At 52.7% G+C, this 115,343-nt stretch carries 92 protein-coding genes, 2 tRNA genes, 1 pseudogene and 1 riboswitch (2 of these 96 running past the window's edge); of the genes and pseudogenes, 49 read left to right on the top strand and 46 right to left on the bottom strand.

The features are described 5' to 3' along the window. A protein-coding gene (locus SH287x_RS05035) for a hypothetical protein (RefSeq protein WP_479517360.1) crosses the window boundary here: on the top strand, positions 1-136 show its final stretch. 968 nt of this gene lie to the left of the window's left edge; only the last 136 of its 1,104 coding nucleotides appear in the window; its start codon lies beyond the left edge, outside the window; the stop codon is at positions 134-136. Between the two features lie 92 nt (positions 137-228). Here the strand turns inward: SH287x_RS05035 and SH287x_RS05030 are convergent, their stop codons facing one another. From SH287x_RS05030 to SH287x_RS05005, 6 genes are all read right to left on the bottom strand, one after another. Further along, complete coding sequence (locus SH287x_RS05030) at positions 229-618, bottom strand: DUF2237 family protein (protein ID WP_479517358.1); 390 nt, start codon at positions 616-618, stop codon at positions 229-231. Between the two features lie 68 nt (positions 619-686). After that, positions 687-2,150, bottom strand: coding sequence for an outer membrane protein assembly factor BamB family protein (locus SH287x_RS05025; protein ID WP_479517356.1), 1,464 nt, complete (start codon positions 2,148-2,150; stop codon positions 687-689). 164 nt (positions 2,151-2,314) lie between these two features. Next, positions 2,315-2,959, bottom strand: a complete 645-nt coding sequence (locus SH287x_RS05020; RefSeq protein ID WP_479517354.1) for a DOMON domain-containing protein — start codon at positions 2,957-2,959, stop codon at positions 2,315-2,317. A gap of 138 nt (positions 2,960-3,097) precedes the next feature. Continuing rightward, complete coding sequence (locus tag SH287x_RS05015) at positions 3,098-4,105, bottom strand: hypothetical protein (protein WP_479517353.1); 1,008 nt, start codon at positions 4,103-4,105, stop codon at positions 3,098-3,100. A 367-nt stretch (positions 4,106-4,472) separates the two neighbouring features. Continuing rightward, positions 4,473-5,792: an MFS transporter gene (locus tag SH287x_RS05010; protein WP_479517351.1), complete on the bottom strand. Its 1,320-nt coding sequence runs from the start codon at positions 5,790-5,792 to the stop codon at positions 4,473-4,475. Positions 5,793-5,961: 169 nt separating this feature from the next. Beyond that, positions 5,962-6,948, bottom strand: coding sequence for a 3'-5' exoribonuclease YhaM family protein (locus tag SH287x_RS05005; protein ID WP_479517350.1), 987 nt, complete (start codon positions 6,946-6,948; stop codon positions 5,962-5,964). A gap of 280 nt (positions 6,949-7,228) precedes the next feature. On the opposite strand from SH287x_RS05005, the gene SH287x_RS05000 reads away from it, so the two are divergent. Continuing rightward, positions 7,229-9,001 (top strand): proline--tRNA ligase, encoded by a 1,773-nt coding sequence (locus tag SH287x_RS05000; protein ID WP_479517349.1) that lies wholly within the window; start codon positions 7,229-7,231, stop codon positions 8,999-9,001. Between the two features lie 140 nt (positions 9,002-9,141). Here the strand turns inward: SH287x_RS05000 and SH287x_RS04995 are convergent, their stop codons facing one another. Together SH287x_RS04995 and gcvT are read right to left on the bottom strand one after the other, a co-directional pair. Then, positions 9,142-9,453 (bottom strand): hypothetical protein, encoded by a 312-nt coding sequence (locus SH287x_RS04995; RefSeq protein WP_479517348.1) that lies wholly within the window; start codon positions 9,451-9,453, stop codon positions 9,142-9,144. 143 nt (positions 9,454-9,596) lie between these two features. Continuing rightward, a complete protein-coding gene (gene gcvT / locus SH287x_RS04990) occupies positions 9,597-10,688 on the bottom strand; it encodes a glycine cleavage system aminomethyltransferase GcvT (RefSeq protein WP_479517347.1) in 1,092 nt (363 codons plus the stop codon). Positions 10,689-11,005: 317 nt separating this feature from the next. Between gcvT and SH287x_RS04985 the strand changes: the two genes are divergently transcribed. Further along, positions 11,006-12,769: an ArnT family glycosyltransferase gene (locus SH287x_RS04985; protein ID WP_479517346.1), complete on the top strand. Its 1,764-nt coding sequence runs from the start codon at positions 11,006-11,008 to the stop codon at positions 12,767-12,769. Between the two features lie 75 nt (positions 12,770-12,844). On the opposite strand, the gene SH287x_RS04980 is transcribed toward SH287x_RS04985, so the two are convergent. From SH287x_RS04980 to kdsB, 7 genes are all read right to left on the bottom strand, one after another. Continuing rightward, the gene (locus SH287x_RS04980) at positions 12,845-13,597 is read right to left on the bottom strand and encodes a succinate dehydrogenase/fumarate reductase iron-sulfur subunit (protein WP_479518664.1); all 753 of its coding nucleotides are present in this window, start codon (positions 13,595-13,597) and stop codon (positions 12,845-12,847) included. Between the two features lie 151 nt (positions 13,598-13,748). Continuing rightward, complete coding sequence (locus tag SH287x_RS04975) at positions 13,749-15,683, bottom strand: fumarate reductase/succinate dehydrogenase flavoprotein subunit (RefSeq protein ID WP_479517344.1); 1,935 nt, start codon at positions 15,681-15,683, stop codon at positions 13,749-13,751. A 282-nt stretch (positions 15,684-15,965) separates the two neighbouring features. Next, positions 15,966-16,757, bottom strand: coding sequence for a succinate dehydrogenase cytochrome b subunit (locus SH287x_RS04970; protein ID WP_479517343.1), 792 nt, complete (start codon positions 16,755-16,757; stop codon positions 15,966-15,968). Between the two features lie 396 nt (positions 16,758-17,153). Then, on the bottom strand, positions 17,154-19,571 hold the full coding sequence (gene rnr / locus SH287x_RS04965) for a ribonuclease R (protein ID WP_479517342.1): 2,418 nt from the start codon (positions 19,569-19,571) through the stop codon (positions 17,154-17,156). 155 nt (positions 19,572-19,726) lie between these two features. Further along, the gene (locus SH287x_RS04960; protein ID WP_479517341.1) at positions 19,727-20,371 is read right to left on the bottom strand and encodes an HAD family hydrolase; all 645 of its coding nucleotides are present in this window, start codon (positions 20,369-20,371) and stop codon (positions 19,727-19,729) included. Between the two features lie 171 nt (positions 20,372-20,542). Next, positions 20,543-22,207, bottom strand: a complete 1,665-nt coding sequence (gene pyrG, locus SH287x_RS04955; protein WP_479517339.1) for a CTP synthase — start codon at positions 22,205-22,207, stop codon at positions 20,543-20,545. Positions 22,208-22,343: 136 nt separating this feature from the next. Then, complete coding sequence (gene kdsB / locus SH287x_RS04950; RefSeq protein WP_479517338.1) at positions 22,344-23,150, bottom strand: 3-deoxy-manno-octulosonate cytidylyltransferase; 807 nt, start codon at positions 23,148-23,150, stop codon at positions 22,344-22,346. A gap of 386 nt (positions 23,151-23,536) precedes the next feature. On the opposite strand from kdsB, the gene SH287x_RS04945 reads away from it, so the two are divergent. From SH287x_RS04945 to SH287x_RS04930, 4 genes are all read left to right on the top strand, one after another. Next, positions 23,537-25,864, top strand: coding sequence for a PAS domain-containing sensor histidine kinase (locus SH287x_RS04945; protein ID WP_479517336.1), 2,328 nt, complete (start codon positions 23,537-23,539; stop codon positions 25,862-25,864). Between the two features lie 127 nt (positions 25,865-25,991). Beyond that, the gene (locus SH287x_RS04940) at positions 25,992-26,645 is read left to right on the top strand and encodes a response regulator transcription factor (protein WP_479517335.1); all 654 of its coding nucleotides are present in this window, start codon (positions 25,992-25,994) and stop codon (positions 26,643-26,645) included. A 151-nt stretch (positions 26,646-26,796) separates the two neighbouring features. Beyond that, on the top strand, positions 26,797-27,465 hold the full coding sequence (locus SH287x_RS04935) for an HAD hydrolase-like protein (protein WP_479517334.1): 669 nt from the start codon (positions 26,797-26,799) through the stop codon (positions 27,463-27,465). Between the two features lie 346 nt (positions 27,466-27,811). Next, positions 27,812-28,453, top strand: coding sequence for a hypothetical protein (locus tag SH287x_RS04930; protein WP_479517333.1), 642 nt, complete (start codon positions 27,812-27,814; stop codon positions 28,451-28,453). Positions 28,454-28,502: 49 nt separating this feature from the next. Here SH287x_RS04930 and SH287x_RS04925 read toward each other — a convergent pair whose 3' ends face one another. Together SH287x_RS04925 and SH287x_RS04920 are read right to left on the bottom strand one after the other, a co-directional pair. Further along, the gene (locus SH287x_RS04925; RefSeq protein WP_479517332.1) at positions 28,503-30,578 is read right to left on the bottom strand and encodes an alpha/beta hydrolase family protein; all 2,076 of its coding nucleotides are present in this window, start codon (positions 30,576-30,578) and stop codon (positions 28,503-28,505) included. 623 nt (positions 30,579-31,201) lie between these two features. After that, on the bottom strand, positions 31,202-32,545 hold the full coding sequence (locus tag SH287x_RS04920; RefSeq protein WP_479517330.1) for an enolase C-terminal domain-like protein: 1,344 nt from the start codon (positions 32,543-32,545) through the stop codon (positions 31,202-31,204). Positions 32,546-32,975: 430 nt separating this feature from the next. Here SH287x_RS04920 and SH287x_RS04915 point away from each other — a divergent pair, with 430 nt between their 5' ends. The 4 genes from SH287x_RS04915 to SH287x_RS04900 all read left to right on the top strand — a co-directional run bounded on the left by SH287x_RS04915 (position 32,976) and on the right by SH287x_RS04900 (position 38,863). Next, positions 32,976-34,130 carry a hypothetical protein gene (locus SH287x_RS04915; protein WP_479517329.1) on the top strand — a complete coding sequence of 385 codons (1,155 nt, stop codon included), beginning with the start codon at positions 32,976-32,978 and terminating at the stop codon, positions 34,128-34,130. 266 nt (positions 34,131-34,396) lie between these two features. Continuing rightward, entirely contained in the window at positions 34,397-35,422 is a 1,026-nt protein-coding gene (gene sppA / locus SH287x_RS04910; RefSeq protein ID WP_479517327.1) for a signal peptide peptidase SppA, read from the top strand. 197 nt (positions 35,423-35,619) lie between these two features. Then, positions 35,620-36,921 carry a glucuronate isomerase gene (locus tag SH287x_RS04905; protein ID WP_479517326.1) on the top strand — a complete coding sequence of 434 codons (1,302 nt, stop codon included), beginning with the start codon at positions 35,620-35,622 and terminating at the stop codon, positions 36,919-36,921. Positions 36,922-37,159: 238 nt separating this feature from the next. Then, complete coding sequence (locus SH287x_RS04900) at positions 37,160-38,863, top strand: SpoIIE family protein phosphatase (protein ID WP_479517325.1); 1,704 nt, start codon at positions 37,160-37,162, stop codon at positions 38,861-38,863. 83 nt (positions 38,864-38,946) lie between these two features. Here the strand turns inward: SH287x_RS04900 and SH287x_RS04895 are convergent, their stop codons facing one another. From SH287x_RS04895 to ychF, 3 genes are all read right to left on the bottom strand, one after another. Further along, the gene (locus SH287x_RS04895) at positions 38,947-40,710 is read right to left on the bottom strand and encodes an SMP-30/gluconolactonase/LRE family protein (protein WP_479517324.1); all 1,764 of its coding nucleotides are present in this window, start codon (positions 40,708-40,710) and stop codon (positions 38,947-38,949) included. A gap of 475 nt (positions 40,711-41,185) precedes the next feature. Beyond that, positions 41,186-41,259: transfer RNA gene (locus SH287x_RS04890), tRNA-Arg, on the bottom strand. A 180-nt stretch (positions 41,260-41,439) separates the two neighbouring features. Beyond that, positions 41,440-42,531 carry a redox-regulated ATPase YchF gene (gene ychF / locus SH287x_RS04885; RefSeq protein WP_479518663.1) on the bottom strand — a complete coding sequence of 364 codons (1,092 nt, stop codon included), beginning with the start codon at positions 42,529-42,531 and terminating at the stop codon, positions 41,440-41,442. Positions 42,532-42,911: 380 nt separating this feature from the next. Between ychF and SH287x_RS04880 the strand changes: the two genes are divergently transcribed. The 7 genes from SH287x_RS04880 to SH287x_RS04850 all read left to right on the top strand — a co-directional run bounded on the left by SH287x_RS04880 (position 42,912) and on the right by SH287x_RS04850 (position 48,308). Further along, the gene (locus tag SH287x_RS04880; protein WP_479517323.1) at positions 42,912-43,901 is read left to right on the top strand and encodes a YheT family hydrolase; all 990 of its coding nucleotides are present in this window, start codon (positions 42,912-42,914) and stop codon (positions 43,899-43,901) included. Positions 43,902-44,154: 253 nt separating this feature from the next. Further along, positions 44,155-44,229, top strand: a tRNA-Pro gene (locus SH287x_RS04875). Between the two features lie 279 nt (positions 44,230-44,508). Further along, positions 44,509-44,943, top strand: a complete 435-nt coding sequence (locus tag SH287x_RS04870) for a hypothetical protein (RefSeq protein ID WP_479517321.1) — start codon at positions 44,509-44,511, stop codon at positions 44,941-44,943. A 415-nt stretch (positions 44,944-45,358) separates the two neighbouring features. Continuing rightward, on the top strand, positions 45,359-45,787 hold the full coding sequence (locus tag SH287x_RS04865) for a cupin domain-containing protein (RefSeq protein ID WP_479517320.1): 429 nt from the start codon (positions 45,359-45,361) through the stop codon (positions 45,785-45,787). A 91-nt stretch (positions 45,788-45,878) separates the two neighbouring features. After that, the gene (gene sigJ / locus SH287x_RS04860) at positions 45,879-46,727 is read left to right on the top strand and encodes an RNA polymerase sigma factor SigJ (protein WP_479517319.1); all 849 of its coding nucleotides are present in this window, start codon (positions 45,879-45,881) and stop codon (positions 46,725-46,727) included. Positions 46,728-47,039: 312 nt separating this feature from the next. After that, positions 47,040-47,504: a carboxymuconolactone decarboxylase family protein gene (locus tag SH287x_RS04855; RefSeq protein WP_479517318.1), complete on the top strand. Its 465-nt coding sequence runs from the start codon at positions 47,040-47,042 to the stop codon at positions 47,502-47,504. Between the two features lie 54 nt (positions 47,505-47,558). Next, complete coding sequence (locus SH287x_RS04850; RefSeq protein WP_479517317.1) at positions 47,559-48,308, top strand: SDR family oxidoreductase; 750 nt, start codon at positions 47,559-47,561, stop codon at positions 48,306-48,308. Positions 48,309-48,693: 385 nt separating this feature from the next. Here the strand turns inward: SH287x_RS04850 and SH287x_RS04845 are convergent, their stop codons facing one another. After that, a complete protein-coding gene (locus SH287x_RS04845) occupies positions 48,694-49,089 on the bottom strand; it encodes a winged helix-turn-helix transcriptional regulator (RefSeq protein WP_479517316.1) in 396 nt (131 codons plus the stop codon). Between the two features lie 147 nt (positions 49,090-49,236). On the opposite strand from SH287x_RS04845, the gene SH287x_RS04840 reads away from it, so the two are divergent. Continuing rightward, the gene (locus SH287x_RS04840) at positions 49,237-49,926 is read left to right on the top strand and encodes an isochorismatase family protein (protein ID WP_479517315.1); all 690 of its coding nucleotides are present in this window, start codon (positions 49,237-49,239) and stop codon (positions 49,924-49,926) included. Between the two features lie 25 nt (positions 49,927-49,951). Beyond that, a pseudogene (locus tag SH287x_RS04835) lies at positions 49,952-50,053 on the top strand (pirin family protein); the annotation flags it as partial. Positions 50,054-50,190: 137 nt separating this feature from the next. On the opposite strand, the gene SH287x_RS04830 reads toward SH287x_RS04835, so the two are convergent. Further along, entirely contained in the window at positions 50,191-51,612 is a 1,422-nt protein-coding gene (locus SH287x_RS04830; RefSeq protein WP_479517313.1) for a voltage-gated chloride channel family protein, read from the bottom strand. Positions 51,613-51,695: 83 nt separating this feature from the next. Next, positions 51,696-51,763: riboswitch (Fluoride riboswitch) on the bottom strand. A 6-nt stretch (positions 51,764-51,769) separates the two neighbouring features. After that, positions 51,770-51,925, bottom strand: a complete 156-nt coding sequence (locus SH287x_RS04825) for a hypothetical protein (RefSeq protein WP_479517311.1) — start codon at positions 51,923-51,925, stop codon at positions 51,770-51,772. A 278-nt stretch (positions 51,926-52,203) separates the two neighbouring features. On the opposite strand from SH287x_RS04825, the gene SH287x_RS04820 reads away from it, so the two are divergent. The 5 genes from SH287x_RS04820 to SH287x_RS04800 all read left to right on the top strand — a co-directional run bounded on the left by SH287x_RS04820 (position 52,204) and on the right by SH287x_RS04800 (position 57,026). Then, positions 52,204-54,708: a DEAD/DEAH box helicase gene (locus SH287x_RS04820; RefSeq protein ID WP_479517309.1), complete on the top strand. Its 2,505-nt coding sequence runs from the start codon at positions 52,204-52,206 to the stop codon at positions 54,706-54,708. Next, the gene (locus tag SH287x_RS04815) at positions 54,701-54,883 is read left to right on the top strand and encodes a hypothetical protein (protein ID WP_479517307.1); all 183 of its coding nucleotides are present in this window, start codon (positions 54,701-54,703) and stop codon (positions 54,881-54,883) included. Before SH287x_RS04820 ends, SH287x_RS04815 begins: the two co-directional genes overlap by 8 nt. Before the next feature lie 29 nt (positions 54,884-54,912). Then, positions 54,913-55,095 (top strand): hypothetical protein, encoded by a 183-nt coding sequence (locus SH287x_RS04810; protein WP_479517305.1) that lies wholly within the window; start codon positions 54,913-54,915, stop codon positions 55,093-55,095. A gap of 73 nt (positions 55,096-55,168) precedes the next feature. Further along, positions 55,169-55,936 carry an SWIM zinc finger family protein gene (locus SH287x_RS04805; RefSeq protein ID WP_479517304.1) on the top strand — a complete coding sequence of 256 codons (768 nt, stop codon included), beginning with the start codon at positions 55,169-55,171 and terminating at the stop codon, positions 55,934-55,936. Between the two features lie 340 nt (positions 55,937-56,276). Beyond that, complete coding sequence (locus SH287x_RS04800; RefSeq protein WP_479517302.1) at positions 56,277-57,026, top strand: hypothetical protein; 750 nt, start codon at positions 56,277-56,279, stop codon at positions 57,024-57,026. 40 nt (positions 57,027-57,066) lie between these two features. On the opposite strand, the gene SH287x_RS04795 is transcribed toward SH287x_RS04800, so the two are convergent. The 7 genes from SH287x_RS04795 to SH287x_RS04765 form a co-directional block, all read right to left on the bottom strand. Next, positions 57,067-58,149, bottom strand: a complete 1,083-nt coding sequence (locus SH287x_RS04795; protein WP_479517300.1) for a glycosyltransferase family 9 protein — start codon at positions 58,147-58,149, stop codon at positions 57,067-57,069. Between the two features lie 39 nt (positions 58,150-58,188). Further along, entirely contained in the window at positions 58,189-58,398 is a 210-nt protein-coding gene (locus SH287x_RS04790; RefSeq protein WP_479517299.1) for a hypothetical protein, read from the bottom strand. A 1-nt stretch (position 58,399) separates the two neighbouring features. After that, positions 58,400-59,392: an alpha/beta hydrolase family protein gene (locus SH287x_RS04785; RefSeq protein WP_479517297.1), complete on the bottom strand. Its 993-nt coding sequence runs from the start codon at positions 59,390-59,392 to the stop codon at positions 58,400-58,402. A 176-nt stretch (positions 59,393-59,568) separates the two neighbouring features. Continuing rightward, positions 59,569-60,996 carry a DUF1501 domain-containing protein gene (locus SH287x_RS04780; protein ID WP_479517296.1) on the bottom strand — a complete coding sequence of 476 codons (1,428 nt, stop codon included), beginning with the start codon at positions 60,994-60,996 and terminating at the stop codon, positions 59,569-59,571. A 93-nt stretch (positions 60,997-61,089) separates the two neighbouring features. Beyond that, a complete protein-coding gene (locus tag SH287x_RS04775) occupies positions 61,090-63,912 on the bottom strand; it encodes a PSD1 and planctomycete cytochrome C domain-containing protein (protein ID WP_479517294.1) in 2,823 nt (940 codons plus the stop codon). Positions 63,913-64,303: 391 nt separating this feature from the next. Continuing rightward, positions 64,304-66,436, bottom strand: coding sequence for an elongation factor G (gene fusA / locus SH287x_RS04770; RefSeq protein ID WP_479517293.1), 2,133 nt, complete (start codon positions 66,434-66,436; stop codon positions 64,304-64,306). A 592-nt stretch (positions 66,437-67,028) separates the two neighbouring features. Further along, positions 67,029-68,090: a threonine aldolase family protein gene (locus SH287x_RS04765; protein WP_479517292.1), complete on the bottom strand. Its 1,062-nt coding sequence runs from the start codon at positions 68,088-68,090 to the stop codon at positions 67,029-67,031. A 231-nt stretch (positions 68,091-68,321) separates the two neighbouring features. Here SH287x_RS04765 and hisD point away from each other — a divergent pair, with 231 nt between their 5' ends. From hisD to SH287x_RS04740, 5 genes are all read left to right on the top strand, one after another. After that, positions 68,322-69,701 (top strand): histidinol dehydrogenase, encoded by a 1,380-nt coding sequence (gene hisD / locus SH287x_RS04760; protein WP_479517291.1) that lies wholly within the window; start codon positions 68,322-68,324, stop codon positions 69,699-69,701. Between the two features lie 146 nt (positions 69,702-69,847). Continuing rightward, the gene (locus SH287x_RS04755) at positions 69,848-70,987 is read left to right on the top strand and encodes a serine hydrolase domain-containing protein (RefSeq protein ID WP_479517290.1); all 1,140 of its coding nucleotides are present in this window, start codon (positions 69,848-69,850) and stop codon (positions 70,985-70,987) included. Continuing rightward, positions 70,984-72,150 (top strand): NAD(P)/FAD-dependent oxidoreductase, encoded by a 1,167-nt coding sequence (locus tag SH287x_RS04750; RefSeq protein WP_479517289.1) that lies wholly within the window; start codon positions 70,984-70,986, stop codon positions 72,148-72,150. Before SH287x_RS04755 ends, SH287x_RS04750 begins: the two co-directional genes overlap by 4 nt. Continuing rightward, positions 72,150-72,599, top strand: coding sequence for a D-aminoacyl-tRNA deacylase (gene dtd, locus SH287x_RS04745; protein WP_479517288.1), 450 nt, complete (start codon positions 72,150-72,152; stop codon positions 72,597-72,599). Before SH287x_RS04750 ends, dtd begins: the two co-directional genes overlap by 1 nt. Before the next feature lie 580 nt (positions 72,600-73,179). Next, the gene (locus SH287x_RS04740) at positions 73,180-73,476 is read left to right on the top strand and encodes a hypothetical protein (RefSeq protein ID WP_479517287.1); all 297 of its coding nucleotides are present in this window, start codon (positions 73,180-73,182) and stop codon (positions 73,474-73,476) included. Between the two features lie 43 nt (positions 73,477-73,519). On the opposite strand, the gene SH287x_RS04735 is transcribed toward SH287x_RS04740, so the two are convergent. Both SH287x_RS04735 and SH287x_RS04730 read right to left on the bottom strand, forming a co-directional pair. Next, positions 73,520-73,870, bottom strand: a complete 351-nt coding sequence (locus SH287x_RS04735; RefSeq protein WP_479517285.1) for a hypothetical protein — start codon at positions 73,868-73,870, stop codon at positions 73,520-73,522. Between the two features lie 542 nt (positions 73,871-74,412). After that, positions 74,413-74,697, bottom strand: coding sequence for a hypothetical protein (locus SH287x_RS04730; protein ID WP_479517284.1), 285 nt, complete (start codon positions 74,695-74,697; stop codon positions 74,413-74,415). Between the two features lie 458 nt (positions 74,698-75,155). Between SH287x_RS04730 and SH287x_RS04725 the strand changes: the two genes are divergently transcribed. The 11 genes from SH287x_RS04725 (at position 75,156) to SH287x_RS04675 (ending at position 83,430) form a co-directional block, all read left to right on the top strand. After that, complete coding sequence (locus SH287x_RS04725) at positions 75,156-75,533, top strand: hypothetical protein (RefSeq protein ID WP_479517283.1); 378 nt, start codon at positions 75,156-75,158, stop codon at positions 75,531-75,533. After that, on the top strand, positions 75,523-75,882 hold the full coding sequence (locus SH287x_RS04720; protein ID WP_479517282.1) for a hypothetical protein: 360 nt from the start codon (positions 75,523-75,525) through the stop codon (positions 75,880-75,882). Before SH287x_RS04725 ends, SH287x_RS04720 begins: the two co-directional genes overlap by 11 nt. Continuing rightward, positions 75,860-77,140: a hypothetical protein gene (locus tag SH287x_RS04715; RefSeq protein ID WP_479517281.1), complete on the top strand. Its 1,281-nt coding sequence runs from the start codon at positions 75,860-75,862 to the stop codon at positions 77,138-77,140. Before SH287x_RS04720 ends, SH287x_RS04715 begins: the two co-directional genes overlap by 23 nt. Continuing rightward, positions 77,134-77,508, top strand: a complete 375-nt coding sequence (locus SH287x_RS04710) for a hypothetical protein (protein WP_479517280.1) — start codon at positions 77,134-77,136, stop codon at positions 77,506-77,508. Before SH287x_RS04715 ends, SH287x_RS04710 begins: the two co-directional genes overlap by 7 nt. 143 nt (positions 77,509-77,651) lie before the next feature. Then, entirely contained in the window at positions 77,652-77,957 is a 306-nt protein-coding gene (locus SH287x_RS04705) for a hypothetical protein (RefSeq protein ID WP_479517279.1), read from the top strand. Between the two features lie 43 nt (positions 77,958-78,000). Further along, positions 78,001-78,126 carry a hypothetical protein gene (locus SH287x_RS04700; RefSeq protein WP_479517278.1) on the top strand — a complete coding sequence of 42 codons (126 nt, stop codon included), beginning with the start codon at positions 78,001-78,003 and terminating at the stop codon, positions 78,124-78,126. 217 nt (positions 78,127-78,343) lie between these two features. Next, positions 78,344-79,867 (top strand): hypothetical protein, encoded by a 1,524-nt coding sequence (locus SH287x_RS04695; RefSeq protein ID WP_479517277.1) that lies wholly within the window; start codon positions 78,344-78,346, stop codon positions 79,865-79,867. A 1-nt stretch (position 79,868) separates the two neighbouring features. Then, complete coding sequence (locus tag SH287x_RS04690) at positions 79,869-80,237, top strand: hypothetical protein (RefSeq protein ID WP_479517276.1); 369 nt, start codon at positions 79,869-79,871, stop codon at positions 80,235-80,237. 210 nt (positions 80,238-80,447) lie between these two features. After that, positions 80,448-82,028: a zonular occludens toxin domain-containing protein gene (locus SH287x_RS04685; RefSeq protein ID WP_479517275.1), complete on the top strand. Its 1,581-nt coding sequence runs from the start codon at positions 80,448-80,450 to the stop codon at positions 82,026-82,028. Continuing rightward, on the top strand, positions 81,979-82,971 hold the full coding sequence (locus tag SH287x_RS04680) for a hypothetical protein (protein ID WP_479517274.1): 993 nt from the start codon (positions 81,979-81,981) through the stop codon (positions 82,969-82,971). The genes SH287x_RS04685 and SH287x_RS04680 overlap by 50 nt, the downstream gene beginning before the upstream one ends. A gap of 63 nt (positions 82,972-83,034) precedes the next feature. Then, positions 83,035-83,430: a hypothetical protein gene (locus SH287x_RS04675; protein WP_479517273.1), complete on the top strand. Its 396-nt coding sequence runs from the start codon at positions 83,035-83,037 to the stop codon at positions 83,428-83,430. Between the two features lie 388 nt (positions 83,431-83,818). Here the strand turns inward: SH287x_RS04675 and SH287x_RS04670 are convergent, their stop codons facing one another. The 7 genes from SH287x_RS04670 to SH287x_RS04640 all read right to left on the bottom strand — a co-directional run bounded on the left by SH287x_RS04670 (position 83,819) and on the right by SH287x_RS04640 (position 92,425). After that, a complete protein-coding gene (locus SH287x_RS04670; RefSeq protein WP_479517272.1) occupies positions 83,819-84,838 on the bottom strand; it encodes an acetyl-CoA carboxylase carboxyltransferase subunit alpha in 1,020 nt (339 codons plus the stop codon). Positions 84,839-85,082: 244 nt separating this feature from the next. Then, positions 85,083-86,642, bottom strand: a complete 1,560-nt coding sequence (locus SH287x_RS04665; RefSeq protein WP_479517271.1) for a serine/threonine protein kinase — start codon at positions 86,640-86,642, stop codon at positions 85,083-85,085. A gap of 396 nt (positions 86,643-87,038) precedes the next feature. Beyond that, the gene (locus tag SH287x_RS04660) at positions 87,039-88,172 is read right to left on the bottom strand and encodes an efflux RND transporter periplasmic adaptor subunit (RefSeq protein ID WP_479517270.1); all 1,134 of its coding nucleotides are present in this window, start codon (positions 88,170-88,172) and stop codon (positions 87,039-87,041) included. A gap of 292 nt (positions 88,173-88,464) precedes the next feature. After that, the gene (locus SH287x_RS04655; protein WP_479517269.1) at positions 88,465-89,634 is read right to left on the bottom strand and encodes a class I SAM-dependent methyltransferase; all 1,170 of its coding nucleotides are present in this window, start codon (positions 89,632-89,634) and stop codon (positions 88,465-88,467) included. A gap of 151 nt (positions 89,635-89,785) precedes the next feature. Continuing rightward, positions 89,786-90,967, bottom strand: a complete 1,182-nt coding sequence (locus SH287x_RS04650) for a class I SAM-dependent rRNA methyltransferase (RefSeq protein WP_479517267.1) — start codon at positions 90,965-90,967, stop codon at positions 89,786-89,788. Positions 90,968-91,228: 261 nt separating this feature from the next. Continuing rightward, positions 91,229-91,693: a response regulator gene (locus SH287x_RS04645; protein ID WP_479517266.1), complete on the bottom strand. Its 465-nt coding sequence runs from the start codon at positions 91,691-91,693 to the stop codon at positions 91,229-91,231. 351 nt (positions 91,694-92,044) lie between these two features. Further along, positions 92,045-92,425: a hypothetical protein gene (locus SH287x_RS04640; RefSeq protein ID WP_479517265.1), complete on the bottom strand. Its 381-nt coding sequence runs from the start codon at positions 92,423-92,425 to the stop codon at positions 92,045-92,047. A 399-nt stretch (positions 92,426-92,824) separates the two neighbouring features. On the opposite strand from SH287x_RS04640, the gene SH287x_RS04635 reads away from it, so the two are divergent. Both SH287x_RS04635 and SH287x_RS04630 read left to right on the top strand, forming a co-directional pair. Beyond that, positions 92,825-95,989: a protein kinase domain-containing protein gene (locus SH287x_RS04635; RefSeq protein WP_479517264.1), complete on the top strand. Its 3,165-nt coding sequence runs from the start codon at positions 92,825-92,827 to the stop codon at positions 95,987-95,989. 360 nt (positions 95,990-96,349) lie between these two features. Beyond that, the gene (locus tag SH287x_RS04630) at positions 96,350-97,030 is read left to right on the top strand and encodes a hypothetical protein (protein ID WP_479517263.1); all 681 of its coding nucleotides are present in this window, start codon (positions 96,350-96,352) and stop codon (positions 97,028-97,030) included. Between the two features lie 285 nt (positions 97,031-97,315). On the opposite strand, the gene SH287x_RS04625 is transcribed toward SH287x_RS04630, so the two are convergent. Beyond that, positions 97,316-98,743 carry an IS1380 family transposase gene (locus SH287x_RS04625; RefSeq protein ID WP_479514981.1) on the bottom strand — a complete coding sequence of 476 codons (1,428 nt, stop codon included), beginning with the start codon at positions 98,741-98,743 and terminating at the stop codon, positions 97,316-97,318. A 1,454-nt stretch (positions 98,744-100,197) separates the two neighbouring features. Beyond that, positions 100,198-102,156 (bottom strand): c-type cytochrome domain-containing protein, encoded by a 1,959-nt coding sequence (locus SH287x_RS04620; RefSeq protein ID WP_479517262.1) that lies wholly within the window; start codon positions 102,154-102,156, stop codon positions 100,198-100,200. A 344-nt stretch (positions 102,157-102,500) separates the two neighbouring features. Between SH287x_RS04620 and larE the strand changes: the two genes are divergently transcribed. Further along, complete coding sequence (gene larE / locus SH287x_RS04615) at positions 102,501-103,490, top strand: ATP-dependent sacrificial sulfur transferase LarE (RefSeq protein WP_479517261.1); 990 nt, start codon at positions 102,501-102,503, stop codon at positions 103,488-103,490. Between the two features lie 120 nt (positions 103,491-103,610). Here larE and SH287x_RS04610 read toward each other — a convergent pair whose 3' ends face one another. Together SH287x_RS04610 and SH287x_RS04605 are read right to left on the bottom strand one after the other, a co-directional pair. Next, positions 103,611-105,428, bottom strand: coding sequence for a serine/threonine-protein kinase (locus tag SH287x_RS04610; protein ID WP_479517260.1), 1,818 nt, complete (start codon positions 105,426-105,428; stop codon positions 103,611-103,613). A 512-nt stretch (positions 105,429-105,940) separates the two neighbouring features. After that, entirely contained in the window at positions 105,941-107,197 is a 1,257-nt protein-coding gene (locus tag SH287x_RS04605; protein ID WP_479517259.1) for a serine hydroxymethyltransferase, read from the bottom strand. A gap of 335 nt (positions 107,198-107,532) precedes the next feature. Between SH287x_RS04605 and SH287x_RS04600 the strand changes: the two genes are divergently transcribed. The 3 genes from SH287x_RS04600 (at position 107,533) to scpB (ending at position 110,996) form a co-directional block, all read left to right on the top strand. Then, positions 107,533-108,900 (top strand): tetratricopeptide repeat protein, encoded by a 1,368-nt coding sequence (locus SH287x_RS04600; RefSeq protein WP_479517258.1) that lies wholly within the window; start codon positions 107,533-107,535, stop codon positions 108,898-108,900. A 333-nt stretch (positions 108,901-109,233) separates the two neighbouring features. Beyond that, entirely contained in the window at positions 109,234-110,238 is a 1,005-nt protein-coding gene (locus SH287x_RS04595; protein WP_479517257.1) for a hypothetical protein, read from the top strand. Then, positions 110,235-110,996 carry an SMC-Scp complex subunit ScpB gene (gene scpB / locus SH287x_RS04590; protein WP_479517256.1) on the top strand — a complete coding sequence of 254 codons (762 nt, stop codon included), beginning with the start codon at positions 110,235-110,237 and terminating at the stop codon, positions 110,994-110,996. Before SH287x_RS04595 ends, scpB begins: the two co-directional genes overlap by 4 nt. A gap of 593 nt (positions 110,997-111,589) precedes the next feature. Here scpB and SH287x_RS04585 read toward each other — a convergent pair. The 3 genes from SH287x_RS04585 to trpC form a co-directional block, all read right to left on the bottom strand. Beyond that, a complete protein-coding gene (locus SH287x_RS04585; protein ID WP_479517255.1) occupies positions 111,590-112,243 on the bottom strand; it encodes a hypothetical protein in 654 nt (217 codons plus the stop codon). Between the two features lie 141 nt (positions 112,244-112,384). Beyond that, the gene (locus SH287x_RS04580; protein WP_479517254.1) at positions 112,385-112,987 is read right to left on the bottom strand and encodes a phosphoesterase; all 603 of its coding nucleotides are present in this window, start codon (positions 112,985-112,987) and stop codon (positions 112,385-112,387) included. A gap of 51 nt (positions 112,988-113,038) precedes the next feature. Then, a complete protein-coding gene (gene trpC / locus SH287x_RS04575) occupies positions 113,039-113,818 on the bottom strand; it encodes an indole-3-glycerol phosphate synthase TrpC (RefSeq protein WP_479518662.1) in 780 nt (259 codons plus the stop codon). Positions 113,819-113,915: 97 nt separating this feature from the next. Here trpC and SH287x_RS04570 point away from each other — a divergent pair, with 97 nt between their 5' ends. Next, on the top strand, positions 113,916-114,890 hold the full coding sequence (locus SH287x_RS04570; RefSeq protein ID WP_479517253.1) for a CPBP family intramembrane glutamic endopeptidase: 975 nt from the start codon (positions 113,916-113,918) through the stop codon (positions 114,888-114,890). 211 nt (positions 114,891-115,101) lie between these two features. Further along, on the top strand, positions 115,102-115,343 hold the 5' end (the start) of the coding sequence (tyrS, locus tag SH287x_RS04565) for a tyrosine--tRNA ligase (protein ID WP_479517252.1). It continues 997 nt past the right edge of the window; 242 of the gene's 1,239 nt are visible here — the first part of the coding sequence; its start codon is at positions 115,102-115,104; the stop codon falls past the right edge of the window.

Raw genomic sequence — 115,343 nt, 5'->3', positions numbered from 1 at the left:
AATTTCTCCGACAGCCAATGTTGCCCTGGTCGGAGAGTTTGTCCCCACGATGTATGGCTTTGGCAGCTACAAGAAAGATGTGAAGCCGGCGGATCTCAAAATGACGCCTGAAGAACTCAAAGCCGCTGCCAAATAATCGTTGGAATGATCGAGCCAGAATTTCAAAAAAATCGCCCGGTGGCCATGAGTGTCATGCCCCGGGCGTTTTTTTTATAGGCTCTTTACAATTCAGAATGCCGATGAGTCGCCATCTGCTTGAACGGCATGTTCCTGCAATTCTTCCAGAGTAACGAACTCAAGCGTCGAGATATGCGTTGCTTCCAGAACAACGGGTGGCGCGACACCATGCTCGAGAGCTTCTTTCCAGCGAATGACACATAGACACCAGCGATCGCCGGGTTTCAATCCGGGGAAATTCCATTGAGGAACCGGAGAAATCAGGTCATTCCCCCGGCTCTGCGAGAACCGCAAGAACTCTTCGGTGACCTCTGAGCAGACCAGGTGCAGACCAGAATCATCGCCGCCGGTATTACAACAGCCATCACGATAGAAACCGGTTATGGGATCGAACCCACAAGCGATCAGGGGAGTTCCCAGCACATTACTGGCTTTACGCATCAGTTTTTCCTCCAGCCAGTTCAGGCAATTTAATTTCTTGTCAGATCGAATATTTATTCAACGGATCATTAGTCAGTCCGAGTGGGCTTGGCGATATCCAGGCAAACCAATGACTTTTCATCGCGCAGGTAGAGCTTTCCGTTGGAAAGAACCGGAGCGGCCCATGTGGGGTAGCTGAGATCCTTCCACGAGGCCCGATGAAACTCTGTGTATCCTTTACGATCGAGTTTAGCGAGTGAAAGCGTTCCTCGTTCGCTCCAGAGAATAAAGTGTTCGCCCACCTGAATTTTTGATCCTCTGCCAAAAAATGGCCACGGGATTTCGGCGCCACTGGCGCGGTCACGAAGAATTCCGGTCGCCGGATCGCGTTCCAGAGTCTCTGCATCAACCAGCAGGCCGCTTTCTTCCCAGAGCAATTCACCCGTCTGCTCATCAACAGCTTGCAGCATGGCTCCATTTTCATGGCGGCCAGAGAATCCGTAAATAACCCCTGGCACACGAATCGGAGTCGACCAGTGGGCGTGCATCACTTTCTGATTTTTCCAAACCTCTTTGACACCTTGCCCGCGTGGTTGAATCTCCAGAAGTACGGAACCCGCTTCATAAGCCGCTGACAGCAGAATTTTCTGATCCCAGACCACGGGCCGGGCAGCATTGACCGATTCATGAACGCGTGGACGAAACCAGTAGTGAAAACGTTCTTGACCATTAGCAGGATCCAGCGAGACAAGTCCATGTCGCATCAGGCAGAGCAGGTGCCGCACGCCATCCACTTCGTGCACAATGGGTGAGGAATAACTGACGATCATTTCTTCGCCCGTCCAGCGGCAGGGCTTTCCCGTTGAGGTCAGGCACCCGTCCCAGGTGGATTTGCCCACGGCTTCCCAGAGGACTTGGCCGTTAGCCAGATCAAAAGCCACCACGCCCGAGTTGGGCTGCCCACCAACAAGCACGATCAGCTTTCCTTGCTCCACAATCGGCGTGCAGCCAAAGCCAAAGAAGTGTTCAGCAACATTCCAGCGTGCCGCGCAGTCCACTTCCCAAAGCCGTTTTCCTTGAACCAGATCGAGGCAGATCAGCTTTCCTTCGGGGCCAAAGGCAATCACTTTACCATCATGGATCAAGGGGGTTGCTCGCGGCCCGCCGTTGTAGCCATAAGGATCGACATAGCTGGTGGCAGATTCGTAGCGCCATCGCCTTGTGCCAGTGGAGGGATCCAGACAATCCACAAACTCCTGTTTTTTCTGGCGATGATGAACGATCAGTCGGTCGCCTTGAATCGAGGGAGCGGAGTAACCTTCCCCAATCGTTGCTTTCCAGAGAACCGGCGGGCCATTTTTCGGCCAGTCAAGATTAAGGTTCGTTTCTTTGGAAATCCCCAGATGCGTTGGCCCCAGAAAGCAGGGCCAGTCTTCTCCATCAACCCGGCCAATCGTGTATGTCAGACTCAGAACGCCGCACATGGCGATCATGACCAGTTGTCGGTTCACGACCATAGCGCAGCGCGAGGGGATAAAAAGTGACCAGTCCATGATCATTAAAGTCCTCGATTTCAGGAGAGTGCATCCAGAGCACTCTGCATGAAAACTACTCATGAATTGTCAAAGCTTAAAAGCAGGATCAAACAGGTTGTAAAGTTTTACAGCGGAGGACGTGACTACGCATGAAACCCCAAAATTAAGCCGTGATACGGCACTCAGGAGAGCACAAGCGTTTGCCAAAGGCTGGGGTCAGCGTCGATGGGAAAATCGAGACCGACCGTTAAAAACTGATCCGGCACACCGTGATGAATAAACCGCCAGTAAAATCCGATGCGAGGACTGGCGGACGGTTCATACCCCGACAGCACATTGGCAGGGAACCAGACTTCCATGGAGTATGACTGTTTCTCAATCACACTGCGACACGGGATCGATTCAGCCGAAGCCATTGTCTGTTCTTCACGAGCACGAGCAATGGGGTGTTGAAGCACATGGGGTGTGAGATGTGTTTTTCCCGTGGCAGGCAAGCAGCAGAAATGATGACAGAAGCGGGTCGCCCGGTGGACGTTCTGAGTGTTTCGGGTATCGATCCAAAGTTGCAGGCCATCGCTTTCAGTAGGGCGTTTGGTGTCACTCTGTGGCAGGCTTGGCAACTGCTCAGCGACATACCGGATCCCCAACCCTTGCGAGTTCCAGCCAGCGTAAAGCCGGAAATCGATGGGAGACGTTGCCGCTGTCGTCTGTGGCAGGTTGAGCAGCAGCGATTCCGTTGGGGGAACCCACTCGGCAGCACCCAGAGAAAACTCTGGCAAGCGCTGAATCGGCCATTCAAAACGAAAGGCAAATAAGCTGGGAATCACGCTGAGGCATCCATCAGGAACAGAAACACTCTCACGATTCAGTGAGGGCTAATCTCTGAATGATGGGTATTGCGCCACAGATTCGCAAATGCTTCCGCCATTTCCCTCAGATTCAAGGTGATCAAGCATTCAAAACGCTTAGGGCAATTCAGGGATCGGAGCCAGCGGCAGGGGAGCCAGTGGCAAGGGAACCAGCGGAACCGGAGCTAATGGCAACCCGCCCACTTCCGTAGCTGGTACGGGAATTCCGTCATCGACGGGAGGAGGTGGCGGTGGCAAGGGAAGCCAGCCTGCCACAGCCAGACCAGATTCAGGAAGCAACTCACCCGTTCCAGTCGCCGTAACGGGAACGGGGCCTCCTGTCAGCTTTGCATACCACTCGGCCAATTGTGAGTCGTGATCCTCGAGTTTTTCAATTGAATTTCCAATCCAGTTCCGCTCCTTGCCTGTTGAGCCTGGGAGTGGTTGCCAATGAATGGAAATTGTCCCATTGATAGAATCACGAATACTGATGCGGCCCCCGCCAACGTCTGCCTGAACAAGTCGCGGTTGCGCTTCACCAGAAGGCCATGCCGCACTGGTTTGAGGGATAAAAACAATTCGGGGAACCAGCGGATCTTCACGAACTGGTTTGAGCTGTTTGGGCCCGGGTTCCTTACCTTCAATGGCGGCATCAGACGTCACTTCTGAATGATCTTCATCATCAGCAACACGGGCATTGGCTTTCTTTTCCCGAGCGCGATCTTGAGCACGCTGGCGAGCGCGCGAGGCCAGTTCCCCTTTCAGAAATTCCACGAAGGCTTCATATCCTTCGGGTTGATTAGCCCGCAAATCGGGAAGACTTGTGGCTCGCCAGGCTTTGACCGACGTCCCTTCAACAGACGTCGTTGTAACCGAGATGTGAATCTCGCCGCTGGGATCACGCTTGACTTGCACTGTCCGTTTTTCAGTCGCTGCTGGTTGAATGATGACTGGTTCAGGTGCTGTGGGGGACTGTGCCGTATCTATTGATTCTGGGGCAAGTTGAACCTGTTCAGCAACGGGAGCGCTCACGGGTGAATGCTCTTGAGCAGCTAGAGAATCAACGACTCCACAGAAAGTGAAGGCGGCAATCAATTGAACGCGAAGAATACGCGATAGAGACATGATGAGAGCCCATCCTTGGGGGAAGTGGATCATCATCCTACCCACGGAATTTCTGATCGAACAGAGCAGAATTTCCGTTCCGAAAAAATAGAGATCACAACCCCTCTGATAGACAGTCAATCCCTCCAAGATTCGGCGGTAACTGCTGGTATTTTCCCTTAAGCAAACCTTCCGATCCACCAAAAGTTCGTCTGATGATCTGACTTTCCCGAGATTTTCCCCAATAGTCTCTCGCCCATCGGATTATCCCCAGGCAGGCAAACCAGAACTTTCCAGCGTATTCACTATTGAAACTCCCCAACATTGAAAAGTTCGCCGGGTGAAGAGCCATGCGGGGTTGCCAGGAGGGAAACTCTGCCGGATTGGCTCACGGGACTTGAGTGGCGCGCCCGTGACGCGATTCTTCATCCGGGTGGCGGCTGGCGACAATCAGATACAGACATCCAACGAGGAAGGCACTGGTAGCGCTGGTGGCGAACATCCAGAAAAAACCCGCCTCATCAATAATCCATCCCAGAAAGGGAGCAAAGACGAGTCCGCCCAGATCTGTCATCCCCAGGATAATGGCCGTCCCCGTGCCACGTGCTGACACAGGAAAAGCTCCTGCCCCCAAAGACACAACAGCCGGAAAGAGGATGGCATGACCGAAACCACAAATGACAGCCGGAAAAAGTAGCTGCCAGTCTTCGGTCACAAAGGGGATCATCAGATGTCCCACAGCCTGACCTATTAAGCCGCGAAAAAGCATCCAGCGACGGCCAATCGTCCAGCCCCAGTTACGAACACTGATCCGGAAGCAAAAAGCCGAAATCGCATAAGCCGTGAAGAACATCGCGATCCCACCCAATGCCCGCTCCGTAGCGAAACGGGTTAAAAAGACCGTCGTGACGGTTTGCCCCAGTCCCATCATCATCGCGGCCAAAACCACAGCCCCTGGCCAATATCGGTAAAGCAACCTCACGGCTGATTGCGGTTCGGTCATGGGTTCATGATGACCGGTCTGGGGAAATTGACGAATCAGCAGGAGGTAAACAGTGCCGATTGCTGCCGCTCCCCCAAAGAGGGCGTGAAACTGATCATGGATGTTTGGGAGCCAGCGGACGATTTGATCAGCGATGTTTGAGCCAACAATGATTCCCACAAAGCCGCTGCTTCCCAGATTGCCAATGACTTCCGTCCGGCGACTGGGAGGCACGTGGTTTTGAATATGCGTCATCGAGCAGGCGAACATTCCCGTCAGCCCGGTGTAGAAAGCAGCCCGTGCCACATACAGCGACCAGCCCAGTTCTGTTGCCATCAGAAAAACCAGGCTGCCACTGGTAAACATGGCGGCGCAAAGAGTCCAGATTAAACGGGTACCGTAGTAGTCGATGCTGCTGGAAAGCACCAGTCGGGCGAGGACGGCGACAATCAATCCCACGCTGACAATATTGCCCGTCGTTTGCTCATTCCCGCCTAGAAAATGCACTAGCTCGGCAAATCGAAACGTCAGTGCGTTCGCCATGACAGCCATGATGTTGGCCAGGTATGCCAACCAGAAAATTCGATCATAGATCGCTGGTTCCGCCAGAGGCACCAGTGACGTGACAACCGACTCAGATGCCGACGTGGCGTGAACGTTCAAAGAACATGGCTGACGAGACGTGTTGTCAGCTTCTGATTCATTCTTGCGACAGTCTGTCGCCATTTTGATCGTGTCCCAACGATGAATCAATCACAAATTCGTTTTTCAAACGGCACGACCCAGGACAAAAAAACAGCAATTTCCCGCTCGTTATCAAGTCATAAGGTCGCCAGTTATCTCCTGACGACCTTTCGACTAAAAACCCCGTAATAAGCAGCGTGACCAAAAAGAGTTAATCAAGTCTCTTATTGGCATATGCTGGTGACTTGTAGAGCTTCCGATCCAGGCGAGGCATGAACAAAGTCCAGTGCGATTCGCCATGGGGATCTTCGGCAATGGCCCGCATGAATTCATGCAGCTTGGCGTCCAGATTATCAAGCAAATGGAGTGCCATCGCTTCGGGTGTCATGGGCAAACGGGGGCTGCCAAATTCATACGTCCCATGATGACTGAGGATCAGGTGCTTCAGACGCCAGGAAAGTTCTTCAGGGAACTTTTCACTCGAAAGCTGTTCCATTTCCCGAATGCGCTCTGTCAGCATCTCGACACCAATTTGCAGGTGCCCGATGAGCTGACCTTCGTCCGTATAGAGAAACGATGATTCGTAGCTCAGTTCACGTATTTTACCGATATCATGCCAGAAGATCCCGGCGATCAGCAGATCAACGTCCAGCGTGGGATAGACTTCCACCACCCGGCGGGCAAGATCCATCAACGTAACAACATGCTCCAGCAATCCCCCATGGTAAGCATGATGTGCCTTGATTCCTGCGGGAGCCTTGGCATATCGCTCCATCAGTTCTTCATCGAGCAGGCAGCATTCACAGAGCGTCCGCAGCGGCATAGATTCCAGCCGCATCAGATGATCACGCATTCTCCCCAGCAACTGATCGATATTCGCAGGGGTTTCCGGGAGGAAATCCAGAGGATCGACAGAAGCCGCATCGATCGACTGAACACCCGCCAGAATCAGTTGGAGCACGCCCTGAAAGAGCTGCACCTTCCCGCGGATCCTTACGTACTGCCCCGCCTGAATATGTGCGACAGAGTCTTCCGAGACATTCCACATCCGGCCATTAATTACGCCCGACTTGTCGCGAAGATCCACATTCAGATAAAGCGCGGCATTGCGGTTAGCGCGCAACTGGCGATCTGCCACAAGGAAGACTTCATCGACGTTATCGCCGTCCTTGAGATCCTGGATAAGACGTCTGGCCATGAAACTCCCGTCGCAGCAGAACAATGTCAGAAGTGGGGCAATGTTGTTGGCCCGCGTATTTTTTATTGTAGGAAAGATGGCGGGTTAAGCCCCTCACCACAAGTGATCACGCGGATTTCGACCGGATCGGCCAGTCAGTGTTTCGCCAACTCCCGTAAAGTTCCCGGGATGTTGCAAGAACATCGCTTTCAAGTCAGTTCCGAGATCTTTACAATCCCGACGACCTGTATCGCTTGCTTTTTAGACTGGTCAAACCCTGCCATTTTCAAGGATGTCCGTCGTGCGCTGGTCCCAGTCATTTATTCCGACTCTCAAAGAGACTCCTTCCGATGCCGAAATTCCCAGCCATCAGTTGATGCTGCGTGCGGGGTATGTTCGCCAGCTGATGGCTGGTGCTTATACCTATCTGCCTTTGGGCTGGCGTTCGATCCGTAAAATCGAAGCCATTATTCGTGAGGAAATGGATGCCACCGGCGCGCTGGAAATGTTCATGCCCGCCTTGCAGCCCATCGACCTGTTTGAGCGCACGGGACGAAAGGACGCCTTCGGGAACGTCCTGATCAACTTTAATATCCGCCGCCAGAATCATCAGGTGCATCTGGCACTCGGCCCGACGCATGAGGAAGTCGTCACTGACCTCATGTCGCGGCACATCAGCAGCTACCGCCAGCTTCCGATGACCGTTTATCAGATCCAGACGAAATTCCGCAACGAAGAACGGCCCAGGTTCGGAGTGCTGCGCACCAGCGAATTCCTGATGAAAGACGCCTACAGCTTCCATTCATCGGTGGAATCTCTGAGCGACACGTATCAGCGAATTTACCGTGCTTATTGCCGAATTTTTGCCCGTTGTGGGCTGGAATATCTTCCGGTCGAGGCGGAAAGCGGCCCAATCGGTGGTGATGCGTCTCACGAATTCATGGTGCCTGCGGATAACGGCGAAGACCAGATCGTCTTCTGTCGCAAGACGCGCTACGCCGCCAATCTGGAACGGGCAGAGACCGGCCGCACACGGGCTGCCGTCAAGCCGGTCGACACCGCCTTGCCAGTTTCTGAAAAACTGCATACGCCCAATGTGGGAAGCATTGACGCTCTTTGTCGATTGCTCAAATGTGAACCGACGCAGCTCATCAAGACCCTCATTTTTGTGGCTGATGGGGCACCAGTCGCTGTTTTGCTGCGTGGTGATCATGAAGCGAACGAAGGAAAGATTCGACGCGCGCTGGGTGTGGCATCACTTGAAATGGCTGATGCAGCGACCGTTTTCCAGGTCTCTGGCGCTCCGATTGGTTTTGCCGGCCCTGTGGGCATCAAATGCAAAGTCATTGCAGACCATGATATTCCTGGTGTTGTCCCCGCCGTTGTCGGTGCCAATACCGAAGATTATCACATCGCCAATGTTGTTCTGGGACGAGATTTTGAATTACCCCAGACGGCTGATGGTTTCTATGAAACATTTGACCTGCGTAACGCAGCAGCCGGTGATCCCAGCCCTCGTGGCGAAGGAACATTGGAAGTGGTGCACGGCATTGAAGTCGGTCACGTCTTCAAGTTGGGCACCAAGTACAGCGTGTCGCTGAATGCCACTTTTGATGACGAAGCAGCCACCCGCCAGCCGCTGATCATGGGCTGCTATGGGATTGGTGTGAATCGTATCCTGGCATCGATGGCCGAGACCAAATTCGATGCGAATGGACTTGTTCTTCCACTCTCGATCGCTCCTTACTCGGTCGTGATTTCGACAATCGGTGTGAACGACGCCGAAGTCGATAGCCTGACAGCCAAACTGGAACAGGAACTAACCGCAGCCGGAATCGATCTGCTCATTGACGACCGGGATCAGCGTCCGGGAGTGAAATTCAAAGACGCCGATCTGATTGGAATTCCGCTCCGAGTCGTCATCGGCGGCAAAGGACTCAAGGAAGGCGTGATCGAATTGAAATGGCGACATCTCGCTGATGCCACCAAAATTCCGGTGGCTGGAGCAGGGGAGGCTATTGTGGGAGCGATTGCAGCCCGCCGGGCAGAAGAATTAGCCAGCGTTCCTGAATAGCCAGGCTTTAAGACAGTCAACTGTCAATCAGCGCAAAGAGGGCACCGCAACGAGTTGATCGCTGCGGTGCCCTCTTTTTTGTTTAATCACCAGACAAGCTGCTTGCTCTCCATCCTCCGAGAGGGGATGAGCAGCAAAAGTCAGTTAGCAGGTGAGGCTGGCGGCTTGGGAGGTGCGGGCTTGGTAATTTTGCCGGCTTGAATGTCTTTCACCACTTCAGCCAGGATCGCAGCGTTATCCGTGGCGACCACATGGGCGATTCGCGAAGCAGGAACCCCCAGTCGCGACATGATTTCCTGAGCAGTGGCCCAAAGCTTGGCCTTCTTTTTTCCTTCCGTGAGATAAAGATCGGCCACCAGCTCACTCAGCCGCTGATGATCGCTGGTATCACGATTGTCATAAAAAGACTTGATGACTTTGGACTGGTAGCGCGAGTATTCACGATCCGCCATGATGTGAACTCCGGGAAAGAGTGGAGGGTTAGGAATGTGGTGGCCAGGAATTTGAAGTGAGGCTGGTGCATTCCGTCGAAACGTCATGCACCCTGCCAAAACTCAACCAGGGCGACACACTGCTTGAAAAGACCATGGGAACGTTAGGATTTCCGCTTGTAAAAAGGAAGCTCTACGACCGTCGCAGACTCGCGTTTACCGCGGATGTCGACTTCCAGACGCGTGCCTGGTTCGGCAAAAATTGCGTCAACATAGGCCATGGAAATCGATTTCTGAAGAGTGGGCGAGAATGTCCCTGAAGTCACTTCGCCAACGATCTGGTCATTTGCCACGACAGGTGTTGTCTCTCGGGCAATCCGCTTTCCATCCAGAATCAGCCCGCAACGACGACGGGGCAGGGGCATCCCGGCGATTTTTTCCAACGCCGACTTGCCAATAAAATTGGCGTTCTTGGTCAGCTTCACAGCAAATGAAAGACCCGCAGTCAAGGGGTCGATGGCTTCTGAAAGCTCGTGACCATACAGCGGCATCGCAGCTTCCAGCCGCAATGTATCACGGCATCCCAACCCGCAAGCCATGATCCCTTCGTCTTCGCCTGCCATGAGCAGGTGATTCCAGAGAGTGCTCGCAAGATCACTGTCGACAATCAATTCGACGCCGTCCTCGCCGGTGTACCCAGTACGGCTGACAAGCACGGGTTCATCAGCCCACATCATGGGTTTGCCAGTATAATATTTCAGATCATGGACTTGATCACTGACCAGCCGGGCCGCAATCTTCAGTGCCTCTGGCCCTTGAAGTGCAATCATGGCCCGTGTCAAAGTCAGATCTTCAATGGTCACCGCATACCGGCTGGCAACGGGTGTCATCCATTCCAGCAGTTTCTCACGATTGGACGCATTGACAACCAGTTGAGGGGCATCGGGCCAGTCATAAACGAGAATGTCATCCAGAATGCCCCCTTGTTCATTGAGCATGAACCCGTAACGAATCTGGCCGGTCTTCAACCTGGAGAGATCCACTGTCTGAATCTCATCAAGGAACTCACGGGCATCAGGCCCTGTGAAGCGCAAGCGACCCATATGCGAAATATCAAACAGCCCGGCTCGTGTGCGGACCGCGTTGTGTTCTTCAACAATCCCTTTGTATTGAACAGGCATATTCCAACCGGCAAAATCAACCATGCGGCCGCCATTTGATGCATGCCAGTCGCAAAGTGGTGTCGAAAGAGGCATTGTAAGTCATCCAGAGTGTGAAGAGTGATAGAAGGCGGAGACACATTGTGACGTTGAGCGTACTTCTATTGTGCAGAATAGCAATCGTCTTGAGCAAACGAGCGTCTCGAAAACCCGCCAGATATCGATGATGTCCGATTAGAAAACCTGAGGATTTTGCCACGATCAAGAATGATAGGCCGATTGCTGGCGATGCCCAACCAGAGAGAACCTGATTGTGCAGGAATACCTCAGGATGAAACGATGATAAGGCATCATCTCACAATCATGGTTTCGTTTTCCTCACTTCAATTTATTAACCATAGGCCGGTTCATTGATGAATGAGACTCGTCGCCCTTCTAAATCGCCACGACGCCGGGCAGGGAAAAAGCAGGATCCTGCGCCAGCACCTCCTGCAAAGCCCGTCGCGGGATCAATGGCGGGAAATGAGCCGCGTTTTACGAAATATGAGGGGTATTTCTGGCCTCTCGTCGTGATGATGTTTTTAGTGCAGGCCATCCTGGCTGTGGATGCTGCCTGGAGATGGTCACCCACCCACGATGAATACTGGCATCTTCCTTTAGGAATTTTCTACTGGCAAACGGGTGACTGGCGCGTTGACCCGATTAACCCTCCCCTCGTGCGATTGTGGGCCAGCCTGCCGTTGGTGCTTGGTGGAACAACTCTTGTGCTTCCGCCAGAAGTTTATGGCCCGAACACGATTCCAACAGCCGAGCAGATTGGCGATCTTTTCAGTACGCAGTTTGGTGACAGTTATCGCTGGCAGTTTTTTCTTGGTCGACTGATGATGATTCCTTTGGGGAGCATCACAGGTCTATTAGTGACAATTTGGTCGCGGCGATGGTTTGGTCCCTGGGCAGGGGTGCTGGCAGCGGCTCTCTGGGTCACATGCCCGACTCTGCTGGCACATTCTGTTCTTGTCGCCCATGACATCCCGGCAACGTTGGGAACCGTGGGCACGGTTGCCGCCTGCGTCGCGTGGCGGTCACGTCCTTCCTGGAGGAAAGCCATACTCTGGGGAGTTATTCTCGGATTGGCTCTGCTCACCAAGCTCACGACAGTCTTTGTGTTACCGATTTGTTTTGCTGCCTGGCTCCTGCTGCCGACAGACAATCCCTTAATCGGATGGAAAACGCTGGTTGGTCAGTGGTTCAGTGGGTTGATGGCCGCATGGGCGATACTCAATCTTCAATTTGGCACCCTGGCGATTTTCCCCCCACCCTATCTGGCGGAATGGGCCGAATTGCGGCACATCCTGGCGACGCCGCACCCCGTATTTCTCGATGGAGAATGGCAAACTCAAGGTTTCAAACAGTATTACTTCTGGGCCTTGGTTTATAAGCTGCCGATGGGAACATGGGCGGCCATCATTTTGGCCATGATCTGGGTCGTGAGGCCTCCCCGAACAAGCCTCACACTCAGACGATCATTACTTCTAGTGGTCGCCATCCTGACTTATGTCGTTCCCGCCAGCCTTTCCGAAAATCAACTGGGACTTCGCTACATTTTCCCGGCGTTCCCGTTCCTGATCGTGTTTGCATCACAAGCGGCAGGCTGGTGGTCGTATCAGAGTTCAAAATTCCCTGGATACATCATGACAGTGGTGTTAACCAGCCTGCCATTGGCGCTGAGACATCACCCCCATCATCTCGCCTATTTTAATCAACTGGTCGGTGGGGCGCCGGGCGGTCTCTATCGTCTGGCTGACTCCAATCTGGATTGGGGGCAGGATCTCTACGGCTTGCGGGATGAAATCCAGAGGAGGAAACTGACAAAAGTCAGAATCGCCTATTTTGGAAGTTTCCGCCCCGCACTCATTGGTCTCACAGGCGATTCACCACCCGGTTTTTCACCGGAACCAGGTTGGTACGCCGTCAGTGCCAACTACGTTCAGGGCCGCCCCCATGCCTTAAGGCTGTCCGGCCAAGCATCACGCGCTGTTGGTCTCGATGAGTTCGGCTACTTCCGATTCTTTGAACCAGAAAAGCGAATTGGGGATTCGATCTTTCTCTATCACCTGACAGAAAAAGACATCCAGCGTTATCACACATTTCGCGAGAGCGCGCTGAGTCAACCGTGAGCAATGCTCAGAGAACTCACTCATAAGAGGCCGGTAAAACTCTCCACTGGCCTCTTAAGTTTTCGGCGAAGGCCATTAATCCTGATCGGAAACCAGTAACGCTCTGAGATATTCACGATTGAGCTTCGCAATACTGGCGAGCGGGATTCCCGCAGGGCAGGCTGCGGCGCACTCACCGGTGTTGGTACAGTTGCCAAACCCTTCTTTGTCCATCGTTGCCACCATCTTCAGCACCCGCTCGTTTTTCTCAGCCGCACCTTGTGGCAGATGGGCCAGATGAGAAACTTTGGCTGAAGTAAAGAGCATGGCCGAAGCGTTTTTGCACGAGGCCACGCAGGCTCCACAGCCAATGCAGGCGGCGTTATCCATCGCCTTTTCCTGCATCGTTTTGGGGACGGGAACCGAGTTGCCGTCAGGTGCATTCCCGGTATTCACCGAAACATAACCACCCGAAGCAATAATCCGATCAAACGCTGCCCGATCAACCACCAGATCCTTAATCACCGGAAAAGCATTCGCTCGCCAGGGTTCAAGAACCAGCGTGTCGCCATTTTTGAACCGGCGCATGTGCAACTGACAGGTTGTGGTGTTGTTATCCGGGCCGTGTGGCTGCCCGTTGATCATGACGCCGCACGTTCCACAGATGCCTTCACGGCAATCATGGTCAAAAGCGACTGGCTCTTCACCCTTGATAATAAGCTGATCATTGAGCACGTCCAGCATTTCCAGGAACGACATATCGGGAGAAATGTCGGTAAGCTCGTATGTCACCAGCTTTCCCTGAGCCTCAGCAGATGCCTGACGCCAGACCTTGACCGTCAACTTCATGCCGTCACTGTGTTGTGTCACACCGTGTTGCGAAATACCGTGTTGTGCAATCATCGGAAAGGGCCTGAATCTCTCTGGGATGCTACCGGTTGTTTGAATATGCGGCAGCCATCAATGTATTCGAGTGAAATTTTCCGCCGAGATTTTTTGACTATTTATAGCTACGTGTTGCCAGCTTGATTTCTTCAAAGGTGAGTGGTTCCTTCCAGAGAGCAGGTTCGTTTCCGACTCCCTTGAATTCCCAGGCCCCGACGTAGCAGAAGTTTTCATCGTCGCGTTTGGCTTCGCCTTCTTCGGTCTGGTACTCCTCACGGAAGTGACCGCCGCATGACTCTTCCCGGTGCAGGGCATCGATCGCCAGCAGTTCGGCAAACTCCATGAAGTCGCCGACCCGACCCGCATACTCAAGATTCTGATTGAGTGTGTTGGCAGACCCCACCACTTTGACATTCGTCAGATATTCATCGCGGAGCACACGAATTTCTTCGATGGCTTTCTGCAGGCTGGCAGAGGTGCGTCCCATGCCCACGTTATCCCACATGATGTGACCCAGAGACCGATGGAAGTCCTGAACTGTTCGCTGCCCCTTCGTATTGAGGACAGCTTCTACCCGGTTGCGGGATTCAATAAGTGCATCTTTAGCGGCCGGATGATCGGTCGTCACCTTGGGCAGCTTGGTCGTCGCCAGATGGTTTCCAATGGTATAGGGCAGAACGAAGTATCCGTCTGCCAGCCCTTGCATCAAAGCACTGGCCCCGAGTCGGTTGGCACCGTGATCTGAGAAATTCGCTTCGCCCAGAACGAACAGCCCTGGAATATTGCTTTGCAGATTATAATCAACCCATAACCCGCCCATCGTGTAATGAAGAGCCGGATAGATCCGCATCGGTTGCTTGTAGGGATCTTCCGCAGTGATGCGTTCGTACATATGGAAGAGGTTGCCATATTTATCACGAACCACATTCTCACCATCTCGGCGGATGGCATCACGGAAATCCAGGAAGACGGAGAGTCCATTAGGGCCGACACCATAGCCCGCGTCGCAGCGCTCTTTAGCCGCCCGACTGGAAACGTCTCGTGGTGCCAGATTACCGAATGAAGGGTAGCGGCGTTCCAGGTAGTAATCGCGTTCGTCGTCAGGAATTTGTTCCGGTGGTCGCGTGTCGTTCTTTTTAAGGGGAACCCAGACACGGCCATCATTGCGGAGGCTTTCGCTCATCAATGTCAGCTTGGACTGATGGTCGCCTGAAACGGGAATGCAGGTCGGATGAATTTGTGTGTAGCAGGGGTTGGCAAACAGCGCCCCACGTCTGTGACAACGCCAAGCGGCCGTCACATTACAACTTTTGGCATTGGTCGAAAGGTAATAGACGTTGCTATAACCACCGGTGCAAAGTACCACGGCATCGGCGACGTAGGTTTCAAACTCACCGGTTTTCAGATTTCTCGTCACGATCCCGCGAGCGACACCATCGATAACAATGAGGTCACTCATTTCACGCCAGGTATAGAGCTTGACACGACCGGCATCGACCTGCCGCATCATGGCCTGATAGGCTCCCAGCAGCAGCTGCTGGCCGGTTTGTCCCTTGCAATAGAACGTTCGCGAAACCTGTGCACCACCAAACGACCGGTTGGAAAGTGTTCCCCCATATTCGCGGGCAAAAGGAACTCCCTGCGCGACACATTGATCAATGATGTTCGTGCTGACAGAGGCCAGTCGATAGACATTGGACTCACGGGCGCGGAAATCGCCACCTTTGATTGTATCGTAAAAGAGCCGCCAGACGCTGTCACCATCGTTCTGATAGTTCTTGGCGGCGTTAATCCCCCCTTGAGCTGCGATACTGTGCGCCCGACGGGGAGAATCCTGCACGCAGAAGGAGAGGACGTTGTAGCCTAACTCACCGAGCGAGGCCGCCGCTGAACCGCCAGCCAAGCCTGTCCCCACCACAATGACGGTGTATTTTCGCTTATTGGCAGGATTAACGAGCTTGAGATCCTGCTTGTACTTGGGCCAGCGTTCCGCCATGGGGCCGGTAGGACACTTGCCATCAAGAATACCGACTTCAGTTGCCAGAGACATCAAATGGCCTTGTCAAATGCAGTAGGAAAAGTGTCAGTGAATCGCTGAAGTTGATGTTTTAACTAGAGCATTGTCAACGTTTAAAAGCCAGGTTGAACAGATTGTAAAGTCCGACAACGGAGGACGTTACCACGCATGAAACCTCAAGATAAAGCCGTGACACGGCACTAATGAACGTTATTGACCGTGAGAAGGACGACTTTATTTATGGTCTACTTTGAATTGTAGAGCATAGAAATAATGGATCATCCCGGCGCCGCTCATGGTGAATATTATACCTTGTTAATGATCGTCTGGTTTTTCTGTCGTCCCGGAGACACTACCCGTTGCCGGAGCAGAGACTGTGGCTTTACCGCTTCTGGCCACCATTCCGGGAACCAGCAGCGGCAAGCTGGCAAACCCCAGACCAATCGCCACACCGAATGCGATCGAGGTCTTATGAATGATCCCGTTGTACTTGGGATGATTGATCCCTAGTGATTGAAATGCACTCGCAAAGCCATGAGACAAATGGAACCCGAGGATGATCGGGCCAACAATGTAGGCGATACGACTGAGAGGATTGGAAATCGCCTGGATGGTGATCGCGTAAGGCGTGGTGTCGTAGTTAATTCCTGGCCGAATGCCAATTCGCAGATCCACCATGTGAAGCAACAGGAAGCCGAGGATGATTGAGCCGGAAATGAACATCCAGTTGTGGGCGGGAGCTGGCAGAACCAGATCCTGCTGCTTTGATTCCTTCATGGCATATCGCTGCTTGCGAGCCTTGCGATTTTCAATTGTCGTGACGAATGCCAGATAGATATGCGCGACGAAGAGCAGGAGCAGGCCTAACTCCACCAGAGGGAGAAGCTTCTGGTGGTGAATCCACGAGGCGTACTCGTTGAAGTCTTTTTCACCCTTGAAAAGCAACAAGTTTCCGGCCAAGTGACCCACCAGAAAGCCGCACAGCAGCAGACCGGTCAGCGCCATGATGAATTTTCGGCCGATGGAGGAGTTCAGCAGTCGATGCAACCACTTCAGGTTGAGCCGTCGCGCCAGATTTCCTGAGGCTGACGATGGTGCCGAGTCCATTTTCAAAGAATCCTTTGTGATGTATTAGGCGAGATCGACTGGTACTTCACGACCTGGTTTTTAGTGCTGTGATCTTTTTCCGGGGACTCTCATTCAGTTCCCCCCAAAACAACACGTCCTGCGGCAATGTTCTGATAATGGTTTCGGAGAGAATCAGGCTGACGATTTGCTCTAATCTTCCAATAGACCCAAAACTTGCCGAATTCCTGAGACCATCAGCGTTCAAAACATCTTTAGAGTTGATGATTTTTTCTCAAATCAGGATTTTTCCGTCTCGTTGGTCGAGTAAGAATGATCCCTTTCCATGAATCATAGCCAAACAGCGCCAGACTTCCATCGACAGAAATTCGTAACGCATTAAAACAACAGTGATTGCGGAAAATGCGTCTTTGAAGATCAGCGGTGTTTTTTGGAAGACTTCTTCTTGTCACTGCTTGTTTTCCCCGCTTTCTTGCGGAATCCGCCTCGTGGCCCGGCCTTAGCCTTATCTCCTGGAAAACGCGAGGCTCGACGGTTCTTCTGGCGAATCGGTGCCTGGCCTTCTCCTGTCGCACTTCCATCGAGGCTCTGCGACGCCGCTCCTGCCGTTGCTGCATCGCCTGTTCCCTTTGACACAATCCGAAAGTTTAGCTCTCGTTTGGCGGCATCCACACTGGCGACTTGCACGCGAACGGGATCTCCCAGCCGAAAAACTCGTCCCGAACGACGCCCAATCACCGCATGTGCAATGGGATCAACGTCATAATAATCTGACGGCAATTCGGAGAGATGAACCAGGCCTTCAGCGGGAAGCTCGACACCCTGGCAGAAGAGACCAAACCGCTCAACGCCTGTGATGGTGGCGTCGAGTTCCATGCCGATTTTGTCCGAAAGATAGCGGATCAAGCGGATTTTGATCAGTTCGCGTTCTGCTTTTTCCGCCCGACGTTCGGTTTGCGAGCAAGAGCGTCCCAGTTCATGGAGCTGACCCTCGGAAAGCTGATCGGCTCGTGACGATTTTGATTTTTTCTTACCACTGGCAGGACGTTCGGCAGTCGTCTGTACGATTCCCGAAAAAGACGTATCGGCAATCACATGTTCCAGCAAACGATGGACAGTCAGATCCGGATAGCGACGGATGGGACTGGTAAAGTGGCAATAATGATCAACCGCCAGGGCGTAGTGGCCAAGTTCCTGTGGTGAATACTCGGCCTGCTTCAAACTGCGGAGCAGGGCGTAATTAAGGGGAAATGCTTCCGGTTTCCCAGCGACTTCATTCAGCAGAGCCTGAACCGCCTTCCGGTCTTGCGGCCGCTCCAGATCGTAGCCCAACGTTTCGACAAACTTGGCGAAGTTTGTCATCCGAAGTTCATCCGGGCTGCCATGAACTCGCCGGAGAAACAGCCAGCCTCGACGGTAAAACTCTTCCGCCACAGCCACGTTGGCTGCCAGCATGAATTCTTCAATGATCTGATGGCTGGCATCGTGATGAGCACGGTGCGCTCCCGTGACATCTCCTTCTTTGTTGGCATCCAGCTCAACTTCGCCCAGAGAAAGCTCCAGTGCCCCCCGTGAGAATCGCCGTTCTCGCAGGAGCATGGCCAGTTCATACATTTTCTCCAGCAGTTGGCAGATTCCTTCAGCCACTGGTTCTCCCGGAGGCGCAGGGTGAGTCGCGGGATCTTGCCGATGTTGCAGCAAGGGCATGACTTGTTCATAGGCAAATCGCTGCCGGACTTTGATAGCGGCATTCGCGAAAGAGGTGTGCTTCACCAGGCCATCCGGTGCGTACTCAATAAACGCACTCTTCACATAGCGGACTTTGTCCTGCTGTAAACTGGCCAGGGCGTTTGACAGCACTTCGGGCAGCATGGGCAGGACTTTACCAGGCAAATAGACGCTGTTGCCACGACGAATGGCTTCGTTGTCGAGGGCCGTGCCTGGACGAACAAAATGAGCCACATCAGCAATATGCACCCCCAGAGTCCAGGAGCCATCGTCGTGACGTTTCAATGAAATGGCGTCGTCAAAATCCCGGGCAGTGAGCGGGTCGATGGTCACGATCAGATCGTTGGTCAGATCCAGTCGCTCCCCCAGATCTTCTTCATTAAAAAGCTGAGCCTGCAAGCGGGCTTCATCCAGAACCGCTTCAGGGAATTCATCGGGAAGTCCAAATTCATAAATGATGGATTGCAGATCGACTCCCGGCTCACCACGTTTCCCGAGGACCTTGATCAAGACGGCCTCACCAGGCGTGTTTGGCTCTGGAAAATGAACCATCTCAATCACAACCTGGTCGCCCGGCTGGACTCCCTTCGCACCGGGATCACCCACTGAAATCGGGCTTTCAAAGCGACTGTTATCGACAGTGACATAGCCCTTGCCGCGCGACTCATGATAGGCTCCAACGAACTGAGTGGTGGCCCGTTCAAGCACCTCTTGCACACGAACAGCCAGTCCCCCTTTGGGGCCACGCTTTTTCAGCAGGGTGGCGGACACTTTATCGCCAGTGAGAGCCGAACCTGCGTCTTCAATACTGACCGTGTAAGGTTCAAAATCCCGGGACTGAGGAGCACCCTCAGGAGTGAACCAGGCGTGGCCGCGAGCTGATCGACGGATGGTGCCAATCAAAAGATGCTGTGCCACGGGAATTTTCAGCAGCCCACCTGGCGACCGATAAATTCGTTTCGCTTCGATAAGCACTTCCAGCGCCGCCCGGAACTTTGTCCAGTCGTGTTTCTGAGCACCCACCTCTTTCGCCACCTGCTGCCATTTGAGCGGTGTATAAGCAGGATGTGTGATCACACTCAGAATTTGGGCTTGCCAGTCGGCCATTAAGAAACTCCCGTCCTGTTCGCATTTGAAGGGTTGCAACCCCTCGCAGACCTCAAGCGTAAAGAAGGAGTCACTAAAGTGCGAGGAGGAACGAGAGGAAGAACCTGAGTTGCACCGTTCATAGTTTGAACTTGGGAACTCCTGCCACGAAGCGATTATGTTCTTGGCGTGATTCGCGGCGGTGTATAAAAAGTGCGAACATCAATGGCGAACATTCCTGCCCGATGTGCCGCTTCAATCCCGGGGTTCACATCTTCAAAGACGATACAACGCGCGGGGGGCGTCTTGAGTCGGCGGGCTGCTTCCAGAAAGATCCCCGGATCAGGCTTATGGGTCGGCACATCTTCACAGGTGACAATGGTATCGAACAGTTCCGGTGAAAGGCCGATACTCTTAAGCACCCCCAGGCAGACGAGCGGTAAGCCGCCTGTCGCGACCGCCATCGGGAGTTTGCCGTGATAATAATGAACAGCTTCCACGACCTGAGGAATCGGAGGAACGAGGTTCAACTTCTGGATAAACAGTTCTTCCTTATGCCTGACCATCCCCGCGAGGTCGACCTGGAGACCAAACCGCTGAATCATCGTTTCGGCCACAATCTTCGTGGGCCAACCGCCCATCGCGTAGAACTCATCCTCACTCATTGTGGCCCCATAGGGGGCCAGCGTTTCCTCCCAGGCAACGTAGTGCATGGGCATGGAATCGCCGAGGGTTCCATCACAATCGAAGATGATGGCATCAAAAGAAAGATCAGCAGGGATCACGGAAGGACGTAGAGGCTCTGTCACCTGTGCAGCCATGAAAAGATCCTCTCCGATACAATCACATGCCTATGAATTAGAAGTTCAACTACCAGAGATCACTGGGCCATGTCATGGCTTTATATTGAAGTTGATCGCACCGCAACGTCCTTTGCTGTCAGACGTTACAACTGGTTCAACCCTGATTTTCAAGTTTGACGAACCACTGGTCTAACCACCTGTGGCACCGTTGTTTGTGATGCTGGCATTCGCAGAACTGGTGGCCAGGGCACGCTCCTGATGGCGCTGCAGGGCGGCTTTGATAAAACCATCGAACAAGGGGTGCGGGGTCTGTGGTTTGGATTTGAACTCGGGATGGAATTGAACAGCGGTAAACCAGGGGTGTCCTTCCAACTCAATGGCTTCGACCAGACTGCCATCAGGGCTGGTGCCAACAAGTTTCATCCCCGCAGCCGAAAACTGCTCGCGATATTCCGGGTTGAATTCATAGCGGTGACGATGGCGTTCGGAAATTTCACTTTTTCCGTAAGCTTTTGAGATGAGAGAGCCTTCCGCCAGTCTGCAGGGCTGTGCCCCCAAACGCATCGTACCTCCACGGTGAGTGACGTGCTTCTGCTCTTCCAGGAGGCAGATGACCGGATGGTCTGTCTCGGCAACAAACTCGGTGCTGTTGGCGTTCTTATGTCCTAAAACATCACGGGCAAACTCAATAACCGCCACCTGCATTCCGAGGCAGATACCGAAGTAAGGAATCTTATGATTACGGGCAAACCGGACAGCGCGGATTTTCCCCTCAATCCCCCGTCGACCGAAGCCACCCGGAACCAAAAGTCCGTCCACACCTGCAAGCACCGCTGCCGGATCCTGCTGTTCAAGCTCTTCGGCTTCAATCCGCTTCACAATGATCCGGGAATCATATTTGAACCCGGCATGGTCAAGCGATTCATAGATGGATTTATAAGCATCCCGGTGTTCGATGTACTTGCCAACCACAGCAATCGTCACGTCATGCTGGGGATTGCGAATTTTGTGAACCAGGGCTTCCCAGCCCTCCATTTTTCGTTCGCCCGCCTTGAGGCCCAGCTTACGCACAATCAGGTCATCGAGACCGTGGTCAATTAATCCCAAGGGAACTTCATAAATAGAAAACTCCGTGTCCATTTCTTCAATGACGGCGTTTTTTTCCACGTTACAGAAGAGGCCAATTTTTTCCGCGTTATCGCGTCCCAGTGGGCGTTCACAGCGAATGATCAACACATCGGGCTGAATACCGATCTGGCGCAACTGTTGAACACTGTGCTGAGTCGGCTTGGTTTTGAGTTCACGAGCCGCTTTCAGGTAAGGGACCAGTGTCAAATGAATGAACAGACAGTTTTCGCGACCGATATCGAGCGGAATCTGGCGGATCGCTTCCAGGAAGGGGAGGCCCTCGATATCGCCCACCGTCCCGCCCAGTTCGGTGATGACCACATCGACATCTGGCCCGGCAAGTTTGAGAACCGAGTTCTTGATCTCGTCGGTGATATGAGGGACGACCTGCACGGTGCCGCCCAGATATTTTCCCTGGCGTTCCTTCTCGATCACCTTGAGATAGATCCGGCCTGAAGTGAAATTGGAATCGCGGGTCAGGGGGCTGTCAGTGAACCGTTCGTAATGACCCAGGTCGAGATCGGTCTCGGCCCCGTCATCCAGCACATAAACTTCACCATGCTGGTAAGGGCTCATTGTGCCGGGATCGACATTGATGTACGGATCGAGCTTCTGCATTCGGACACGGAGGCCGCGGCTCTCCAGAATCGTGCCGATCGACGCCGACGTCAGCCCTTTGCCCAAAGAACTGACCACGCCACCCGTCACGAAAATATGCTTGGACATCCGCGAAACGATCCTCTTTGGCATTCCGTCCACCCAGAAATTGGGTGTCAGGCAAACAATACCGGTGCATCAAATGGTGTGCACCGTGGAAAATCTATTTATCAAAAGACGTAAGCGACGCCTGCTGAACAGTCCCTCAGGAAACCTGCTGTTCCCGAACCCGGGCGACAAAACGAGCATAATCCTCAGGAGTGTCGATGCCAACCGAGGGATGATCCACGTTCGCAACTTGAATGTGTGCCCCATTCTCAAGAGCGCGCAGTTGCTCCAGCTTTTCAAGCAATTCCAGCTGGGAAGGGGGAAGTTGGCAGAGCTGCAGCAAATAGTCGCTCCGGTAAGCATAAATGCCGACATGAAGCCGCCAGGGCGAGGGTTGCTGAGATTTTTCGAGAACGTCTGCATGCCCTTCGCGCGGGTGAGGAATCACGGCCCGGCTGAAATAGAGGGCTTTCCCACTCAAATCGGTGACCACCTTGACACAGGAGGTGGCAGAAATCAGGCGCCAATCGTTCAGTGGGGCCGCCAGTGTTGACATTTGGGCAGATGACACGCTCTGCAAAGCCTGGACGACCTTTTTCAGATGCTCGCGCTGGACTTCGGGTTCATCCCCCTGAACGTTGACCACAATTTCATATTCGCCCTGTCGCCGACGGATAATCTCGGCCACCCGGTCGGTTCCGCTGGGATGTTCGCCAGTCATTTCGACCTGAGCACCGAAAGATTTCGCAGCGTTGGCGATTTCCTGGGAATCCGTGGCGATTAACACGTCATCAAACACACGGGCTTGTTGGACGCGCTCCCAGACGTGCTGCAAAAGAGGTTGACCAGTTTCCGAAAGCAGCATTTTGCGAGGTAAACGCGAAGATGCCAGACGAGCCGGAATAATCCCGCACACACGACCTGTCATCAATCCACCGCCTTCCGTTGCTGGCTGGAAAAACATGAGATGGAAATTCTGGTGACCGGTATTTCACGGAAACACAGCACATTTTCAACTCATTCTAAATCATATCAGCGATGAGTGGACTTCGCATGGTGGGCAAACGCTGAGGGGGCAATAAATTTCTCGTTCGTTTCTCTCGAAGAATTTTGAAAACTGGATTTAACAGGACTGATATTTCTGTACACTGTTTGTGTGACCGACTCCACGTCTCGGCCATTAAGAACTCTCTTTGGGTTTTCGCCCGGTCTCTTATCAGCAAACGATAGATCACAGAAATTGCGATTTCAGCAATGAATCAGTCTATGGAATCACCTGATCCTCTTCAGCCATCAAGTCCTGGGACTGAGGAAACGGCCCCACGTTTCCTCAGTCGTCATGATGCGTCCATGAATTCTTTTTCTGTGAGTGCATCCGCCGTTGGCAATGCCTCAGCCTCACAAAATGTCAACCAGCAGTCGCTGCTTGAGATTATCTTCGCGCAAGCCCCCATCATTCTTTGGGTCATTGATGAGCACGGAATTTTTCAGGTAAGTGAAGGCCGTAGCCTCCAGTTACTGGGAAATAAGACGGGGGAGTTAGTCGGGAAGTCTGTGTTTGAAGTCTATAAGGACTATCCCCACGCATTAGCGGGAGTTCGCCGCTCATTATCAGGAATTGAATCACGGGAGACTGTGCAGGTTCAGCAGGCTTACTTTGATAGTTGGCAACGCCCGTTATTAAATCATCAGGGAAAGGTGACGGGCGTTCTGGGGGTTGCGACCGATGTCACCTATCAGATTTTGGCCCAGCAGGAGAGCCAGGCTTCTGATCAGCGGTTTCAATCAGCCTTTCGTTATTGCCCCGCCTCTATTGCAGTGACGGATCTGGAGACTGGCCGATTTATTGATATTAATGACGCTTTTCTGAGAATGATGCGGATGTCTCGCACAGAGGTTCAGGGGAAGACATCGCTGGAGTTGGGATTCTGGACAGATCCTGTTGAGAGGCAACAGATTCTTGAGGACGTGCTTTCAGGGAGGGCCTTGACCCCTAAAGTCCGCACTTTTTTTAACCCCCGAGGACATAAAGTCGTCGGGCAATGGTCGGCGAGCATCATTGAAGTGAATAATCGCCGCTGCATGCTTTCCTGCATGCTGGATATTACCGATGTGTCGCGGGCCAATCAGCAAATTGAAGTCAGCCGCAAGCAGTTGCGCACTTTGGGCCGATTGGCGCCAGTGGCAATTTTTCGGACATCCGCGACGGGTGTGATTCGTCATGCAAATGGCCGCTATCGCTATCTCCTGGGTTCAATGAAAGATAGTGACGCACTCACATCCTGGCTGGATCGGGTTGTTCCTCAAGATTTACCCAATGTCTCTCTTGCCTGGAATAGTTTCCTGAAAAGTGGCCAATCGTGCCTGCTGGAATTCCGTCTGATTGACAGCCAATCCAAAGAACGCTGGATTCTGCTGCATGCAAAACCTCAACGATATCGCGGCAAATTGCATTCGTTTATTGGCACGCTGACCGATATTACCCCCAGAAAAAAAGCCGAAGCGGCTATGGAGCAGATCAATCATGATCTGGAAATCCGTGTCGCCAGTCGAACCTCAGAACTTCAACGACTGGCCAATGATCTGGAAGAGCAGCGGGCACAATGGGAATCGTTGATTAAAAATGCACCGGATATGATTCTAAGAATTCGGCCTGACCGAATCATCGAGTTTGTTAATCGCACCGAATACGGCTGGGAACCTGAAGAGGTCATTCATCAGGATGCGATGAGTTTTGTCCATGATGATGACCGCAAGGATGTCGAGAATGTTCTGGCTCAGGTTTTTCTGTTTGGGTCTCCTCAAACCGTTGAACTGCGCAGTCGCACGAAAACTGGTGAAACGATCTGGTACGCCGCGCATGTGGGGCCTGTTTTTCGCAATCAAACCGTGATCGCTGCCACGGCGGTGCTCCGGGATATTACCCGGCAGAAATATTTTGAAGAGGAATCCATTCGGCGGCGAAATGAACTGGCCCACGCTTCGCGGCTTTCCACCATCGGGGAGATGGCGGCCATGGTCGCCCACGAACTCAACCAGCCACTGGCGGCGATTGCTAATTTTGTACGCGGAGCGGTTCACCGCTTGAAAGAGCCGAATTTCCGGGTTGAAGAGATTGTTGAAGGATTGGAGAAAGCCAATCGTCAGGCTCAACGGGCCGGCGAAATGATCCATGGCATTCGGCGCTTTTTGAAAAAACGCGACTCACTTCAAATGCCCATTGGCCTGAATCCTTTGATTGCTGAAGCCTGGGGACTTGCGGAAATTGAAGCCTCCAGATACCGCGTGCAGCTCGTGACGTCGCTTTCCGAGCAGCTCCCTCTGATTATCGCGGATGATGTCCAGATCGTGCAGGTTCTATTGAACCTCTTCCTGAACGGGATTGATGCAATGAAGTCAATCCCTGTCAACGAACGTTTTTTGTATGTGCGAACGCTTCTGAACGATAGCCAGACCGTCATCTGTGAGGTGGAAGACCGTGGAATTGGATTTAGTCCACGAATTGCAGAAACGATGTTTGATGCTTTTGTGACAACGAAGGATGAAGGTTTAGGATTAGGGCTGTCAGTGAGCCGAACCATCATTGAAGCTCATGGCGGGCGGTTAAGAGCGATTTCTAATCCTCAGTCCCGCGGTTCGACATTCCAGATGATTCTTCCGATCCCTCCCAATGAATGAGAAAATAAAAATGTCAGAAATTTGGGAAACAAATTCATTATCAGTGACAACCAACAGAACAAATACAGATCTTACTCGAGATCACGAAGTGGTCGTGACTTCCCCTTACGACAGGATGGCATCGCTCATGTCAACAACCGATTTACCACCGACCGTTTATGTCGTTGATGACGACATGGGATTCGCTGAATCTGCCAAGTATCTGATTGAATCAATTCACCGCGCGGTGGTGATTTTCCCTTCGGCTGATGAATTTCTTGCACAATTCAGTCCCCGGCAAACTGGCTGCATCATCTGCGATGTGCGCATGCCCGGCATGAGTGGGCTGGAACTTCAGGAAGTCCTGCGGGAACGAGGGTGCCTGCTGCCAATTATTATTGTCTCTGCGTTCGGCGACGTTCCGATTGCTGTCCGCGCGATGAAAGCGGGCGCAATTCACGTGCTGAAAAAACCTTTTGACGACAATGATTTTCTGGAATTGATCCAAAAGGCTTTGGCGGAAGATGCACGCCGGCGTGAAGAATTTCATTCCCAACAGGTCGTTCTCGATCGCTATGACCGTCTGACTGATCGCGAACGGGAAGTGTTTGAAGAAGTGATCGAAGGACTTTCCAGCAAAGAGATCGGCCAGCGTCTTTCGGTCAGTTTCAAAACGATTGAAGCTCATCGTGCCAAGATCATGAAAAAGATGGAGGCCGACAGCATTCCGCAACTCCTGCGGATGTGGTTCACCATCCAGCAATGCCGAAAAACACGAACGATTCTTCCCCCAGAGGCATAAAATCACTTGGTGACCCTCAGGTTTTCAGGCTGTCGTTCTGGCACGTTCTATAGCCACAGGTTGCCGTTCTTCCTGAAATCGTGACTGATTCTCAGGAAGAACGACAACTTCTTTATTTGGTTCTTCGGCAAACTTTCCGTGGTACTGGTCTATGCATCTGTTCTTTGACCTTGATGGGACACTCACAGACCCATTTGAAGGAATCACGCGGTGCATTCAATTTGCCTTACGTGAAAATGACATTGAGCCACCTCACAACGACGAACTGCGATGGTGTATCGGGCCACCTCTCAGATCAAGTTTTGCAAAACTGGTTCACAACTCTCACGAATCGGCATTGGTCGATCGCTGTATGGCGTCCTACCGTAGGCGATTTAGTGAGATCGGTCTCTATGAGAACCGGGTGATTGAGGGAGTGGTTCCGGTTCTTAATGAAGCTGCCTTACAAGGAAAGACGCTGTGGGTTGCGACATCCAAGCCCACGATCTACGCCAGGCGGATTCTTGAGTATTTCCAATTGCTGCCGTATTTTAGAAATGTCTATGGCAGTGAACTGGATGGAACCCGAACTGATAAATCGGAACTTCTGGCGCATCTCCTTCATGAGCAGAACATTTCTCCAGAGGAGGCGCTCATGATTGGCGATCGGGAACATGATGTCTACGGAGCCTTATCCAATGGCATTCCTGTGATCGGCGTACTTTGGGGGTATGGCAGTCGGCGAGAATTAACGAGCGCAGGAGCAACCACGCTTGTCGGTACGCCTCAAGAACTACAATCACTCCTTAGCACCCGACAGGCCAGTTCACCGCGTATATAGACACACTCTCCAAGTCGCTTTCCAGGATCAATACTTCCCCCAATGTTATACTAAGGGGGACAGTAGTCATGAATCTGGCAGGCAATAATTAGTGCGTTATCAAATGCTGAAAAGCGGGGTTGAACAGGTCGTCAGTTCCGACATCAGAGGACGTGACGACGCATGAAACTCCAAGATAAATCCGTGGCATGGCACGAGACCTTGGGCGGCAATATTGCGTGCCAGATTGATTATGAGATTCAAGAAAGATTTAGCACTTTTTTCTCTTGGTTTCTTGACATCGATCTGGTTATTTTCCTGTCGTGGCGGGGGCGTGGCTGAAACTCAGGTTTAAAGCGAGCACGAGATGAAATTTGCCAGCGTGATCGGCGGGGGGATTATTGGCGGAGCGATTGGCGCGGCAATCTGGGCAGCCATCAGCTATTTCACCAACTATGAAGTGGGATATGTCGCCTTAGGAATCGGGTTTATTGTCGGATTCTTTGTGCGGATTGGCGCTGGTGATTGGCAGGGTATTACTCCGGGCGTAATTGCCGCCTTGCTTGCCATCGTTTCGATTGCTGGCGGGAAATATGCGGTCGCGACGATCCAGGCTCATGATGCGATTCGTAATTTCAACTCTGTCGCGACCGCTGACCATCTTCTGCATTCCGACGCAGAGGCGCTCGTTAATTCCAGCGACAAAGCCCCCGAGCAACTGGCCTGGCGAAATGGGAAAAACCCGGAAACAGTGGAAAGTTTGAATGACTATCCTGTTGATATCGCCAAAAAAGTTCAGGCCGATTGGGAGAAGCTTCCTGAATCTGAAAAAGCATCACGGATCGCCACGCATAGCCAGGAACTCGCCAAGGTCAAAGACGAAGTGCATCAGGTCGTTCGTGATGGACTCTTCAAAAATAGTTTTGGAATCTATGACCTGTTATTTTTTGGTATTGCGATCTATATGGCGTTCCAGATCGGAACCGGAACATCTTTGAAATCGGAATAATGGCAATATCAAGGACTTGAGTGAAAGCCTATAAAAAGTATAGAGATTCTTACACAACCTCCACCTTGCGATCCTTTAAGCTCGACAGACAATCCGGCAGGTCAAAATGGCTGAGAACTTCCGGCACCATGAGCGACAAGGGCGCCTCATAGAACTCGTCTTCTGCAATGCTGAGATAGCTCGGAGGAAGCCCTTTGAGATGCAGTTTCTCAATCGCTGGTGACAGGCAGGCGGCGAAGACAGAAGGGAGCGTTCCCCAATTCATCGACACTAAATGAACCTGTTGGTGCCCGAGCGATTGCAGCCAGGAGATCGTTGCCAGTAAATCGAGTGTCCGCTGTCCCACCAGCGGTCGATTCAACATCAAGCCATGAATCGCATAGAAATAGTCACTGCCATACGGCTGCAAGAATTTCTGTGGCCCCCCACAAGTGTCGGGACGAGATTCACCAATTCCACGCAGATCACAGGCATAAACGGGTTGTGTGGGATGGTGTTGGATCAAATCCCGCAACCATCCTTCCTCGCGGAGTTCTGCATCTGCAGAATGATGGGATACGTACAATAAGCAGGGTTCCTGAGAGCGGGGTGGCCGGGAATCGAGTCGTTGGCCAGCCAGACGAGCCACAATCGTCTCAATGCCCGGTTCCGTTTGCAGTGCATAGTGGGTCACGCCGGAACGAGGGGTCTTCCGATTGCCAGCACTACGCAGAATCCGATAGTCGGGAACCGGGATTTCTGCGGGAATGACCAGATGTTTACGAAGCGCTATTGAGAGTTCTTCAGCCTTTAACGGTCTCCTCTGTTTTGCTTTCGTACGTGCGGCAGATTGTGTGAACTCAAAAAGTGTCGCCCCCCCCATTAAAGAAACCTGGCCTTGTGGTGTCACGAGCAGATCGGCATCGTTTTCGATCGTCAAAGCAGGCTCTTTGCTTCCCATTTTCTTGCCGGTGGCCTGGTGGAACATGGCGTACATCGCCTCGCGACTGGTCTGGGAGTATTGATGCCCCCCAGGTGCAATAGAGAGTTGAAGATTTTGCTCGCTGCCCAGCAAGCCCCATAACTTCTTGAGTTCTTTGTATGCCTGTTCTGTGCCGCGAACATCAAAAAAGTCTTCTTCCTGCGCTAACAGGACGACTGGTTTCGGTGCCATCACCGCGATGAAATCCGCATGATCCAAACCCATGGCCAACACGCCGGGAGGGCATTGCTCTGTGTCGGTGGGAAGCTCATTTTGGAAATTTCGAAAGAAGGAAGTGACGGCACAACTGGGTGCCGCCATGGCCCAGCGATCGTCCAAAGCCGCGAGCCACATTGTCATGGTGCCACCACCGGAATTGCCGGTAATGCCAATGCGATGAGGATCAACGTCGGATCGCGATTGCAGATAGTCCAGTGCGCAAATCGCATCCCAGGCTCGTGTTGTCCCTAAAAAATCTCCGACAAGAAACTGTTGATTTCCTGCATGAAGGTGCTCCATCACCCCCACGCCGACCTTTGAGCGGGAAGAGTCTTTTGCAAGGTATTGCAGCCTTTCCCCCTGGCTAACGGGGTCGAAAATCAGGACAACGTATCCCTGTCGCGCCAGTCCCTGAGAGAACGACTGGTACAACGCAGCGGCTTTCCCGTTATCGGAATGCCCGCATTCCCCGACAACTGCAGGGAAGGGAGCTTGCCCGACTGTCGGGACATATAAATTGGCTGTGACAAAAAAACCAGGGCGACTTTCAAACAGCAATTTGTCGATTCGATAGGTTTCTCTTGAGAGTGTTCCTGTAATCTTGGGATTGAGAGGCGTGCGTTGGGGAAAGGGGCCGAAAGCTTTGGCAACTTTTTTTCTGACGTCGTCGATATAAGCCTGAGCCTGTTCACGGGTCTTGATCTTGGCGAGCCGTTCACTCCGATCCTGCATCGCGTGACGAATCAGGCCATCATAGTATTCATGAAGCATGCGCCCGAATCGATTGAGCGGCGGTAAACGCTCGTGTTCTTTCTCTTTTGCTTTCTGAGATGACGATTTCTCATGGTCTTGGGCCGTTGTGACATGGGCGCAGGCTGCAGATTGTGTTCCCCATCCCCAGGCACCAATAGCAGCAGCTTCGAGGAGCGTACGACGTGAGAACATTGAGCGTCCTTTTTCATTCATTGCTAAAAGTTATATGCGATCATGGATGAGTCTGAACTCTCGTTCCATTTAAGAGCATCTGCCTGGAAACTCGCAACACCTTCCTGTTGAAAGAGAAGTTGGCCGCAGGCAATCCTGCTTGGCATGGGATGTGATTGGTGATGCAGAGGGGCTTTTTGCTCAAATGGGCTTCCAGACAGCTCTTCCAGGGCGGGGCGAAATTAGCAGCCAGCAGGCCAACGAGCCTGCACCACTTGGCCATACGCTCGCAAGGTCGTGCCAAAGCCCGAAAAGGCCAGCCACGCCAGCAGTTTCTCGACCCCGTCAGGTGGATTGCTTCACTTCCAAACTGTTTTGGAATGAGAAAGAGCGACATCCAGTTTCTGCTGACAGACATCACTGCCGACATGAGGACGCAGTTTGTCAGCAGCCGTAAGCCAGGTACTCAGACATAAGCCAGGCCCGACCTTGTCAATACGACCTCGTGTATGGTTCCCACCGCTCAAACGACTGTAAGGGAGTTAAAACCACAAAACGAACAAAAGCTCGCGCTTTGGCGGCGTAAGACCCAATCGTCAACAAACAATCGGCCTTCATACGCCGCCCCAAACCCCGCAAGGGGGTTAGAAGCCGAGGCCAGGGCCGTTGAGGGTCGAGGTGTTGATTTTCCCGTCTTTCAGGTTGAAGAGTTCGGGATAGTCACGTGCCCAGATTTTGTTGGCGGCTGGAGAATACTGGCGTCCGTTCCCTTCGACGGCGGTAATTCCAGGGAGGTGAGCTGCCAGGCTGGCAGAGTGCAGGAACGATGCACCGGGGCATGTCAGATCTTGAACGCAGAGGTACATGCCAAATTTTTGAGCCGCTGCCGCTAGTAATAGCGACTCGGTCTGGCCTTTGCAGGCTTTGATGGCAACTCCAGAGTAACCCAGATCCTTGGCTGCCAATAAGACATCAAAGTCGACAAGTGATTCGTCGATGACCACAGGTTTTAACTTGGCGACATCGTGCATGGGAATCGGATGAGCTGACAAATCACGGTGCGTGGGCTGCTCAAGATATTCAATGCGGTTAAAGAGAGCGGCGTGATTTTTCTTCAGTTCTTCCAGCAATGAGATGACATACTCCGCTGACTGACACTGCTCATTGAAATCGAGCGAGTAACGCCAGACTGTCGCTGGTGAGGTGGTTGTCGCGACACGATCGACTCCCAGAATCCGCTCGCGATCCCAGTCCAGATCATTTCCCTTGAGTTTGATTTTCAGACAAGAGAGCTGATCGCGAGTGATCCATTCGCCCAAATGCTCGGGCAGACCATCACCGACCTTTTCCTTGACGTCGGCTTCCGTGAGGGGATCAACAGCACCCACGAGATGAAATAAGGCCAGTTGAGCCGCAGGCTCACGACGGGTGTATTTATCGAGATATTCACCTGCAAAAGACTTATCGAGATATTCAGACAGATCAAACGACATGTACTTTTTGGTCAGCATATCAAAGCTGTTCAACTGGTGCATGCGACCAAACGCATCATGCAAGGCGGCATCCAGCGCACTGGCAGCAACCAGTTGGGCTAACTCGGGAAGAGCTTCCGGGGATTTATTCCGGGCAGCCAATGTCTTGGCAAGGTGAGGGTATTCGCCAGCCAGGTGATACACCAGATCAATCGGGTGTCCTGATTCTGTGCAAATGAGTGCCAGATGGACAATCTCTTCAACGAACGTCTTCATCGCCGCTTCGGTCTGCTCGGGAGAACAAGCAGAGGAGGGCCATGCCCAGAGGTTTCCCAAAGGCATGCTGCCAAAGCCTTGCCCTTTGTGTTTGCCGTCATGCGATTCGACATCGACATCAACATTGACGAGCAGTGCCGTTTTCTGCACCCGATCGCCAAACTTGAGCGGGGTTCGAAAAACAATCGGCTCGAAGGAGCAGGTTGCGTCCTTGATTCGGAGATCCGTCGCCTTCGCCATGCTCCCATCTTTTCCTACAAAATTCCTGATACACTTGCGGCTAACAGAAAACCGCCAACCCAAGAAGTCTAATCCACGATCCAACAATAGGGCAAGAACACAGTCAACGAAACATGGCAAGATGCTCAAGAGCAGATCAAATGCCCAGAGAGAAAGGCTTGGTGTGAATCGTTTTTTTCAGTTCTTCAGTTGGCTCCTACGGAAATTCCATATGAACCAATTCCTTTTCATACAGCAATCGAAACCATTTTGCGATGACCAACCCGCGTCTTGCCAGAAGACTTGCCACAACAGGACGCTTCAAATTCGGACTTTTCGACCCCGGCGGCAAGCAGCCTGGCGCCTCAGCCTCTGCATCCTGTTTCTGACAGCAAGCACTAATCTGGCGGAAATGCTGCCGGGTTATGAACGAGAAGAAATGCTTACGTCAATGACGCATTCTCTGGCGACCGCACAAGATGCACCGCCAGTGATTCAGCAGCCAGCCTTTCAACATGAGGGATTACCTCTGCGAACATTAGTGACCAGCAATCAATCATTGAAAGAGACAGCCTTATTAATCGCAAATCCCGAAGATTGGTCAGTCTGGCTGGATGGAACGGTTGATCCTTCGGCCCTTGTTTCCCTGAAGATGATAGACCAGACAGCACAAGAGGGGCTGAAGCAGCTGAGTGATCAAACGACTTGGGGAATCTCACGAATTAACCCCATTGTTTACCTCAGCACCCCGGAAAAGGCCGAACTGATCACCACGGCGGCCGCGCTAAGAAGGTTCGAAGCCGATGCACATAAGAAAGACTGGGCACCAGAGATACGCCAACGCTGGAAAACACGGCAGACATTGGAATGGGACGATCTGACAACGCCAAGAGAGCTTGCTGATGAGTTGGAACTGATCTGGGATATCAGGATTACAGGAACATTTCCTCACGACCATCTCGTCGCAGGAAAACTGTCGAAGGTTTTCTTCAGTGACGCGCTGTCGATCTTGGCTGCCATGAGCGATCAGACGTTCTCCATCGGTTCAGCAGGCGATGTGTGCGAACTCAGGCCCCTTACCGCGCAGGATCGACAATTCACGATTGTTCTCTCAAGAGTTCCTGCTGAGAAGCTCACCAGCCTGGCTGAACAATTTCCCCAGATTCCATTGCAAAAAGTCACCATTTCAACAGGGAAGACCGAAATCCATGCGACGGGCACTTACAACGGACTGAAGCAACTCGATGCCACGATCAAAGGGCCGAAAGAGATCGTGGCAAATCGTGGTGGCACTGCATTACCCGCTTCTCAGGCAGGGAAGAAAAAACGCGACACCGATAAAAGTGGCATGTCAAAAGTTGAGCAGATGAAACTCACCCTCGAGGTTTCCATGGTTTCGCGGCGAGCCATCCTCCAGCAGCTCCAGAAATCCGCAGTCCCCGTCTTCTTTGACGAAGAGGCTTTCAAAAAAGCAGGCTTAAGTTTAGATCAGTTGGTGAACGTGAAAGCCAACAATCAGCCTGCCATCGATTTTGTAAAAAGCCTCTTTCCACCGGAGTCAATTATGGTTGAAGTAACGGAGGAGGGTTTACGTTTGACTCCATAGTGGCATGCCAAACTTAAAATCAGGGCTGAGTCCGTTGTAAAACTCGCAACGGAGTAAAGCCCGACAACCGAGGACACAGCGGCGCCATTCACCTCAGGACAAAGCCCTGACACGGCACCCAGGCTCATTCATAGGAAATCATCGTTCGCAAAGATTTCTCAAGTGGTTTCTGGCAAAGGTTTTCTCGCTTCTCGTTTTGCCCTCATCTGACTTTTGTTACCATCTGGCAGAATCTTGTCAGGCTCCAGGGAAAGAACTTTATCACGATGGCTTCTGTTGCTCCCCAGACCGTTGTTGTTCAATCGTCGAAACCTTTCTGGAAGTCATGGACTCTTCGAGGTCTTGTCCTGCTTCTGGGTCTCTCTGTCGTGGTCAATCTGGGGATGTACGCCGCTTACCGCGACTATTTTTCGCAGAACCCAGAGGTCACAGAACGGTATCTCTCGGGAGATCGAACCACATCGAACCGGATTGTTGTGCTGCGGGTCAGTGGAACAATCATGCCACCATTGACCGAGCGTGTGATTCGCCAGATTGAAGTAGCCGCAAAAGATGACCGGGTGAAAGGAGTTCTCCTCACAGTCGACAGCCCGGGCGGACTGGTGGCTGATAGCCATCAGATTTATCACGCACTGGAAAAGCTTCGCCAGAAAAAGCCGATCTTTGTCCAGATGAAGCGATTAGCTGCCTCGGGTGGCTATTACATCGCGATGGGGGCAGGGGTCAAAGGACAGATCTACGCAGAGCCAACAACCTGGACAGGTTCAATCGGCGTCATTATCCCAAGGTTTGATGCCAGCGGCCTGGTCGAGAAACTGGGGATCAGTTCCGATCCCCTGCGAACAGGGGAGTTCAAGGATGCACTGAGTCCGTTTCGTCCGCTTCCTGAAGCCGAACGAAAAATCTGGGACGATATTCTCAATCAGTCTTTTGAGCAGTTTGTCGAACTGATCGATGTCAATCGTGACACGCTGGATCGCGAACAGGCCCGCAAGCTCGCCACCGGGCAGATTTACACTGCCCGTGACGCACGAGCCAATGGATTGATTGACCAGATCGGTTTTGAAGAAGACTCGATTGCCGCCCTTCAGAAATCTCTCAATCTCGATCGCGTCCGTGTGGTGGTTTATCAGTCACCTTCTCAACTGATCGATCTCATTCTTGGAAATGAACATCGGGATGCGAAAACGGCCCAATGGCAGTCTCTGGTTGATGCAACCACACCGCGCGCGATGTATCTTTGCTCCTGGCTTCCAGGGATTCCCTCGTTACTTACTAATGAAGTTCGTTAGCGCCATGTCGCGACCTCATTCGGAGGTTTTCCCTGCTGTTAATTCCCACTGCTTTCATCCATTGCCACGAACTTCAACAACTTCAATTCGAGACAGCGACGCCCCTCTCCTGTTTGACTCTCCCATTTCTTAAGTCATTGAGCGATTCGATAAACGATTGATTGACACCTTCCGAATTTACTTCTGGAACCTGATTCATGCCGTCAAACACAACCCTTCGGACGCCCGCTGATGACCTTTGCTCCGAACTCGACAAACTGGTTTTGATTGATCCCCATTCGCATATCAACCCGCTCTCCGCCGCATCAACCAATCTCGCGGATATCCTTGGCTACCACTATTACACAGAGCTTGCCCACTCAGCGGGCATGCCTAAAGAACGGATCGAAGAACCCGGCATTTCGCCCAAAGAGAAAGTTGGCCGAATCGTCGAAGGTCTGACTCATCTCGATAACACCATTCAAGTCAAATGGCTGATTGAGTTATGCCAGAAGTTCTTTGGGTTTGAGGGTGAAACACTCAACGCCAGCAACTGGGAAAGCCTTTACAACCATTCTGAAACCTTAATGGCATCTCCCGGCTGGGAAGCCACCGTTCTGGAAAAGAGCGGGTTGGAAGCCGTCTTTCTGACCAATGATTTTGATGATCCACTGCAAGGATTTGATACCTCCAGGTACATCCCTTGCCTGCGAACAGATGATCTCGTGTTTCATCTGCAAAAGCCGGAAATTCGTCAACGTCTGGCCAAGGCAACAGGCTTCGACTGTGCCACACCCGCCAAATTGAACCACGCCATTGGCCATCTCTTCAGCCACTTCGTGGCCAACAACGTGAAAGCGGCAGCCATCTCGCTGCCACCCGATTTTGAACCCATTCCAGTCAGTCATCTCGATGCCGAAGGCCCGCTTCGAGCCGCGTATTCGGGCGCGACGCTAACCCCCGAACAGTCCCGCACACTCAGTCAGTTCGTTTTCTGGACGATTGCCGAATTCTGCTCCGAACACCACCTTCCATTTGATCTGATGATCGGCGTGAACCGGCGTGTCTACGAAGCCGGGGTTTATCAAGGGCAGGATCTCTTCGATCAACGAGTCTCGCTGCTGCAATATCGGCGTTTATTCAACGCCTTTCCCAGGGTGAAATTTCCAATTTCAGTGCTCGCCCACGCCAGTAATATGGAATTGGTCAGTTACGCCTGGATCTTTCCGAACGTGATTGCCAACGGGCACTGGTGGTATTCCAATATCCCGGCGTTTATCGAACCAGACTGCCGCAGCCGGCTCGAAGCCATTCCTCGCAACAAGAATATCGGCTACTACAGCGACATGTACAAACTGGAATTCGGCTGGCCCAAGTTCCAGATGTATCGCCGCGTCCTGGCCAAGGTGCTGCACGAAGATTTTGTCGTGGGACGAGGCTGGTCAGAAGAACGCGCTTTGAACCTGGGGCGTCAGGTGCTTCGAGGAAACGTAGAAACGCTCTTTTTTGGCAACAAATAAGGTGATGAAACCAGCAATTTGAGGATCGTTGACCATAAACTGCTGCTTGACCATCTGGTCAAATGGATGGAATGCCCGATGGCGGGCATCGGAAACGAAGAGAATAGTGATGTTATCAGTATGGCTTGGAGATGTGGCCATTTGTCCCTAGAATGCTGCTGCAAGGAACGATGATGGCGATTCATCATCGTTCCATCCATAAATTATCATAGAGTCTTCCGATCGATTGGAGTTCGTCATGGCGAAACTTCTGCTGCTGCAAGGAGGGGAAGCAACTCCCTACGAAATCTCGGGCGAAGAGGCCACACTTGGTCGACACCCTGAGTGCAGCATCCAGATCAATTCGAACATGGTCTCCCGCAAGCATGCCCGTGTTGTTGTTCAAGACGATGCCTTCATCATCGAAGACCTGGGGTCAGGAAACGGCACGTTTGTTAACGGAAAAAAACTCGAAGGCCCATCAAAACTGAAGGACGGCGACCGGATTAAGCTGGGGCCGATCCTGCTGCGGTTTGAAGATCCGGCAAATCCCGCCACCCGTCCTGGCATCACTTCGGGAAGTGGGGTCGGTGCTCCTGGTAGCGCGGGGGGAATGGCCACTTTTAACCTTGAGTTCGCGACGGGCGACGATGACGTTGCCACCGTGATGGGAACGTCCGGAAAAGTCGAGGGGTTCGGTGCCCTGGAAGTGCAGCCGGAAGCCAAACTCAAAGCCGTTCTGGAAATCAGCCGGGCACTCGCCGGCAGCACCGATCTAGATGGCCTGCTTCCCAAAATTCTCGATACGTTGTTCAACATTTTCCCTCATGCTGATCGGGGAGTGGTTCTTTTCAAAAGTGAAGATGGCAAGCTCGTTCCTCGGGCGATCAAGCACCGCCGGGCAGATGAAGATGAGTCGGTCAAACTGAGCCGTACAGTTCTCAACACTGTACTGGAGCAGAAAACAGGGATTCTCTCTGCCGATGCGACCAATGACTCCCGTTTTGAAGCCAGCGAGTCAATCTCGGCACTCACGATCCGCTCAATGATGGCAGTCCCCATGCTGAGCGTGTCGGGCGAAGTTATGGGAGTCATCCACATCGACACCCAGAATGCCTTCAATCAATTCAAAAAGGATGATCTTGACCTGCTCATCGCAGTGGCAGGCCAGGCAGGTTTGTCTTATGAAACCGCCCGACTGATGGTGACAGCTCTGGAAAAGCAGAAGCAGGATCGGGAAATGCAAATTGCCGCCAACGTGCAACTGGCACTGCTCCCCGAAAGCCTGCCGCAGATTGAAGGTTATCAGTTTTACGCGTCTTACGATTCGGCCCAGGCGGTCGGCGGAGATTACTACGACTGCATGGAACTGGAGGGCGACCGTGTTTTCTTTGCCTTCGGTGACGTGGCAGGGAAGGGGGTTCCCGCATCGCTGGTAATGTCACGGATCTCCAGCGTCGTACAAAACGTCATGGCGTTTGTGTCCGATGTTGGAGTCGCTGTCACTCGGATAAATAATCAAATGTGTGCCAAGGCGGTGGAAGGCCGTTTTGTCACCTTTGTTTTGGGAGTCATTTCAACCAAAACCGGAGAGATGTCACTCGTCAACGCAGGCCATATGCCCATCATGATTCGCAAGGCCGACGGCACAGTGGAAGAATTTGGTGCCGAAGCTGTCGGGATTCCCCTGGGCGTGATGGAGGATTATCCCTTCGATGTGGTCACTCGAAAGATTGAACCAGGCGAGACCTGCCTCATCTATACCGATGGGGTCAGCGAAGCAATGAACCACAACAGCGATCTCTATGGCATGGGAAGAATTCGCGAACTGATGACCACACATGGCCATCTCGGTGCAGAAGATCTGGGACGCACGATTTTACAGGATGTTCGTAAACACGCTAACGGGCGCCCCCAGAACGACGACATCACCCTGATGGTCTTCGGCCGATTGACCGAATAGCCGTCATCACTTTCTTGCAATTCCAAAGCAGACGGCCGGGAGAAACAAATCTTCCCGGCCGTCTTTTTAATCAGTCTTTGGTATTAAAGCCGGGGAGCAGCGGGCTTGATCGGAGCCTGCCACGCATTGGCACCACGCACCTTCACCTTCCGCTGATAAACTTTATCACCCGCCATAATATAGAGCGTATCAAACTCCGGGCCACCAAACGTCAGGTTGGAGACTTTTCCGTTGGGTGAAGGAATAATACAGTTCACCCGTCCGGCCTGATCACAGACCTGCAATCCCAGACGTGTCGCGACCCACAGCCGACCATCGCGATCCGTCCGCAAACCATCTGCTCCACTATCGTCGACGGCATCAGGCTGATGCAGATGGTAATACCGCTGCTTATGAGCAAGCTTGCCATCGGGCTGAATCTGATAGCTATAGACCCAGTGTGATTTTGAATCAGCCACATAAAGCAAACTCTGATCAGGTGAAACGGTAATCCCGTTCGAGAACTTGAGGCCGGTATCAACAACCGTTGGCTCACCACCCTTGGGAATTAACCAGATCTTGCTAGGCTCTGTTCCTGACCAACCAGGCTCTGTTACATAGATCGAGCCATTGTTCAGCACGACCAGATCATTTCCGCGAAACCCTTTACCGACCTCAGTAACCACTCCCTCTGGTGTCGTGGCTACGATCTGCTGTGAACCACTGGCGACCGTATATAGTCTACCGTCCGGGCCAAACGCCTGTCCGTCCCCACGATTAGTCTCTTTACGAAAAGCTTCCACACCGTGAGGAGTGACACGGTAGGTCGTCGAGTTAGGAACATCATTGTAAAAAACTTCCCCTTGTGCGTTGACGGCCGGGCCTTCTGTAAATTTGTAGCCCTCGGCAACCAGTTTCCAGTCTTCCCCTGGAATAAGAATTTCTTGAAGCTGGGGAGAACCTTTCCCCGTTTTGATACCAGCCGCATGATCTTTCCATAACCATCGCATCGCATCAGGGAAAATCTCCGTGGCATGCTTACCGTTATGCCCTCCATCTCCCCAGGAATGGTTGACTTCATATCCAGCAAAGGTCAGCGAACGATCCATCGCCTGATTGGCGATCCACCAGTCACCACCATAGATATTGAGATCATTCGTGCCATCTTCCAGAAACACGCGAAGTGGCTTGGGTTCATATTTACGCACGAGAGTGGGATAGCTGTGGCCGCCACGTAGTCCGACATAGGTGCCAATCGCACTAAAGACCCTGCGAAATGAGTCAGGGCGTTCCCAAGCCACCGTCCAGGCACAAATTGCCCCACTGCTTGAACCGCCAATCGCACGATCATTGGGATCTTTGGACAGCTTAATCGGCTTGCCATCACTGGTTTTAAGCTGTTCAACAGCAGGAAGTAGTTCTTCAATGAGAAAACGAGCGTAGCTATCACCTAATCCATCGTACTCATAGCTACGATTAAAACGATCAAGCTGCTTTTCTCCATTGATTGCGGGAACCTTCCCGTGCATAACAAACACGCCGATGGTCACTGGCATTTCCCCAGCGGCTATTAACTTGTCAAAGACTGCCGGAGCATTGTATTGCACTCCATCCTGATTGACATAAAGCGCCGCGGGGGTCTCTCCGGTATATTGTTGTGGAATATAGACCCAGTAGTCACGAGTCGTTCCGGGAAAGATTTTACTCGACTTCAACTGATATTTAGTGACACTCCCCTTGGGAACTTCGCTATTGGCAGGAGTCGCAGCCTGCTGCGCCATGGCAGCAGGTTGAAGTGACAGGAGGACTGCCAGACTCAAGAGCAGGGCAGAAGCCCGGCCAATACCAGAAGAAAAAAAACATTGCATACCAACACTCCCGTCAGTCAATCATTGTTGCGTTGTGTAGAAAGCACCGCATCTGCCGCACGCCTGGCTGCCGTGTCACGGCTTTGTCTTCGGGTTGATGTCGCCGAAACGTCCTCCGTTGTCGGACTTAACAACAGAAGAGACCCGAATTTTAGACTTTGACAATGCACTGGCTGCCATTCTTGCCATAAGGTAACGACCGCCAACGCATCACGAAAGCCTTATCCGTCAGAAGCTTTGGACGGGAACTCATTCTGACGGCATTTCAAATGCGATGAGAAGCAACCACCCGAGACATTCAAGCATCCCATCTGTCACTGTGAGATGTGCGTCAAGCAGCACTTTGCCGCAACGAGTAATGGGGTTCCGACTTTAGTGGGTCATCTGAAAAGCAGCCAGAAAACGTTGGCTGAAACCCACAAATCCAGCTGAGGTGAAGTCGCGCAACCCACCTTTTCATGAAGTAGTTTTCAAATGCCCCCGAGTGGATTCGAACCACCGACCTACGGTTTAGGAAACCGTCGCTCTATCCAGCTGAGCTACGGGGACTCATTTCTTGGTTAATAAAGCACGCTGAGATGTGGCCTGCCAGGTCAGGAGGTGCCAGGCGAGCGGGCCATCAGTGAGTCAACCAAACTTTACCCAGAATTTCTACTGCTTGCACACGGTGTCAGCCCGTGAGAGTTCCTGAGCCAAAGCACCAATACTCCATAAATCTGCACCCCGTGATCAGGAGTTGACCAGGAAGTGGCAGATATCCCCATCTTGCATGATGTAGGCCTTGCCTTCAACACGGAGCTTGCCTGCTGCGCGAATTTCTTTTTCGTTTTTGTATTGTTCCAGATCTTCCAGCCGGTAGATTTCGGCTCGAATAAACCCTTTTTCAAAGTCGGTGTGAATCACACCAGCGGCCTGAGGAGCTGTGGCTCCGACGGGCACCGTCCAGGCACGAACTTCTTTTTCGCCGGCAGTGAAGTAGCTTTGCTGTCCCAGCGTGCGGTATGTCGCTCGGGCCAGAATGGCTAAAGCAGGTTCTTTAAGCCCCACAGAATCGAGCATTTCCGCCCGGTCGGCAGGATCAAGTTCTGCCAACTCGGCTTCGAGCTTGGCGCAAACGGGGACAACCTCCGCACCAACTTTTGAGGCAAATTCCTGTAACTGCTTGACCAGGGGGCCTTCACCCAGCAAATCATTCTCATCGACGTTTGCAACATAGAGCACGGGTTTAGCCGTCATGAGGCCAAATGACCGCATGATTTTGGCCTCATTCTCATCGACTTCCATTTTTCGCAATGGTTGGTCTGTTGCGAGATGAGCCGTACACTTCTTGATGACATCGACACGGAGTTTGGCTTCTTTGTCGCCGCTCTTGGCAGAACGTTCCGCCTTGGAGAGAGAATTATCGAGCGTCTGCATGTCTGAAAGCATCAGCTCCATCTCGATCGTCTCAATGTCGGACAAGGGATTAACATCACCCGCGACATGCACCACATCAGGGTCTTCAAAGCAGCGAACGACTTGCAGAATCGCGTCGACTTCACGAATGTGGCTCAGGAATTTATTTCCCAAACCCTGTCCTTCACTGGCCCCCTTCACAATCCCGGCGATATCCACCAGCTTTAAGGCCGCAGGGATCACTTTTTGCGGAGGAATGAACTTCGTAATCCGTTCGAGCCGGGAGTCAGGAACGCTGACCACCCCCTCGTTCGGCTCAATGGTACAGAATGGATAGTTGGCGCTCTGAGCTGCTTTAGAGCAGGTGAGAGCATTGAATAGGGTACTCTTGCCAACATTGGGGAGGCCAACAATTCCCGCTTCCATAATCGCGAAACCCATCTGCACTGCGTGTAAAATTTATCCAGTGACCCTAATCGGAGGGAACTGGCATGTGGAAATGTCGCTCCTGAGCATTGCATCAGAAACGGGCAGAATTGCGAGTGATATCACGCTGAGGCATGTTTTGCACGCCGGAGAGTCCTGTGAACCAATCCGGAACCTCACTTTCTGTCTCGATTCAACTGGAGAATGGTAAAATCAGTAACACTCACGATGAAAATGATCACAGCAAAAACGACCACCGCGAAAAAGACCACAGCAAAAAAAAACACAGTCAAAATGTGAAAATTTGTGAACTTCCCTTGCGCCAGACCTGGTGGCTTCCGGGTGGGCATTTGCAGACAATTGCATGCGGGTTGTGGCCAGTGAGTGAGCAACCGGGGGATTCGCTGCGGCATATTGTCTCGCTGCCAGACGGTGACCGGCTCACGGTCTATGAAAATCAGCCTGACCTCACCAAATGCCAGCGATTGGAGAATTTATCTCAACAGGCAACGGCCGGTAATTCATCGATCGCGGTGTTGTTGATGCCAGGGCTTTGTGGCGATCACCGCAGTGGTTTAATGCGTCGTCTGACGGTCCGCTTATTGTCGTCAGGAGTCACTGTCTATCGGATGAATCATCGTGGCTGTGGCGAAGCAGAATTGCTGGCATCGCGGCCATATCATGCTGGCCGGACAGAAGATCTGGTCGCTGTGACTCAGTGGCTCAGTCAGTCTCAGTCGCTCCAGAGACCAATTGATAAGCTGTTGATCTGCGGAATTTCGCTGAGTGGAAATATCCTGCTGAAAACCCTGGGAAGATGTGGGAACGAACTTCCCGCGTGCGTCACTGCGGCACTGGCAATCAACCCTCCCATTGATCTCAAGCATTGCGTCGAGCAACTGAAATCTGGAGTCAACCGCCTCTATGATCAATTTTTTGTGCGGCAACTTTACCGACAATTGAGTCAGAGAAAGGATGAAAGCCGCTGGCCTGCCAAGTTGAGGCGTCCACGAACGCTCTATGAATTTGATGATCTCTATACGGCTCCCCGCAGCGGGTTTCAGGGAGCTGATGACTATTATGCCCAGTCGAGTGCGATCAGCACACTTTCACAGATCAGATTACTGACAACGATTCTCACGTCAAAAGATGACCCGTTGATTCCTATCGGCCTGTTCACAGGCAGGGCAGGGGAGTGGTCAAAATCGACGACCTTGTGCCTGACCCCGTCAGGCGGGCATGTTGGCTATTTCTCATCTCCCGATCGCGCGGGGCACGGCTTCTGGTTAGATCGCTTTGTAGAAAACTGGATTGAACAGACCGCCCATTTTGATAACGACTCAAGCAGGCAAAAACGTCTACTGACCTGAATTGTCACTGGTTTGGTGGCTGCTTTTTGTTCATCCAGCTTCAGTTGGCAATACGCAGCGAGGGCCATTTTCTGAGATCAACAGCAGCTTGAGCAGGGAAGACCGGCCCCTGTTGCGCCCTCATCACATCTCGGGTCAGGCAGTCGGCCAGGCCATTTTAAACCGTTGTTTATGAGATCGGCAAATCTTGCGCATCTTTCTGCCATGGTCGAATTGACGGTTGCCAGACACCTCGATAAACTTCGGCCACACTCGGGATGTAGCTCAGCCCGGCTAGAGCACCTGGTTTGGGACCAGGAAGTCGCAGGTTCGAATCCTGTCATCCCGACTCGAAAAACAAATGGCCTGCCGCATGGATTTGCGGCAGGCCATTTGTTTTTTCAGCGATGATTTACGGCTGACTTTGCGAACCATTCGTTAGGTTCAAACACTCAGGGATTTGGGAAAACCGGCAGGGCCACTTGCTGCAAAGCATTGGCACATATGAGATTGCCGAGTTCAGCTCAACTCTTGGGAAGATTATCAAGCCAGACGTTGACGCTGTGATCCTTGGCCGCTTATTTTGACTCCAGTCTGGTTAGAGAATCACGGTTTGGGCCCCCGAACGATGCGCACCAACGTAACTTTCCGGCATCCGGCCGAGTTTGTCGGTGACTCAGAGGACGGCGGTGGCGTTCTTGCTGTGAGCGGAGCACATTGGTTCGTCGCGCTGCTAACGCGGGTGCCGGACTTGCAAATTGATGAGCACCTGTGCCAGGAGGATTGGGGCGTCGTGTTGCTTGCTCAACGCAATCAGAAGAAGTTCTGGATCGGTTTGAGCGCGTGGGACGCAGAGGGCGCTTGGCTGGCTCACTTTCATAATGGTTCCTTTGCCTGGTTCCAATGGTTCAGCACGTCAGGGAAGGTCAGACTAGAATGTCTGCTGGCCGATGTTCACAATGCGATTGTGAGCGAGCCAGCTATTTCCGACATTGCATGGTATGAAGAGAGCGAAATAAGCAAGCCAAAGCCCTTAAGTTTTCCCGCTCCGATTGACGGCTAAGCTTGGGTTGAGTTTGTCCGTTACACTGGCTCGCTTGCCCGCTGTCGGTCGAGAAACCGCCAAATCCAAACTTCCCATCCCGAAAAATTTCAACAGCCGTCTTGTCACTCCGACTCCAAATGACTAACAGCTCGTCGTATTGACCGATTGCCATAACTCGTCATGCATCAGCCGCTCGTCGAGTGCAAATTCGGTCACCCGTTTCGCCACAAATGATCGGCAAGCAACCGTGCCCAGTTGGATGCCCCCACAACACTGGGGCGGTTCCGCTCTGTTTCTTGCTCTTCGCTCGACGCGCCAACTGCCAAAAAGTTTTGCCGTCTGTCACAAACGCTCTGTCTCCTGCGTCCTTGATTGCGAACACCCTGAGGATAGCCCTCGCGGCGCGTGCTCGAATTCGTGACGGGAGAAAATGATGCTTAGAAAGTTCGTTGTCCTGGCCTTCGGAATAGCCTTGGGAGTGGGTGGAGCGGCGGCAGCAAATCACCACCAGCATGGGGAATCGGTGAAACTCATCACAACTCGCGACATCACAGAGAAACTTGACGGAAAAGACGTCATGCTGACGGCGGTGGAAGTGACAATTGGCCCTGGTCAATCCGGCTTGTCACATCGTCATCCCGGGCCAGGGTTCGTCTATGTACTGGAAGGTGAGTACGAACTTGGAATTGATGACCAGCCGACGACACTTCTGAAAGCAGGCGAGGCATTCTATGAGCCGACCGGATGCCTGCATCGAGTGTCAAAGAACCCGGCGACAAAAGCCAAGACTCGCCTGATCGCGTTTATTGTGCATCCGCGCGACTCGAAAGAGATCGTTATTCCAGAGCATTTCAAGAAATAAGTGGCTCAAGCGGGACATCGCGTAGGATATGACAGGCTGGTGAAGATGACGCGGAGCGGGTGGAGTGCTCTGCCAAGAGCAGGAGTTTGCCATGAACGCCAACCTGAATGAACTGCGACCTCGGATGATGTCCGTCGCCTACCGTATGCTCGGGAGCGTGGTGGATGCAGAAGACGCCGTGCAGGACGCCTTTCTGCGTTTGCAGACAGCCGAGGAAGTTTCCTCGCCTGAAGGTTTTCTCGTCAAAACGACAACGAGACGGTGCATTGACCTGCTGAGAGCTGACCACCGCCGAAAAAAATACATTGGTCCCTGGGTGCCTGAACCCGTCGACACCAAGGTCGGAGCGCCAAATACCGTGCTAGCGGAATCGCTTACGCAGGCATTTCTGTTGATGCTGGAACGCCTCTCGCCAGAAGAACGAGCTGCGTTCCTACTGAGGACAGTGTTTGACTACGAGTATGCCGCCATTGCTGAGATTTTGGGGAAAACCGAGGTTCACGTGCGGCAGATTGTCAGCCGGGCGAAATCGCGGCTAGAACAAGATCAGCTGCGATTCCAACCCGCGGTGCAAAAGGCAGAAAGTTTGGCAGAGCGATTTGTTGCCGCCTGTCGCGCGGGCGATGTGAAGCTGGTGGAACAGCTCGTCACCGAAGACGTGGAAGTCCACTCCGATGGTGGCGGCAAGGTGACTGCGGCGCGCATCATCGTCCGCGGGCGAAATCTCGTCGCAAGGTTCCTCACCGGGGTCTTCAGCAGGAAGCGTCGAAACTTTGAAATGCGCACAGCGACCGTGAACGGTGAACCGGGGGTGATCTTCCTATCGAACGGAAAAGTCATTCACGTGGCATCCTTCCGCATTGAGGACGGTGTCCGAGCCGTTTATATGACCGTCAATCCAGACAAACTTTCCCGTTGGTCTGAAGCCCAAATCGACTAATCGTCACTTCAGGGACTGGCGGCTGGCCAACGTTCTTGATGGCTTATCATGACAAACCTGAGACCTCATTGGACAGCGCTCCGCTGTCTCAGTGGTCGTGACTCTCTGCATCCCACTCCAGTGCCACTGCTCCTGTAATTCTCACAAAAGTATCAGAAATGCTCCTGTTCTACTGGTTACAATTTCCACTTTGTCACAAAGGACGCGATTAAGTCGTCCTTGTTATTGAATCATCCATCGATCGACCGCAAGTGATTGAAGATTAGTCTGTAAGTACCGGATTCATAGTCATCAGCAAACAGGGGAATTCCAATGGAAGATCAAGTCATTTTCGACAAGACAAGTTCGGAAGCCTACAAGGCCCAGTTGGGCGTAGAGAAAGCTCTATCGAAGAGTCGCATCGAAAAGCCGCTGCGGGAACTCATCAAGCTTCGCGTATCGCAGATTAACGCCTGCGCGTTCTGCCTCGACATGCATTGGAAAGATGCCCGGGCAGCCGGCGAGACCGAACAGCGGCTCTACGGCCTGTCAGCTTGGCGGGAAAGCCCTTACTACACCGAACGCGAGCGAGCCGGGCTGCTTCTGGCGGAAGAACTGACGCGCGTGGCAGATCGTGTCATTGCAGAAGCAGTACATGAGAAAGTTCGCGAGGTCTTCCATCCACAGGAGATCAGCGACCTTGTCTGGGTAGTGGCGACGATCAATACCTGGAATCGCGTCAATATCGGGTTGCGAACTGTTCCAGGAGACTATCAGCCCCCACGGATCGCACATTGATCTTAACCTCAGATCGGCGCCACAGAGTCGGCGGCCTATTTAGCGGAGCATGTGATGAATATCGTTGTTATTGGCGGCAGCGGATTAATTGGGGCGAAGGTTGTCAGTATTCTCCGCAAGCGTGGCGATCGGGTGACTGCGGCTTCTCCTTCAACAGGCGTCAACACACTTACTGGTGAGGGACTGGCTGCTGCGCTCACGGGCGCCGAGGTTGTTGTTGACGTGGCGAATTCGCCTTCCTTTGAAGATCAGGCGGTTCTCAAGTTCTTCGAGACGTCGGGGCGGAATCTCCTGTCTGCCGAAGCGATTGCGGGAGTGCGCCACCATGTGGCGCTCTCCGTTGTCGGTACGGATCGACTACTGGAAAGCGGTTATTTCCGCGCAAAATTGTTGCAGGAGAATCTGATTAAAAACTCGGGGATTCCCTACACGATCGTGCGTGCGACGCAATTCTTTGAGTTCGTGAACGCCATCGCCCAATCGGCCACAATCGGACAAACAGTTCGCCTGCCGCCCGTTCTGATGCGCCCCATCGTGTCCGATGATGTCGCTGCTGCCGCCGTCGAAGCGGCCATCGGCCTGCCATTGAATGATACCATCGACGTTGCGGGGCCAGAGTCGATCCCGATGGACGACCTCGTCCGTAAATTCCTGGTGGCGAACAAGGATGAACGAACCGTCGTCACCGACCCACAGGCGCGCTACTTCGGTATCGCCGTAAATGATCAGAGCCTCAGGCCGATCGGCCAATCCATGATCGGCCCGACGCGCTTCGCCGACTGGCTAAGCCGCTCCATAGTCTGAGCTTCGAGGAATCTGCGAACATATTTCATCGGCGTTTTATTGGCTGACAAGTCCTGAAGTGCTGTCGTGAAGAGATAGTCCGCCCACGATCATCCCTGACCCAGGGTTCTGTTGCCGGCCTGCCACCCCGACTTGATCTGGCTCATTTTGAATGTAGACGCCAATTTCGCAAAGTCTTGTTCAGGAAAGATTCCGGACACCATTGTTTGCAGAGTGTTGCCGGAGCGTTTGCACACACAGTGGAAAAATTGACATTGCGAGCTGTCATAGCGAGTCCGGTTGCTTGCGGATCGATTCAGCCATCACGGGAGATCGCTGGTGGGGATCGAAGGCCGGACGAGGCATTGGAATGACAGGTGAGACCCCAAACATTGAGGGACGGGAATTACCCGTTCGTTGAATCTGATCTGGCTTTTGATTGTCGCTGGCGAACAGGTTTTTCGCGGATACGTTCCAGCTTTTCTCCCCATGCGTGCATCGCGGTGAGCACTGGCTCAAGCTCTCGCCCAAGAGTTGTCAGCGAGTATTCCACCTTGGGTGGGATCTGTTGGTGGACTTCGCGGTCGATGACGCCATATTCCTCCAACTCGCGAAGCTGGCGCGTCAGTGTTCTGGCGGAGACGCCGCCCAAAAGCCGCGTCAACTCGCCAAAGCGTTGAGTCCCTGCCAACAAATGGTGAATGACCAGCACCTTCCAGCGTCCACCGATCGCGCCGATGGTGGTTTCGACAGGGCAACCGACGGTTTTCTTGTCGTTTTTTCTCTGGGGTCGCTTGGCCATGCGATTCCTTTAATATCACAAAGGATACTATATTACAAAAAAGACCATACTTGATTTATTGCCAAGAGCGAATTTAATGTCAATGCACCAGCGGAGATCTTGATTTCCAAGGTCACCAAAACACACACCCAGGCTCTGGAGAAAACGATGACAGATAAGAACAAATGGATGATCGACCCCAGCGATGCTGTCATGTTGCTAATTGACCACCAGAGCGGACTCTTCCAACTGGTCAGGGACATTGACCTGCCAGTGCTGCGATCGCACGCGACGGCACTTGCCAAATTGTCGTATCTCGCCAAGATTCCGACCTTCACCACCGCATCGGTTCCCGACGGACCGAATGGCCCGCTGATTCCCGAAATTCATCAGTTCAACCCCGACGCGATCTATATCCCTCGGACAGGTCAGATCAACGCTTGGGATAATCCCAAGTGGGTGGAGGCGATCGAAAAAACCGGCCGTAAGACACTGCTCATCGCCGGAACCCTCACGAGTGTCTGCATGGCTTTTCCCGCCTTGAGCGCTCTCGTGGCCGGGTACAAGGTGTTCTGCATCGTCGATGCTTCAGGCAACTGGTCCAAGATGGCCACTGATCTCACCGTTGCTCGTGTGACGCAGGCCGGAGCCATTCCCATCGATATGTTCGCCTTGCTCGGCGAGATCATGCAAACGTGGAACCGACCCGATGCGATGGACTTCGCTGCGATCATGGTCGAGCACGTCGTGCCGCCGTATCGAGCCTTGATGGAAAGCTACGACAAAGCGCAGAGCGTGCAAAAAATCGGGCATGAAACCGAATTGGATCGATTCAATGCAGGCCAAGCGAAGAAATAGCTCGCCGCCCACCCTTCCAAAGAGGGGCGACGTGCAATGGATGACGGCACCCTCTGGAGTAGTTCAAGAGGAGTTTCACAGCGAGCGTTTTTCCCGCGATGGCGGGACGCTGGAGATGGTTCAACGGTGAGTCAATCTGCCTGCGAAGCATATTAATCCCTCGGTCGAGTTGGCTTGTAGACAGTGTTTACCAGACACTGTCTACAAGCAGGTTTCGTAACCGTCATGTGGGCCGGTTTCATTCATCGCGCACCTTCCGAATCTCTAAAGAGATTCGCTGGTGGAGTGAGGTTCTGAGACAGGACGGACTTCTTCAGTTGGCATAATCACGGTTGCTGCTGAAGTTGATTCCATGGAATTGCGATAGGCGCGAGAATATTTCGTCTTCGGAACGCCAATCCGCTGGGCGTGATAGATACTCGAATGCCCACTCAGAAAGTATGATAAAAAGCAGGCCACAGCGGCATACACGACGAATCCTGAACTCAAGAGCGAGCCATTCCCTGGCGCAAACAGTTCGATGGCCATGATGGTACATGCAAGGGGGGTATTCGTAGCGCCCGCGAACACGGCGACAAAACCAAGGGCGGCCATTAAATCGACAGGCGCTCCGAGCAACTGTCCCAGAACATTTCCCAGCGCCGCACCAATGAAGAAGAGCGGCGTAACCTCCCCGCCTTTGAAACCACTGCTGATCGTCACAGCCGTGAAGAGCAGTTTCCACCACCAGCTGAACCATCCCGCGCCACCGAGATGAAAGCTGGATTGGATCGTTACCGCTGTTGGGTCATTCGGATTAGCGGCGACCCCCAGGCCCAGGTAATCCCGTTCGCCAAGCAACCACACTAAGAGAATGACCAAACATCCCCCCACAGCCGGACGAAGCCAGGGAAGGGCGATGGTGCGTTTAAAGGCTGAGTTCATGAAGTGTGTCAGTTCTGCGAACAGCACACTGGCCAAGCCAAAAAACACCGCGGCAATCGCGACCTTCCCAGTCAGTAGCCAATTCAGCGTCGTCCCGTTTGCAACACTTGAAATACGATCTGTCACGACGATGTGATAGTGCGTGTGGCCGATTCCCCATGCGGAATTGACCTGATCACCGACAATGCTCGCGATCAAACAGGGGATTAGCGCCTGGTAGCTCAAGGTGCCAATCGCCAGAACTTCCAGAGCGAAGACAGCACCTGTCAACGGCGTTCCAAACACGGCACCAAATCCAGCCGCAATGCCCGACATCAGTAAGATGCGGGTGTCTTCTTTATTTAGTCGAAGCCAGTGCCCCAGGGTTCCCGCGAGGCTACCGCCCATCTGCACGGCGGTTCCTTCCCGTCCCGCTGACCCGCCGCAAAGATGAGTGGTTAAAGTGCCAATTAAAACCAGAGGAGCCATTCTGATGGGAACGCCGCCGCCTGGTTCATGAATCTGCTCCATGATCAGGTTATTGCCGGCTTCTGAAGCCCCACCCCAAAAGTGGTACATGAGGCCTGAGGCGATGCCTGCCACCGGCAGCAGATAAAGCAACCAGGGGTACTCCCATTGGAGATGTGTCACCTGGTCGAGCGACCACAGAAAGAATGCAACCGATGAGCCGACGACAATTCCCAGCGGCAAACCGATCACCAGCCACTTCAGTACAAAAGCGGCTAAGTGCAGGTGCTCGCGATAGTCCCATTGAAACGGCATTTTGGAATCTCCTGGTCACAAAGTGTGCAGGAACTCCCAAAGCGGGCGACGGCCCAGTAGAAGGCTCCCACGACCTCACGGCGTGAATCGTAGGAGTTATCAGCCAGCACCAGGCCAGCGGTTGTCGGCGAACCCCATCACCATCTTCCCTTCGACTTTAACGGTCGGTAAGAAAAGTGACAACGGGAACCAGCGTTTGGTATCCCAGTGATCCAGCAAAAAAGCCGTTAACACCAGCGATCAGCGAAGCGGAAGCCGTGGTCAGAAATATCATCGAAGAGCTGGAGCGATTTCGATTTCTCAGAGGACTCATGACGATCCTTCTGCTGCGATTTTTCAGTCATCTCAGAGAAGGGCGTCTCCGCACGCGTTGCCTGCTCGATGACTTCAAACGTGATCAGACGGGGCATCTGCGATCAGACGAGGCATCCACACAATGGTCGTTAAGTCGCATCGGATCCATCGACAATAAGGCATCAAGCGGGTTACAAAGCGAGCAAGAACGGAGACTTCAAGATGCCGTGAACAACGCATCGGGAAAGGTCGCCTACGGAGGAATCCCATGAGCGAAGTGGTTTGGGGGAATTGACGATGCATGACCTGACGATCACACCTCAAGGGCATCTGCTGATTCGAGATGTTCCTGCGGTTGCAGCCGATCAGCCGGTGCCCAGGGGATTGATCGACGCATATCTTGAAAGTCCTGCACAGGGAATGCTGGTGTCCGCCACCCGCGAGAGTGCGGCGATAATGCCGGCATCATTTGAGTTTGCCCGGTCTATGGCCCGACTGTATCTTGCCAGTCTCTGCCGCGCCGTCCTCATTGAGGGAAGTCACGACGTCCCTGACATTCTGCCCCCCGCGTCCGATCTGCAACGATCCCTCATGCAGGCTCCACCCATGACGGGGCTGGAATACCTGACTCTGGATGTGCTCGATCAATGGTGGCGTGATCTTGATGAACTTGTCCGCGCTGAAATCAAACGGCACCCCGGTGGTGCGCAAAGTTATCTTCGCGAACACAACCCACAATGGCGATTCGTAGGCCGCGTGACATTGCACCTGGCGGAGAACAAACGCGATCCCGAATTTCCGTTCGCTTTTATGGCAACTTTTGCCAACGGACTGACGCCTCAAGGCAAAATTAAGCATGAACCCTTAGGGAATGCTTTGCGACAGTATGCCGGAGACCAGAATCGGGCAGCGATGCTGAACCTGCTGCTTCCGATCTCGAAAGCCGCCGAGTCTTCAAAACTGATCAGCCAGCTCATTGATTCTGATGATATCTACCATCCTCTTGCATGGTCTCCGCGCGAGGCGTATGAATTCCTCAAAGACATCCCGGTGTTTGAAGCGGCCGGCCTGATTGTGCGTGTGCCCGACTGGTGGAATGCCCGCAAGCCACCCAGGCCTGCAGTCAGTGTGAAAGTGGATTCAAAACAGACGGCGACAATCGGCATTGACGCGATGCTGAATTTCTCGACGAGCGTGAGTCTGGATGGCGAATCGCTCTCGCCTGAAGAGATCAATGAATTGCTCAACAGCAGTGGCGGTCTGATTCCACTCAAAGGGAAATGGGTCGAAGTTGATCCGGAAAAGCTCCAGCAAGCTCTGAGTCATTGGAAACAGGTCGAACGGGAGGTCTTCCAGAACGGGATCTCATTCTTTGAGGGGATGAGACTGTTATCCGGGGCCAACCTGCTGAAACCGGAAGGGCAGGAGACGGGAGAGACCGTTCGCGAATGGACATCTCTCGAAGCGGGGCCGAAGCTAGATGCCATGCTGAGTCGTCTACGATCCCCTGAAACCTTGCAGGAAAAGGTTCCACCGGGATTGAAAGCAGACCTGCGGGCTTATCAACAAACGGGTTACCGCTGGCTTCGTTTCCTCACATCGCTGGGACTGGGAGCCTGCCTGGCCGACGACATGGGTTTAGGGAAAACCATTCAGGTCATTTCATTGCTTTTGGTATTGAAACGAGAGAAGCAGCGAGCCGCAAATCTGCTGGTCGTGCCTGCCTCGTTGATCGCCAACTGGAAATCGGAATTGTCGAAGTTTGCCCCTTCGCTCTCGGTCGGAGTGGTTCATCCTTCGGAATCCAGCCAGTCCAGCCAGAATGGAGAACAGATCCAGCAGGATAATGCGGATTCGTTCGATCTGGTCGTGACAACCTATGGCGTACTCACCCGCACTGAATGGATCCGGCGGCACGCATGGCAGTTGGTCATTCTCGATGAAGCGCAAGCCATCAAGAATTCCGGCACCCGACAGACGAAAGCCGTGAAGGAGTTGTCTGCCAGTGCCCGCATTGCACTAACAGGAACTCCCGTCGAAAATCGTCTGTCTGACCTTTGGTCTCTGTTTGATTTTCTCAATCCGGGCCTGTTAGGGACGGCCAAACAGTTTGGTGCGTTCGTGAAAAGCCTGCGGGAAGCTCCCAACCCATCGTTTGAGCCGCTGAGGAACCTCGAGCGGCCTTATCTTCTGAGAAGACTCAAGACCGACAAGCGCGTCATCGCCGATCTCCCGGATAAGACTGAAGTGAACGCGTATTGTGCGCTGAGCAAACATCAGGCAGCGCTCTATCAGAAAGCTGTCGACGATCTGACTTCACAACTCAAGAGCGCGGAGGGAATCGCCCGACGAGGAATTGTCCTGGCGCAACTCATGCGTCTCAAGCAAATCTGCAATCACCCTGTCCAGGCCATAGGAAGTGGTGAGTATGACCCTGATCGCAGCGGTAAGTTCCGTCGTCTGGCAGAACTTGTTGATGAGATTGCATCTCGTCAGGAAAAGGTGCTGGTTTTCACACAGTTTCGAGAAATCACTGAACCTCTGGCGGCGTTTTTGGGCACTCGGTTTGAACGACCTGGACTGGTGCTTCATGGAGGAACCAGTGTCAAAAAACGAAAAGAGCTGGTTGAGGCGTTTCAGCGTGAAGATGGCCCTCCGTTTTTTATCTTGTCGCTCAAAGCCGGCGGAACCGGATTGAACCTGACGGCCGCGTCACATGTGATCCATTTCGATCGCTGGTGGAACCCGGCCATCGAAAATCAGGCAACGGATCGGGCAGCGCAAGAATGTCCTCGTGCATAAGTTCATCTGCCGAGGAACCATCGAGGAACGAATCGATGAGATGATCACACAAAAGAAGTCGATTGCTGGCGAGGCAATAGGTGATGGGAGCGCGGACGTATTGCTCACGGAAATGGACGATGATAGCTTGTTGAAGTTCATCAGGCTGGACTTAAAGCAAGTCGCTGACAAGTAGGCTGAACTTCAAATTGCAGGGAAGCGAAAATGGGACGTGATTACGGTGATTATGGTTACTATGGTTTTGCACCATATGTCCCAGTAGCCCAGCGTCGTGAAAATGCTGCAAAGCAACTCCCTAAGAAGCTGAAAAAAGGGGAGCAACCCTCACCCATCAAAATTTCAGGCCGTACGATCACGACGACTTTTTGGGGGGAAAGCCTGGTGTGAAAATCTGGAAGGTTACAGCGATTACTCCAGTCGCCTGCCCCGTGGCCGGACATATGCTCGCAACGGCTCCATCGTGCATCTGGCAATCGCTCCGGGACAGGTAACGGCTTTCGTCGGCGGATCGGATCTGTATCAAATTCAAATCCACATTGGAGAACTCTCGAAGTCAACCTGGCTGGCCTTGAAAAAAGAATGTGCGGGCAAGATCGGCTCACTCATCGAATTACTTCAGGGGAAGCTATCGAAGGAGGTCATGGAACTGGTGAGTACTCGCCAGAAAGGCCTGTTCCCTGGCCCCAATGAAATCCGGATAAAATGCAGTTGCCCTGATAGCGCCGGGATGTGCAAACATCTAGCGGCAGTGATGTACGGGATCCGCCACCGGTTGGATTCATCGCCAGAATTGTTTTTTCTTCTCCGCAGTGTGGATCATACGGAATTGATTGAACAAGCGATTCCTGTTGCCCCGCCCAAGAATGCAAAACGAACAGCACCGACGATCGATGCAAAGGATCTGGGGGCCATCTTCGACATTGAAATCGCAGATTCCGCTCCAGTAGAGACGAAGCCACCGGTTCAGGCGAAGCCGCCGGTTGAAAGGAAGCCGGCAAAGAAGTCCGCTGCACAGCGCTCTCGCCCGCCTGCAAAGAAGTCGTCGGCAAAGAAATCGCCCGCAAAAAAGTCTCCTGCAAAGAAGCAGGTGGTACAGAGAACGACTTCAGTCAAGCCAGCGGTTAAGAAGACTGCTGTGAAAAAGTCTGCGGTTAAGAAGAAGAAACCCACTGCGGCAAAGAAAACTCAAACCGCCACCAAAACGAAGGCGACAAAGCCCTCCAGTTGAAAATCATTCGCTAACGAGAAAACAGACCAGAAATTAGTTTTTTAATTGCTGATTTCTAGGGAAAAAACTCTCAAGCAATACGTCACACTGTCAGCCACAGTGTCGATTGCCTGGTCTCCACCAACCACCAAAACTCAGTTGTCCGTAACTCTGTTTTAGTCCTATCAAATTTCATTAGCACCTTACCATTCTGCGTATACGCAATTATCTACCGACGATTCCCAGAGAGAGATTTATTATTGGGATACTGGGGTCGAAATTGCGGTTTAATAATAGCCTTTATTGCGTAGCTTACGACCTCAATTCATGTAACAAAATCGATATGTATTGGGTATATTAAATGGGTGAATCCACGAAGGCGATCTGTGCATTTCTATTGATCATCAGCGGCATTGCTACGTTTTTCGCCTGGATTACAGATCGGCCTGACCCAACGGTCTGGGCCATTCGTTTTGGTGGACTTACCGTTTGCGTCTTGGCTCTTGGCTTGATTTTAAGGCTGCAGCTTCGTGTAGATCTTGAACCAGATTACCTGCGTCATGTCTCTTCCCATTATTTCAATCGAGACGGGTTTTGTTTCTCGTTTCTTGTAACTGCTCACGACGGTATTGCCTTCATGGAAGCCTACTTCCAATCGCAATACGACAAGCCCTTTTCTGGACAAATCGCTCTGCGCCCATCTCGCGGATTCTTTATGACACGTACAAAGGGCGATACGATTTTCTTTGATATTGATTGCCCCTCTGGCGGGTTTGGATATACCCGAACTCCGATCCCAATTCCCAAAAAAAAGCAAGGTAAACGGCAATTATTCGAGGTGGGTGCTTCCGTCAAGTATGCCGATGGCAAGGGGCGTCGGATTCGTTTTCACGATGGAATATTTCTTCGCTCAAACTCCAATTTTTCAAATTCACTTGCGACTGCCATGACTATTGCCGGAATAGCAACGGGTTCGGTTATTCTCACAAAGCCTGCCAAAATAAAAATGCAAATGCCAGTTAATGTTGCCGAAGATGTTCCTGCCAATATTTCATCAGAAATCAAAATTCTTTGGCAATCTGGCGAGCCAACACTCGATAGCTTTTCTTAACGATAGATTGGAGAGAGAAGCTGATTGTGGGACGCGCGTCTCAGGACTTCTCAAGAATTTCCATCGCCGCTCGAAAGACGCGATCAGCCGTCACCTCACGAAAGCAGGCGAGGTGTTGTTCGCCTTTGAGCGGGCAGGTTTTATGGTAGCCAGCACGGCAGGGCAGGGTGGTAGAAACAAGACGATGCTGCTCACCGGGTGGCCCGGAACGGATGGGATCTGTGCAGGTAAACACCCCCGCCACCGGTGTGCCCAATTCTGCCGCCAGATGCATTGGCCCGGAATCATTACAGACCAGTAAATCCAGGCGAGAAAGAATGGCTGCCAATTGAGTGATGTTCGATTTCCCGCCTTGATCCCGCAGTTCAACAGCCTTTCTCCGGGACGAACTCACCAGAGAACGCTGCACCTGGGAATAGCATTCAGCAGTCAGCATGGTTTCGTTGGGAGCACCGAGAAAAATCAAACTGCCGCCGTTTTCTTCAGCCAGACGTAAAGCGACTTCGGCAAATTGTTCTGTTGGCCACGCTTTTGTCACCCATCGTGTTCCCGGTTGGATGCCTATCCACGGGCGAGGCAAATCAAGGAATAGCTGATCAGCGGCGGCGATATCGTTAGCGTTAGAGACCAATGACGTTTCTGCAGGTCGCCGGGCCATACCCCAAGTCTGGGCCAGTCTCCAGTAGCGGTCATGAGCCGGTACAGAGAGTGATGTTTCTGGAAGGCGATAATGATAGGAGAGCGAGGAAGCTTCTCGCGCTGATTCCAAACCAATTCGAGTCTCAGCGCCGCTGAAGTAGGTGAGTACCCCCGAGCGAAACAGCCCTTGAAGGTCGATGACAGTATCAAAATGAGCCGCACGGATTTCGCGGCAAAGTGAATAAAATGCTCTTAGCCCTGCGCCGCGCTGAAAGACAAATTGTTCGTCAATCGCAGGAGAAAGCTTCAATAAGCTGGTCAGCCCATCGGCAATAACCCATCCCAATTTCATGTCAGGCCAGCGAGTTTTTGCCATCGCTGCCAGTGGTAAGCTTTGAACCACATCCCCCAGCGCACTTGGCTTGATGATCAGCAGACGCCGAGGTGGCGAGCGATCCCAAAATTCCACTGGAAGAACTCGCACAACAGATCCTCACTCATGCTGCCTGGCCGTATGGTGGCTTTATTCTGGAGTGGGGCATGACGCAATCACGTTCTCCGTTATCGGATTTAGCAACTGGTTCAACCCCAATTCTTGTCTTTGACGATGGACGAAATTGGCATCGTTGACATCAGCGAGAGAGTAGTCGAGATGGCCCGCAGGATGAAAGACCTCCTTGTCGAGAAGAGACTTCTCCTGCAAAAAAGCGGAATCAACCACCTTGCTGGGCAAATCAGTTCTTTAACTGAAGCTGCCACAGATCGGCTTTTTCCATGACCTGTCGCGGGCCATCGCCCTGCAACCAGGATTTTGCGTTGGCGTCGTCGCGCAAATAAGCATCCCAGAACGCTGTGGTCAGAGAAAGAATGACGGGATGATGATTGGGATTGCGAGCATTCCCGCGCATGGCTCGCAAACGAGGCTCCCGTTCGCTGAAAACGGAATGCTCCGCTCCCTCAAGAACAAGTTCATACCTGTCGATGGAGGCGGGCAGGGCAGGGTAGACCTTCCGTCGGGATGCTGGCGTTTGTCCGCCGACTGGCGAATCATCATTCGTACCAGTCATCAATAGCATCGGGCGATCAATCGACTTAAACACCTCTTGTGGATCACCCCGCAAAGGGACAGAAGGGCTATAGGCGATTCCCGCATCGATCTCGGGAACTTTGAACTGTTGACTGATCCGGGTATTGCCTTGTCCCAGCACGCCCTGGGTGGTCTGTGCTCCGAAAGAATGACCAGACATGCCAATTCGTTCAATATTCATGCGGCGGTACAGCGGGTGCGCGCTGGTCTTGTTCCAGACAGACAATTGAGCCACCACAGCTTTGACATCTTCACAGCGGAGTTTCAGATTTTCAAAATTAGCGGCGGCTTGCATCGCAGGCATGATTGCCGCTGGCTTTTGCCCTTTCCAAACCGATTCATCACTCCCAGGATGTTGCAGGAAAATGCAGACATAACCTCTGCCAGCCAGTTGGCGCCCCAAATATCCGTTGTTGTCTCTTGATCCCCCCAGACCATGACTAAAGAGAACCACAGGCTGTGGTTCTAAATTTTCGGGCAGGAAAAACCGGAGCGGAATTTCCCGCTGGCGCGAAGCATCAACCAGTGTGAATACTTCAGTGGTCGTTTTTGAAGAGGAGTCAAGCGGGTTGTATTCGGCTGCCAGCGACAAGCCATTAAACAGCGCCCAGATCAATGTTGGAATCGCCAGTAACTTCATCTGAAGGGCACTCCTGTGATCGCCTTGAAGGCGAGTCAATGGGATCGTTGGCTTTGAGTAGCGCGAGATCAGGCTCTCGCATCATAAACTCAAAAGGCACCAATCCAGTGCCGTAGAAAAGCTGGCAGTGGTGAAAAAATCACCACGTCGACGAAAATACTCCGTCAGAACTTTTGCTACGCAATCAGGTCTTTAACCACAGTTCCGTGCACATCCGTCAGTCGGAAGTCGCGTCCGGCGTAGCGGTAAGTCAGCTTTTCATGATCGAAGCCCAGCAAAGCCAGAATGGTGGCCTGCAAGTCGTGGACATGCACTTTCTTCTCGATGGCCTGGAAGCCGAAAGGGTCGGTGGCTCCGTAAACCTGTCCACCTTTCACGCCCCCCCCCGCCATCCAGACTGTGAAGCCCCAATGGTTATGATCACGGCCGTTGATCTTTCCTGCATTTGATCCCGCGGTGGGCATTTCCACGACAGGAGTCCTTCCAAACTCTCCACCCCAGATGACCAACGTTTCGTCAAACAGCCCTCGTTCTTTGAGATCAGTCAGTAACTGAGCAATTCCGCTGTCTGTCTGGCCGGCCAGACGACGATGCCCCGCTTCCAGATCGTCGTGGTTGTCCCAAGGCTGACCTTCACCATGCCACAACTGAATAAAACGGACACCCCGTTCGACCAGTCGGCGGGCAATCAGCAATTGTCGTGCTTGAACGGAGTCACCATAAGCCTCAAGGATATGCTTCGGTTCCTGCTGAATATCAAACGCATCCGTGGCTTCCATCTGCATGCGATAAGCCAGTTCAAACGAATGGATTCTCGCATCGATGGCGGCATCATCCGCACGGCGCGACTGGTGGATCTGATTCAGCTTTTGAAGAAGATCCAGCTGTTTCCGCTGCTCGGGGAGTGTGGCGACGTGGCTCTTAATGTTCTCGATCAGCTTCTCGATTTCCTTGTGCCGGGTATCGATATGGGTTCCCTGGTAGACGCCGGGCAAAAATGCCGATCGCCAGTTCTGGGTGCCTGTGATGGGCAACCCATTGGGACACATGGCGATAAAACCCGGGAGGTTCTGGTTTTCACTCCCCATACCATAAGTCACCCACGCTCCCAGACTGGGGCGGGGAAGGCGGGCGTCGCCACAGTTCATGAGCATCAATGAAGGTTCATGATTGGGAACATCTGCGTGCATGGAATGAATGATGGCCATGTCATCCACATGCTTGGCCGTCTTTGCAAAGAGTTCGCTGACGTGTTTGCCACTCTGGCCGTATTGCTCAAATTTGAACGGTGACCCAAGAGCGGCTCCGGTCTTACGTTCCGTTTTGAGATTTTCGGAAGGAAGCTGCTTTCCTGAATACTTCTGCAATTCAGGCTTGTAATCGAATGTATCCACATGCGAAGGGCCGCCATTACAAAAAATATGAATGACGTGCTTGGCTTTCGCCGGGAAATGCGTCGTTCGTGGCGACATCGGTGACGCAAACTTGTCCGGCCCGGATGAGATTTCAGCCAAAGCCTGCTCAGTAGTCAAACCCGCCAACGCGAGGGCGCCAAAACCACACCCGGATCGCGTCAGAAATTCACGGCGTGAGGAGATGAACATGGGCTGGTTGCCTTATCAATTTGCGAGGGGTGCACCGCTCGATGAGCTTGGACTGAAATCGATTTAACGGAGAATAATTGCTGTTTTTTTGCTTCAATCGATGAAGATGTATTCGTTGGTCAGGAGCAAGACCTGGGCCAATTGCTGCCAGGGCGTCAGTTGGTCTTTTTCCTCTTTGGCGCCGGTTGTGGTTTTGCCACTGACCACAAACTCGATGGCCAGTTTCTTTTCTTCCGGTGTCGGCATTCGGCTCAGGACTCGCTTGTAGAGTTCTGTGACGGCTTTGTCCCCGTTGTCACCAGGCACCTTGATCGATGCTGCCAGTGCACGGGTTTGTTCTGCCACAAAATCCGAGTTCAAGAAAAAGAGAGCTTGTTGGGGAACGGTGGTTTGCGGGCGGGAAGGGGCACTGGCATCAGGATCCGCGAAGTCAAAGGCCCGGAAAGTTCCCGGCAGGTCATTGCGGTTGATCAGAGCATAAACCGTCCGTCGATGTTCTTTAGGATCCGTTAACCCACCAAAGGGCCGACCACCTTGGGCGCTATCAAGGTTTCCCGAAACAAAAAGCATGGAATCGCGCATGGCTTCAAGCCCCAGACGCTGGCGGGGCATATAGCTGAGCAGTCGATTTTCCGGATCAACGGAGGCGACTTTACTTGAGGGCGTGCTGATCTGACGATAAACCGCAGACTTTAAGATCTGTCGATGGATGGTCTTCACTGACCACCCTGACTTAATGAACTCACCAGCCAGATAATCCAGCAGTTCTGGGTGGGTCGGTGGTTCCCCACGAATTCCAAAATCACTGGCCGTTCGCACCAGTCCATTGCCGAAATGCTGCTGCCAAATGCGATTGACCATCACGCGGGCAGCCAGGTCTTTGCCAGGGCCAGTAATGGCCTGGGCAAGATCAAGACGTCCACTCCCTTTTTTGAACGGTTCGCCCGTGGGATTAAGGACTTTCAGAAATTGACGCTGAACTTCATTTCCCGGTCGGCCGGGATTCCCACGCTGGAAGACCTTTTGTCCGCCGATTTTATCACGATCCAGGAGAACCATGGCCCGAGGCGGAGCACCTGGAGAAGTGACTTTCAACTCTTCCACTTTACGCCGCTTGGCACGGAGTTCATCGTTCATGGCCCGGTCAAAAGCTTGACGTGCTTCTTCAATTTTCCAGCTTGTCGGAGAATTTTCACCGTAAAGCACGACCCGCAATTGTTCGCGCGGTTCTTCGAGGAAATTTTTCACGTCGGCCGATTGCTTGATTTGTTCCTGCCAGGCGACATCGATTTCGCGAAAGAGTTCCCCATAAAGACGGGCCAGTTCATAGAGATTCGCGGGTTTCTTTTCATTGAGTTTTTGCAGCAACAGAGAATGGATCAGCTTACGACCTTCTCCTTCGGCCTGAGCTTTCTTGATCAGATCATCCAGCTTGCCGGTAAATTCGTTTGGCTTAAGCCCAAAGGTGTCATACCAGACGCCGAAGACCAACTGATTCTGGCTTCGTTGGGAGTTCAGCCAATCGCGCCAGCGCGTGACCATTTTCCCCTGTGGTTCTTCCCCTTCGATTTTCATCAGGGCATCATCGCGGGCAGGGGAGGACTGCTTCACCAGCAGTTGCAAAATCTCTCCGACGCGGGTTCGCATCGAATTCTGTACTTTCTCGAAGCCCTTCTGCTCAATTTCATCGACGACCTTCTCGCGCTTTTCCAGCTCGGCCAGGAACTCTTTGTAGGCCTGAGTGTCACTGGGCTTACCAATTTCCGGGAGTTCTTCCGGCTCATAAGAATTCTGGAAGATGCTATAAAAACCGTAATACTCATCAATGGAAACGGGGTCAAATTTGTGATCGTGGCAGCGAGCACACTGGACGGTCATCCCCAGGAAACCCCGCATGGTGACATCAATGCGATCATCAATAATGTCGTGTGTGTTATTGAGATAACGGCGACCAGTCGTCAGGAAACCTAAAGCTGCTAAATGTGTTTTTTCCGGGCCGGCATCGAGTTGATCCGCCGCTAGCTGATAGCGAATGAACTGGTCATAAGGCATGTCGGCATTGAAGGCGTTAATCACCCAGTCACGATATGTGTAGGCATAGGGATAACGATGTTCGTCTGTAAATACATAGCCCTTCGTATCGGCATAGCGGGCGACATCCAGCCAATGACGTCCCCAACGTTCACCGTAACGTGGTGAACTGAGGAGTCTGTCAATCACTTTGTCTTCTGCATTGGGATTGCGGTCACTCAGAAACGTCTGGACTTCTTCATAGGTGGGTGGCAAACCATGCAGATCGAACGTAATTCGGCGAAGCCATTTCACGCGATCGGCTGCGGGAGCCAGATCCAGACCGACCTCTTCCATTTTCTGAAGGAGAAACTGATCGATGGGGTTGCGAACTTTCCCACGATTTTTTACCCGGGGCGGGGGAGTCTGACTCAGCGGCTGGAATGCCCAGTGCTTCTGCCGGGCGACCTGAGGGTCGCGCAAATTGTCGCCTGATTCGGATGGGGCATCATTTTTCTTCGGCCAGACAGCGCCGGCATCAATCCAGGCGCTGAAGTCTGCAATCGCCGCTGCACTCAGCTTTCCTTTGGGAGGCATCTGAGTGTCGTCATCGCGGTACTCTAAAACCACTTTAAGACGACTTTCCCCGCTTTTGCCGGCGACGATCAAATGACCGGAATCAATTTTGGCAAAGGCACCAATGGCGGAATCAAGACGGATATTGGATTCCTGCTTTTTTGAGCCATGACATTCGACACAATGCTCAACAAGCAGAGGGCGGATTTTGGCTTCAAAGAAGGCTTCGCTGGCAGGGTTTGCTGCATCGTCAGCGATCACTGTCTGCACGAGCATCAGCAGAGTGAATGTCGTAAGTGATCGAACAAAAGTATGCGACCGCGGGAGCATAGTTCATCACCGGAGAAGCGGAGGTTGGCTGTGGGGGCGGGAGCAAAAGATGTCTGCAACCAATAGAAGGATCATCGGTTACAACGCATCAATCACCACCAATTAATTGTGGCGTGTGCCCACTGCCCCATCAAGCCTAAATCAATGACTTCTGCTAATTCCGATGCTAAGAAATCCTATGGGAAAGAATTAAAACCCATGAATCCTCCGATTTTCAGGACAGGCTGGCTCGGAAGTCCACAAAAATCCACTCAAAGCTGATAATCGATCAAGAATGGCGTTTTGATGGCACAAACGTCTCAACGGAATGCAAGAAAAGGCAAGGCCCGCCAGGGAAGTGATTCCTGACGGGCCTTACCGATTTCAAGGTCATCGCGAAATTGTCAGTCGATTACGTCTTGGCGAGACGTTCGGCCTTTTCCTTCTTGCGTTTTTCAACGACGTCGTCCACCAGGTTACGTGGCAGCATCGAATAGCGGCTGAATTCCATCGTAAACGTGCCCTTACCCTGCGTCATCGAACGGAGTTCGTTGGCGTAGTCGAACATCATTGACAGTGGCACTTCCGCACTGATCGTTGCGATTCCCAGATTCGTATCAGAGGAACTGATCACACCACGCTTGCTGGAAAGCTGTCCCGTTACAGACCCCTGGAACTCCTCAGGAACTTCCACTTCCAACTTCATGATCGGCTCAAGCAGACCAATGTCGGCCTTCTTCAGTGAGTCACGCATACAGTCGAAACCGCAAATATCAAAGGCCATTTCCGACGAATCGACGTCGTGGTAGCTACCGTCCTGAAGAACCATGCGGACGTTAACCACTTCGCATTCGCAGAGAGGGCCTTTGACGATCCCGCGCTGGAAACCTTTATCCGTTGGAGCGATGTATTCCTTAGGAATACGACCACCCGAAACATCGTTGACGAATTCGTAAGGCAGCACGCTGTCTTCAGGCAGCGGTTCGAGGTAGCCCACGATGTGAGCAAACTGACCCGAACCACCGGTCTGCTTTTTGTGCTTCCAGTTGAATTCAACCTTCTTCGTCGGTGTTTCCCGGTAAGCCACGCGAGGCTGACCGACGATACATTCGACGCCGTATTCACGCTTAATACGTTCAACGTAAATATCGAGGTGAAGCTGTCCCATACCGGCAATCAGCGTCTGACCAGTTTCTTCGTCGGTCAGCACGCGGAATGTCGGATCTTCACGACGGAATCGTTCAAGCGCTTTGCCGAGCTTGTCTGCCCCATCACGCTTCACTGGCTCGATGGAGAGACGAATCACGGCATCAGGCACGAAAATGCTTTCCAGCGAGTAGTTCGTCCCTTCAGAACAGAACGTATCTCCCGAAGCACAATCGACACCCACCAGAGCCACAATGTCGCCAGCTTCAGCAGTTTCGATATCTTCTCGGCTGTCAGCATGCATTCGCACCAGTCGGCCAAAGCGAATTCGCTTGCCGGTACGAGTGTTAATGTAGCTGTCACCCTTAACAATCTTGCCCTGATAGAGGCGTGTGTAGGTCAGCTGACCAAACTGCTCGACGACGGTCTTGAAGGCCATACAAACAAGCGGCTTGGTCGAATCGGAGGCCAGCGGCACGCGGTTCCAGCCTGCCTGCAGGTTGCTGGAGTCCGCAGGTAGCTTCATGTCATTGTCCATGGCCGAGATTTCTCGGTCGAGCGGACTAGGCAGGAAATAGGTCACCGCGTCCAGCAATTCCTGCACACCCTTGTTCTTATAAGCCGTTCCCATCATGACAGGGACGATCTTATGAGTCAGGGTGCATTCACGAATGATTGGACGGAGTTGCTCGGCCGTCAGTGGTTGCTCTTCGAGAATCGCCATGGCAACATCATCGTTGAACATCGAGAGTGTATCGAGCATTTCCTGACGGGCTTCTGCAGCCTTTTCGGCGTACTGAGCAGGAATGGCTTCGTAACGCACGATTTCACCATCTTCTCCATCGAAAAATGCGGCACGCATTTCGATGAGATCGATCACGCCTTCAAACGCAGCTTCACGCCCCATAGGAATCTGGAGAGGGCAGGGGTTGACCATCAGCTTATCACGCACCATCCCGATGACCTTCTCGGGGTTGGCACCGGTACGATCCATCTTGTTAATGAACGCGATACGAGGCACCTTGTATCGCTTCATCTGACGGTCAACGGTCAGTGACTGGCTCTGCACACCACCGACGGAGCACAGCACCAGAATCGCGCCGTCCAGCACGCGCAGACTTCGCTCCACTTCCACGGTGAAGTCCACGTGGCCAGGAGTGTCGATGAGATTGACAGTGTAATCCTTCCACTTCACCTGGGTGGCAGCGGAAGCGATCGTGATGCCCTTTTCGCGTTCGAGATCCATGCTGTCCATGGTTGCGCCGACGCCGTCCTTACCCTTCACTTCGTGAATAGCATGAATACGGCCGGAGTAGAACAGGATGCGCTCGGAGAGCGTTGTCTTGCCGGAGTCGATGTGGGCCGAAACACCAATATTGCGGTAACGGGTAAGATCCATAGCTTCAAAAATCCGTGAAAGGAAACAGGAAACGATCTCTCCGCAGTTGTTTTCATCCACTCAGGTGCTTAAGCGAGAGAGTGGGTGAACATTCCACGAGGTGATCGACAGAAAGTCGGTCAAGTTAAAGCAGCGGGGGGAGTTGCCGTCTGAGGTTCGGCTTCGATGCCTGCTGGCATCAGCGTCGGGCTTCATCGAAGAGAGCGACGCCATCAAAGGTTGGCAGGGGCCAATCAGGCCACTGTCGTGGTGCTCGGGACTGGAGCCAGTTTCCTCAGAAACCGGGCACCCGGGCACCACGGGAACTACATGGGTGGAGGAACTTCCCAGATCACCATAGCGTTCACCAAAACCTGACGGCTAAAGAAGTTAAGAAACGAAACACACACCGATCCGCCACGCACTGCAAGGCCTGAAGAGCACCTCAATCCACAGAACAACAGCGATCAGCGACTAAGTCACTCAGGCGTAAGGATATCGGGAATCAGTGATTTCGTGAAGCCTACTCGGCGGCATCAGCCGGAACTTGTTCAAAAATTCCCGAATCAGCACAGCGACAAAGTCTCTCAAAAGCGACAAATCTTCTGACTGTTTATACCAGAGCAGGGGCGGGAGTCTTACTCGCCACCTGTGAAAACACAGAGATGGCGTTCGCCGCAACTTGTTCTGAGACATCGAGATGTGTGCAAACTCGCAGGCGTTGCGGGCCAACGTCATAAACCAATACGCCCAGGTTTGCTAACTGGTTCGCGAACTCTTCAGCCGTTCCCCATTCAGGTGCAATATCGATCATAAAAATATTGGATTGAACAGAGGTATGATCGACTGAAAGGTTTGGCAAACCGGCAATCTGGGTTGCCAGCATCTTTGCCAAAGCGTGGTCATCAGCCAGTCGTTCAATGTGATGATCGAGTGCATAAATGGCGGCTGCGGCCATCATCCCCACTTGGCGAGTGGCGCCGCCGAACAGCTTGCGTGCCCGGCGAGCCTTGGCGATGTGCCGCCTGGATCCAATCAGCATTGATCCCATAGGACAACCCAACCCTTTCGAGAAACAAATCGAAATAGTGTCTGCATGCTCGCAGAACTCGGCAGGGGAGTAGCCTTCGACATGACAGGCATTGAAAATGCGAGCGCCGTCAACATGCACACCCAATTGATGTGAATGAGCCCAGTCCGCGACCTCACGAAAAGTCGCCAGCGGCCAGGCAAGACCACCGCCACGGTTCGTGGTGTTTTCAACACAGACCAGTCGAGTGATGGCCTCATGCTGATCCTGACCGCGAACGTGACCCTGGAGATCTGCTACAGAAAAAATGCCCCCTTTGCCTCTCATGACCCGACAGGTGACACCGTGGAGTGCTGCTGGGCCGCCTTGCTCGTAATGATAAATGTGAGCCGTTTCATCCAGCAGGATTTCATCGCCGCTCGTGCAGTGAGCTCGCAGTGCGATTTGATTTGACTGAGTTCCAGAAACGACGAAGAGGGCGGCTTCTTTATTGAAAAGCTCCGCCACACGTGCTTCGAGATGATTCACAGTCGGGTCTTCACCCAGCATGTCGTCGCCCACTTCCGCTTCAAAGATGGCACGCCGCATGGCAGGGGTGGGCTTGGTAACCGTATCACTGCGAAAATCGATTACTGGGGACTTCATAAAGAGATCTTCTCTCACTAGATAACGGATTGCGAGGTCGCGGGCGGCGACTGAACTTGTCCGGCCTCGTGGAATTCAGCACTCAGTTGACCTACGATACCGAACGAACGTAAAGGACACGAAGGAAGAACAGGGTGATTTGCTGACCAAGGTAGACACTGTTCACCAGTCCTGTGCCTGATTGACTGCATGTGATCAACTCAATCGCCTCCCTTGATGAATGATCGATCTATGACCCCGGTCGCCCATGTGTCGCATCTTCCGGTTTACGATTACCAGACTCCTGAAGCCCGCGAGGCACTATCGAAACTTCGCGAACGCCTCAGCCCAAGGGGTGACATTGTTTCAGAGGCGGGCAGGGCGAGAACGCGAGAACTGTTTGGTGAACCACTGACACCCCGCGAGGTAGTCACACGGATTTTATCCGAAATTCGCGTTCACGGCCGATCCGCATTGCTGAAATACGCTCAACTTCTGGATCGACCAGATCTCACAGACGAAGCTTTAAAAGTAACACAGGCCGAACTGGATGCGGCCCATCAATCAGTGGACCCAGGTTTTCTGGAGACGATCCGCCGGATCCGAACCAATATCCTGGAATTTCAGCAGAAGATCCTCCACGAAGACGTTCGCCTTGTCCGACAGGATGGAATGTCGCGCGTGGCACTCACACAGCGATACCTTCCGTTGAAACGCGTGGGGATCTGTGTGCCGGGCGGAGCGGCGGCTTACCCGTCAACAATATTAATGACCGCCGTTCCTGCGCAGGCAGCAGGTGTCCGTGAACTTGTCGTTGTCACACCACCCACGTCTTTTGGTGGATATAACACAGAGGTCCTCGCGACCTGTGCCGAGCTGGGGATTCACGAAGTTTATCGAGTGGGCGGAGCACAGGCTGTGGCGGCTCTCGCTTATGGCGTGGAGGGAATCCGTCGTGTCGACAAGATCGTTGGCCCGGGAAATATGTTCGTCGCTCTGGCCAAGCAAATGGTTTACGGCGAAGTTGATATCGATAGTATCGCTGGCCCCAGTGAAGTGGTGGTCATTGCCGACGACTCAGCCGACCCTCGCTATGTTGCCAGCGATCTGCTTTCACAGGCAGAGCATAGCCCTGGCTCAAGTATCCTGATCACCTGGCACGCGCCATTGATTGAGGCTGTTCAGCGAGAGGTGGCAAAACAGCTCGCTGACCTACCACGGAGCGAGCTAGCCGCCACAAGCCTGCGAGAATTCGGTGCGATCGTGCTGGTGGATTCTCCCCAGGCGGCCTGCCTGCTCGCTGACGAACTGGCTCCCGAACATTTGCACCTTTCGACGGATTCTCCCGAGGATCTCCTGGGGACAATCCAGAACGCAGGGGCCATTTTCGCCGGACATTTCACACCAGTCGCCTTGGGCGATTACTTCGCCGGGCCATCGCATGTCCTTCCCACCGGGGGGACAGCCCGGTTTGCCAATGGGCTTTGCTCTAACGACTTTCTGAAACGATCATCAGTCATCCAATTTAACCGGGCGGCACTGGATGACGCGGCTGAAGATGTCCGGCGGATCGCAGCGGTAGAAGGTCTGACAGCACATAGCCAGAGCGTCGACATTCGACTTGATGATTAACAGAGCAGGGCCGCGACCCCTTGCATAATGATAAATAGCATCTTCAGCAAACTGAAATATTTATTAACCAAAATTCCGTTTTATAATATACACTCTATAGATCGCCTGATTGGCCGACAAGAGTCTATCCTACATGGAGGTAAAGAGTGCCAGATCAGATTTCGGTTCAATGGCGACATTTAGAGAAAATCTTTGAGGAAGGCGTGGCCACCGGGCTGCACCATGGACTACAAATCTATATCTCACAAAATTGTCAGCCTGTGCTGGAAGCGAGTTTCGGAGAAGCTGAACCTGGAGTACCGCTGACTAATGAGCATCTCATGCTATGGCTCTCCTCGGGCAAGCCACTGACAGCCGTGATTTTTGCACGTCTATGGGAGCGAGGGCTATTAAGTCTCGACCAGCGGATTGCCGATTTGATACCAGAATTTGGGTGTCAAGGGAAAGAACACATCACATTCAGGCATGTATTGACTCATACCGGTGGCTTTCGGATTCTCGATTTAAGCTGGGACATTAAGTCCTGGGATCAGATTATCCAAACGATTTGCTATTCACCCATTGAACCTAATTGGATTGTGGGCACGACAGCGGGATATCACACGATCAGCAGTTGGTTTATTCTCGGTGAGGCTCTTGCACGAGTCGCGAAATGCACCTTTGGTGAGCTGTTTGATAGTGAACTTTGTATTCCACTCGGGCTTAATCAATTGACGATTGGATTGACTGAGGATTCGTACGCCAGTCGTCAAGATCGGTTGGCCCCGATGTATGCACGAGTTAAAGGCCAATTACTAGAGATGGACTGGCATCGCGAGCCAAGGGCGACGCGAATTTCTCCGGGGAGCAATACTCGCGCTCGCGCTTGTGATCTGGCAGCGGTTTATGAAATGCTGCTACGTGATGGCAAAGCGAATAATGGAACACAGTATCTACAACCACCGACCGTGGCAGCACTGACAGCCAGGCATCGTGTGGGACAGTTTGATTTAACTCTTCAGCATGTCGTCGATTTTGGGCTGGGGGTTATTCTTAACTCAAATCAATACGGGATAGAAACAGTTCCCTATAGCTATGGACGCGGGGTTTCGCCTCGTGCGTTTGGCCATGGCGGGTCGCAATCCTCAATCGGTTTTTGTGATCCCGAGCAAGGTTTGGTCGTCACCTGGGCCACGAACGGTATGGCAGGGGAAGGATGGCATCAGCGACGCAACCGTGCGATCCAGGAAGCGATTTATGCCGACTTAAACATTGAACCCTGGATTCTGGCAGGGAGCCTCGCATGACATCGATCGATTGTGATGTTGCGATTGTCGGCGCGGGAGTTGTCGGCCTTGCGATTGCGTATGAACTCAGGAAAGCCGGACTCGATATCCTGCTGATCGATCAGTCAAATCCAGGATCGGAAGCGTCCTGGGCTGGGGCGGGAATGCTTCCGCCCGGCCACCAGCTTCAACATTCCAGCCCCGAAGCACGCTTAAGAGCCTTGGCTCATTCTCGCTGGAAATTGTGGGCGCAGGAACTGGTTGAAGAATCAAAGATCGAAATCGGTTATCAGCGTCAGGGAGCGCTGGGGATCGCACGTTTCGAGGAACTCAACCAGTTTCTGGATGCTGAATACCGGAGCGAAGGAGTTGTGGTGGAGACCATCTCCCATGAGGCCGCTCAGCGCCAATTTGGCTGTTTTCCTCACGAAGAGAATGTGGCTTTTCTAATCCCCGAATTCGGTCAGGTTAGAAATCCCTGGTACTTGCGAGCATTACAGATCGCGTTTTTGCAGCGAGGCGGACGAATTCTGAATCAGACGCAGATCCTGTCGCTGTCTGTCGAATCGAATAGCGTCAGGATGATCGCACACTCAGGATCGGTCATTCATTCAGATCGGGTGATCCTGGCCTCTGGAGCCTGGTCACAGCGGTTTCTTGATGTGGAGGAGATGTCAAAACATCTTGATATCCGGCCCATCCGCGGGCAAATCGCACTACTGAAAGAGGCCACGCCGTCTTTGATATCGATTATCGAGAGAGGAAAGAAGTATCTGGTTCCTCGTGGGGACGGGTACGTTTTAATTGGTTCAACTGAAGATGATATTGGCTTCGACCATTCGACGGACGACCAGACGATTGGCGAACTCAGACAGTTTGCTATTGATCTGGTTCCCAGTTTGGGAAAAGCCGAACTGGAGAAGTCATGGGCAGGCCTGCGTCCCTGGAATGGCTCGACAGTGCCGTGGATGGGCTGGTTGAAAAACGCCGGTGAGCCAGTGCAACCTTCCCGAGTCCTCTTGATGGCAGGTCACTTTCGACATGGGCTTCAGATGTCCCCCGCGACGGCTTTACTCGCTCGACAGATGATTCTTGGTGAGACTCTCTCGGTCACGTTGCCAGAACTTCCGATCGAATTGTTTCTCAAGTCGCCAAGTGGCACGACCACTCTGAAAGGGCGTTGATGCGTGCGGTCGTTCAAAGAGTGACTCAGGCTCATGTGACTGTCGCTGGGGAAGTGGTGGGAGCCATTCAAAAGGGATTGGTTGTGCTGATTGGCGTTGGCATCGACGATGATCTTCATGACGCTCGCTGGATGTCGGAGAAGTTGGCCACCCTGCGGATCTTTGAAGATTCCGACGGCAAGATGAATTTGTCATGTCAGGATGTGGGCGGCAGCATCCTGGCCGTTTCTCAATTTACGTTATGGGGAGACGTTCGGCAGGGGCGGCGTCCCAGCTTCACTCAAGCGGCCCGCCCGGAGATGGCCGAGCCTCTCTATGATCAGGTGGTGACGGAGCTTCGTGTTCATGGCTTGGCTGTGGAGACCGGCCGGTTCCGCACCGAAATGCAGGTGAGCCTGATCAACGATGGCCCGGTGACACTATTGCTCGATAGTAAGAAGCAATTCTGAAGGACGTCGTCTCTGTCCTCAATCTGCATCGAAATCGAATACGTCAGATCGATCTTGTGAGAACGAGAGCCCGCCGGTCGTTACCAACCGAGCCTTCGCTCATTCAGTAGCCGGGGCTGAAAACCCAACTGGAATCGGAGGGTGAAAAGCAACATAACGGACAATTCCGGTATGATTTGCCGGTCATGTTGGAATCGAGCCACTGGCTCAGGATTCTGAATGAAAAGAGGCTGCCAGTCTTAGACCACTGGCAACCTCTTGCGGGTGAAACGAATTAGCGTTCGTCGCCACCCAGCCGAATCAAAGTGTTAGCGCACTCATCGGCTCGACCGCCGCAACATACCCACAATTAGAGGGGTACGGCTAACGGTCTGCACAGCATGCCAGATTTCTGGCCATGCGTCAACATCTGCCCTCCACCCGGCTGCCGCATGGCCTTTGCGTCGGCAGTCGGGTTTTCAATCACTCGTGTCACTCTGCGGAGTCAGGGTGCCCGCTGTCAGTCGCACGGAAGCGGCTGTCTGCAATGGATTGTGTGTCTGCCGGGTTGGCAGGGCAGTGGGAAAGCGAGTGTTTTGTTATGGCTTCGATTGGACGAATTAAAGTTGCTGGGAATGTTGTTAAGCGTGAATCGCGGATGAGCGATGACGGCAAGCGCGAGTTTCGGTCTGTGCATATTGCTGTTGTTGGTGCGACTCTTGAACTCCGGGATGTGACTTCAGAATTGTACATTGCGGTTGGCCCTGAAGGTTCAAGTGTGTCTTGCACACTCGCTGTGCATCCCATCGTTGTGACCTGTTCTGCCAACGGCAAGACGTATCCTCGACATGTTGCCAATCTCGAATTGGTTGCTGTCGAGCCGTACAAGCAGGGTTGATAACGAAAACAGGGGAGTGGCTTATAAACCACTCCCCTTTGTTTTATCGGCTTCGGCGTGCTAGTTCCCTCAGTCTTTCCGGCACATTAAACATGGGCGGTTGCCTGGGCTTGTCGTACAGGTCGTTCAAAGCGTCGTCAGCCGCTTCCAGCATGATCCAATGCATCTCCGTTGGTTCTTTTCTGAAAGCGGCCACTCGTTGAGCGAGTTTGATGCGTGCTTCGTCAATGTCTGTTCGGCTGGGTGGTATAGGCACTTTTCGGTATTGAGTTTCCCCGTCTGTCGCATAGGCGGTTTCGTGCAGTAGTAGCATTGCCTTCTTGTAGTTGCCTTTGTCGCATTCAGTCCATCGTCCGTTGTGTGTGGCTTCCCTGCATTCATATGTCCATTTCATAGGGCTTTCTTAATGAAGCGAATTGATATTGAAACTGTGATCGACAGGGCATGTTTTTCAGTCATCTGCATTTGCCTGTCGCTATATTCGATTCTCTTGCTGTGCGGGATGGGTGCCTTTTCGTCTGGCAGTATTTATTGGCTAGGGACTGTCATCTTTTGCGGCATGGGCGTCTTTGTCTCTATGGTCGTTGCTGCATTGTTTTTATTTCTACAGGTCGAAATCGCAGACGCGTCCGTTCGTCTGCGACGATTCATTCGTTGTTTATTTCGATAGCTTTCCTTCAGTTTCGATATTCCAGACTTCCACATCCCATGTGAAATAAATCGCAATCAGCCACATGTTCTTCTCTTCTGCCCATTTCATGATGTGGTCTAGTCTGTCGAGTCCGCTGTCTGGTCTTGAATGCAACAGTGTGCCGTCGCTGTTGTATATGTTGAGTGTTCCATCCTTTGTCCATTTTGCCCTATGCGTATACTTGCCCATTGCTTTTCCTTGAGTAAAGAGCCGCCGGGAAGATCCCGGCGGCATGTTCAGATGGATTAGTAAAGTTGTGCAGTGTGTAGCGATAGCCAAGTTCTTTCCGGTGACGTCCAGGCATCACCTACTTCGCAGGTTAAACCTCTTGACGCCATCCAGTGAGTAGCGACGTTGTAAGCTGCTCGTTCTGTTGGCAATGCTCTGAATGTTGCTACCAGTTTGTTGTCCGATTTTCTCGTGATCGTTGCTCCCCTTGATGCTGGTGACCAGTTCATTTCATAGCGTTCTTTGACTCGTTCCGGGCCATAGTTAGTGAGTCCATCGATAATCTTCAGGTGTTGCATCATTTTTCTTGTCTTTCGTACTAGCGAATCCGGAACGGTTGAGCGGGTGTGAGTCACGTTGACCTGTCAGGCGAAGCCGCCTGTACCAATCCCCTTGTGCCTTGCCTCTCCAGCCCATTCGCAGAGGCCACAGAGGGGAGGGGGAGTTTTCACCCAATAGCACCTAGCCCTGTGGGCAGGGGGGAAAATTCAAAGAATCTGGCTTTGCAGATTGTTTGAATTTTATTCCCGGTTGAGTGGTTTGAACGGGAGTTATGTAAATCGAGCGTGTAGAGCCAACGTCCCGTGAAGAGGTGCGGGGGAAAATCCCCCTCCCCTCTGTGTCCTCTGTGAATTGCGATTCGTAGTAGTTGATCGGAGTGGAAATCCTTTTCTGTACTCAGAAAAGATTGGAACGTAGAGCGACGGTTTTGAGTCCATGAGGACTCAAAAACTACCCTAGTTGATAGGAGTGAATAGCGATGTGGTTTATTAGTGATGAGCAACTGTTAAAGATTGATCTGAATTTCTGGCTGCACGACGTACGTCGCATTGTGTGGTGGTATGACCGAACAGACCGTCGTTGGATTGTTGAAGGATATGACCGTCCGTCTCAGGATCTTCCTGCTGCAGTGATCTTCTTGGATAAAGTTTATGCGGGAGATCCGAATCAAGTTTTGCGTTTAGTATTGCGTCATTGGTGCGAAGTCCCTTCTTCGTGGTCTTGCGTTGCTGTGCGGGAACGTTATGAAGCGGAGCGTGTTGAAGATATTGCACTTTTGACTTCTTCTATGTGTGCAATCTTTGGATTTGGATTTGTCGTCACTGTCGATACCCGGTGCTACTGCGATGGCAATTAGCCCAAAAGCGGTGTTCCGCTACGTTGAACGTCATTGGTGGCAGTTACGTTCCCGCGAAGTGGTTGAACATTGCGGCATGCGTTGGCGTGTCAGTGGTGTGACTGCTCGCAGGGAAGGGTATGTGGTCATACAGGGTGTGGTGGAAGCGATTAAGAATCGCGGTCTTCATCAGCCTGTGGAACCTTTTGTGATTGCGGTTGTAGTGAGCGACCGCGAATTAGTTCATTCAGTCCGCTTTGAGGGGAGCGATAAGAATGGGATCAAGGAAGAGTTTGGCAGGGAACTTGGATTCTGGGGCACCAGCGTTGATGGAAGAACGGTCTACGATGGAAGGCGAAAGCCGGTCTGATGACCCCCGATCAGGTAATACGGGGGTCTCTAACCCTCACGTGTCGTTAGGCGATCGGGTAATAAACGTCTTTTATAATGGTGGTGACTGGGTTGAAGTGAGTTACTGGGGTGTGTTTGCTAATGAGCAAAGCGCACCAGTGGCGGCAGAATGCCGCCGTGTGGTTGAGGCCCTGAAGGCTGAGGCAATTAAGCAGGGCGGGGCTGAATCTTTAGGACGGCTGCCAACGGGTCATGAAGTGTCTGTCTCTTCCAAGGGAGTCAAGGACGGTAAGGGTGTAAAGTTATATCGGATTGAAATTCTCGGTGTTGTGCTTATTACAAGTTTTGAAACAACTTCAAGAAACAATTCCAATTCGTGCGGTGTAGCATTAACAATTCCCGGCACGATGTTCATGCAGATGGGTGATGCTGCCACCAGTTTAGCTGGTCAAGTTCTTGATATCTTCGGTTTCAGGGCGACTTCTTCAGGCATGCGTCGTTTCGATCACGCCTTTGATTGTGACGTGGATTTAACCTGGCTGTGTAAGCATGTGGGTGATGGCAACTATGTGTCTCGTGCTGTCAAGGCTCAGTTGCATAGTGGACGTGGTTCTAAGTGCACCGGCTTTAGTATTCAAAGCGGTTCTGTCAGATTGCGGATTTATGACAAGCTGGCAGAAAGCCATGGTGATGTAAAGAAGCGGGAATTGATGCTCCAGCGTGCCAAGTCGTGTGGTATGACTGAGTTGCCTGAACATTGGTGGCGTATAGAAATCGAATTGCGCTCGGCCGTACTTGATAAGGCGGCGAAGTTCCGTCGAATTGATCAGCTTTGGCCTAGGCTTGTCGAGACAATCCAGCGTTTGGCCGTGCGGTGGTTTAGACCTGTAGAAAAGCGTTCTACCAATACAGATCGTGATGCTTCTTTAGCCTGTTGGGCCATGGTGTTCGCTCAAGCAAAGTTTGTGATGCGTCCTGATGTGCAGGGCGAAGAAGTGATGATTGAAAAGCGTGTCATGAAAGCGGAAACCGCTATTAAGGTGTCTGGCACGTTTCTTGCTAAAGCAATGACAGTGCTGCGTCTTGATCCTGACGGCAATGAGTGTGCTGCATTTACGGAAGCATTTAGCGATGTAGGAATTGATGTTAAGCAGAAGATGTTGGACTATGCGTTAGCGGAGTGGTCAGAGACGGGCAGGGGGCCAGCATATTGGCGATGGGATATTGACTTGCATAGCGGTGTTTCCGCTTCACCTGAAGGGGATTTCGATTGTTGATCGCAGCTATTGAAATTCAGATGGGTGATGTTCTTTTCAGCACGTTGACGAACGTCTTTAGTGCGATGTTTGGCCAGTTCTTTAGTAGCTGGATCTCTCTGGCAATACCTGTGGTGTTGCTCTGGAAGTTCTGGCGAAAGATCCAGCGTGACCGCTGGCAATCGATGATCTCAGATCCGTTAAGCCGTCAAGCTTTTGAGGCAAGGGCTGTGGCTGAAGTGACTGAAGGTGTGAATGGCACAATTCATCGTGCCATGCCTTATTGGCAGCGTAAGAAAACTGAGCGTCGTTTGGTGCGTGATGCTTATCGTCGTGCAAGGCCATATGACTTGGTGTCAAGGCGTCGTCGTTATCGTCGGCGTAGGTAGGTGATGTGTGCAAATTGAAACGATTGGGGATTTGCCAGCATTGATTGCAAACGCGTTTGCGTTCATTGCTGTGATGCATCTGTGCTTGTACCCGCTGGCACTGTTTAAGCGGGTGGTATGGTTCGCAGGGAAGTGAGGTGTTGATGATTGGTTATTTGTGTGAAAAGGGTAAGGCTGCGTGCGGCTGGATGAAGGCCAAAGCAACGTATGCACTTAACGCGGTGATGGCAACTTTCGCCGTGGTCGCAACTGCCGGTGTGGCCAATGCTCAGACGTCTGGCACGTCTGGCAGCACTGTGTCGATCACGCCTGCCAACCTGGGCTTCACGTTTTCCGACGTGACTACTGCCTTCGGTGAGATGTTCGGTAGCTACTTCGGCATTTTCTTGGGTCTTGCCATTCCAATCGCGTTGGTCTGGAAGTTCTGGTATCGGACTAAAAAGCTCTAAACCAGCTTTGATGGTTCGTTAGCTGCTCTGGGGAGGGCAGGGCATGTTATTTAGCGATTTGGTGGTGAGTTTAGCACCGGTCATCATGGAAGTGGTGGCCGGTGTCTTTGGTCTGCATTTGTCATGTGAGTTGATTTGTTACTGGTGGGAACGGATTCGTGGCCAATGAGTTTAGAACAAGCCGATGTGTTAATCGAAGTGGTACAATCATGTCGCGAGTTGATGCGTCTCGCTTGTGGTCTTCTGGCCTTTCATGCGTCATGTACGTTGTATTGGCTGGTCTTGCATGTCTGCTCCAAGAAAAGCTTGCTCTAGCTCAGCCACCGGGTGGCCAGCCAGTTGGTTGTATCCGGTATATCGGTGCGTTGTCGACCGGTTCAGGCTCCATGGCCGGTGGCCGTATTTATAAGTCTTATCGCTTTCGTTTCGAACTTTCTGAGCCACAAGTTTGGTGGCAAAAGGCGAATGGGGATTGGTCTTCGTTATCACGCCAACCATCTGGTTACTATGAATACGATTATACGTTCTATTCTTTGGAAGTCATCGGTGGTCGTGTCGGCGATGTTTGGGCGGCTGGTAATTATGTCGAACCTGATCCGTTTGTTGTTCAATTGATTGTTGCGGGTGGTGCTTCTGGTCCTGTGGCCATGCTGCTTAATGATTTGGTTGCTAAGTGTGGTCAGGATCAACGCATTCCATACTGGGATGAGGTTTTTGCCGGTCATCAGTGGGCTTGGGCGAGTGTCGGTGGTGAAGGTAATCCTTGCCCTTCTGTCGCCACTGCTGATGTCTCTTCATCTATTTGCCCTCCTGATCCTCCCGATCCCATGCCGGGTGATAACAACGGCGATGGGGATGCCAGCGACCCTGATGACGATGCGGACGGCGACGGCGTGCCAAACAAGAACGATCCCGATTTTCCCGGCAACAAGCCTCCTCCGAACGGCGGTAATCCTCCGGGTGAACCTCCACCTGGCGGCTTTCCTGATCGCGACGGCGACGGGGTTCCTGACTGGGCAGATAATTGGCCTGATGACCCGGCTAATGGTGGTGGTGGTGATCAAGGCGGCTGGCCGTTTCCGTGGCAACCTCCAAACCAACCGGGCGGCGGTGGTAATGGTGGTGGGGGCGGGCCTCCACCTGCTGGCAATGATCGTGATGGGGACGGAATTGATGATGCCTGGGATCCATGGCCTGACGATCCAACCAACGGCGGCGGCAATGCTCCAGATGGTGATGGCGACGGTGTCCCCGATGATCTTGACCCTGACGACGACAACGATGGAACGCCTGATTCTGATGACGGGGACGATGATAATGATGGTGTCCCTGATGTCGACGATCCTTGCCCAAAGAATCCAGATCCCGATTGTGAACCTCCGGCTTCTAATCCATGCTTCTTTACCGATTTTGAAGCTTGGCCTGACTGCCCTAAGCAGGACATTGTAGGCCGCGATGGAACCGTTCTTCATGAGGACGTCATATTAGATACAGATTGCGATGGAGTGCCTGATTGTTGCGACAAGTCTCCAACAGATGCTGCTGATGATGAAAATATCTGTGATGATGACGATGAAGAGGGTGAAGACTGCGGTTGTGATCTCGATTTACAGGCAGGTATTGAAGGCTTGAAGGCTAGGGTTGCGAAACTGCTTGGGCTTAATTATTTACCAGTCAATCGCGAGCAAGATCAATATCCTGACAGGATGGTCACACTTCCTTTTACTCTCGGGGGCGTTACCCGCTCTGTCCCTATTTATCTCACATATCGAACTGCTCCTGCGGTTGCTTCTCTCGGTTCTCTTGCTCCTTGGATGTCTGGCCTGCGTGTCTTTATTTGGTGGCTTCTCATTCTTTTTGTTGTTTACCGGGCAGTCTTATACCTGCAATGGATAGGGTTAAGGTGGTGACATGGCTGAAGAAGAGGAAGAAGGCGGTGTATGGGGCTGGTTGGAGTGGATTAAATGGACTGGGCCTGCTGGTCTAGGTGCTTATGCCTCGATTAAAGCAATTGGCCATTTCTGCGTTGCTCAAAACGTTTGGTGTTGGGTGTTCCGTCATTTCCTTGAGATGACCGAATACATGATTAACAACCTTGAGGGCATGGGTTTTGAGCAAAAGGCGGAAGTCTGGGAGACTCTTGCGAGTTATTACGATGTAATCTCGTTCTGGGTTCCTGTTAGCGAGATAACCGCAATAGTTGCTGGAGTTCAATTAATTGTTTTCTTTGTGGTTGCTATCCGTCTCATAAAAAAATGGATTCCTACTTTATCGGGGTGATTTATGGACTGGTTTCAAGAGTATTCGTTCCTTGTTTTCTTCGGTTTTGTGTTCTGGTTTTATGGTTTATGTTTTGCGGCCGGAATGCATTGTTACCGAATGATTGAAAAGGTGATGCAATAGCGAAACTGGTCGTCCTGAGCGACGTAAGGAGCGAACGGCGACCAGTGAAAGCGTTGCGAGCGAAGCGAGCATATTAAGGGAGTGATAATGCCGTCGATTGATGCTGTGTTACGATATGTTGTTGGTGTGGCAAGAAGTGGTAAGACTTATCTTGTCACAAGGGAAATACATGACGAATTGCTTCCTGCGGGTCGAGTCATCTATCACAATCTGCCACTGAAGGAAGATTTGATTGCGGCTGGTGTAGCTAAGCATTCAGGCGGTGATGTTGATGAAATCCGTTCCCGGTTGCGTCGTTTGCCTGATTATGTATTAACCCTTTGGCGTGACAAGAAATCTGGGCCTTGGGAGTATTTCCGATCATCTGACGATGACGAAAAGAAACCCTCGGTGAAGGGTGCTGATATCCTGTTGGATGAGGCCCATTTATATTGTTCCTCTTCGTTCCCCGATGCCTGGCAAAGCAAGTGGGCGGAATGGTTCGGTACTTTGGGCCATCCCGGTGGCCGTTGCACGTTGCTGACGCAGCATCCAACCAAGGTTCATAAGAAGATTGCGGCAGAGGTCGGCACTCGCTACTGGATCACGAATTCTGGCACTGAGCGGCTCGCCGGAATTTTGATGTCCGATTGGTACGAACTGATTGCTGCATGGACTGGTGAATGGCTGTGTGCTTCCGTGTGGCGGGAACAACGCGATGAGATGGGGCGTCTTAAAACAGTTCTTGAGAAGAAGTATCGTCATCGTCCTTATTATTTTGGTTTGTATGACTCTCATTCTGCACCTGAGCAAGGCGGTGAATCAGGCACTGGAAAGAAGCGTGAATTCGAGCAAAGAACCCGCCTCGGTCTCACTTGGTGGTTCACTAAGCGGAACCTCCCTCAGGTTGCTTTTATTCTCTCAGTGACTGCTGCCTTGATCTGGATGTTGAATGGTGGTGGTGCCACTGTCTTTGCTCATGTCCAGAGTTCAATCAACGGTGCCGTGACCTCTTCGATGGCATCAAAGAAGCCTTCTGCATCTTCCGCACAATCAGAGCCAACCATCGATCCAAAGGTGGCTGCTGAATGGGAGCAGCATAAAGCGGGTCTCCGGCCTGTGGCGAAGTCTACTGGTAAAGACGGTGTTGTTCCGGCTCACTTGCTGCGTGACTTGGAAATTGCGGAACAAGAATCGAAGCGTTTAGCGGTTGAAGTCCAGCGTCTCATCTCTGTGGAAGATGATCGTCAAAGGCTTGCTTTGGTCATGCGTGATTCGTGTGTGACTCGTTCAGGGGAGGTGTTGTCAGTAGGGAGTATCATCAGTGAAGGAACACATCGTGGAGCGTCTGTTGTGGAGATTGATTTCGAGACTCGTAGTGTGCGGTTGGACGATGATTCTCGTCTGTTCCTGCAACGAAAATATACCTCCACTGCGTCCGCGGACGTCTCCCCAGTTCGAGGCGATATATCGTCAACTTCAACAGATCGAACAGCGGGGGCAAGCCAAGCAACAGGAAGGCGAAACACTCAGCCTGTCAGTGGTGGAAATGGGTCTTCCGGAATTCGCCCAATGGCTCGCAGCCAGGTCAAAACTGACAATCGTGCTGTCTCAGGATCTTCAACAAAGAACGGTGTCAGTGGAAGCGCGGGAAGTCTCCCCAACTCAGCTTTTGACCCTAGTCTCTAGGCAAGCGGGCGTCACACTTTCAAAGCTTGGCGAATCATATTTCTTGGGTCAGGCACAACCAGAAGATGCGGTTATTTTGGTTAAGCGATTTCGTCGCCTTAGTCCTGTGGAAGGCACAACGGCCGTTCAATCCGTTTTGTCCGGTTCTGGCAAAGCGGTCGTTGTTGGTGATTCGTTGATCATCGTTACGGATCGATTTGATTGTGTTTCCAGAGTCGCAGAGGTGTTGCACCTCGTTGAATCCGCTCCTTCTATCACATGGCTTATCCAGCTTCATGTGGTTTCACTCAGTGACAATGCTTTGAAAGATCTCGGCGTTGATGTGAAACCGGCTGCTGAATTGGGCCTGACCTTTGCTGCCAGTTCCGCCAGCTTGCTGAGTGCTGCAAAATCATTGGATACCGTGGCTCAATTGGATGGCTCTTTGGACGCACTTCTGCGAACCACTCAAACGTCTGGTGAATCACGCGTGGAAGCTGAGCCAGTGTTGCTGTTACTGGATGGCATCCAGGGTGAAATCAACCTGGGGGAACGGGTGCCGATTCCGCGGCGCACCGTTTCAGATCAAGGCACTGTCACAACTTCCGGTTATGACTTTGTCCAATCTGGTCTCGTGATCAACGCCACATGTCGTGAGGTTGATCAGCGTTTGGGGCGTCTGCAACTGGCCATTGAGCGTTCGACCGTCATTCGTGTTGTCGATGGTGCACCTGTCACCAGCCGGGAGTCTTTCAGTAGCACAGCCGATGTGGTCGCCGGTGGAGTCTATTTGGTTGCTGCACTGCGTGATGAGCGGAGAGAAAAGAGCCGTTCATTGTGGCTTCAGCTTGGCGACAAGAATCAATCAGATCGACGGACAATCTTTGTATGGGCGAGGGTTCATAGAATTGATGTTCCGGTAGGGGAGCAGTCTTCACTGATTCCCAACGAACACAATCCTTGATTCCTGCTACTGCATCCTGTTTCATGTGGCCTGTTTGTTGGGCCACTAAACAGGAGTATTTCAATGTCTCGTCGTCTTGCGCCTGAGTCGTATTTGTTGATTGTGTGTTCTTGGGTCTTGGTTGGTGCCTTTGTCGTGAATGTGATTTTCTCGTTCGTGACTTTGGTCATGTATACCGATGCTTCGCTTTCTCAGGGTGGCAGGAAACCCCCGATTCGTAGTGGCATGCCAGAGGGTGTTTTCTCCGCAGTGGTTTTTGCTTTGGTTGCTCATGGTTGCGGTACGTTCGTTTCTGTCGCTGTCCTGCGTGTCTTTGCGTTTGGGTATGAAGCTCTCTTGGATTGTCGTGATTCGCTTCGTGGTGTGTTGTTGGTTCAGCCTTATAAGCCTGAACAATCTCAACAGATTCCCGTTATTGTTCCGCCGGGGGATCCCGGTTTTGGATTTCGGCGACGATGAAAGATTATCTGGAAATTTGGGATTGCCATTTTCCAGTTATTTTTTAATGTGGTATTGCAACATAACGGACATTATCGGACGTTGGGGGTGATTGGTTTTGTCGGTGGTTTGTTGATCAAGCGATGGCGACCTATCCCATACGAATCGCAACTTGAAATAGCGCGGCGCGTTGATGATCTCGAAAACATGCTTGCACAAAGCTGCTGTAAGCATGGCACGCAGAATAGCTGCCACGAAAGAAATGAAGAGTGGTGATCCTGGGAGGTCACCACTCTTCATCAGTCGCCCATTGATGAGTCAACGGCGGTTGCTGATTGTCTGTGTTGTCTGCAACAGAGACTGGCGCTTGCCAGATTGTTTCAAGCCTTCTCTTTCAGCCTGACCTGGGTTACTTGCTGGAACTGGCCAGCGTTTTGGCAGGAGCGGCAGGTTCGTTGGCGCTGCTCGTCAAGACTTCATCGAACTCGCCGATCTTGCGGAACTTCTGATACCGCTGATCAAGGAGTTGCTGAGGACTCAGTGGGATCAAGGCTTTCAGTTGACGGATGATCGTACTCTTGAGATTGGCAGCCATCGCACGATGATCGCGATGAGCACCGCCCAATGGCTCACTGATTACTTCATCGATGATGCCGAACTTCAGTAGATCCTTGCCGGTGAATTTCAGGGCGCGGGCCGCCTTGTCGGCAAATTTCACATGCTTCCAGAGAATCCCGGCACAGCCTTCCGGACTGATCACTGAGTAGTAGGAAAACTGAAGAACCGAAACGGTGTTTCCAATTCCAATCCCCAATGCCCCGCCAGACCCCCCTTCACCGATCACAACGCAAACAATCGGCACGGGTAAGCGAGCCATCTCACGAAGGTTGTAGGCAATGGTGTAAGCTTGCCCCCGCTCTTCAGCCCCCACACCGGGATAGGCACCGGGGGTGTCGATGAGACAAACAATCGGCAGGCCATACTTCGCAGCCATCTGCATTTTCAGCAATGCCTTCCGGTAACCTTCCGGATGTGCACAGCCATAAAAACATTCGTTGCGTTCTTTGAGTGTGCGGCCTTTCTGTTGGCCAATAAACATGACCTTATAATCTTCCAGCTTCGCAAAGCCTGTGATGATGGCACGGTCATCACCAAACGACCGATCCCCATGCAGTTCAATAAATTCGTCGCAGACTAATTCCAGATAATCCAGCGTTTGAGGTCGCTCAGGATGACGTGCCACTTTGACAACGTCCCAGGCGTCAAGGTTTTCAAAAACCTCTCGTTTTAACCGTGCCAATTCCAAACGAACGGTACGCACCGATTCCAGGATGGCTGGCGTGGGGTTTGACTGTGACTCCAGTTGCGAAAGCTGGTCTTCCAACTGAAAAATGGGGCGTTCAAACGGTAACTGAAATTGAGGCGACATAAATCTTCCAAAGCAGTTATCAAACTGCGCTTTTCACGCTTCCTGCCAATTTATTCTGCCTGCGAGGCAAAACTTTTGATTTTGATTGATCACGCTGTCACGGCCCGGGGGCCATCAATGCTCCACAAAACCATGATTTGACGAGAGTCAAAGGAAATTCCCCAGGGGATGAGAACTTCCGGTCGTCTTTCGGGCATCATCATTGGCTGATCAATGCCACCCCTTCCTTCGTAAAGGTAATCAACTAGATCACATCCGGCAATTCCGTCATGATATCAAGGTCATCGTCGTTTTGAGGGCGAGCCGGTGGCGCGGGGGGCCGAGAGCTTTTCTGTGGGGGTGATTGGGGCGGTTGAGCCGGTCGTGCGGGGGGTGGCCCGCCTGCGGAACGAGCAGGATTAGACGGCGCGGGAGGAAGTGGCCGTCCCCCTGGCGGTTGAATGCCGGGAGGTGCTCCCGCAGATGGCATTCCCCCGGGTGGTGCCGACGAACGGGGTGGTTGTCCCGGTTGAGGAGGCATTGCCGGGTTAGGCGGTTGCCCTGGTCGCGGGGGAGGCATGGCACCGGGAGGCATCATCCCTGGCGGAAAGCTTGCAGTAGCGGGATATCCGGCAGGGGCGTTTGGCATCGGATAGCCGGGAGGCAGCATTCCGGGCGGCAGCATGCCTGGGGGATATGCCTGAGGAGGAGACATCCCTGGGGGCATCATGCCGGGAGGAGCAGAAGGGGGAGGTGCTGGATTTGTCTTTGCTGAACCAATGATAGCCGCTGCTTTTTTAGCCTTGGCCTGTTTTCGTTTTTCGAGTTCCTGGCTGTGCCGGGCGGCTAATTCAGGGTTCTCTTTCATCATCTGCTGGCGCAAGACGTCCGCTCGGCTGTCAACCTGGACTTCACCAATCGATTCCATAATACGGGCTTCTTCACTGGTCTTTTCAACATCCAGTGCTTTGGGGACGACATCTTCCTTGAAGATCCTGATACGGCGAAGCTCGGAGTTCACCTCCTGAAAATCCTTGAATCTGTTCTGTGGCTTTTTGGCCATGAGCCGCATGAGGACGCGATCCATCTCCTGGGTCACGTTGGGATTGAGCGAAGACGCTGGCGGTGGTTCGGTCGCAATATGTTTTTGCAGTAGTTCTTGAGGTGTTGAAGCCTGGAAGGGCATCTTCCCCCCTGTCACAATTTCAAAGAGAGTGACCCCGTAGCTGTACATATCTGTCTGGAAGACGGGGGCCCTTTTCAGGATGGTTTCGGGGGCGATATACATTCGCGTCCCTTGAATGACCTTGGGGCCTCCTCCGAAGAGTTTTGACAAGGCTCCGGGAGGGTGCATTGCCAATGAGAAGTCGATCAGCTTCACTTCGCCAGCCCGATTCATCAGCACGTTTTCGGGCTTAAAGTCACGGTGAATCCAACCTCGCTGGTGGAGATGTGCCAAAGCCTGGCAAGTTCCTTCGACAAATTTTGCGATTCGGGATTGAAGGGCGGCTGGCTCGCCTTTGATCTGCAATTTGACGTTCACCGCGCGGAAGTATTCCATGACCAGATAGGAATGATCCCGTCCAATCACCAACTTTTCGTTGCGGATAATGTTGGGGTGATCCAGCTTTTTCCCGACAGCGGACTCAACACGGAGTGTTGTTCGAGCGGCGGCTTTGTCCGGGACATTGGGAAGCATCAACTTCATCGCAAGATGGCGGCCACCGGGGCCTCCCTCCTGCACTTCCCACACCTGGGTGGTGCTGCCCGTCGCGATCACGCTGATCAACTGATAGTCGTCAATAATGTTTGAGTCGTCGCTCAAGGGATCACTCACAGAAATAAGACAGGCAAATGGACGGGGTGAAACAAGGCCCGGTGGTGATTTCACCAAGGGGCTAATCAAGGTCATCAAGTCGTCATGTCATACTCGTCATCAACGAAAATAAGGTATGGCAAACAAGAGAACCTGCTTGCCTGGAAAACTCTGCGTCTGGCAGACGATTCACTTTTGCAAACCATACAGCGTAACAGTTTGAACAATTGAAACGACATTTCCAATCACAATAGTTGTTCTGGTCGATTCATTTCCAGATCGGCGCAAAAAAAGCAGCGGTTCAAAGGCTGATTTGCCTCTGAACCGCTGCTGAAACTGAGCGGCCGTTAAAACCTTGATCGCCCTGCTCTGGCAAAGAAAATGCCAGAATCAGACTCTAAAGGATCAGAAACTGACATCAGAATTTGGTGCGGGCCGTCCGGCAGGGGGAGCCTTTCCGGGAGCAGTCCCGGCTGGGGGCAAGACACTGGGTTGAATCTGGAACCCATCACGCAATTCATGGGACGACTGATAGATGGCTTCGTCTCCGGCAAGGAACGGGCCGCTCACAAAGAGTCGACCTGAGCCAATGGGAGCAAGCATTGTTACGGGGATATCACGCACCACATTGAGGCGCACGACCTGGACTTTCCGTGCTCCATCTCCGGTATTCAGTATGGCGGCTGTGGGAATCTCGGAGACAATTTGCCGCGGGATGATGGATGGATAGACCGTCATGCCGGATTTCAGTTTTCCGTCGGCATTCTCATAGAGAACCACGGCGCTGGTGACCGTTTCAAAGAGGTCGCGAAGGTTATCATAGCGGGAATTCAACGGCAGGACGGCGTCGATTTTTCCTTCAATTTCATTCGCTTCAACCTTCAGCTTGTAAGTCTTGCCCACTTCAGCAGCAGAGCGTTCTAAAGGAAGCTCAACAACCATTTGAGCGGGGTCGAAGATGACGGCCACGGGTTGACCAGCTTTCACAAATTCACCCGGTGCGACCAGAATCCGCTCGACCTCGGCATCGAATGGAGCGCGAACTGAAGTCTGATCGAAGATTAACTGAGCCAGATCAAGGTCAGCTTTGGCTGCCTCCAGTCGAGCATCTGCAACGGATTTCGCCGCTTCAGAACCGTCGACTCCCTTCTGCTCAATCGTCGCTACGCGATAGAGGGCTTTGGCTCGATCAAGCTGCAATTTCGCACGTGTGTTTTCCAGTCGCAGCAGCTCTGACGATGCGAGAACCTTTGCCCCTGGTTTGACGGAAATCGCACGAATAATCCCATCGGCAGGTGCAACAAGTTCGACCCGCTGTTTGGGTGTAAGGGAAAAGTTAAAGCGATATCGCTGGGGGTCGACCAGTTGCAATGACTCTCGCTTGATCACAATCTGATCGCCGGGGTTGGCGACAGGTTTGGGTTCGTTTGTTCCTTCAGTCTCCTGAGCGAGAAGCCATGCCGGATCTGCGAAGATCGTGGTGGCACAGACCAAAGCCGATGAGGCGAAAGTGTAAAGTCCCCGCAGGTCAAATCTCATGAAAAACACCTTTCCGAACGGCCGAGGGTGGTCAGAAGAAAGCTCCGAGAATTTTTCCCGGTTTCCCATCACGCTACGTACGGAGAATCCTTCATGTCAAATCGATTGAGGGGGGTGAAGTGAGAGATGAAGGATTCTTCGTAATGGATCCGCTTTACGACCAGACCTGGCGACTTGGTGTGGAACACCTGTCGAATTGACCGACTAAATTTCAAGGGACGATCGCTCCCCTGCTCTGGCAGGAAAATCATTCGCGGCATATTCAGGGGGGGCCGTTGAGAAGACTGCCGAATTATTCCTCGTAGAGTTTCGGTTTGCGACGCTTCTTGGGCTTGCGCACTTCTTCATATTGAACCGGTGGGGCAGGCATTTTCCCGGAGAGAGATTTCACTGCCTTCACAATGGAGTAGCCGCGAATCAGTTCGCTGCTGACCTCTTCAAACAGAAACGGTAGTGACTCCAGATACCAGGCGGGTGCCTTGGTCACAATATAGAATCGGCCACCGGGTTTTAATGCTCGAAATGCCGTTTCAATAAAGATGCCAGCAATGCGATAGTTAGAAAAATAAGGGGGATTGGCGTAAACGACGTCGATACTGTCCGACTCGAGGGACTCCCCTTTGGCGTCGAGAATCGCTTCAATGCCCGAGGTTTCATTCTCTGTGGCGGCCCAGCGAGTGCATTCGATGGCTCTTGGGTTGGAATCAATAGCGAGCACCTCAAGGTTGGGATGTCTCAATGCGGCAGCGACAGCCACTCCCCCACTGCCGCAGCCCATATCGACGATACGGCCCGCTTCCATTGGTTCAAGAACGGAGATCAAGGTTCTAGCCCCCACATCCAGTTTGCGATGTGCGAAGACTCCTGGTCGGCTTTTCATTCGAATAATGCGTTCCCCATCACGGAAGGCAAATTCGCAGTCGTGGTTTTTCACTTTTTTGACGGTTTCGGGTTTAACCGCCAGATAGGTCACCCCCTTGCGAACTGGCCGCCGTGTGATTTTTGGGAATAACCGCCCCAGTTCTTCGTGCAGCCACTGGTCTTCACGCATGTCGGTGGTCGCGATGAGCGTGCCCCCATCGGCTAATCGTTGTATGGCTTGCTGGAGGAGATCGCGGGTCAGTTCTGCTTCCCCTGTTTTGGGCAGAACCAGGCAGATCGTTTGAAATTCCAATTCTGGAAAATCGGCCTCGCAGACCAGTTTAAGATTTTCGGGAATTCCCTGAGGAGCGAGAGCCGCCTGGTCTCGCTGATAGACATCCAGAAACCAGCAAGTCACTTGAAGTTCCGGGCGTGCTGCTGCCAGGGCGAAGGCAAACTGTGCACGGCCCGAAGTATTGCAAAGGATATTCGGCCCCTTCACTTCTGCTGAGGCATCCAGCATCAATTGTTCGGCCGGGCGAGTTTTCGGGACATATTGCGGAGGAGTTTCTCCTCGACGGAGGCGACGCGGCGCATTCATAAGTCAGCAGCTTTCCAAACGTGGGCTGGCACCGGGCCGGCAAGTTTCCATGAGAATTGACAGTATGGCCTGCTCCCTGGGGGAGTGCTATTGGATCTGGTTACCTGAGCGAACCAGATGATCAATCAGCCATGGTTTCGATCACCCGCGTTCATGCGGTCGTGATATAGCATTTGAGGTAATCAGTTTCGGGACATTGAGGAGACTGCGGATGATCGGGAGAAGGGCCGCGAACTTCGAGAATTTGCAAGTCGCGTCCCGCTTGACGTGCGGCGTCGCGGAGTGTGGTTTGAAACATGTCGTGCGTGACTAATCCGCTGCAACTGCATGTGACCAGGATGCCTCCTGGAGCCAGAATGTCGAGAGCCATGCGATTAAGCGAATGGTATCCCTTCAACCCGGCATCAAGAGTGGAGCGATTTTTCACAAGTTTGGGAGGGTCTAAAACAATCGACTCAAACCGCCGCCCTTCTTCGCGATATTGGGTCAGTAATTCAAAAGCATCACCGTGCTGAAGTTCATATTGAGCGGAGAATCCATTTTGCTCAATGTTCTGCCGGGCGGTTTCCACAGCCAGCTTAGAGGTGTCGACACCAATCACATGAGTCACCTTTTGTTGCTTCAGCGCATTCATACCAAATCCCGCTGAATAACAGCAGACATCAAGCAGGGAGCCATAGAGAAAGTCAGCAGCCCGGCGGCGATTTTCACGCTGGTCCAGAAAGAAGCCTGTCTTCTGACCATCAATCAGATTCACCTGATAAGTCAATCCGTGCTCGACAATTTTCAGGTGAGGAGGAGGTGGCTCCCCTGCCAGCAGGCCATCAATCTGAGGTAAGCCTTCCGCTTGACGAATCCCCTTCTCTGTTCGGAGCCAGCATCCTTTGGCTCCTGTCTGTGCCATCACCTCAGTGATCAGAAGATCCAGACGTGAATGGAGCGCATGTGCTCCCAGTTGCACCAATAGCCAATCTCCGTACCGGTCAACTGTGAGGCCGGAGAGTTGATCAGCCTCGCTTGAGATCAGCCGCATGCCATTTTCATTCGTGGCTGGGGGCATGAAAAGGTTGCGAATCTGACAGGCGTTGCGCACTCGTTCGCGCCAGAAGTCGTCGGTTAAAGGTTTTGACTCATCCCAGGAATAAATCCTGACGCGAATCCGACTGGAGGCATTGAACAGGCCGTATCCCAGAAATTTCCCATGGGAACCAACGACAGTGACTTCTTCGCCAATCCCGGGAGTGCCGTCGACTCGTTCGATGGATGAGTCAAAGAGCCAGGGATGGCGTGCCCCGCCTCTGGCAAAAAATTTATCTGTTACAACTCGCGTCAAAAGCCTTGTCCTTTATCATCGATTATTAAAACTCCTTGAGAACTGTGTGCCAACAGGAGCGGGAATTGACTGAAGGGGCGAATATTTCGAGTGGGAACGCTTGTGGTTCACCGCTCCCTCCCTCTCTCCTCGTGAACCTGGCCCTTTCCCACAAGGGGAGAGGGAGGTTGTCTGAGCCTGCTTGCTCAAAGCCGCAGGCATGGCACATTTTCAACATGGCACTTTATTTAAGCGGTCAAATCAGAAGTCGCTTGGCTGGTGTCATTCAGCCATTTGAGCGCGCAGGCGTGCCTGTTGTTGATCGACTTCTTCCACATAGGCAAGCAACCGGTCGCGTTCGTTGGTGAGATGACGAACACGCAATAGCGATTTCACACGTGTGGTGAGTTCGAGGCGGTTAACGGGTTTGGTGAGGAAGTCATCAGCACCGGCGGTAATGGCCTTTTCAATATCTCCCATTTCATTCAGTGCTGTCACCATCAGAATGGGAAGTGACTTCGTGGCCGGATTGCTTCGCAGCCGGGCACAGACTTCAAAACCGCTCAGCTTTGGCATCATAATGTCGAGCAGAATGAGGTCGGGCTTCCATTGCTCCACCTTTTCCAGTGTCTGCTGACCATCATAGGCCATGGTGATCTCGTAGTTTTCTGATGCCAGATAAGCATCAAGCAACTCGCAATTCTGCAAGTTATCGTCGGCGATCAAGATACGGGAAACAGTGGTCATCGCTTCAGCCTGCCTTGCGGATTCCTGCATGAATTCGTTCGCCAGGCGATGATTTGCCTGGAGTGAATTGACGGTATCAAAAAAAATTACGTCACGAGTCCCTGCCCAGGATCACAATTTCTCATACATGATGAGTTGGTTCTGCGACATGGTCGTGTCGTGTGATGCTAGCGGGCAGGTGGTCAAAAATCGTATTTGACTCCCGAACTTCAGTGCAAAGACTATCAAAAATTCCTGCATTACGAAATGCTTGCCCTGCCCTGTCTGCCTCTGGACTGTTTTTTGAGCCGTTGATCCGGGTTGTCGCTCGCCATATTTCGGGGCAAAGTGATCACTATCAGGTCAGTTCCTTCAGGAGAAATCTTCCTGATTGCCGTTAAGGGCCTCTGGTTCTTGCCGAGTGAGTGATGAGGATTCATGGTCAGGCGCACGGGATGAACTCAATGCCACCACTCCCCCTCCAAACATCAGAACAGCCACCAGCCACCAGAGGTTACGATTGACGAACCAGATTGCGGGCATCCAATGGAGAGAAGAAATGCTTTCCAGACTGTTCAGCGACACCAGCACCACCCCTCCCATCAAAAGGGGCCATCCCAGATTGCTCCAGGAGTTTTCGTGTTCCTCCTGCCGATGAGGAGTGCCTTTCCTGCTGTTGGAATGACTGGTCGCTGCGGCTTCACGTGGGGCTGAATTTGAGGCTGAATGCAAGGAATCTTCGACTCGATCCATGAGTTTTGCTCCGACACACTTCAGGCTGACCAAAGGGCAAGAAATTCCAGTGGGAAAATTCCCATCACGACTCGGGGCTGTCAGTACGTGATGAAACATCAAAAGTCATCCTATGAACTGTAGAACTCTGATTGACAGAGTGCTAGCCTGATACTGGGTGGGGATGGTTACCCATTTTTATTGTTTCATTAGGATGTCCTGCTCGAAGGTCTATCGTTCAAGTTCAATTTGTTGAACTGAATGATTAAGTTGAAGCGAACTGTCTCTTCCTTTCTGTTATTCTGATCCTGCGCTCACATCGATTTCTTTCGTGATATGCTTGGGACAATTGGCGGTTTTCTCACAAAAATTTGCCTTGTCATGGCACAAGCAGAGCATCTGTCGCTAGCGGAATTGTCAATGCCCGCAAAACTTAACAGTGAATCCTTCCTTGCGACTGTCCGGCGGAGTGGCCTTGTCGAAGAAGATCGGCTGAGCCGGCTCGTCGATGAGTACCTTCAAAGTGCCCAAGGAGAGCCTGATTCCATGGGCCTGGCACAGTATCTGGTGCAAAAACAGGCTGTGACCACCTGGCAGGGAGAAAAACTGCTTCTGGGAAAGCATAAAGGGTTTTTCCTGGGGAAATACCGGCTGCTTTCGTTGCTGGGCAAAGGGGGGATGAGTTCGGTCTATCTGGCCGAGCATGTGGTGATGCGTCGCCGATGTGCCATTAAGGTGCTGCCACAGAAACGCGTTTCGGACAGTTCTTATCTGGGGCGGTTTCATCGCGAAGCCCAGGCGGTGGCTTCGCTGGATCATCCGAATATTGTTCGGGCGTATGATGTTGACCATCAATCAGATCGAGAAACCGATATCCACTTTCTGGTGATGGAATTTGTTGACGGGCAAAGTTTGCAGGAACTTGTTCAGAAGCATGGCCCCTGCCCTTTCATTGATGCGGCTGATTATGTCCGACAGGCAGCTTTGGGCCTTTCCCATGCTCATGAAGCAGGTCTGGTTCATCGTGATGTGAAGCCGGGGAATCTGCTGGTGGATCATGGGGGGGTTGTCAAAGTCCTTGACTTGGGGCTGGCCAGATTCTTCAGTGATTCTGGTGACGATGCACTGACTATCCAGCACGATGAGAAAGTGCTGGGGACTGCCGATTACCTTGCTCCAGAACAAGCGCTTGACAGTCATACTGTCGATGCAAGGGCAGACATCTACAGTCTTGGTTGTACGCTCTATTTCCTGCTGACGGGTCACCCTCCTTTTACCGAGGGGACATTGGCGCAACGACTGATGGCCCATCAGACGAAAGAGCCGCCCACCATTGAAAGCAAACGGCCTGATATTCCCGCAGATTTCGCAGAGATCTTGCGGGGAATGATGGCCAAATCACGTGACGACCGCCCCCCGACGGCCCAAAGTGTGGCCGATCTTCTGTTGAACTGGTTACAACGCCACGCAGATGCGGATTGGTTACAACGTCATCGATTGGCGTCCCTTTCACCGGTGCCTTTCCCTGCAACCGGTTCTTCGGGATCTTCGACAACGCCCACTCGCAGTTCTCACAATCAAAACGCGAATGAGCAGATTATAGAAGCCATTGCGGTCGATTCTCCGGCTCCCCTTCCCCCGGCAGATGATCTCTCGACGTTCCTTTCTTCACTGGGGGATACGGCCGCTCCTGTCTCCAGCACGATTCAGCGGAATCGAAATTCGGGCGGAAGTTCAAAGAAGAAACCCACTTCTGCCACCAAACCTTCTGCCGCTGCTGACTTCAATTTCACCGCGTCGTCTGAACCGGCTCCCTCTGCTTCTCAAGAAACATCCAGTGATCAGGGATCGTCAGTATTTTCTGGAGTGGCCGGGGAATCCTCTGGCTCGTCGAAGGCAGGAAAGACTCCATCCGAAGTTCGTTCTGCCAATGTCCTGAACAAATCCTCTGCCGGTTCTGCCAAAGCGAAATCAACCGTTCAAGACCAGACTTCCGCCGCACCAGCCGAACATTCGGCTCCTCGAACAGTTTCTCGAACAGAGGCTGTTTCCCCTGAAGCCATGATGGCTGAAGTTGTTCCAGAGAATCTAGCGGCAAACTCTCCCCCTGTACGGAAAGTGGCCAAGTTGGTTCGTGCAGCGACTCCTGCAGCCGTGAGTTCTACTGCGGAGCCTGTCAGGCCAGTTGCAAGCCACTTCCCTGCGGTCGAAGTTTCAATTGCAGAAGGGGTTGAGGATGCGATGCCTGGTGAGAGCTGGGCGAATCCAGGGAACTTGGCCAGCCGGTCTTCTCATCGCTCGAAGTCTCGCTCGTCGGCGTCTTCGTTTTCGTCTGGGAAATTGATTGAACAGCTGACTTCTCATTTTAAGAAAAATCGGCCCCAGGTCTTGATCGCCGGGGGCGTGGTGGCCGGGTTGTTGGTGATTGGTATTGGTTATTTTGCTGCGGGATCAATGTCTTCGAGCCGGGCTGTTGATTACGGTCGGTATGATCCTCAATGGATTGAACGACGATCTGCCACGGTTGGCCCGAAGGGTGACTTCCAAAGAATTTCGGATGCACTGGCGAAAGTCCGAGCGAACTTTAAACCTCAAGGTGAGAAAGATCGCTTTACCATTGAAGTTGCCGCTGGGACTTATCCCGAGCGAATTGTGCTGGATCCTCGGGGAAACAGTCGAAAATGGCCAGAGAATATTACGATCAAAGGCACAAGCCCTGCCACTGTGATCATTACTGGAACATCAGAAGGAGCCGACCCGGTCGTCAAAATTCGTGATGTGCAAGGGTTGGTGCTCACAGGCGTGACGATCAATGCTTCTCAACACGAGACTGCCGTTGAGGTGGGGGATTACCTTTATGGCACGTCTTTGGACAACGTCATGATCAGCGGATTCAGCAAGACGGGGTTGCGAGGAAAGAATGTTTCTGGCCTGAACGACAAAGAATTTATAGTGACCAACACTCAGTTTGAAACAACCAGTGAAGAGGCCACTGCCATTCGAATGGAGGCCACTGAGACGTTGGCGGATCTCTTGGTTGAGAAGTGCGTGTTCGCAGGGCCTCTGGCGGTGGGTATTCAAATTGAATGTGATTCCTACGCATCAAAAATCCAGATCCGTGAGAATCGTTTTTTCCAATGTCGCACAGCCATTCAATTGGATGGCGCCTCTTCATGGGTGAGTCTGGCGATCAGTAATAACACGTTTGTCCGCAGCGCGACCGGGATTCTGTTTGCCAAAGCTCCGGGAAGTGAGTCATCGGGAATCGCCATTCGTCGTAATCTGTTTGCAGGTCTGACAGGGCCTGAGCTGCGGGTTGTTTCCGGATTTAATGCTGATCAGTGGAAGAAGTTCACTGGAGGAATGACGCAAGGAAATGTCAGCGACCGCGCACCAGGAAGCATCAGTGGAGGAATCATTGATCTGTCAGCCACCGGTGGCAGTCGCCTCATCGAGAAGGTGGCATTCAAGTCTGAAGAGCCAGGAGGCGATGAATTCCTGACCCCTAAATCACCCAAAATCCCCAAACCATCGGACAAGATCATTGGGCGAGAGTTGGATCGCGTGGGGGCTATGTCGCACTAAGCTGTTTCCCATAAGCATGTTACGTCTTTCACTTGTTTCAGTAAAAAAAGTGGCAGCACGTCCAGTGAACAGATTTTTCGACGAAGTCATTTTACGTAACCTGCTTCTGGAAATAATGTTGCGACACCTCCAGCGTGGTTCAGCCACAGGCGATTTAATTGTTTCCGTCGTAACGCCGCCCTGCACTTCAACTTAAAGTGTACACTTGCAACGTGTCCTGCTCTGGTTGACGATCTATGAATCGGCGTGGGGGATTGTCCCCTGCGGCAATCATCACGGAGCAGGCAAGAGGCCGCGGCGGCGCTCAACGACGAGCGACAGAAACCAAGGGTGCATTTGGCGCCCGGAAGTCAGCTGTCTATGCGATTCTCAATTCATCAAAATAACCGACGCTCAGACTCGCCCCAGGGGCGACACCGTTCTTCACGCCACGTCAACTTAAAGACGGGGAGTCGGTCGATTGTTCGCCCCGTAGTCGCCCATCGCAGTCGGGCTGCGGGTCGGATGGATCGTGCCTGCCAGTTCTCAGCACCAGAGACCTGGCATGAACCGACAGAAAAAGAGGGTTACCGCTGTGTGATTGAACCGCCCGGTGTCTCCCATTGTCATGTTGTGACCGAACAGGAGATTCGTGAACGAATTTCACTGCTCCCTGAGCATTTCATCTGCGATCTGAAAGTCGTGCAATTAAGCCGCATGACAAGAAAGCGGGCGATCTTCCCCCTGTATGGAATGCAGTGGGGGCCGAATGTGTACCTCTATCCGCTCGAAGAAAGTCTGATTGAACGCTATTCCCGAGAACCCCGGCCTCAATTACGTATTGATTCGCAGATGTACGGCGGCGTCTGGGAAGAATCTGGAGGGATTTGGGAACTGACATGGACGCCTCAGACGATTAAAGACTTCTATCTCAACAATGTTCTGATTCACGAAATCGGGCATCTGAACGATCACCGCAATCGCTCTTATATCGACCGCGAACGTTACGCGAACTGGTTCGCAATCGAGTACGGCTATCGAACCTCACGCGGCCGCCGCTAACCCCCTTGCGGGGTTTGGGCCTATCGGCCGGGACGTGGGCTAACCCGGATATCTCACCAGGGCGTGGGGGTGGTGTTTTTTTGCTGGTTGGTAATCGGTTGGAGGGCTGGTGGGGGCCGATCGTTGGGGATTTCGTGATCGCGGAGCGGAATTGCAACGGATTTCCGGCGGGTTCATGGTTTTTTACTCTGCTCAGCGCAGAACTTCTCCCCGCTCTTCGCTGTCGAAACAGGTCTTCGACCGAAGAGGCCTTGGCAAACTCCTGATTTCTAAGCCATAGGCTGGTTACACTCGCAGAGGTGTCCGTTCCTGACGCCGGAGGTTGCCAAGGATCTCTCGGAACAGCGCCTGATACGGATACGCCTGCGACAACGACAGCACCACCCGTCGCACACTCACACTGATTCGTCCACCGATCTTGAGCAGCCTGGCCCGAATCGTGTTGACCTGAGCTGTCGCCAGCGACGTGCCTTTCAGGCCGAACTCCTTGAGCGCTTTATGCAGCACATACGCCATGGTCGAGAACAGCACCCGCAACTGATTACTGCGCATGGCGTGGGTACTCGTGCGGTCGGCGAACAGGAACAACTGCTGTTCTTTAATCCGGTTCTCCATCTCGCCGCGAGCACAATACAGATCCTCGTATAGCGGCCGGGCAGCCATGCGTCTTTCCGGCAGACTCGTCACCACGAACCGGGGGTTGCTCCCTTTCGATAAGTGCTCAGCCTTGCCCACCACCCGGCGGGCCTGCGACCAGCTTTTCCGGGTGCGATACTCAAAGTCTTTGAACACCCGGGAAGAGGCCTGAGTCTGCTCGAACAGAGCTTGCGCCTCGTGCAATTCTTTCCCGATGATGTTCAGCAATCTCTTGTTCTTGGCCAGGCCGAAGACATAATCCACGCGGTTTTGTTCACACCAGTGCAGGATCGCTTCGCGACAGAAGCCGCTGTCGCCACGCACAATGATCCGCACCTGAGGCCAGGCAGCACGCAGCTTGGGAACGATCTTCGCCAAGACCTCCACGGTGCCCGCACAGGCGTCGATATTCGAGGGTTTGAGTAAGGCCAGGAGCGGCCAGCCATCACAAAAACAGTACAGCGGCAGGTAGCAATAATTCTGGTAGTACCCGTGAAAGAACTTGCCAAGCTGATCGCCGTGAATGGGGTTGTCTGTGGCGTCGAAGTCGAGAATCAGTTCTGGCGGTACGCACAGTTTGGCCTTCATCCGAATGAAGATATCGACCAGCGTTTCCTGCAACTGGTCGATGCTGGCGACAATCTTCTTGTAGCGACTTTTCGCACTGGCTCCGGGCGGTGTGAGTTCCAGCCGGTTGAGCGTGCTCTTGCCCGCCAGCGGCTTGCCGTGATCTTGTGGATGGAGGCGATTGTGGCCAGTGATATCCTTTCGTCCACAGAGCAGCGCCAGGAGAGGATCATGGCGAAGTTGTTCGTGATCGTTGAGGTCTTCATACCCCAAAGCCAGCCCCATCACCCGCTGGAGCAGGAGTTCTTCCACGGTGAATTCAATGAGTTCTTCATCGCGATGATCGGTGAAACACCCGGCCAACTGGCGGACGATGCCGAACCGCTCTTCGACTTCGCGGAGTAAGAGCCCCCCGGCATCGGAAGTGATCTTCCCGCCGTCAAAATCAGCGACCACTTCCCGGCGATCGTGGTGCTGAAAGAGCAGCTGCTGCGTGTTACACTCTGTCATGACGAGACGTCCTTGTGCTGGCGTGGTGAGTTGTGTGGTAACAACACTTTACGCAAATCCAGGCGTCTCGTTTATGCTGCGCTGTGAGAAATCCGGGCTAAAGATTCGCAGCCCCGTTGTGGCCGCTCCCCTTAATGCCCTTACGGGCTTCGTGGCGGCGTATGAGGGGTCGGTTGTTTGTTCACGAATGGGTCTTGCGCCGCCAGCCCCTTGCGGGGTTTGGGGCGGCGTATGAGGGTCGGTTGTTTGCTGATGAATGGGTCTTACGCCGCCAGCCCCTTGCGGGGTTTGGGGCGGCGTATGAGGGTCGGTTGTTTGTTGATGAATGGGTCTTACGCCGCCAGGGCGCTGGAATTAATGCGGTTTCGCGCAACAAGGGGTGATGGGGTAGAGAGGCTTCGTTTTGGGTGCACCTCGCAGGTTGAGGTCTTTTTCGCCTGTGATTCCGGACAGAAGACTCTCTCTCGGCTCGGTCAGGGCCACCCTTTGCCAATGGGGAGTCATTCCCATTGGCGGAAGCGCCGATTGTGGACGCTTCCCTCGAATTCGAGACTGACAAACAGTTCATCAAAGGTGAGTTGCTCACGCAAAACACTTCTGATCAAAACTGAATGTTTTTTATTGGCACTTATTCATTCGCCACTTCTTGTGACGAGGGAATGCCAACACAATCACGTTTGATTCAGCCCAACACTGAATCAGACAGGCCGACGGCATGTTTTTCAGCGAGGGTGACTTCGTGGAAGGATGTTTCGTGGATTGGCCCTGATCACTGCTGGAATTTTCACGGCCCCCGATTGCTCGCAAGAGTGGTCGGGGGCCCCCTTACGGGGTTTGGGCCTATCGGCCGGGACGTGGGCTAAAGATACGCGGCCCCGTTGTGGCCGCTCTCCTCTCGGAGTTTGGGGCGGCGTATGGGAGCCGGTTGTTGATATACGAATGGGTCTTACGCCGCCAGAGTAGTGGTATTTTTTTGCGGGGGCGGTTCGTGGTTGGTAGGTGTTTTAGTAGAGATGGTGGGTTGCGCAAAGCCTTAACCCACCCTACCGTGTTAACAACAGTTTATAGCTACTTGAACGTTGGGAGTTGGTGCATTGCGCTGCGCTTCATGCACCCTACGTAGATATATAGTAGATATATATGATCTGCTTGTCGATAGATAATGGGTGATGGTGTTTATAAGGACAGAGTGTGGGATATTGAAAGATCGGTTTGCCCTCACCCCGGCCCTCTCCCATCGGAATGGGCAAGGGGGGCCAATTCTCTCATGCGCGTCATCGTGAGTGAGCGACTCTCTTGAAAATCAACTCTCACATTGGAGGCGAAATACGAATCCCAATCTGAAATAGCGCGTTGACGATCAAAAAACATGCTTGCCCAAAGCTGCTGCAAGCATGGCACACAGAGCGCCATTTCAAATGGGAATGCGTCTGACATGAAACTGAGAGTTGGTGTTAGTTTTTGCGGCCTTTTTTACCGCCGCTGGCTGCTCCGCTGACTCCCAGGAAGCTGGCGCCCATGACTCTGGCATCTTGCCGATAGACGGCCTGCAATGCGTCTGCCGTGTTTTCCCCATTCTGGATTCGTTTCACGAAGTTGCCGAAATTCGTGCTTCCTCCGTTACGCATCAGGAATTCGACAATAGTGTATCCAGCAGGGCCGACATCGGCAGGAGAGAATGTCCCGTCGGCAAAGACATCTTGAGGTTGCTGGATACTGTATTGCATGGCACTGGCGGCGCGTGGTTTCAGCCCCGCGATATAGGGATTCCCTTTACCGATCGGGCCGCCCGCTGCGAGTGACAAACCCGTTCCGCGAATCAACCAGTCAGGCAGGTCGCCGCCCCCTTTGAGCAGGAGGGCTGCCGCCAACTGTTCCGCCAGGTTGAGAGCTGCTCCGGGTGATTTTTCAGAGGGATCATCACCCACATCAAAGATCGCCACGAGCGCCGTTTCAAGTGTGGGTGTGACATCGGCGTGGCCAATAATCTCTCGCGGTACTTCACGACGATTGATTGTCTGGTTGAACTCTTCATAACCAAAGCGTTCCTTAAAGACAAAGATCGCGAGCTTCCCCTTCCAGAGAGGTGAGTCCTTAATCCCAAAGGTCGTTTTCAAGGCTTTGGTAAAGTCGGCTCCGACTTCGCCCAATTCTTTCAAGCGGGCTTCGCCAACATCGCCAATGAGAATGAACTCTTCCGTTTCAACGATTTTTGGTTCCGTTGACCCCAGAGTCAGCTCCCATTTTTCTTTGGTATCTTTACGGCGGTTTTCCAGGAATTGCTCGGGGGACATTTTCGCCAGTTCCCGGGCGCGCAGTTCAGCGGGTGTGGGGACAAGCTGGAGCAAGGGGCGTTTGGCATCAGGGCCATCAAACTTGGCTCCTTCTGTGATCCAGGTTCGCAAGTTCGCATGCCATTTTCTGGTAATGCGGCCCTGCCCTTGTGGCATCACGGGAGCTTCGTCAGCGTTGACGAGTCGCCAGAGCCGGCTGCCTTCCAGATTCCCCGGCAAAATGACGCGACCACTTTCACCGCCACGCATCAACGCTTCAAACGTCACAACGCTGAAGCCTCCTCGTGGGTTATTTCCCAAGTGGCATTGTCCGCAGGTCGTTACCAGTGTGGGAGCAACGTCATTGATGAATGAGACCTTCTCGCCGCCCGTGGGCTTGGCAATGGTGAGAGGGGCTTCTGGAGGTTTTGGCTTACCGTCAGCCATGGCCCCTAAAGAGCCCAGAGATGCGGTCTTTTCTGTACCGTCAAATTTTGCCCCTTCGGCAATCCATTTGGCAATGACCTGAATCTCGGCAGGTTTTAAAGCTTCTTCGTTTTTGGGCATTCGATAACGAGCTTCGGTCGTGACCAACCGCATGACCAGAGGGCTGCGGTTGGGATTACCCGCAACGACCAGGGCACCGCTGGAGCCTCCTCGTTCCATACCGGCGAAAGTATCAATTCGCAGACCACCGCGGGGGTTGTCTTCGCCGTGACATGAGACGCAATTTGTTTCCAGGATGGGGGCGACCTCTTTGGCGAAGCTGGTGGGCGTTTTTGATGCGGCAATCGCTTCCTGTTTTGCTAACAACCCTTTCTGGAGTTCCAGCTGTTTACGAAGACCTCTGACGAGGATTTCGGATTCGGCCACCCCACCCTCTTTGACCAGTCCATTAAGCTTTTCTTCGATCGATGTGATTGCAGCGGTCGCTTCTTCTGTCTTTTTCTTTGAGACCAGCGCTGGCACCTTGACAAGTTCGGATCTCAACTCTGCCAGTTGCTGACGCTGTTCAGGCGTGATGGCTGCCAAAACGGAGGTTGCCATAAAAAAGCAGAGACTCAGAGCCAGCAAGGCCAGCCCTGTGGGCGCGGCGATGACAGCCAAGCGTCGAGAACGGTGGGAGATGGAGAGACTCATGAAAACGATTCCTCACTCGCCTTGTCCATGCGATCAATGAGTTGGATCACCTGCTCTCACTCGAACTGTCATTGTTTTTCAATGAGTCAATTGAGTGATTTCAGAATACCGACTCATTCAGAATAACAACGTGCTTGACTGGATTGAAAGCCGGTTACGGAACTTGTTCTTTTTGTACCGTCTACTGTCGTCTGTTTGTCGTTTACATTAGCCTGTAGGCAATTGAAGACGCAATTCTTTCTCAGAACACAAAACTGACACTTAATACCGGCTTACCTGCGTTGCCGGCCATGTGTTCGTGACGAAGTGACGAGATCCCTTAATTTCTCCCAATACTGATCAATATGCCTGCTGACTCCCCTTCTCTTTCGCCATTAACAGAGTCTTTCCGGGCTGGCCATCTTCCGGAGGAATCCTGTTTACCAGTGCTGAATATGACTCAAGCCAATGTTCAGAGTGGTGATCTGTTGATGGAAGATCGGCCGCCAGTCTCAAGTGACAGGAATTCACTGGAAGCCCTGATTCGCTGGTTCAAGCCCTCCCCTTCCGTTCTGGTGGCGTTTTCTGGTGGCGTTGATAGTGCTCTGGTGGCATGGGGGGCGTTTCAAGCACTGGGGACGGAAGCGATCGCTGTGACGGCCCACAGTGCCAGTGTCTCTCAATTTGATCGGGAGTTTGCCGAACGCGTGGTTCAGGAAATCGGGATTCGTCATGTTGTTCTGGAAACCAGGGAACTTGAACTGGCTGAATACCGGGCCAATTCTCCCAATCGCTGTTTCCACTGTAAGTCGACGCTCTATACGACGATTCGATCGAGGTTTTCGGCCGCCGATTTTCCTTTGTGCGTCAACGGAACCAATGTGGATGACCTGGGCGATCATCGCCCTGGACTGCTGGCGGCCAGTGCGGCTGAGATTCGCAGTCCGTTAGTGGAGCTTGGCCTGACCAAGGGCGATGTCCGTCGATTAGCCCTTGAAGCCGGTTTGACTGTTCATGATCGGCCTGCCAGCCCCTGCCTTGCCAGTCGTGTGGCTTATGGGGTGGAAGTGACACCGGAACGTTTAGCGCGCGTTGAGGTGGCAGAACGTTTCCTGAGGAGTTTGGGGCTGCGGGAGTTTCGCGTCAGAGTTGAAGCGGATGATCTGGCACGTATTGAGGTGGCAGCTACAGACCTTCCCAAACTGGTGGTTTCGCCTGTTCGCGAGGATTGCGTGCGGATTCTCAAAGAGGCTGGCTTTCAGCAGATTTGTCTGGATCTGGCGGCGTTTCGTTCCGGAAGTCACAACGAATTTATTCCGCTGGAATTGGGCCATCACCAGTCACAGGCACATTGAGAATGAAGGGCCAGTGATGGACAGCGCAGCCGCCCATGTGAAAAAAGGCTGGCAAGAGCGTTATGTGCCGGAATAAGCGACCTGGCTAATCGCCGGTGTCAGTCCTGTGTATCAGTCCTGTCAAATGTTGACTGGCAAGTTGATTTCCGGGGCGAATGTTTGCCACCATCGGTCGGCCTGTTCGTTGCTCCACTTTCCGGCCACGCTGCACCGGCTCAGAGCCAATTCCAGTTCACGGGATGTGCTGAAGCGGTGCTCCTGATTTTTCGCCAGGCAGCGAAGCACGATCGCTTCGACGTCGGCGGGGATATCGGCTCTCAAGTCGCGTAAAGGAACAACCCGGTCACGAGCATGTTTGATCATGACTTGTACGGGCGTTTTTCCTTCAAAAGGTGGGCGCCCCGTCAGGAGATAATAGGCGGTTGCGCCGATGGCGTAGATATCGCTGCGGGCATCGGGAATACTTTCATAGGTCGCCTGCTCGGGCGACATAAACAGCGGTGATCCGGCGACCGTTGTTTGACGACTGCTGTCACTTTGGCTGCGTGAACGTATTGTTCGTGAATCAAGAACCAAACCAAAGTCGAGCAATTTGGCAACGTCGAACTCTCCTCCCCGTTTAGCCGCAAAAATATTTGCGGGCTTGAGATCGCGGTGGATCATGCCCAGTTGATGAGCTTCGTTGAGCGCGCGGCAGGTCTGAATCAGGAAATGAACGGTACGTTCAGGAGACAATGGCCCAAACCTTAGCACTAATTCTCCCAGATTCATTCCCGGAAGATATTCCATCACATAATAGAAAGTGCCGTCTTCGGTGTGTCCATAATCATAGATCTCGACGGTGTTCCAGTGCGAGAGCTGTGCCATGCTGCGCACTTCCTGCTCAAACCGCATCAAGGCCACGGGATCGGTACCGTATTGAGGATGGATGAGCTTGATGGCGCAAGGACGCGTCAACAGACGATGCTCAGCCAGAAAGACCTGGCCCATGCCACCTGCGCCCAGCCTGCGGGCGAGACGATATTGCCCCAATTGCCGAGCGCGGCTGACTTCCTGTCTGAGTGCAGAAATTGTGTGGGTTCCCCAGATGGATGCAAAGAGAGCGACCGCCATTGTTACGGCCAATTCGATGGCGCCCTGGCTGGAAAGAACCGTTTGTGTCCAGGGAACCGCGTAGCGGATGTATAAAACAATCGCGGGAGGAGCAATGGCCAGCGGGAGCGATAAGCAAAGAGCGCGGCGCCAGGTATTGGGAATAAACATCGCGTAGGACATCATCATGATGATCAATCCCAGCGAGCCGTGATGAACGAGTTCATGCAGCATGGGCGCATTCTGCTGACTCCCTGCTTCATACATCAGCAGGATCTGTGTCACCACAATTTGCGCTGTGGGAGGAATGAACAGCAGTAGCTCGAGAAACCGTAACCTCTCCAATGGCAGAGTTCGGTTGGTCAGGAGAATGAACAGGCACACAACAGAATTCAGCAGCACTGCAGCCCGTAAATACGGGTAAGGAGCGCTGACAACCATCATCGAGCGTAGAAAATAGGCTAAAAGTGCCACGCAGACCAGAACGGCAGCGGCAATCAGCCGTTTCTGAATGAGTGTCCCGCTCCGGTTTCGATTGCGTCCGGCATCGGCATTGAGATGTTCGCGGGGAGTAGACAGCGAGTGTCTGGGGCGAGGCTTACTGCCACTCTTGCGGGTGAGTTGAGTCGTGCAGATGCCATTGTTGGCTGGTTCAGAGTCGGTGAGCGGAGGGGTCGCTGAATCAATGTCCGTGGTTTCTGAGGGCGAGCCTATCCCCGCCAGCAGCTCATCCAGAGATTGGCCATCAGTGCCAAAGGCTTCATGCCCAACCAGAGTAGGTTCGAGCGCCGCTTCATCGTCCATTAAGCCGCCATCATCGAAGATCAGGTGATCTGCGGCCTGCATTCGCGCTCACTCCTTCCACGGTCTCCAATGGGAACGTGACAACACCTGTTGCCTGGCCCAAACCCAATTGAGACTGATGTAGGAAATAAAGCTCAGCGATTTTCCCATGGCGCTACGGAGTGACCAACTCTTGGGGAATCGAGGTGTCTCCCGTACCGATTATGCTGGTTTCATCGGCTTTTTATCGTTGTTCACGACAATCAACGCTTGTTGTTGCGTTCCCACATGCCTGACTGTGAAAGTCCGCAGGTGCCTGACTTTGTAAAGCTGGCCATGATTTGTGTTTAGCGCAACAAACACCCCATTGCACCACACAAGGCGCAATGGGGTCGCGAATTGGCATTCTCAAGAGCCTTTATAACCAGAATGCTTTGGAGAATGTTTTGCAGCCAGGCCGTGTCACGGCTTTGTCTTCGGGTTGATGTCGCCGCAACGTCCTCCGTTGTCGGACTTAACAACAGAAGAGACCCGAATCTTATACTTTGACAATGCACTAACCTTAACTGTTGGCGTTACAGGGCGATTCCCGGAACAGGGAAGCTCTTGCAGAATTCCGAGATTTGCAGACGAATTGTTTCCAACTTGGCCGCGTTATCCGGAGTCTTGAAGATTTCGAGAATCCACTGTCCGACCTGCTTCATTTCGGCTTCTTTCATGCCGCGAGTGGTGAGGGCGGGCGTTCCCAGACGAATTCCACTGGGATCAAGTGGTTTTCGGGAGTCGTAAGGAATCATGTTTTTATTGGCTGTGACACCAGCAACATCCAGCGCATGCTCGGCAATCTTCCCCGTCAGCCCGACCGAGGTGACATCGCAGAGCATCAGGTGATTATCGGTTCCACCGGAAGCCAACCGGACACCACCTGATTTGAGGGTTTCCGCCAGTGTGCGGGCATTCTTGATGACTTGTTCAATATATTGCTTGAATGCCGGCTGAGCAGCTTCCCGGAAGCAGACCGCCTTACCGGCGATTACGTGCTCTAAAGGCCCCCCTTGCAATCCAGGAAAGACTGTTTTGTCAATCACTTTGCCGTGCTCTTCTTTGCAAAGTACAAAGCCCGAGCGAGGGCCACGCAGTGTTTTATGCGAGGTGGAAGTGACGAAATCGGCGTGAGGAACCGGGCTGTTGTGGACTCCCGCAGCGACCAACCCGGCGTAATGGGCCATGTCAACCATGAACAGTGCCCCGACCGACTTGGCAATCTCAGCAAATTTTCCGTGATCAATTTCTCGGGGATAAGCACTGGCCCCGGCAATAATCAGCTTGGGCTGATGCTCTTTGGCCAGTCGTGCGACTTGATCAAAATCAATCAGGTGATCAGATTCCCGCACGCCGTAATGTACTGCGTTATACAGAATCCCGGAGAAATTCAGACCCATGCCGTGAGTCAGGTGCCCGCCATGGGAAAGATCCATGGCCAGGAACGTATCGCCCGGCTTCAAAAACCCCATAAAGACCGACATGTTGGCTTGTGAACCTGCATGTGGCTGAACATTCACATACTCGGCCCCAAACAAGGTTTTCGCCCGGTCGCGAGCCAGTGATTCGATCGTGTCCACATGCTCACAACCGCCATAATAGCGTCGACCCGGATAACCTTCGGCATACTTGTTGGTCAGCACGGAACCGACGGCTTCAAGTACGGCCTGGCTGGTATAGTTTTCCGAGGCGATCAGCTCTAAACCATCGTGTTGGCGGACTTCTTCCAAACGAATCGCTGAGGCAATTTCAGGATCGGCCACTGTCAACACAGGCTGTCGGTCAGTCATGGAAGTTTCTCTCGAAGGGAATTCAGAATACAGACGAACTCTGTCGCACCCAGCCGGGTAAAACAGGTTGTCCACTGATCATTTAAGGTGATGGACTAATATTTACCTTGGGACGCCAATCCAAAGGCTGAAGTTCGGTGTCATTCAGGTGATTCATACGTGATTTCATGAAGGATACTCAGTCTGACGGGCTGCTGCCACCGCACCAGTTCCCCTGAAAATCCCTGCTGATGAAAGAGCCACTTCCTGGCAGATTCCTTCGCAGTACTGTTCTCGCCAGTCGGTGAGGGGGGTATCCTTATCGAGTGCGAATCGTGTGCGATAATTTGCCGAGGATGGATATTTTGGACACAGACGTGACAACCTCGCAGTCAGTACAGACTGGTTCGCCGCCGCTGATCAGTTCCGGCTCTTTGAAGGGCGAGAAAGTTGCGTTCACCGGAACACTGGCCTCAATGACTCACCGGGAAGCGGCGGGGTATGTTGAGCAGAATGGAGGCGTTTTTGCTGCCCAGGTCTCGCAGCAAACCACAATGCTTGTCGTCGGTGATGAAGGTTGGCCCCTCGAAGAAGATGGGCAGCCTTCAATGAAGCTTGAGGCTGTTCGCGATTTGCTGGAGCGTGGGTTTCCGACTCGTATTCTCAGTGAAGCCGAGTGGCTCCGACTGATTGGGCTGGAACATAGCCCCCATGGTGATCGGAAGGTTTTCACACCCGCCATTCTTAGTCAATTAATGAAGATCCCTGTCTCTCGAATTCGACACTGGGAGCGACTGGGACTGATTCGTCCCGTGCGACGAGTGTGTCGTCTCCCCTATTTTGATTTTCAGGAAGTGACAGGGGTCAGGCGGCTGGCCGACCTGATTTCCTCTGGAATCCCTCCCAAAAAGATCAGTGCCAGTTTGAAAAAGCTACGACAGCTTTTGCCTGCGATCGATCGGCCTTTGGCACAGCTTGAAATTCTGGCACAAGACCGCCAGCTTTTTGTCCGGGATCGTGCCAGTCTGTTTGATCCTCAATCGGGTCAGCGTGTCTTCGATTTTGCAGAAAAATCCTGTGAAAGTGATCGCACTGCACTCGGTGAGAACGAAGATCACAGCGACCACGACGAACCAGCCACCCTGCTCTTTCCGGCTTTTAATAACGTGGCAAGCGATGCCAAGTCAGTGACCGAGCACTGGGGAGCCTATGAGTGGGGTCACAAGGCGTCTTCGTTGCTCGATGCCGGGGAAACGGTCGCGGCGATTCAGGCGTTTCGCAGAGCATTGCTATTCAGCCCGCACGATGCCTCACTCCAGTTTCATCTGGCTGACGCTCTCTATCGTCAAGGTAACTACGCAGGCGCCATCGAACGGTATTACGCGGCTGTTGAATGTGATTCCGAATATATTGAGGCGTGGACTCAGCTTGGTTGCGTGCTGGCTCAGTCAGGGGAAACTGACGCCGCTCAGGAGGCCTTCCTGGCGGCCCTGCACCTTCACCCGGATTATCCAGAGGCTCACCTGCATCTGGCAGAACTCTTTGAGCAGATTGGACAGCAGATCAACGCCCGGCCGCACTGGTTACGATATCTTGATTTTGATCATTCAGGGCCATGGGCTGATTTAGCGCGCGAACGATTGGAACTCTCTGATAGCGCACCGTTACCAAGCCCTCCTCCTGAATTCGTACCGGTGGAAATGTCGGGCACAGAAGTCAGGTAAATTCTCCAAGACCCAGTCGCGGTATGCCATGTGATGCACAGGAGATGCAAATGGGAATGCACAGGGGATGCGCTTCCGGTGGTGTCTTCCTAAAGCTCATCAAGAGAGAATGAGAAGATGGGGCGATTGGGTGTCTTGTTTGTGATGAGTTGCCCGGTTTGAATCTGGGAAATTGATCACTCCGCACCCTTTTTGTGGAGTTGTGATTGTGGAGAATTCTGGAGTGGACTAAAGTCGCGACTGAAGAAAAACTTACCACAGATTCAGGTGGTTAAGATCGAAGTCAATGATCCGACCGGATGTCGGTCGTTCGAGAACAGGGAGGTTCACATCATGCGCGCGAGCTCTCAAAGCTCTGTGACAACGCTGCTGCTGATCCCTGTTCTTGCGGTTCCATTGATTGCCATCTTTGGTATCCCAGAGATTTCCACGGATAAAAGCCAGCCACGGCTGGAGGATGAGTTCCCTGAACTGGCCTCCGGGCAAACATTGAGTCTGGATGCCGAGGAGTTCAATCCCGTTCAGCGTCGCGATGCTCATGGTTTCGATGATCGTGGCCTCAATGCTCATGAGCATGGTGCGCTGCCTGACGATTCCAGTCCTCAAACCCGACTACCCCGACCGGGATCCATAGCTGCCGCAAACCCGGGTTCAACTCAGAGTGCTGAAACGCCACCTCTCTGGAGTGACAATCAAGGAATCGGCAGCACTTCCTCGGATGATCTCTCGAAGAAGGCTCGTGGAGCAACAGGCCCAGGGGCAAATGAAGCCGATTTTGGTGTGAATCAAGCGGTTTCTGGTGCCAATGAAGACTGGGCCATGGCTCCGGGACGAGATGCCAAAACCAGCCCCACCAGCAGCCCGCCAGCGGAATTTTCACCTGGGCGCGCTGTGCCGCTTCTTTCTGGTGGCGCACCACCCTCCGGTCAGAGAGAGGCGACTGATACTGGTGATCTGTCCGCCGAGACTGATCGCGGGATTCAGACTGTTGGCAACTTTGAAAACGCGCCTGCCAAAGCCATCAAAGAGAGAGCGGATTCCGATAAGGCTGGCCTTTCTCAGGCATCCGTGCCCCGGTCGACAACTGTGCCACCATCGATTATCGGGCCAACAGGATCATTGACATGGCAGGATGCTGTTCAACGGCTACATGCACTCCAAATCCGTAATTTTCGTCTGGAGCCTGGGGCAGAACCTTCGGTGTTTGTCTTCATCTGCTCTTATACGCCTGCTGATAACCCTCGCATTTCCTATCGTTTTGAAGCGGAAGCCAGTGAGCCATTGAAGGCTGTTGAGAAAGTTCTTCAGCAGATTGAAGAGTGGAGAGCTCAGCGATGACTGCCAACCACCCGTTGGCTCGGTCATGCAGTTGGCCCTCTTCTCTTCCGAAAGATTGGCCGTTTCACTTTCAAAACCGCTGGCGGGAAGGAACAAGCCCTGCCTTGACGACAGCGCTCAGGCGTGGAGCATCGCTGGCGGTCGACGAGATATCGAATGTCGCTGGCCAGTTGAAGCACATGGGCCGTACGAGCGCCGTTCGCTCAACACGCAGTGCCAGGGTGGAAGCGATTCTTTTTGTGGCCGATGGCCCCATGCCGAGCCGTAAGATTGCACAATTGGCGAGCCTGACCGATGCGAGGGAAGTTGAGCAATTAACTGCCTGGCTTAACAGAAGTTACGAGCTATCGGGCAGTCCCTGGCGTGTTGAGCAAATTGCGGGAGGGTATCGCCTCTACTCCTTGCCCACTTATCAGAACTGGTTGAGCCGGCTGAATCCCGCAGGGCAGTCACCTCAGCTGACCCCTTCAGCGTTGGAAACGTTGGCGATTGTGGCTTATCGGCAACCCGTGACGCGGGCCGACATCGAACAGATTCGCGGCGTCCAGTGCGTCGAACTGCTGAAGCAGTTGATGGAAGATGGTTATCTCCGCCTGGCGGGTGAAGACACAAGTCTTGGCAGGCCCTATCTTTACGAGACAACTCGCAAGTTTCTTGAAAACTTTGGTCTGGCCGATCTTTCGCAATTGCCCTTTGCCCGGGAATTACGTGGTTCTCACCCGCAGAATCTGGCTGGTGATTCCGGGAAAGCCGCGTAACGGGAGAATTTTGGGAAACTTGATTCAGTTACATCAACCTGCGTCAAGTTTGAATACGGAATTCGCCTCATTTTTAATAATCCGTGGCGGATTTTTCTTGGACAACGTATCGATTAGCATTATTTTGTTGGTCAGGTGCGTGGCTTTTGCTCTTCAGCAGGTCATGAGCCGCTCTTTCCCAATCGGCGATGTATCCCTTCGGAGGCTTCCCAATGCCCTCAATAGCCGCAATGGAAATTAATTCACGAACAGATGTTGATCCGGTCGAAGAACTTCGCCTTCGTGCCTGGGCTCGTTCACATTATGAGCCTGCGGATCGCCGTAGCAGCCGCTTGCATCCCATTGTTTTGGATGAAATGCGCCGAAAAGACAGCGAACAAAGTTCGATGTCTCGTCCTCGCTGATTTTGCTTTCGGCTTCTGATTTGATTCTGATTGGAGTGTTTCATTCCGATCGGCTTGTCTTTGTCAGAAGGTTAAGCAAAAAAGCCACTGACAATCAGTTGTCATTGTTGGCAACTGATCAGCAGTGGCTTCGTATCTCAACGAACCTTTGCGTCGATGTTCCAGACGTTGATTTTCAACGTCCGGTCATTAACGGCGAATGGGGAGACCAGCATCACGAATAGCAGTTCCCGGTTGTGCTGATCCACCACCTTGGGGTGCACTTCCCTGGATTGTCCCGGTGGCCGGTGCGTTTGCAGGATCTGGCTGTGTTGGTGATGACCAGTTAGAAACGGCCCAGTGGGGATGTGTTGATACAACGGTCGCACCCAGGTCATCCAGGTCGGCGCGGAAGGAAGCCGAGGTCACGCTAATGTTGGGCAACGTGCGTTGCAGCACGAAACGGCGGTTGCTGGCGATGTAAGCGAAGAACTTCCCTTTACCCAGCTTGTCGTTATCGGCCAGCAGGCGAAGCAGCGCAGTTCGTGGAACATCAGCTGCCGAACGTGGCAGTTCATCCAACCAGGCCATAATCCATACGACTGATCCATCCAGGCTGAGAACCGTCGACATGGAAAGTTCCCATTCTTCGTTATTAACGTTTGCTTTGAAGACAAAGTCGTAACGCTTATCGAAGAGCTTTGCTTCGAGTCCCATCGCTTTCAGCAGCGTTCCCAGGCTTTCGTCTGTCAACTGGCCCCGTGCCGCCGCTTCCTGAGCTTGGGAGACCGACAGTGCGCCGGGAACCGCGGCGGCCAGAGCGGCTGCACTCAACATGGATCGACGCGTTAAACCACTGCTCATGCTCGACACTCCTTTGTCCTGCAAAACTTTTCCACAGCCCTGGCCCACAACTCGGTTGAAGTCCAGAGTCTGAAACCAAAGTTCAGCGAATTCCATTTCCGCTGAATGAAATCAACAAGGACTCACGTCCCGCTCGAGCGATCACGCACCAAAGAGAGACTTGAGGCAAATCTGCGACCACGATTCAAAATCATCGATTTCAGCGATCAATTGTGACGGCGGGGCAAATCCTGTCTCCAAGATCGACTCTTCACGTGGGCGAACTTTTGCCGCTTCCAGTTCAAAAACATGAACAATCCCTAAATGAACGCGACCAACTTCGCTCTGGTCGTCATTAATCAGGCCGACGCACTTTTCCTTAAATGCTGACTCCAGGAAGACTTCCTCCTGGATTTCACGCTCCATGGCTGGCCCGTAGCGACGCTCGCCACCGGCGGGATCCGTTGAGGAAATGTGGCCGCCGATCCCGATCGAACGCTTTTTATGCAGTCTGCCCTCTCCCCCCTTACTACCCCGTCGATAGTAAAACACCTGCCCATCGTGAATGAAGATGCAATAGGGAATCAGTTGTTTCAGGGTCGGGTCAGTCTCAACGGTGCTTCGTGGCTCATAGCGAGTCAGAGACGGGTTCAGCAGTTCGGAAAGATACCGTTCCGTGTCAGCACAAAACCCTTGAAACTGCCCCAATTGGTGAAAGACCGGAGTGGGAACCACCAGAACATGCTCTTCCAAAATCGACTCCATCAACTTCTCAAAGGGAATATTGGTGTACGTTACATGAGACGTTGCGAGACATTATCCTCGCAGCAGCTGATCGACTGCCTGCCCAAGATTTTCCTGTTTCATCAACGATTCTCCGACTAACACCGCTTTCACGCCAGCCGACTTTAACCGATCAATATCGGCGCGCGAGCGAATGCCACTTTCCCCGACCAGCAGAACATCATCGGGAATTCGGTGAGCAAGCCGCACCGTCTGCTCCAGGTCTGTGATCATCGTTTTCAAGTTACGGTTATTGACTCCGACCAGTCGCGGCTTCAGCGACAAGACCCGTTCCAGATGCTCTTCGTCGTGAAGTTCAATCAGGATGTCTAGCCCTAACTCGTTGGCCTTGAAGAACAGCTCTTCAAGCAGAGGTTGTGGCAGGCATTCAGCGATCAAGAGAATCGCGTCAGCACCCGCCGCCCGAGCTTCCAGAATCTGGTAAGGGTCGATGACAAATTCTTTTCGCAGCAAAGGGACATCAACAGCCGCTCGAATTTGCCGGAGATATTCCAGGGAGCCTTGAAAGAATTTTTCATCCGTCAGCACGCTCAAACAGGTGGCTCCGTGTTGAACATAAGTCTGGGCGAGTTCCACCGGTTCAAAATGAGGACGGATCAAGCCTGCCGAGGGGCTGGCCTTTTTCACCTCGGCAATGAGTGCAACGTCTGCGTGGTGGGCAATGGCGTCGGCAAACCCGCGTGTCGGTGCCATGTCACGCACTTGCCCGGCCAGATCGGCGGGGGAGATCACTCTTTTCGCTTCAGCCACTTCTTCGCGCTTGTGCTCCACGATGTGATCGAGGACATTCATTTCGTTCGTCGAACTCAATATATTCTCCACCTCAGGTCTTGGCCTTGACTATACGCCACAGCGGCAGCCGGTGGTATCTCGCGATGGAATCCAATTTGTGAATACGATTGCTATCGGGATTCTGGGTTGCCTGATACTTGGCCTTCTGGCGGGATGCGCGGTCAGTATTGGTTGGGGGCTTGCCAAATTATTAGGAGCCGAGGTTTCGTCTCCCATTCCTGCGCGCCAACCACCTCCGATCACCCAGTGGCCGGTGATTGCCACGATTCTTGCTGCGGTCTGGGTCTCGCTCAGTCTTTTTTTGCAATTGGCGTTGCTGCTCAATGGGAAGGGATCGACCCCACCGCCGGAATTTTCGATCCAGCAGGTCATGTTCCTGAACGTTCAGAACAGCTTGCTCATTTTTTTTCTGTTGGTCGCCATCGGATATTCGCGGTTTCGAGATCTGGGCGTGATTTCCAGTGAACCAGCTCGCGACCTGATTGCTGCGCTCTGGGCGGCTCCACTGACGCTGATCATGGCGACGTTGATTCGCGTCTCTATGACCCCATTGATCACCCCCGATGACAGTCATCCTCTGCTGAAAATGCTGTCGGAAAATACGTCGATCGGGCTACTGGTTTCCCTGTTTATCACCGCAGCGGTGATTGCCCCGCTAGTGGAAGAGCTTCTTTTTCGTGTCGTGCTGCAAGGCTGGATGACACACCGGTATGGTGCCCGGATTGCTATCCCTGTAGTCGCCATTGTGTTTGCGGCCATCCATGGTTGGCCCGACGCGGTTCCTCTGCTCGCGGTGGCCCTAATGCTGGGGTTTGTTTATGAACGCCGACGCAGTTGGCTTTCGGTTGTGGTATTGCATGCGATTTTTAATGGAACCATGCTAACGATGCAGGTTCTGACCGTGATTGCGACGGGAGAGGCGACATCGGCTGATTCATTGCCGCCCACAACAGTGGAATCGCCAGTCGAAAACTCAGTACCTCCGATGATTCCAGTCACCCCTTCCGAACCCGCTCTGCCACGTTCAGAAACTCCTGCTTCATCGGAAATATCCCCCAACTCCGAAACTTGAGTTGCACAGTTTGAATCAGATTGTCACTTTTGCCAACGAATTCCCTGATGTCTGATTTAGCAGTTCAAGCGGCAGACAGTGAGTGGGCCAACAAGTCTGTGAATGAGCATCGTCACCTGACAGAACAAAGTGGCGTGCCACCAGTCTCAACAAATACGGCATCAAGAGTTTATTGCTCCCAGAAAATTTTCACCGGCGGTTTGAGGTTTCCATGTCATCAGTCCCCTGCTCTTTTCCACCTGTTGAAGAACAGCTTCAAATCATTCTGCGTGGTGTGGAAAAGGTTGTTCCCGAAGAAGAGCTGGCAAAAAAACTGAAGAAAAGCCGCGAAACAGGGATTCCTCTGCGGGTGAAGTATGGCATCGACCCCACGGGGATTGATGTCCATCTGGGGCATACTGTCCCGTTGCGAAAGCTGCGGCAGTTTCAGGAATTGGGTCATCAAGCCGTATT

Source organism: Planctopirus sp. SH287, assembly GCF_056500625.1.
This window is presented reverse-complemented; position numbering and strand designations above follow the sequence as displayed.

Bases quoted from the DNA above. Each gene is read 5' to 3' on its own strand.
- trpC (WP_479518662.1), bottom strand. From the start codon at position 113,818: ATGAATGTCCTCGATCACATCGTGGAGCACAAGCGCGAAGAAGTGGCT.
- SH287x_RS04865 (WP_479517320.1), top strand. From the start codon at position 45,359: ATGCTTAGAAAGTTCGTTGTCCTGGCCTTCGGAATAGCCTTGGGAGTG.
- SH287x_RS04985 (WP_479517346.1), top strand. From the start codon at position 11,006: ATGAATGAGACTCGTCGCCCTTCTAAATCGCCACGACGCCGGGCAGGG.
- pyrG (WP_479517339.1), bottom strand. From the start codon at position 22,207: ATGTCCAAGCATATTTTCGTGACGGGTGGCGTGGTCAGTTCTTTGGGC.
- SH287x_RS04775 (WP_479517294.1), bottom strand. From the start codon at position 63,912: ATGCTCCCGCGGTCGCATACTTTTGTTCGATCACTTACGACATTCACT.
- SH287x_RS04630 (WP_479517263.1), top strand. From the start codon at position 96,350: ATGCGATTCTCAATTCATCAAAATAACCGACGCTCAGACTCGCCCCAG.
- SH287x_RS04970 (WP_479517343.1), bottom strand. From the start codon at position 16,757: ATGGACTCGGCACCATCGTCAGCCTCAGGAAATCTGGCGCGACGGCTC.
- SH287x_RS04855 (WP_479517318.1), top strand. From the start codon at position 47,040: ATGGAAGATCAAGTCATTTTCGACAAGACAAGTTCGGAAGCCTACAAG.
- SH287x_RS04730 (WP_479517284.1), bottom strand. From the start codon at position 74,697: ATGATGCAACACCTGAAGATTATCGATGGACTCACTAACTATGGCCCG.
- SH287x_RS04690 (WP_479517276.1), top strand. From the start codon at position 79,869: ATGGCTGAAGAAGAGGAAGAAGGCGGTGTATGGGGCTGGTTGGAGTGG.
- SH287x_RS04840 (WP_479517315.1), top strand. From the start codon at position 49,237: ATGACAGATAAGAACAAATGGATGATCGACCCCAGCGATGCTGTCATG.
- SH287x_RS05005 (WP_479517350.1), bottom strand. From the start codon at position 6,948: ATGGCCAGACGTCTTATCCAGGATCTCAAGGACGGCGATAACGTCGAT.
- hisD (WP_479517291.1), top strand. From the start codon at position 68,322: ATGACCCCGGTCGCCCATGTGTCGCATCTTCCGGTTTACGATTACCAG.
- SH287x_RS04930 (WP_479517333.1), top strand. From the start codon at position 27,812: ATGAAATTTGCCAGCGTGATCGGCGGGGGGATTATTGGCGGAGCGATT.
- SH287x_RS04610 (WP_479517260.1), bottom strand. From the start codon at position 105,428: ATGCAGGCCGCAGATCACCTGATCTTCGATGATGGCGGCTTAATGGAC.
- SH287x_RS04940 (WP_479517335.1), top strand. From the start codon at position 25,992: ATGTCAACAACCGATTTACCACCGACCGTTTATGTCGTTGATGACGAC.
- SH287x_RS04670 (WP_479517272.1), bottom strand. From the start codon at position 84,838: ATGTCGCCTCAATTTCAGTTACCGTTTGAACGCCCCATTTTTCAGTTG.
- SH287x_RS04580 (WP_479517254.1), bottom strand. From the start codon at position 112,987: ATGGAGTCGATTTTGGAAGAGCATGTTCTGGTGGTTCCCACTCCGGTC.
- SH287x_RS04740 (WP_479517287.1), top strand. From the start codon at position 73,180: ATGGCTTCGATTGGACGAATTAAAGTTGCTGGGAATGTTGTTAAGCGT.
- SH287x_RS04895 (WP_479517324.1), bottom strand. From the start codon at position 40,710: ATGCAATGTTTTTTTTCTTCTGGTATTGGCCGGGCTTCTGCCCTGCTC.
- SH287x_RS04870 (WP_479517321.1), top strand. From the start codon at position 44,509: ATGCGCACCAACGTAACTTTCCGGCATCCGGCCGAGTTTGTCGGTGAC.
- SH287x_RS04585 (WP_479517255.1), bottom strand. From the start codon at position 112,243: ATGAGCAGTGGTTTAACGCGTCGATCCATGTTGAGTGCAGCCGCTCTG.
- SH287x_RS04995 (WP_479517348.1), bottom strand. From the start codon at position 9,453: ATGGCGGATCGTGAATACTCGCGCTACCAGTCCAAAGTCATCAAGTCT.
- ychF (WP_479518663.1), bottom strand. From the start codon at position 42,531: ATGGAAGCGGGAATTGTTGGCCTCCCCAATGTTGGCAAGAGTACCCTA.
- SH287x_RS04915 (WP_479517329.1), top strand. From the start codon at position 32,976: ATGACGCATTCTCTGGCGACCGCACAAGATGCACCGCCAGTGATTCAG.
- SH287x_RS04850 (WP_479517317.1), top strand. From the start codon at position 47,559: ATGAATATCGTTGTTATTGGCGGCAGCGGATTAATTGGGGCGAAGGTT.
- SH287x_RS04660 (WP_479517270.1), bottom strand. From the start codon at position 88,172: ATGAGATTTGACCTGCGGGGACTTTACACTTTCGCCTCATCGGCTTTG.
- SH287x_RS04765 (WP_479517292.1), bottom strand. From the start codon at position 68,090: ATGAAGTCCCCAGTAATCGATTTTCGCAGTGATACGGTTACCAAGCCC.
- SH287x_RS04945 (WP_479517336.1), top strand. From the start codon at position 23,537: ATGAATTCTTTTTCTGTGAGTGCATCCGCCGTTGGCAATGCCTCAGCC.
- SH287x_RS05015 (WP_479517353.1), bottom strand. From the start codon at position 4,105: ATGTCTCTATCGCGTATTCTTCGCGTTCAATTGATTGCCGCCTTCACT.
- SH287x_RS04975 (WP_479517344.1), bottom strand. From the start codon at position 15,683: ATGTCTCTGGCAACTGAAGTCGGTATTCTTGATGGCAAGTGTCCTACC.
- SH287x_RS04605 (WP_479517259.1), bottom strand. From the start codon at position 107,197: ATGACTGACCGACAGCCTGTGTTGACAGTGGCCGATCCTGAAATTGCC.
- SH287x_RS04695 (WP_479517277.1), top strand. From the start codon at position 78,344: ATGGCCGGTGGCCGTATTTATAAGTCTTATCGCTTTCGTTTCGAACTT.
- SH287x_RS04785 (WP_479517297.1), bottom strand. From the start codon at position 59,392: ATGAAGTTACTGGCGATTCCAACATTGATCTGGGCGCTGTTTAATGGC.
- SH287x_RS04810 (WP_479517305.1), top strand. From the start codon at position 54,913: ATGGGACGTGATTACGGTGATTATGGTTACTATGGTTTTGCACCATAT.
- SH287x_RS04980 (WP_479518664.1), bottom strand. From the start codon at position 13,597: ATGAAGTTGACGGTCAAGGTCTGGCGTCAGGCATCTGCTGAGGCTCAG.
- SH287x_RS04900 (WP_479517325.1), top strand. From the start codon at position 37,160: ATGGCGAAACTTCTGCTGCTGCAAGGAGGGGAAGCAACTCCCTACGAA.
- SH287x_RS05010 (WP_479517351.1), bottom strand. From the start codon at position 5,792: ATGGCGACAGACTGTCGCAAGAATGAATCAGAAGCTGACAACACGTCT.
- SH287x_RS04735 (WP_479517285.1), bottom strand. From the start codon at position 73,870: ATGAAATGGACATATGAATGCAGGGAAGCCACACACAACGGACGATGG.
- sigJ (WP_479517319.1), top strand. From the start codon at position 45,879: ATGAACGCCAACCTGAATGAACTGCGACCTCGGATGATGTCCGTCGCC.
- SH287x_RS04830 (WP_479517313.1), bottom strand. From the start codon at position 51,612: ATGCCGTTTCAATGGGACTATCGCGAGCACCTGCACTTAGCCGCTTTT.
- fusA (WP_479517293.1), bottom strand. From the start codon at position 66,436: ATGGATCTTACCCGTTACCGCAATATTGGTGTTTCGGCCCACATCGAC.
- SH287x_RS04825 (WP_479517311.1), bottom strand. From the start codon at position 51,925: ATGAGTCCTCTGAGAAATCGAAATCGCTCCAGCTCTTCGATGATATTT.
- SH287x_RS04935 (WP_479517334.1), top strand. From the start codon at position 26,797: ATGCATCTGTTCTTTGACCTTGATGGGACACTCACAGACCCATTTGAA.
- SH287x_RS04625 (WP_479514981.1), bottom strand. From the start codon at position 98,743: ATGACAGAGTGTAACACGCAGCAGCTGCTCTTTCAGCACCACGATCGC.
- SH287x_RS04640 (WP_479517265.1), bottom strand. From the start codon at position 92,425: ATGGATCGAGTCGAAGATTCCTTGCATTCAGCCTCAAATTCAGCCCCA.
- SH287x_RS04960 (WP_479517341.1), bottom strand. From the start codon at position 20,371: ATGGCTGCACAGGTGACAGAGCCTCTACGTCCTTCCGTGATCCCTGCT.
- SH287x_RS04595 (WP_479517257.1), top strand. From the start codon at position 109,234: ATGCGCGCGAGCTCTCAAAGCTCTGTGACAACGCTGCTGCTGATCCCT.
- SH287x_RS04925 (WP_479517332.1), bottom strand. From the start codon at position 30,578: ATGTTCTCACGTCGTACGCTCCTCGAAGCTGCTGCTATTGGTGCCTGG.
- SH287x_RS04600 (WP_479517258.1), top strand. From the start codon at position 107,533: ATGGATATTTTGGACACAGACGTGACAACCTCGCAGTCAGTACAGACT.
- SH287x_RS05030 (WP_479517358.1), bottom strand. From the start codon at position 618: ATGCGTAAAGCCAGTAATGTGCTGGGAACTCCCCTGATCGCTTGTGGG.
- larE (WP_479517261.1), top strand. From the start codon at position 102,501: ATGCCTGCTGACTCCCCTTCTCTTTCGCCATTAACAGAGTCTTTCCGG.
- sppA (WP_479517327.1), top strand. From the start codon at position 34,397: ATGGCTTCTGTTGCTCCCCAGACCGTTGTTGTTCAATCGTCGAAACCT.
- SH287x_RS04720 (WP_479517282.1), top strand. From the start codon at position 75,523: ATGGCAATTAGCCCAAAAGCGGTGTTCCGCTACGTTGAACGTCATTGG.
- SH287x_RS04620 (WP_479517262.1), bottom strand. From the start codon at position 102,156: ATGAGTCTCTCCATCTCCCACCGTTCTCGACGCTTGGCTGTCATCGCC.
- SH287x_RS04685 (WP_479517275.1), top strand. From the start codon at position 80,448: ATGCCGTCGATTGATGCTGTGTTACGATATGTTGTTGGTGTGGCAAGA.
- SH287x_RS04800 (WP_479517302.1), top strand. From the start codon at position 56,277: ATGGGTGAATCCACGAAGGCGATCTGTGCATTTCTATTGATCATCAGC.
- SH287x_RS04715 (WP_479517281.1), top strand. From the start codon at position 75,860: ATGGAAGGCGAAAGCCGGTCTGATGACCCCCGATCAGGTAATACGGGG.
- SH287x_RS04725 (WP_479517283.1), top strand. From the start codon at position 75,156: ATGTGGTTTATTAGTGATGAGCAACTGTTAAAGATTGATCTGAATTTC.
- dtd (WP_479517288.1), top strand. From the start codon at position 72,150: ATGCGTGCGGTCGTTCAAAGAGTGACTCAGGCTCATGTGACTGTCGCT.
- SH287x_RS04655 (WP_479517269.1), bottom strand. From the start codon at position 89,634: ATGAATGCGCCGCGTCGCCTCCGTCGAGGAGAAACTCCTCCGCAATAT.
- SH287x_RS05025 (WP_479517356.1), bottom strand. From the start codon at position 2,150: ATGGACTGGTCACTTTTTATCCCCTCGCGCTGCGCTATGGTCGTGAAC.
- kdsB (WP_479517338.1), bottom strand. From the start codon at position 23,150: ATGTTTTTCCAGCCAGCAACGGAAGGCGGTGGATTGATGACAGGTCGT.
- SH287x_RS04750 (WP_479517289.1), top strand. From the start codon at position 70,984: ATGACATCGATCGATTGTGATGTTGCGATTGTCGGCGCGGGAGTTGTC.
- rnr (WP_479517342.1), bottom strand. From the start codon at position 19,571: ATGGCCGACTGGCAAGCCCAAATTCTGAGTGTGATCACACATCCTGCT.
- SH287x_RS04705 (WP_479517279.1), top strand. From the start codon at position 77,652: ATGATTGGTTATTTGTGTGAAAAGGGTAAGGCTGCGTGCGGCTGGATG.
- SH287x_RS04675 (WP_479517273.1), top strand. From the start codon at position 83,035: ATGTCTCGTCGTCTTGCGCCTGAGTCGTATTTGTTGATTGTGTGTTCT.
- SH287x_RS04780 (WP_479517296.1), bottom strand. From the start codon at position 60,996: ATGTTCATCTCCTCACGCCGTGAATTTCTGACGCGATCCGGGTGTGGT.
- SH287x_RS04645 (WP_479517266.1), bottom strand. From the start codon at position 91,693: ATGACCACTGTTTCCCGTATCTTGATCGCCGACGATAACTTGCAGAAT.
- SH287x_RS04920 (WP_479517330.1), bottom strand. From the start codon at position 32,545: ATGGCGAAGGCGACGGATCTCCGAATCAAGGACGCAACCTGCTCCTTC.
- SH287x_RS04635 (WP_479517264.1), top strand. From the start codon at position 92,825: ATGCCCGCAAAACTTAACAGTGAATCCTTCCTTGCGACTGTCCGGCGG.
- SH287x_RS04845 (WP_479517316.1), bottom strand. From the start codon at position 49,089: ATGGCCAAGCGACCCCAGAGAAAAAACGACAAGAAAACCGTCGGTTGC.
- SH287x_RS04820 (WP_479517309.1), top strand. From the start codon at position 52,204: ATGCATGACCTGACGATCACACCTCAAGGGCATCTGCTGATTCGAGAT.
- SH287x_RS04700 (WP_479517278.1), top strand. From the start codon at position 78,001: ATGTTATTTAGCGATTTGGTGGTGAGTTTAGCACCGGTCATCATGGAA.
- scpB (WP_479517256.1), top strand. From the start codon at position 110,235: ATGACTGCCAACCACCCGTTGGCTCGGTCATGCAGTTGGCCCTCTTCT.
- SH287x_RS04905 (WP_479517326.1), top strand. From the start codon at position 35,620: ATGCCGTCAAACACAACCCTTCGGACGCCCGCTGATGACCTTTGCTCC.
- gcvT (WP_479517347.1), bottom strand. From the start codon at position 10,688: ATGCCTCTTTCGACACCACTTTGCGACTGGCATGCATCAAATGGCGGC.